Source organism: Acidovorax sp. GW823-FHT01C06 (assembly GCF_058798375.1).
In genome coordinates, this window is record NZ_JBXAKN010000002.1 from 228,726 (window position 1) to 339,861 (window position 111,136).

Consider the following 111,136-nt stretch of genomic DNA (forward strand, 5'->3'; position numbering starts at 1 on the left):
CTTTTCGGCTGCATGCATCACCATGCAGCCTTCGGCGACTTCTACCTTCTGCCCGTCGAGTTCGATTTCAACCATATGCGTTTCTCGCGATCAGGCGGAGGCGGAAGCCTGCGGGGTCTTCTCTTGGCGGATCAGCGCTTCGAATTCCGGACGGAAGTGCTTGATCATGGCGCGCACCGGCATGGCCGCTGCGTCACCCAGTGCGCAAATGGTGCGGCCCTGGATGTTGTCCGCCACCGAATTGAGCAGGTTCAGGTCGCCATCGCGCCCCTGGCCATGCTGGATCCGGTCGATCACGCGCCACATCCAGCCCGTGCCTTCGCGGCACGGCGTGCACTGGCCGCAGGACTCGTGCGAGTAAAAATAGGACAGGCGCAGCAGGCTCTCGACCATGCTGCGGGAGTCGTCCATCACGATGACCGCGCCCGAGCCCAGCATGGAGCCGGCCTTGGCGATGGAGTCGTAGTCCATCGTGCATTCCATGATGATGGAAGCCGGCAGCACCGGTGCGGACGAGCCGCCGGGAATCACGGCCTTGAGCTGGCGGCCCTTGCGCACGCCACCAGCGAGTTCGAGCAGCTTGGCGAAGGGCGTGCCCAGGGGCACTTCGTAGTTGCCGGGCTTTTCCACGTCGCCCGAGACCGAGAAGATCTTGGTGCCGCCGTTGTTGGGCTTGCCGCATTCAAGATAGGCAGCACCGCCGTTGCGGATGATCCACGGCACGGCCGCGAAGGTCTCGGTGTTATTGATGGTGGTGGGCTTGCCGTACAGGCCGAAGCTGGCCGGGAACGGCGGCTTGAAGCGCGGCTGGCCCTTCTTGCCTTCCAGCGATTCGAGCAGCGCGGTCTCTTCGCCGCAGATATAGGCGCCGAAGCCGTGCGCGGCATGCAGCTGGAAGCTGAAGTTGCTGCCCAGGATCTTGTCGCCCAGGTAGCCTGCGGCGCGTGCCTCTTCAAGCGCTTCTTCAAAACGGTCGTAGGTCTGGAAGATTTCGCCGTGGATGTAGTTATAGCCCACGGAGATGCCCATCGCGTAAGCCGCGATGATCATGCCCTCGATGACGATGTGCGGGTTGAACTGCAGGATGTCGCGGTCCTTGCAGGTGCCCGGCTCGCCTTCGTCGGAGTTGCACACCAGGTACTTCTGGCCCGGGAACGAGCGGGGCATGAAGCTCCACTTGAGGCCGGTGGGGAAGCCCGCGCCGCCACGGCCGCGCAGGCCCGATTCCTTGACGGTGGCGATCACCTGGTCCTGGGTGAGGCCTTCGCCTTCGCCCTGCGCCAGGATCTTGCGCAGCGCGGCGTAGCCGCCACGCGCTTCGTAGTCCTTGAGGCTCCAGTTCGTGCCGTCCAGGCCCGCATAGATCTGCGGGTTGATGTGGCGGTCGTGGAAGCAGGTCTGGACGCCGGTGGCCTGGAACTGCGAGAGGATCTGTGCGGCGGTGGTCATGCTTGTCCTTCCGCAGCGCGCAGGCCATCCACAAGCTGGTCAAGCTTGTCGTTGTCCATGAAACTGCACATGGTGCGGTCGTTGACCAGCATCACGGGCGCATCGGCACAGGCACCCAGGCATTCGCACTGCTGCAGCGTGAACAGGCCGTCGGAAGTGGTCTCGCCCATGGCCACGCCGAGCTTCTTCTCGAGGTGGTGCAGCGCCTTCTGGCCGTCGCGCAGCTGGCAAGGCAGGTTGGTGCAGACGTTGAGCTTGTACTTGCCCGTCGGCTGCTGGTTGTACATGTTGTAGAACGTGGTGACTTCGTGCACCGCGATCTGGGCCATGCCGAGGTACTCGGCGATCACGGCCTCGCTCTCGACACTGACCCAGCCCTGCTCCTGCTGCACGATGGACAGGCAGGCCATCACGGCCGACTGCTTCTGCTCGGGGGGGTACTTGGCGACTTCGCGCGCAAAACGGGCAAGCGTCGTCTCGGTGATGGCGGTGGCGCCAGCGGTCTGGTTCTTCGATTCGGTCGTACTCATCGGTCAATCTCTCCGAACACGATATCCATGGTGCCGATGATGGCCACCGCGTCGGCGATCATGTGGCCGCGGGCCATTTCATCGAGCGTGGCCAAGTGGGCGAAGCCCGGCGCACGGATCTTCAGGCGGTAGGGCTTGTTGGCCCCGTCACTCACCAGGTAGATGCCGAACTCGCCCTTGGGATGCTCGACGGCGGCATAGGCCTCGCCCTCGGGCACATGGAAACCTTCGGTGAAGAGCTTGAAATGGTGGATCAGCTCTTCCATGTTGGACTTCATGGATTCACGGTCGGGCGCAGCCACCTTGTGGTTGTCGGTGATGACCGGGCCGGGATTGGCACGCAGCCAGTCCACGCACTGCTTGATGATGCGGTTGGACTCGCGCATTTCCTGCACGCGCACGAGGTAGCGGTCGTAGCAGTCACCCGTCTTGCCCACGGGCACGTCGAAGTCCATGCGGTCATAGACGTCGTAGGGCTGCGTCTTGCGCAGGTCCCAGGCAATGCCTGAGCCCCGCAGCATGGGGCCGGTCATGCCCAGGTTCAGCGCGCGCTCCGGGGGCACCACGCCGATGCCGACGGTGCGCTGCTTCCAGATGCGGTTGTCGGTCAGCAGGGTTTCGTACTCATCCACACAGGCGGGGAAGCGCTGCGTGAAGTCGTCGATGAAGTCGAGCATGGAACCTTGGCGGTTCTTGTTCATGGCCTCCAGGGCCTTGGCGTTCTTGATCTTGCTGACCTTGTACTGCGGCATGGAATCCGGCAGGTCGCGGTACACGCCGCCCGGACGGAAGTACGCCGCGTGCATGCGCGCGCCGGAGACGGCTTCGTACATGTCAAACAGGTCTTCGCGCTCGCGGAAGGTGTAGATCAGGATGGTGGAGCTGCCGCAGTCGTTGCCGTGCGAACCCAGCCACATCAGGTGGTTCAGCAGGCGCGTGATCTCGGAGAACATCACGCGGATGTACTGGGCGCGGACAGGCACTTCCAGGCCCAGCAGCTTTTCGATGGCCAGGCAGTAGGCGTGCTCGTTGCACATCATGGACACGTAGTCCAGGCGGTCCATGTAGGGCAGCGACTGGATGTAGGTCTTGTGCTCGGCCAGCTTTTCGGTGGCGCGGTGCAGCAGGCCGATGTGCGGGTCGGCACGCTGGACGACTTCGCCGTCGAGCTCGAGCACCAGGCGCAACACGCCGTGCGCTGCAGGGTGCTGCGGTCCGAAGTTCAGGGAGTAGTTCTTGATTTCAGCCATGGTGGGTCACGTGGGGCGCGGGGCGCCTTAGTGCAGGCCTCCGTACTTGTCTTCGCGGATGATGCGCGGCGTGATCTCGCGCGGCTCGATCGACACCGGCTCGTAGACCACCCGGCGCTGCTCTGCGTCGTAGCGCATCTCGACGTGGCCGGACAGCGGGAAGTCCTTGCGGAAGGGGTGGCCGATGAAGCCGTAGTCGGTCAGGATGCGGCGCAGGTCGTTGTGGCCGTCGAACACGATGCCAAAAAGGTCGAACGCCTCGCGCTCGTACCAGTTGGCCGAGTTCCAGAGATCGGAGACCGAAGCCACCACAGGGAAATCGTCATCCGCGCAGAACACCTTCACGCGCAGGCGCTGGTTCAGGCTCACGGACAGCAGGTGCGAGACCACACAATAGCGGGCTCCCTCGTTCACTGCGTCTGCATAGGCGGAATAGTCCACGCCGCACAAATCGATCAGCTGTTCGAAACGGCAACCCTCCGCATCACGCAGGAGGCGCATGGCATCGAGGTAGTCGGCGGCGGCAACGACCACCGTGACCTCATCCAGGGCCACCGTGATCTGGCGCACTTTCGCGCCCAACGCCGCGGCAATGTTGTCTTTGAGGTTTTCGGGCCAAATGGCAACAGCAGTCATCATCAACCCTTCAGACGCGAGCAATGGTGTTGGTGCGGCGTATCTTCTGCTGCAGCTGGATGATCCCGTAGATCAGCGCTTCGGCAGTGGGCGGGCAGCCGGGCACGTACACGTCCACGGGCACGATGCGGTCGCAGCCGCGCACCACGGAATAGCTGTAGTGGTAGTAGCCGCCGCCGTTGGCGCACGAACCCATCGACAGCACCCAACGGGGCTCCGACATCTGGTCGTACACCTTGCGCAGGGCGGGCGCCATCTTGTTGCACAGCGTGCCGGCCACGATCATCAGATCGGACTGGCGGGGGCTGGCACGAAACACCTCCGCACCGAAGCGGCCGATGTCATAGCGCGCGGCGGCGGCATGCATCATCTCCACCGCACAGCACGCCAGGCCAAAAGTCATGGGCCACAGAGAGCCCGTCTTGGCCCAATTCACCACGGAGTCATAGCTCGTGGTGATGAAGCCTTCCTTCATCACGCCTTCAATCATTGCATCATCCTTGTTGAGGCCCGCTCATTCCCAATCCAGGGCACCCTTTTTCCACTCGTAGGCAAAGCCCACGACCAGGATGGCCAGGAAAATCACGACGGCCACGAAGCCGGCGATACCCACCTCATGCAGCGTCACCGCCCATGGGAAGAGAAATGCGATTTCGAGATCGAAAAGAATGAAGAGAATGGCCACGAGGTAGTAGCGCACGTCAAACTTCATGCGCGCATCCTCGAAGGCTTCAAAGCCACATTCGTAGGGGGAGTTCTTCGCGGCATCCGGGCGGTTGGGGCCCAGTATGTAGCCGAGGACAAGGGGGACAACGCCGACGGCGATGCCGACCAAGATGAACAAAAGGACGGGGAGGTACTGATCGAGGTTCATCTTGAGGATGTGCTCACCGCTGTGGCCTTGCCCGTCAGGACCCGAGCCGGGTCATGCAGGCAGGCCTTTGTTTTGGTGCCGTCGGCGAGACTCGAACTCGCACAGCTTTCGCCACTACCCCCTCAAGATAGCGTGTCTACCAATTTCACCACGACGGCTGTTTTTTGCATCTGGATGGCATGAGGAACCTTGCGGTTTTGGCTTTCCAGACAATCCAGAATTCTACTCCGGAAAAACCCTGCTTCGGCTTACGAAGCCCAATTTAGTGCAGATTATTTGGTGGGGATCTGCGCGGCGCCTGAAGCGGGCACCGCAGGAGCCACAACAGCATCCGAAGCCGAGGCCGCAGGAGCACCCGCGGGCACTGCAGCAGCCGGGCTTTCCAGCACGCTGCCCGAACTGGCGGGACGCGCATTGCCAAAGTAGGCCAACGCCAGCGTTGCGACAAAAAACACCGCAGCCAGGACTGCCGTGGTGCGCGACAGGAAATTGGCACTGCCGCTGGCGCCGAACAGGCTTCCGGAACTGCCGCTGCCAAATGCCGCCCCCATGTCCGCACCCTTGCCATGCTGGACAAGGATCAGGCCAATCATCCCCAGGGCCGTCAGCATCTGCACCGCCAAAACCACATTCACGATCACGTTCATTCTCTGTTCACTCCTGATTGAATAGCTGGAAGGGCCGCCTCAACGGGCAGCCGCAATAATTTGCAGGAAATCGGGCACCTTCAGCGATGCCCCCCCGACGAGGCCGCCATCGATGTCAGGCTGCGCAAGCAATTGCGCCGCATTGACGGCATTCATGCTGCCGCCGTACAGCAGGCGGATGCGGTCGGCGTGCTCGCTGGCCGCAGACAGCTGCGCACGCAGCACCGCGTGCACGGCCTGCGCCTGTTCGGGCGTGGCCGTGCGGCCCGTGCCGATCGCCCAGACCGGTTCGTATGCCACCACCACTTCGCTGATGCAATGGCCATTGAGATGGATCACCGCCGCCAGCTGGCGCTTGACCACGGCCTCGGTCTGGCCGGCCTCGCGCTCCTGCAGGGTCTCGCCGACACAGACAATGGGCGTGATGCCCGCGGCCAGTGCCCGCTGCGCCTTTTCGGCAACGGCGACATCGGTTTCCCCATGGTACTGGCGGCGCTCCGAGTGCCCCACCAGCGCATAGCGCACGCCAAATTCCTTCAGCATGGCAGCCGAGACCTCGCCGGTGTACGCCCCTGCATCGTGCTGCGACACATCCTGGGCGGCAATCGCCACCACGGATCCGAACGCGACGGACTGCGCCTGCGCCAGATACGGAGCAGGCACGGCGACAGCGACGTCGCAGGCCGCGCCCTCAAGGCCGGCAATGATGCCTTTCAACAAGGCATCGTTGGCAGCCAGGCTGCCGTTCATCTTCCAGTTGCCTGCGATGAGTTTTTTCTTGCTGTTCATGGTCACCACGTCAAAACAATCTTGCCGATGTGCTGGTTCGACTCCATCAGGGCATGGGCCTTGGCGGCATCCGCCGCGGCAAACGTGCTGTGGATGACGGGACGCACCCTCCCCTGCGCCAGCAAGGGCCACACATGCTCGCGCAACGCGCGGGCGATGGCGCCCTTGAATGCCACGGGACGCGGGCGCAGGGTGGAACCCGTGATGGTAAGCCGGCGCCGCAGCACCAGGCCCGCATTGAAGTCACTCTTGACACCACCCTGCACCGCGATGATGACGATGCGCCCGTCTTCGGCCACGCACTCCACCTCGCGCGCCACATAGTCGCCAGCGACCATGTCCAGCACCACGTCCACGCCCTTGGCCTGCGTGATGCGCTTTGCTTCCGCCACGAAGTCCTGCGTCTTGTAGTTGATGGCATGGTGGGCCCCCAACTGCAGACAGGCCGCGCACTTGTCGTCGCTGCCCGCCGTGGCAATGACGGTCGCTCCGAACGCCCGCGCCAGCTGTATGGCAGTCACGCCAATGCCGCTGGTGCCCCCCTGGACCAGCAGGCTTTCGCCCGCCTGCAGACGCCCCCGGTCGAAGACGTTGCTCCACACGGTAAAGAACGTTTCCGGCAACGATGCCGCCTCGACGTCGCTCAAGCCCTCGGGCACGGGCAGGCACTGCGCGACAGGTGCCACGCACCACTGCGCATACCCCCCGCCCGCCACCAAGGCACAGACGCGGTCGCCCACGCCAATGCCCGCCTGCGCCATGGCAGCAGGATCACCCGACTCCACCACGCCCGCGACCTCCAGGCCCGGCAGGTCCGAGGTGCCGGGCGGCGGAGCATAGTGCCCCAGTCGCTGCAGCACGTCAGGGCGGTTGATCCCGCTGGCGGCAACACGGATCAGCAACTCGCCGGCGCCCGGCTGCGGCATGGGGCGTTCCCCCAGCTGCAACACCTCCGGCCCACCAAAGGATGTGACCTCGACAGCACGCATGTTGCTATTCCTTGGACAGTTGGTTGGTTTGTTTGAGTGATTTTGATTGCCAACGCCCTTTTCACAGGCGCCAGCAGCTACAAAATCAATAGCAAATCACCAACTCAGCCCACGATCTGCCCGGAACCGTTGTCCGAAGGCAGAGATTGCTGTTGTTGTTGCTGCTCCGCCGGCTGGCGGCCGCCGTCGCGCCCTTGGTCACGGCGAGGCTCACGGTCACCGCGCTCCGCGGGAGCAGGACGATCGCTGCCACCCGCCGGGCGGTCGGCCAGCACCTTCATCGACAGTTTGATGCGGCCCTTCTCATCGGTCTCCATGACCTTGACCTTCACGATCTGGCCTTCGGCCAGGTAGTCGGACACCTTCTCGACACGCTCGTGGGCGATCTGGCTGATGTGCAGCAGGCCATCCTTGCCGGGCAGCAGGTTGATCAGCGCGCCGAAGTCCAGGATCTTGGTCACGGGACCTTCGTAGATCTTGCCGATCTCGACCTCGGCCGTGATCTGCTCGATGCGCTTCTTGGCTTCGTCCGCCTTGGCAGCGTCGGTGGCCGCGATGGTGATGGTGCCGTCTTCCTCGATGTTGATCTGGCAGCCCGTTTCCTCGGTCAACGCACGGATCACGGCGCCGCCCTTGCCGATCACGTCGCGGATCTTCTCGGGGTTGATCTTCATGGTGTAGAGCTTGGGCGCGAAGGTGGACACCTCGGTCTTGGCTTCGCCCATGGCTTCCTGCATCTTGCCCAGGATGTGCATGCGTGCTTCCTTGGCCTGCGCCAGGGCGACCTGCATGATCTCCTTGGTGATGCCCTGGATCTTGATGTCCATCTGCAGCGCGGTGATGCCGCCGGTGGTACCCGCCACCTTGAAGTCCATGTCGCCCAGGTGATCCTCATCACCCAGGATGTCGGTCAGCACAGCGAAGCGGTTGGCATCCTTGATCAGGCCCATGGCGATACCCGCCACGTGGGCCTTCATGGGCACGCCGGCGTCCATCATGGACAGGCAGCCGCCGCAGACCGAAGCCATGGACGAAGAGCCATTGGATTCGGTGATTTCCGACACCACGCGCATGGTGTAGGGAAATTCTTCCTTGGTGGGCAGCACAGCCACCAGGGCACGCTTGGCAAGGCGGCCGTGGCCGATTTCGCGGCGCTTGGTCGAACCCATGCGGCCCACTTCGCCCGTGGCGAAGGGAGGCATGTTGTAGTGCATCATGAAGCGGTCTTCGTACTCGCCAGCCAGGGCGTCGATGCGCTGCGCATCGCGCTCGGTACCCAGCGTGGTCACGACCAGCGCCTGGGTTTCGCCACGCGTGAACAGCGACGAGCCATGGGCGCGCGGCAGCACGCTGCTGCGGATTTCGATGGGGCGCACAGTGCGCGTGTCGCGGCCGTCGATGCGGGGCTCGCCGGCCAGGATCTGGCTGCGCACGATGCCCGCCTCGATGTCGAACAGCATGCCTTCGACCTTCACGGCATCGAACTCGACGCCATCGGCCTTGAGCGCGGCCATCACGGCGGCGTAGGACTCGCGGCAGGCCTGGGTGCGGGCCTGCTTGTTGCGGATCTGGTAGGCGGCGCGCAGCTTGTCGTCGGCCAGCGCAACCACCTTGGCGATCAGGGCTTCGTCCTTGGCGGGCGCTTCCCACTGCCACACGGGCTTGCCAGCATCGCGCACCAGTTCATGAATGGCGTTGATGGCCACATTGCCTTGCTCATGGCCAAACACCACGGCGCCGAGCATGATTTCTTCGGACAGTTGCTGGGCTTCGGATTCGACCATCAGCACCGCGGCTTCGGTGCCGGCCACGACCAGATCCATCTGCGAGCTCTTGCGCGCCGTCTGGCCGGGGTTGAGCACGTATTCGCCATTGATGTAGCCCACGCGTGCGGCGCCGATGGGGCCGTTGAACGGGATACCGGAGATGGCCAGCGCCGCACTGGTGGCGATGAGGGCAGCGATGTCAGCATCCACTTCGGGATTCAGCGACACCGTGTGGATCACCACATGCACTTCGTTGAAGAAACCCTCGGGGAACAGCGGGCGGATCGGGCGATCGATCAGGCGGCTGGTCAGCGTTTCGTGCTCGCTGGGCTTCGCTTCGCGCTTGAAGAAGCTGCCGGGGATCTTGCCGGCGGCGTAGGTCTTCTCGATGTAATCCACCGTCAGGGGGAAGAAGTCCTGGCCGGGCTTGGCGCCCTTGGATGCCACCACGGTGGCCAGCACCACGGTGTCATCAATGTTCACCAGCACGGCGCCAGAGGCTTGGCGTGCGATTTCGCCGGTTTCCATGACGACGGTCTTGTCGCCCCATTGGAAGGTCTTTGTGACTTTGTTGAAAATGCTCATGTTCAGCTCCTTTTTTAATAGCTGGTAGCGCTCTACCAGACTGCGGCGGAGAGCAATTCAGAACACGATGCCATTCCAGTGGGCCTGCCTGCCGCCCTGCGGCGGCAACCCCATTGGAATGACACAGCTTCGCTCTGTTTTGCGGCTCCGAAGTAAAAAACGCCTGAGCTAGCGGACTAACCCAGGCGTTTTCGCATGCAATGAAGATTACTTGCGCAGACCCAGCTTGGCGATCAGCGCGGTGTAACGGTCAGCGTCCTTGGCCTTCAGGTAGTCCAGCAGCTTGCGGCGGCGGCTCACCATGCGCAGCAGGCCGCGGCGACCGTGGTGGTCCTTGGCGTGCGTCTTGAAGTGAGGGGTCAGTTCGTTGATGCGGGCCGTCAGCAGGGCCACTTGCACTTCTGGACTGCCAGTGTCGTTGGCAGCACGGGCATTGGCCTTGACGACTTCGGCCTTGATGGAGGATGCGATCATAATTTTTCCTTGATGGAGTCTCGACAGACTTGCCGAGCCTTGGTTTTTACTTGCGCCAGCAGCTGGAACGGCCGCAGGCGTGCGTCTTGCACCATGCAAAACTTGTCGATTATAACCCCCACGTGGAATTCTTGCCCCGCCTAGGTTCCCGCCCCACACCTGAAAGCCCCCTCATGACGCAACTTGACGCTTTCCTTTCACACACCACAGTCCGCCATGCCTTGCTGGCCACAGGCGTCGCTTTGGTCCTGATCACAAGCCCTGGCTACGCACTGGCCAAGCGCTCTGCCAGTGACACCGCCACCACCGCCACCACCGCCACCACCGCCACCACCGCCAACACCTCTTCCAAGAAGAAAAGCGTTAGCAAAGTCACCTATCAGCGCAGCAGCTCCGAAGAGACACCCGCCCAGCGTGATCGCCGGATGTACCGGGAATGCAAAGGCATGCACAACGCGGGGGCTTGCCGGGGGTATACGCGCAAGTAGCAAACCGCTCATCCCAATGCGAGCACCATTGGTCGAGCAGCATCAGCCTGCCGCGCCAGCAGGCTAATAAGATGGCCTCATGCATGCATCGTCACTACTACAACCTCGAGGAAAGCAGTTCATCACTCCAAGTTCTCGAGCACAGCGCGGCTTCACAGCCATTGAGTTGATGGTCGTAGTAGCCATCGTTGCTGTATTGGCCGCACTGGCGGCCCCCAGCTTCACTCCCCTGATCGAACGTTGGCGCGTGCGTCAGGCAACGGAAGAGCTGCAATCCACACTCTACTTTGCCCGCTCCGAAGCCATTAAGCGCGGCGGAGGCGTCAGCATTGTGCAGGATAGTAACAATGGCTGGGCTGTGTATTTTGATGCCAACAGCAACGGCAACAACGAGGCGAGCGAGTTACTGCAACTAACCAACTCGTCTCCAAGACTAAGCATCACATTTCCTGCCAACGTTCTTGCCGTTGACCGATGGGGCACACTTCCGGTGGCAGCGGGCTTCTTGATTAAGCCTGATGGGAAGGCAGACGACGACGTCAATGCGCAGCGTGTATGCGTCAGTGCTGGAGGCCGAATCAAAACAGAGAAAGGGGCAAATACATGCTGAGCTCCTCCCCCCCGTCAATAGCCTCTGCGGGTTTCTCCGCCGTGGAGTTGATGGTCGTGGTTGCCATCATGAGTGTACTGGCGGCCTTGGCGGCACCCAGCTTCACTCCCCTGATTGAAGGGTGGCGCGTCCGCGAGTCCGTAGAACAGCTCCAATCTACGCTGTACTACGCACGCTCGGAGGCCATCAAACGTGGTGGCCAAGTGGTTATTCAGAAAATTCCCAACAACACCAACGGCTGCTCCAGCGCTGTTGATACCGACACTTGGGATTGTGGCTGGGTGGTATGCCACGACACCAGCGGCAACCGTATCTGCGATGCTGCCGAACCGGTGTTGCAGCGCATTGAATCTTCCGCCAGGGTTCATGTCAACTTCATAAGCGGCGGCGCAGGGATTGCGCTCAATCGCTGGGGTCTCGTCAGTGGTCCTTATTTGAGCTTCACCTTCGTGCCGTTGGGTAAGAGTATTTCCCATCCAGGCGTACGCGGCCTTTGTATGAGTTCCGGGGGCCGTATTCGCGTCATTCCTCAAGAAGCCGTCCCATGTACCGGCTGATCACCATGACCACCACACTGCACAAATGCCAACGCGGTATCACACTGATTGAGTCCCTTGTCGCTATCGTCATTGCCGCACTGGGAATTCTGGGCATCCTAGGTGTACAGATGCGAACCCTGAGCGATACCCAGACGACCGTGCGTCGAGCCCAGGCCATCCGGTTGACTGAAGATCTCAGCGAACGCTTAAAAGCGCACCCCAACGCTCTGATGAGCCTCAGTAGCTATGCCAGCGCATGGACAACCCCATCCACCCCTGTCACGGCGCCCACCAAGAACTGCGCGAGTGCGGCATGCACCGGCACTGAACTTACTCTATACGACGTGGCTGACTGGCGGCGTGCAGTGCAACGCGCGCTGCCGGTGGGGGATGCCACGATTTTTCTGGCTCCAGGCGACACGGATGCCACCAATCGCCGGCAACTGGGCATCATGATTCGTTGGCGTGAAAACGAGATAGATATCGATACCGCTGCAGACAAAAAGATCCACAGGGACAACATCGATGCAACGCAAGTTCGCGCCACAGACGGCACACTCAGCGCAGGAGGAGGCGCGGCGGCCTCCTGCACCGCCGGATATACCTGCCATCTGCAATACATCCCTGTTTCGGCGCGCTGTGCCTCCGCCGACATTGGCGGAGGCGTCAAGCAGTACTACTGCCCCGGAGCCTGAAATGCAGCCTACTAACACCCTCCCCAACGTACGCACCAGAAATATTCCGCTTCGGGCCGACAGCCAGCGCGGAGTCACGCTGATCGAGTTAATGGTGGGCATCGCGATTGGCTTGCTTGTCGTTGCGGTAGCAATGGGTGCGCTAATGGTGTCCCGTGGCGTTTCCGGCTCGGTCAGCGATGCCAGCAACATTCAGCAACAGTCTGCCTACGTCATGAGAGTCATTGGCCTGCAACTGCGTCAGGCCGGCTCGCTATACCTCAACCTCAATCCCGACAGCGCGCCCACAGCCCTCGCCAACGCGGTCCCCGTTGCATTTGAAACTGTCGCTCCCGCTTCAGGCGCTGGCAACAGCTTCGACCCTACCACCGACACCCTGAGCGCCACCGCCACGGCCCTCACAGTGGGCTACCGTCGCTACAAGGAGCCTGTCCACTATGCAACCACGGACCAAGCCATAGCACGAAACTGCGTTGGTGGCCCAACCAACGGAAGTGACGATCAGCGGGTGGAAAGCATTTTCCAACTCAACGGCACCGAATTGCGATGCCAGGGCAACGGCGCTGCGGCGCAACCCATCGCACAGAATGTTGCCAATTTCCAGGTGCGCTACCTCCTGCAAGACAACACCCTTCCTGGCGCCCCCACCATTCGATACGTCGCTGCAGCCGGCGTAGGCAGTACAGATTGGGGCCGAGTGCAGGCAGTAGAGGTGTGTTTGGTGCTCTTTGGCACCGAAGCCATTGATATGAATGGCCTGAGCTCAAGCGCTACGTCCTACACCGACTGTGATGGCAACACCGCAGTGGACATGGCGGCCCTTGCTGGCGCCCGAGCTCGGCGCATGCACGTTGTCTACCGCAACGTATTCCAACTCCGTAGCCAAGGGCTAGTGGGCATCGCACTCTGAATCCCATTCAAAAAAATCGCCATGTACTCCGTGCGCTTTCCTCTCCCCCGACACAGCCATCCACAACGCGGTATCGCGTTGTTTGTTGTCATCGTGTTTGTCATGCTGTCCATGTTGTTGGCACTGTGGGCATCACGCACCTCGCTGTTCAATGAACTGGTGGTCGGCAATGATGCAGATTACCAGCGCGCCTACGAAGCCGCACAAGCCCTGCTGCAGGATGCAGAACTGGACATACGCAACCAAAAGGCTGATGGAACTGAATGCCTTGGCACCCTTGACGTCTGCCGCACAGGAATTAATGAAAAAATTCCTCTTGAGACCAAGGATGTCGGCCCCTTGCTCGCGGATTTGGAGGAAAAGACCGCCCTATGTAGCAAGGGCCTGTGCGTAAAGCGCTTGGGCAAACAGGACTTCTGGAACAACACCGATGCTGCCAAAGGCGTAACGCTGGCCCAGATGACCACCGCCGCAACGGGAGCACGCTATGGGCAGTTCACTGGAGCAGGGAAGGGCAGCGTCTCTGCCCCCGTCAATCCAATTTTGCAATGGGATGCCACTACTCCTGCCAACTCAGGTGGCTGGTACTGGATCGAGGTCCTGCCTTACTTAGATCTCAAAAACTCCAAAGTCATCGTGGATGCATCTCGCGCCAACCTGCTGGCCATTAATCCGAAATCTCTCGTAGTTTATCGCATTACTGCCTTGGCTTATGGCCGCAAGCCGGGCACATTGGTTGCACTACAGCAAACCTATGCGCAGCAAAGAACTCTCAATTAACACCCGCACTATCCAAAAATCGGCTTCTAGTTCAATTCACATACAAGCTAGAGACGATTTAGCCTGAAATTCCAGACAAAGAGGAGCACCCCATGCACCGCAATACGCCACCTCGCTTTCGCAAAAATCTACTCACGCTGGCAATAGGCGCTGCCTTGGCGTCCCCAGGAGCCTGGGCCATCGACTTGGTACAGGCTCCGCCCGGCACCGTCCAACCTTATGTAACACCCAACGTCATCATTTCCATTGACGATTCAGGGAGCATGGACTTTCGGGTAGACCAAGAAAATGAAACCAACGCCAGCAACTTAGTAACCCCTAATGCCGATGGGACTTGGCCTAGCAACAGCCGCCGCATGAACGTGCTGAAATACGCGCTCAAGTCGATTTTTGACCCCACCCATCCCAAATACGATAGCTCCTTACTACCTGACAAGAAGATACGTCTGGCATGGCAGTCCATGAACGCTAACAACAACACCCCGGGCACACTGCCCGGCACCCCGACAGTCACCCCGACACTCACCACTAATGCTATGCAGGTATTGGCCGGAACTCACCGGACCAACTTCCTTAACTTCGTCAATAATCTGGATCCGAGCAGTTCAACGCCTTCGCATAAAATGTTCAAGCAGGCTGACGAATATATGCGCGCCAAGCTGGACAAGAATGGGCCCTGGGCCTCCGTACCTGGCACCACAGCAACGCCCTATCTAGGATGCAGGCGCAACTATCACATCTTCATGACCGATGGCCGCTGGAACGGCACCGTCTCTGGTGGCTCGCAGGACGATAACACCACGAACATCAGTCTACCCAATACTACCGTGTATGGCAGCACCGTCGCCGCCAGTCGGCCCAAGAATGACTTGTATGCGGACACCTACAGCAACTACTTGGCCGACTGGGCTTTTGCAAGTTGGTCCAAGAAACTGCAGACGGCAGTGGATGCGAATGGCGTTACTGGATTGAAAGGAACCCCGCAGCCCACGGCCGAATACAACAAGGCTCCCGCGACGGAAGATTTTGGCAAAGACACTACAGGTAAAAGTGCCATTCTGGATCGCTTTTGGAATCCGCGCTACAACCCAGCCAATTGGCCGCATATGGTTACCTATACCATCGGACTGAGCAAAATGGCCTATACATGGCCTGGCTTAAAAGATCTTGATACACCCCATCCGCCTGGCCGTTGCAATACCACCAACAAGATCCGTGCTCCTGGCCAAACATGTGATGCCAGCAACATTGCCACCTTTGATACCGCATTGATGGTCCCTTTTAGCTATGACAAGGGTGCAAATGGTAGCCTGCCCGATTTTATTACTGGTAATATTAAATGGCCCGACCTGAGCGTCGGCAATAACAATACTGCCAAAGAATCGGTTCGATCACTCGATTTGTGGCATGCAGCCCTCAACGGCCGTGGTCGCTTCTACGCCGTGGAAAAAGGGGAAGACTTGGCAAAAGCCTTCCGGGACATTTTCCAGCAAATCAATACACAGGTTGATCCCGACCTCACTTCTACCGCCACCAGCGGCTCCAACGTTTCGCGTACCGATGTTGGAAAATTCACCGGTAATTACGAACCCAAGAATGCATGGAAGGGCTTCGTGACCGCAGAAACGGTGAAAAAAGATGGCACCACTGTGCCGACTACAAGTTGGGACGGGAAAAATACAGCCGATAAGCTGGACGATGCTACTTTTACGGTCAGCAGTCGCGTCATTCTGAGCTGGAGTGATCAGTGGGTCAGCACCAAAGACAAGGGCGGGGTGCCCTTCAAATGGGCCAGCGATCAAAGCAACCTCAGTACTGCACAAAAGAACCTGCTGGGCAAGGACCCAGGCGATGCCACCGTAACCGTCGCCACCAACGCCCAGAATCGGCTCAATTTCATTCGTGGGGATCGCGTTCTGGAAGGCTCCGAGACCAATGGCTACACCGTAGCCAAGCCCTTCCGCGAACGCAAAAGCCGCCAAGGGGACATTATCAACTCCGTGGTGTGGTACGCAGGGGCGCCTGCAAGCAATTACCCCTTGAAGGGTTATAGCGCTTTTACGCGCTCCAACAAATCCCGGACGCCCATGCTCTATGTGGGTGGTAACGATGGCCTGCTGCACGGCTTTTCAGCCACAGACGGCACAGAGAAAATTGCCTACGCCCCACGTGGCGTGCTTGCCAACCTTCCTCTGCTGAGCGACCCCACTTACAATAATAAGCACAGATTTTTTGTGGATGGTTCACCCATGACTGGCGACGTAGATCAAGGGCAACCAGACCCGGCCGATCCCGCCATCTATGTGCCCGATTGGCGAACTTTTCTGGTAGGCACGATGGGTGCCGGAGGCAAAGGTTACTTCGTGTTGGATGTAACCAATCCTGCCACCGCAGATACGCCGGCCGGCCTCCCAGGCTTCTCGGAAGGAAATGCCCAAAAGCTGGTGGTGCTTGACCGCACTAGAGGCACCGAAACCGCCCCCAACTGTGCGGCGATGACTGGCGCTCAAAAGACCGCGTGCGATAAAGCCGTGGATGAGGATAAGGACATCGGCAATATCACGGCCCGACCTGTGCTGGATGAGAACAACCCTATGCGCACCACCCAGATCACGCGCATGAACAATGACCGCTGGGCCGTAGTCATGGGCAACGGTTACAACAGCGCCAACCAGCGCCCCGTCCTATTGATCCAGTACCTGGATGGCAACAAGGAATTGAAACGTATTGCTGCCGCGACTGCCGATACTGTAGGCACTGGCGAAGCCGCCGACAACGGCTTGGCAACTCCTCGCTTGGTTGACCTCAATGGCGACAGCCGCCCAGACGTGGTGTACGCAGGTGACAATCGAGGCAATCTCTGGAAGTTCGACCTGACGAATGTCGATGACGCCAGCTGGGGCGTTGCTTTGGGTGGACAACCGCTCTTTACGACCACCGGTCCTGCCACACTGGGTAGTACACGCGCCCGTGTCGATGCCACTGGCGCCATCAGACAGCCAATCACAGCCACTCCCACGGTGCGTGCCAATGATCGCACGATGACCATCGGAACGGGCGTCAGCGCCAAGACCGTATCGGTAGGGGGCATGATGGTGGCGTTTGGTACTGGCCGCAATGTCACCAAGGCAGACGAGAACGATTCAAATGTGCAATCCTTGTACTCGGTGCTGGACAACACCCGCTATCGCATCGTCGACACCGCGAAGGGCAAACGTCTTCAGGTGCACCCAGGTGCAGGTACCTGCCCCAGTGGCAGCGACTGCATTCCTGCTCCGGTGCCTTTGGGCGTGGGAGTAGTCAACGCCAAGCTGGCTGCCCAGAAAATTACAGCTGTGGATGCCAACTACGCCACGGTGGACATCACGGATGAATTGAAAAAGGACACCTGGGTCAATTTCAATGGCTGGTACATGGATTTGCCAGCCGTCGGCGAGCGATTGCTGAAACCCATGGAGTTCTATGACGGCAGCAATATATTGGCTGTGTACTCTCAAGTACCAGCAAAGGGATCTGATATAGACCCCAACGTGGAAAGCTGCGAATCCAATACGGTGGACGAAGAACGCCAGTACCTCACTCTTGTCAACATCATGGACGGGAAGCGGCCCACGGTGCAGATCCTCGACTCTGACAAGAACGGCACGTTTTACACCCCTCCTGGAGGTGGTAGTCCAGTATGTACTACATGTGGCGATGACAAATCTGTGTCGCGCGCATCAGTGACAAAGGGCTCACATACGCTGATCAAAAAAGAAGCCGGAGACAAGTGCGAGAATCGCGATATTGATGCCAAGGGCAATGGTTTCAACATGCAGTGCATGCCGGAGCAATCGCTGCGCCCAAGTTGGCGCCAACTGAAGTGAGAAACTCATCATGAACCGACCTCTGCGGAAAGGGCAGCATGGCTTCACCCTTATCGAACTTATGATTGTGGTCGCCATCGTTGGCATCCTCTCGGCCATTGCCTATCCAAGCTATGCCGAGTACATTCGGCGCGGGCATAGAGCAGACGCTCGCGCCGGACTGCTGCAGGCACAACAATGGCTCGAGCGAGCTGCCACAGCCACTGGCGTGTATCCCACTGCGCTTCCTGCTGCACTCACTTGGGCTGGAGATGCGACCAAGCGCTACACCATTGGTTTTCAGGCAGGCAACACCAATGCGGCCTTCACCTTGGTGGCCACCCGCAAGGCCGGCCCCCAGGCCACAGACCGTTGCGGCGACTTCACGCTGACCAACACAGGCACGCGCAACGCGCTCAACCTGGGCTCGGGCACAACTGCTGCGGATTGCTGGAACAAGTAATCCTCTACGCTACCATCTGCGGCGCAATGAACACCACAGCGCCCTTACCAATGGACCAAGCGCTTGGGCTAGCCGCCCAGGCGCTTTTTCTTTCCAGCCCCAATCCCCGCGTTGGTTGCGTCATCACCGCTCCCGACGGTGAGGTGCTGGGCCGAGGATTCACTCAGCGTGCTGGTGGCCCCCATGCAGAAATCATGGCGCTGCGCGATGCCGCAGCAGCTGGCCGCGACGTGCGCGGTGCCACCGCCTATGTCACCCTGGAGCCATGCTCTCACCATGGCCGCACCGGTCCATGCTGCAATGCATTGATCGAAGCCGGGATTGCAAAAGTGGTGGCATCCATCACCGACCCCAACCCTCTGGTCGCAGGCCACGGATTCGAGCGATTGCGGGCGTCGGGTATCGAGGTTGTCGTGGGCCCAGGGGCAGAAGAATCACGCGAACTCAACATCGGTTTTTTCAGCCGCATGGTTCGGGGCACGCCATGGGTGCGGCTCAAGACGGCAGCGTCCCTGGACGGCACCACGGCGCTTCACAACGGCGCCAGCCAGTGGATCACCTCGCGCACGGCGCGCGCGGATGGGCATGCCTGGCGGGCAAGGGCCTGTGCCATTCTGACCGGCATTGGCACCGTGCTGGACGACAACCCCCGCCTGGACGTCCGGGAAGTACCTACACCCCGCCAGCCCCATGTGGTCTTGGTGGATAGTCAATTGCAGCTGCCCCCGCATGCCAACCTGCTGATGGGCGGACGTGATTGCCTTGTCTACACAGCCAACACAAGCAAGGAAAAGAAAGCCGCCTTGGAAGCTCGCGGTGCCACGGTGATCCATCTGCCCAATGCCAGCGGCAAAGTGGATCTGGCAGCGATGCTGAAAGACCTTGGCCAGCGGGGAATCAATGAGCTGCATGTGGAAGCAGGCCACAAGCTCAATGGATCCCTCGTCCGAGAAGGCCTCATCGATGAACTGCTTGTGTACTTGGCCCCTCGCCTGCTGGGCCCCGGGCTGGGCATGGCGAACCTGGACCCGCTCCATGCGCTGGCGGACGGGCTTGCGCTGCAGTTCACATCCGCAGAGATGATCGGACCGGACCTTCGCGTCCTGGCACGGGTCCAGGGTCGGGATAGTTTTTAATCCAGCCCTCGCGATCGCCTTCGGCCGCACCGCCCCAAGGCAGTGCAAAAGCCACGCACCAACCTCTGGCGCGCTTCTTGCTTCAATTTGGTGCAAATCTGGTGCACCCACTCAAACCGCACCAGAACGGATCAATTTACTGCAAGAGGATGTTATGGAAGCACTCAAACAGGGCACGGATGCCCTGTTCATTCTTCTGGGGGCCATCATGGTGCTGGCCATGCACGCCGGTTTTGCCTTCCTGGAGCTGGGCACGGTCCGCAAGAAGAACCAGGTGAATGCGCTGGTGAAGATCCTGGTGGATTTTTCTGTGTCCACGGTCGTGTACTTTGCCGTGGGGTACAGCGTGGCCTACGGCACGCACTTTTTCGTGGGGGCCGAGTCGCTGGTGCAGCAAAGCGGCTATGCACTGGTGAAGTTCTTCTTCCTGCTCACCTTTGCAGCGGCCATTCCGGCCATCGTGTCGGGGGGGATCGCGGAACGCGCCAAGTTCTGGCCGCAGCTCATGGCCACGGCGGTCATCGTCGGCTTTGTGTATCCATTCTTCGAGGGCATTGCCTGGAACCAGCATTTTGGCGTGCAGGCCTGGATCAAAGGGTTCGCCGGCGAGGAGTTCCATGATTTCGCAGGCTCCATCGTGGTGCACGCGATGGGCGGCTGGATCGCCCTGCCTGCCGTGATCCTGCTGGGCTCCCGCGCCAACCGGTATCGCAAGGATGGCGCCATCTCCGCGCACCCGCCTTCCAACATTCCGTTTCTGGCGCTGGGCGCATGGGTGCTCGTCGTGGGCTGGTTCGGCTTCAATGTGATGAGCGCGCAGACCGTGGACAAACTTTCCGGCCTGGTGGCGGTGAACTCCCTGATGGCCATGGTCGGCGGCACGCTGGCCGCCCTGGTGCTGGGCAAGAATGACCCCGGCTTCGTCCACAACGGCCCGCTGGCGGGGCTGGTGGCGGTGTGCGCGGGCTCCGACCTGATGCACCCGCTGGGTGCGCTCGTGGTGGGTGCGGTGGCTGGCGCCATTTTTGTGCTGATGTTCACGCTCACGCAGAACCGGTGGAAGATCGACGACGTGCTGGGTGTCTGGCCGCTGCACGGCCTGTGCGGCACCTGGGGCGGGCTGGCGGCGGGCATTTTTGGCAGCAAGGCGCTGGGCGGGCTCGGCGGCGTGAGCTTTTCCGCCCAGCTTGTCGGCACCGCCCTGGGCGTGGCCTGGGCACTGGCGGGCGGCTTCGTGGTGTATGGCATTCTCAAAAGCACGGTCGGCCTGCGGCTCTCGCAGGAAGAGGAGTTCGACGGTGCGGACCTGTCGATCCACAAGATCAGCGCCACACCCGATCGCGAAGTGAGCTGGTAGCCGCCGCGGCGCCAGGGCACCGCACCGCGATGCGCCCGCGTCCACCCGGTCGCCACCGTGGCTGCGTTGGCGCCGCGTCTGACAAGCGCGAGCGGCGCCGCACGGTCACAATCGCGCCATGCCTGCACTGCCCCCTGCTCCCGCCGCTCCAGCGTCGTTCCTGGGCACCACCGCCCGCTATAGCTGGCTGGCCGTCCTGGCCATGTGCATTGCAAGCGCCATCACCGGCTGCGCCGGCCTGCCCAAGGATGTGGACCGGCCGGTGTCGAGCGCATTGGCGTCGCCTGCGGACACGGCCCTGGGCCAATTGGTGGAAACGCGCCGCGCGTCGGTGGGCGGCCGCCATCCTTCCGGGTTCCTGCTGCTCAGCGGGCCCCAGGCGGCCTACAGCAGCCGCCTCGCCCTGGTCGACGCCGCACAGAAGACGCTGGACCTGCAGTACTACGCCATCCACGCTGACGCCAGTACCGAGCGCCTGCTGCTGGGCGTGATCGCGGCGGCCCAGCGCGGCGTGCGTGTGCGTGTGCTGCTGGACGACTTCCACAGCACGGGGCGTGATGCGCAGGTCATGCGGCTGGCCTTCGTGCCCAACATCGAGATGCGCATGTTCAACCCGCTCACGGGTGCGCGCGGCTCGCCCCTGGGGCGCATGCTGGGCGCGCTGGGGGACTTCTCCCGCGTGCAGCAGCGCATGCACAACAAGCTCTTCATCGCCGACAACGCCATGGGCGTGACGGGTGGCCGCAACCTGGGCGACGCGTACTTCGGCAACGCCGATTCCGGCAACTTCGTGGATCTGGACGTGCTGGCGGCCGGGCCCGTGGTGCAGGACCTCTCCCGCAGTTTCGACAGCTACTGGAACAACGAGCGCGCCTATCCCGTGCAGTCGCTCGTCACGCAGCAGGAGCTTGACACCCTGCGCGAGCGCACGCGCACTTCCGACGCGGCGCGGCGGGACCGGATCGCCGGCCAGGGCGGCACCCTGGCGCCCGACAGCCAGCCGGTGCAAGACGGCAGCCAGACCACCACCGCGCAACGCGCCCGCATCTGGGACTACCAGCCCATGGACCTGGCGCAAGCGCAGTTCACCTGGGCCCCCGCGGCGGTGCTGGTGGACAAGCCCGCCAAGATCCCCCCAGACGGTACGTCCACGGGTGCGCTGCCGGAAAAAGCCCCCGCCAGGGCATCCCCCATGGCGATCACCTCGCGCGGGCCGCGTGCGGCGACGGCTGGCGCCGTAGCATCGGCGCCAGTACCTGCACGTGCCACGGACACCGCCAGCGGCCCCCTCCCCGGCCCCAACCCACCCTCCACCGCCTCCGCCGCGCCCGGGGTGCCCGGCGCCGAAGCCCTTGATGCCCAGACCGACACCGTGGTGGACGGCCTGCTGCAGCTGATGGGCCAGGCACGGCAGGATCTGCTCATCATCTCGCCCTACTTCGTGCCCGGCCCGGACATGAAACAGGCCTTCGCGGCGGCGCGCGCGCGCGGCGTTCGAGTGCGGGTGCTCACCAACTCGCTCGCCTCCAACGATGCGCCCATTGCCCACGCAGGCTATGCGCGCCACCGCCCCGACCTGCTGGCCATGGGCGTCGAGTTGTATGAGATGCGCAGCGAACTCACGGGCGTGCTGCGGGGCGCCCTGGGCTCCACGGGCAGCACCGGCGGGGGCGGCAAGGCTGGCGCTTCTGGTGCCGTGGGCAGCTCGCGGGCCATGCTGCATTCCAAGCTTCTGATCCTGGATGGCCGCCTGCTGGCCGTGGGCTCGATGAACCTGGACATCCGGTCGCAGCGCCAGAACACGGAAATCGCGCTGCTGATCCGCAGCGGCGACCTGTCGCGCCGCGCCACCGCGCAGATCGAGGCCGCGTTGCGCGAGGTCGCCTGGCATGTGCAGCTGAACGACGGCCACCTTGTATGGCGCGCGCCCGAGGGCAGCGGCCTGGCGGACGCGACGTCCGAACCCGACGCCAGCGCCCCGCTGCGGTTGATGCTGCAGCTCCTGGGCCCGCTGGCGCCCGACCACCTGCTCTAGGCACCTGTCCAGGCGCCTCTTTGCGGCACCGCGCAGTGATGCGCGGCTAGTCCCCGGCCCGCAGCGCCTCCACCCAGGCGGTGATCGCCCGCTGGTCCGTCATCGTGCGCACGTGCTGGTAGGCGGCCTCGGCTTCCGGAAAGCGCCTGCGCAGCAGATTGAGCCACTGCTTGAGGCGCCCCGCGCGCTGGCGGGGCTCCAGGTCCTCGCACACCAGTTGCCAGAAGGCCGCGATGTGCGCCAGCAGGTCGCTCCAAGCCACCGTGTCCGAACCAGGCCGGCCCGCATCGGCCGCGCGGATGGCTCGGGCCAGCCCCGGGTCTGCCACCATGCCGCGCCCGAGCATGAGCGTGGCGCAGCCCGACACCTCGCGGCAGCGCAGCGCATCGGCCACCGTCCAGATCTCGCCATTGGCCACCACCGGTATCTGCACCGCCGCGCGGATGGCGGGAATGTGCTCCCAGTACGCCGGGGGCCGGTAGCCATCGGCCTTGGTGCGCGCATGCACCACCAGCTCGGCGGCGCCGCCCGACTGCATCGCCTGGGCGCATTCGCGCATCAGCCCGGTGTCGTTGAAGCCCAGCCGCATCTTGGCGGACACCGGCAGGTGCGAAGGCACCGCGCGGCGCACGGCGGCCACGACGGCGGCGATGCGTTCGGGCTCCTGCAGCAGCGCGGCGCCGCCACCATGGCGGTTGACGACCTTGGCAGGGCATCCAAAGTTCAGGTCGATCCCCTCGGGCCCCAGGTCCGCCAGGCGGGCCGCGTTCTCGGCCATGCTGACCGGATCGGAGCCCAGCAACTGCGCACGCACCGGCACACCCGCGAGCGTGCGGCTGCCGTTGCGCAGCTCGGGCACATAGCGCAGGAACACCTTGTCGGGCAGCAGGGTGCCGGTGATGCGGATGAACTCGGAGACACAGCGGTCCACCCCGCCCACGCGGGTCAACACATCACGCAGCACAAAATCCAGAAGCCCCTCCATGGGGGCAAGCAGCAAGGTCATCGCGAGAAAGGCCGCCGCGCCCTGCGCCCCGCACGGGGCGCGGCCGGCACACAGCCAGGATATGAGTCAAAAAGGGCCGCAATGCTTGATGTACAAGCGCTAGCAGCTATTAAATATATAGCATCCACCCCCCAGGGTCCTGCACGCCGGGGAGCAGCTCGCCATTGTGCGGCAGCGAGGTCATCACCGCGTCACGGCGGACTGATGCAATCGCCGCCATCCACCCGTGAATGGAGGCTCCCATGCTGCTACAAAAAACCGAAAAAGCCCGCCTGGAACTCTTGCCCGGCGTCCGCACCCTGAGCCTGCGCGAGCGCTCTCTGCTGCTGCTGGTCGACGGCAAATCGCTGTCGGACCTGCAGGCCATGTACAACGGCATCGGCGCGCAGATCGTCGACAACCTCATGCGCCAGGGCTATCTGGCCGGCCCCGCGGCCGGGCTGCCCTCCGCCGCGCCCTCGCCCAGCACCGCGCCACCGGGGCCATCGGTCCAGCGCCCGGAGCCTGGCGAATCCCTGCGCTCGCTCGCCGGTGCGCGCATGTACCTTTTCGACACCTGTGAGCGGCTGTTCGCGCGCCGCGACCCCACGCTGGCAGAGCAGTTCCGCCAGGCGCTGCGCGCCGCCAAGGACCGCACGAGCATGCTGGACGTGGGCGAGGCCATGTTCGAGGAAGTGGCGCTTGCCGCCGGCGCCGAACGGGCCGCGAGCCTGCGCGAAAGGTTCGAGCAGCTGCTGCCCCGGCATGCGCAGTCCTAGAGGCCCCGGGGCAATGGAGTGGAGACGGGCCGGGCCGTCCGTCAGGCGGCGGCCAGGCGCCACAGCGACGTGACCTCGGCCGCGCGGGCCGCATGCAGCGCATCGCCCGCATCTGCCGCCTTGGCATGGCCCGGCTTCACATCGTGCCGGCCCCGCACCACCAGCCCCGCATCGGCAATCCACTGCAGCAGCTGCTCACGCGGGCGCAAGCCCAGGTGCTCGGCCAGGTCCGACAGGATCAGCCAGCCTTCGCCGCCTGGCTCCAGGTGCTCCGGCAGGCCCGCCAGGAAGCCCTTGAGCATGCGGCTGCCTTCGTCGTACACCGCGTGTTCGATGGGCGAGCTGGCGCGGGCCGGCACCCAGGGCGGGTTGCACACCACCAGCGGCGCGCGCCCCGGGGGGAACAGGTCGACCTGCAGCAGTTCCACCTGGGCAAGCACACCCAGGCGCTGCAGGTTCTCGCGCGCGCAGGCCAGGGCGCGCGGGTCCTGGTCGGTGGCCACCACGCGCTGCACGCCACGGCGCGCCAGCACCGCAGACAGCACCCCGGTGCCCACGCCAATGTCAAAGGCCAGTGTCTTGGTGGGCAGCGCCGTGTCGGCGACCAGGCCCACATATTCGCCGCGCACGGGCGAGAACACGCCGTAGTGCGGGTGGATGCGGTTGAGCGGCGGCGCACCCAGGGCGGGCACTTCCACGCCTTTCTTGCGCCACTCGTGCGCGCCCACCAGGCCCAGCAGCTCGCGCAGCGTGGCCACCGAACGCTCGCCCGTGGCCGGGCCCCAGGCCTCGGTGCACGCCTGGCGCCAGTCGGGCGCACGGCGCAGGTCGATGCCGTAGTCGCCTTCGAGCGGGATGAGCACCGACGCCAGCACCCGCGCGCGCTGCGCCTGCGCCTGGCGGTGCAGGTGAAAGGCCTCGGCCGGGGTGGCGGCAGCGGCTTTGTCGGCCGCCCTGGCGGCGGACTTACGGGGTCTGGCCGACTTGCCCCCCTTGCCGGACCTGGCATCGGCCCGGCGCATCAGCGCCTGCAGCAGCATGCGGGCGTTCTGGAAGTCGCCCTGCCACAACAGGCCGGTGCCTTCACAGGCCATGCGGTAGGCCGTGTCTGCGGCCAAGGTATCGTCGGCGGTGACGACCCGGCGCGGGGCCGGGGCACCGCTCTCGGAGCGCCACTGGACTTGTTGAATCTGGCCCTGGCGGCTCCATTCGATCATAGGAAGAAGTGTGGGCATCAGATTGCTATTGCTTCGGGCGTTAACAGCAGCCCGTGAAACTGGCGCGGCCCCTGCCAAGGCCGCCGCGCAAGGGCCGCCCCGCCGCGCTGGCGGCGTCCCCCTTCCCGCGCAAAGCGCGAGAGAAGGAGGAAGCGACGAAGTCGCTCAGGGGGTGGTTGTTCATCCTACGCGTTGATGGGGCGCTTCAGGCGCACTTCTTCGATCTTGACGCCCCCCACCACGGCCGTCTTGGCGGTGGAGAGTTCGCGCTTGAAGCCCGCCAGCTCGTGGAACCGGATGGCGCGCTCGTTGCGCAGGGGCACCCACGCCGTGACGTTGGTGCAGCCTTCTTCCTGCAGGCCGTCGCGGGCGGCATCCCACAAGGCCAGGCCCACGCCCTGGTTCCAGTGGGTGGGGGCGGCGTAGATGGCCCAGATTTCACCGGTGGTGGGGCGGGATTTTTCATCGCGCGAGCGGTCGTAGCCCACGAAGCCGACGATCTTCTCGCCGTCCACGGCCACCTGGACCTGGGGCTCGCAATATTCGATGGCCTCGCGCCAGTAGGCCTGGCGCTTTTCGACCGACATGGATTTCAACTGCTCGTCTGGCACCAGCCCTTTGTAGACCTCTTGGGCTGAGACGGTATGGATCTGGGCAATGGCTTTGGCATCGCGAAGCGTGGCGGGACGAACCTGGATACTGGACATGGAAAAACCGAACGAAAACGGGGAATGAAAAAACGAAAGGACCGGCATTGTCGCCGCAAACGGTTTTTACCCTTGTACGGCCCCCCGCCCGGCCCCCCATTCACGCCCTATCCACCCCCTGCGTCCACCGCGTCCAGCCAGGGCTGGCACACCGCTGATGCTGCACCGCAGCACGCTGGCGCGGGCGGCCCTGCGCGCGTCAGGCCAGCGCCATGGAACCCGAGAGCGAGGCACCGGCCGCGGCGGCGGCGGCACGCTGGACCAGCGCACGCTTGTTGCGGGGGCGCGGCACATGCACCGCCGGGGGCGTGCCATTAATGGCCGCAAGACCCAGCACCAGCGTGACCGTGCGCGACCCGTCCTCGCGTTCGTCGCTGGCATAGGCCCGGTAGCTGCCATTGCCCTGCGCATGGCTGCGCTGCACGGTGTGAAATGCCACGCGCGCCCCGCTCACGCGGTGGCCCCCAAAGGGCAGCACGCGCAGCCGCGCATCCCGGTCCAGCGCCAGGCCCAGGTTGCCGGGGCGGTTGACGAGGTCGGTGCGGATGGCGCGCCATGTGCACCCGTCGTCCGTCGAAAACTGCCAGGTCCCGGCCTGGGCGTCCAGGTGCTCGATCACCACCCCGGCCGATGCCAGCATGCCGGGGCAGTTTTCCTCCACGATCCGCGCCACCGTATTGCCCCCCAGGCCCGAGGAGGCCGTGCCATGCCCTCCCCCTGCGGCGGCCGGTCGTCGCTCATCGCGGCGGTGGGACGCATCGGGGGAAGCTGAACCATCGAGGAAGGCATTGGCTGTCATGGGAGCACCTTTGAAAAACGAAGGATGAAGACGAGGTTTGCGCATTGGTGCGCACTCCAGGTGCTTTTCAATGCTTGACGGAAAGTCTAGAAAGTGCATAACCGGGCGTCCATCGCACAAATGGACTAGTCCGCAACAGCGTGTTGTGCGCAATACTTGCCGTATGACTGCCCGCCTTTTGCTTGTGGATGACCACAACCTGTTCCGCACAGGCCTGCGCCTGATCGTGCAGGACCATCCGAGCGTCGGCACGATTGCGGAGGCGGGCTCCATCGCCGATGCCTGCGCGCAGCAGCTGGCGGACACGGATCTGGTGCTGCTCGATATCCAGTTGCCCGGCATGAGCGGCCTGGACGGCCTGCGCCTGCTGCGCCAGGCCTGCCCCAGGGCCCGCATCGTCCTGGTCTCGGCCAGCGTGGCGCCCGATGCGATCCACGAAGCGCGCGCGCGCGGCGCCGATGGATTCCTGCCCAAATCCGCCAGCGCCGAAGACATCCTGGAAGCCATCACCTGCGCCCTGTCGGGCCAGCCGTGTTTTCCGATCAACAGCGGCAACAGCGCCACCACGCGCGGCCCCGACACGCCCTCGCTGACCGCGCGCCAGCTCGACGTGCTGTCGCTGCTGTGCACCGGCAAGCCCAACAAGGTCATCGCGCGCGACCTGGGCTTGAGCGAGAACACGGTGCGCGTGCACGTGGCCGCCATCTTCGCGCAGCTGGGCGTCAACAGCCGCAGCGCGGCCTTGCTCGCCGCGCAGCGCCTGGGCCTGTCCACACCCCAGCTCCATGACACACTCTGAGGCCCTGCGGGGGGCGCCTGCCGCCGATGCCGTGCTGCCCCCCACCCGCTGGGGGTGGCCGGTGTGGGAGCGCGACGAGGTGCTGCGCGAACAGGTGGCCCTGCTGCGGCAAAACTTCCCGATGACGCTGCTCGCGTCGCTGGCCACCGCCCTGGGCACGCTGTGGGTCATGGCGCGGGTGGCCGACACGCAGGCCATCACGGTCTGGCTGGTGTCGCACACGCTGGTGGTGGCCGGGGTGTACCTCACCCTGCGCAGCATCGCGCCCTTCACCGACCCGGCGCCGCAGGCGGCGCGCAAGCTGATCGCCTGCATGGCCGCCATGGGCCTGAGCTGGGGCAGCCTGGGGTATGTGGTGCTCTACTGGGGCACGTCCGACAGCGTGATCTACGCCATCGGCATCATCAGCACGGTGTCGTCCGGCGCGCTGGGGCTGGGCGCCCCCCTGTACCGCGCCTATGTCACCTACCTCACCTGCGCGATCGGCGGCGTGATGATGGCCGTCGCCCTGGCCGGCGGGCCCGTGATGTGGCCCGCGCTGTTCCTCACGGGGGTCTACTACGCGCTCACCGGCATGCAGGCGCGCACCGCCGACCGGGCCACCCGGCGCAGCATCGCGCTCAAGCTGGAGAACGACCGGCTCGTCAACGAGCTGCGCGCCGAGTCGCAGCGCGCCCTGGCCGCGCAGGGGGCCGCCGAGCAGGCCGACCGCGACAAGTCCCGCTTCCTGGCCGCCGCCAGCCACGACCTGCGCCAGCCCCTGCATGCCATGGGCCTGTTCCTGGAGTCGCTGCAGCGCAGCCCGCTCAACGACCACCAGCTCACCGTGCTGGGGCACGCCCATGCGGCCTCGGGCGCCGCCGCCGAGATGCTGACCACCCTGCTCGACTACTCGCGGCTGGAAGCCGGTGTCGTCAAGGTGCGGCCCGAAGCCTTTGCTGTGCAGCCGCTGCTCACGGCGCTGGAGCAGGAATTCGGCGTGCAGGCGGATACGGCGGGCCTCGTGTACCGCACGCGGGAGACCTCGGCCGCGGCCCATGCCGACCGCTCGCTGGTCGGGCTGGTCATGCACAACTTCATCTCCAACGCCCTGCGCTACACCGCCCGGGGTGGCGTGCTGATCGCGTGCCGCACACGCGGCAAGCGCCTGGCACTGGAGGTGTGGGACACGGGGGCCGGCATCCCGCAGCACCAGTGGGAACACATCTTCAAGGAGTTCCACCAGCTCGGGAACCCCGAGCGCGACCGGCGCAAGGGCCTGGGGCTGGGCCTGGCCATCGTGCAGCGGCTGGCGCGGGAGATGAACACCTCCGTGGAAGTGCTCTCCCAGCCGGGACGGGGCTCGGTGTTTCGGCTGTGGCTGGACCGCTGGCAGGGCGCGCTGGAAGACGACACCGCCCCCGCTCCGGATGCCCGAAGCCTTGCGGGCCTGAAGGTGCTGGCCATCGACGACGACGAAGCCGTGCGCATCGGGATGCAGTCGCTGCTGCAAAGCTGGGGTTGCCAGTGCATCACCGCGGAATCGAGCGCCGATGCGCTGGAGCGCCTGGAAGACATCACGCCGGACATCATCATCACGGACTTCCGCCTGCGCCACGAAGAAACCGGCAAACAGGTGCTGCAGGCCCTGCGCGCCTACCTGGGAACGCCGGTGCCCGCGATCATCATGACGGGGGACACATCGCCCCAGCGCCTGCGCGATGCGCAGTCCACGTCAGCGCTGCTGCTGCACAAGCCCGTGTCCACGGGCCAGCTGCGCAGCGCCATGGTCCAACTCATCACGCACCCTCAAACCGCCAGCACGATGGAGCCCTTGCCGCCGGACGGCGGCACGGAGGCTACAGCCAGCGCCGCAGCAGCCCCATGACCTGGTCGAACTTCGCGCCGTACGGCGGATAGAACAGCGAACCCATCGCCCAGCGCGACTGCACCAGCACGGATTTCTGGTGGCAAAAGCGCAGAAAGCCCTGCTCGCCATGGTAGGCGCCCCAGCCGCTGTCGCCCACGCCGCCAAACGGCAGGTTGTCGTGGGCAATGTGCATCAGCGTGTCGTTCACCGTCACGCCGCCGCTCACGGTGCGGCGCAGCACGTCGTCGCGCACCGCTTCGCTCTGGCCGAACCAGTACAGCGCCAGCGGGCGCGGCCCGGCATTGATGTGGGCAATGGCGTCGTCGAGCCGTTCATAGGAAATCACGGGCAGGATGGGGCCGAAGATCTCCTCCTGCATGAGCTGCATCTGGGACGTGGCCCCGAACACCAGCGTGGGCAGCATCTGGCGGCTGGCGCCATCGCCCAGCGTGCCCACGGTGTGGACGACAGGCTTGCCCTCGGCCGGCTCGATGGTCTGCACCTCGGCGCCCTGGGTCTGCGCCTGCTGCAGCATGGTGCGCAGGCGGGCATGGTGGCGCGCCGTGATGATGGAGGCGTAGTCCGCATTGCCCTCGATGGTGGGAAACAGTCGGCCCACGGCGGCCCGGTAGGCCTGCGCGAACTCCCCCTCGCGGCCCCGGGGGAGCAGCACATAGTCGGGGGCAATGCAGGTCTGGCCGGCGTTGAGCAGCTTGCCGTGCGCGATCTTGAGCGCCGCGTCCTGCATGTCGCAATGGCCGTCGATGATGCACGGCGATTTGCCGCCCAGCTCCAGCGTGGTGGGCGTGAGGTGCTGCGCCGCCGCCTGGGCCACCTTGCGGCCCACGGCGGTGGAGCCGGTGAACACCAGGTGGTCGAACGGCAGCGACGCGAACAGCGCCGACAGGTTCGCATCGCCCTGCACCACGCAGAACTCGTCGGGCGAAAAGAACTGCGCCACCAGCAGCGCCAGCTGCGCCGAGGTGTGCGGCGTGAGCTCGCTGGGCTTGAGCATCACGCGGTTGCCCGCCGCCAGCGCGGTGATGGCGGGCGCCAGGGCCAGCTGGACGGGGTAGTTCCACGGCGCGATCACACCGACCACCCCCAGGGGCTGGCGCTGGATCCAGGCACGGGCGGGCTGCAGGTACAGCGGCGTGCGCACTTTCCGGGGCTTCATCCATTTCGCCAGATGGCGCAGCGTGTGCGACAGCAGGGTGCGCAGCACGAAGAAATCGGCCACCTCGGTCAGGCGCGGGGACCGCATGCCGAAATCGGCCTGCACCGCAGCCGCCAGCACCGGGCCGTGCTCGTCGAGCATCTTGGACAGGCGCAGCAGCCGCTCGCGGCGCACCAGCAGCGGCACATCGACATGCTCGCGGCTGGCCTGGCGTTGAAGATCGAAGTGGGCGTGGATATCGGCAGGTGTCATGGTCGGATCATAGAAGACGCCCCGACAGGCGCGCCACGAAAAAACCGGGGAGGCAGGGCGCGGACGGGCCGCGCAGGCGGGGGCGCCGCGCAGTGCAAGAAGGCAGGGTGCGGCGCCGGGTCAGCGCACGTCCCGCGCTTCGACGTCGGTCACCTCGGCGGCGCCGGGCAGGATGCCGCCACGGCGCGACGCGGCCGCGGCCTCGCCGCCGGCATCGTCGGGCGCGGGCGCCGGGCCACGGCGGCCGGACGACCAGCGCTCGGTGGAGCGGAACACGGTGCTGAAACCCGTGCGGGGGTCCATGCGCATCACCCAGGGGGTCACCGGCTGGCCGGTGAGGCGCGCCCAGCCTGCGCGCAGCGCCCACACCAGCGCGAGCACCATCACGGCGACCAGCAGGCTGGCGAACAGCACCAGGCCCATGGCGATGACCACCACCCGCAGCAACAGGCGCACAACGCCCGCAACAAATTCATTCAAACGACACCTCTCCTTCACAACTTGGGGTCGGGATTGCAGCCCTGGCCAGCGCCGCAATCCCTTTCCCGGCCCACATCACTCCTGCGGGGCCACGCCGAACTGGAACACACCCGGCTCCAGCACGGGGTTCACGGTGACCGGAATCACGCTCTTGGGCGGGAAACGCCCTTCCAGCAACAACTTGGACAGCGGGTTCTCGATGCGCTGCTGGATCGCCCGCTTGAGCGGCCGCGCGCCGAACACCGGGTCGAACCCCACCTTGGCCAATTCTGCCAAGGCCGCATCCGACACCTGCAATTCCAAATCCATCTTGGCCAGCCGGGATTGCAGCAGCTGCAGCTGGATCCTGGCGATCGAGGCGATGTGCTGCGCGTCCAGCGCGTGGAACACCACGGTCTCGTCGATGCGGTTGAGGAACTCGGGCCGGAAGTGGTTCTTGAGCTCGCCCCACACCGCTTCCTTGATGTCCTCGGAGTCCTGTCCGACCATGGCCTGGATCAGGTGCGAGCCGATGTTGCTCGTCATCACGATCACCGTGTTCTTGAAGTCCACGGTACGTCCCTGGCCGTCGGTCAGGCGGCCGTCGTCCAGCACCTGCAGCAGCACGTTGAACACATCCGGGTGGGCCTTCTCCACCTCGTCGAGCAGCAGCACGCTGTAGGGCTTGCGGCGCACGGCCTCCGTGAGGTAGCCACCCTCCTCGTAGCCCACGTAGCCGGGCGGCGCGCCGATCAGGCGGGCCACCGAGTGCTTTTCCATGAACTCGCTCATGTCGATGCGCACCAGGTGGTCCTCGCTGTCGAACAGAAAGCCCGCCAGCGCCTTGCACAGCTCGGTCTTGCCCACGCCCGTGGGGCCCAGGAACAGGAACGAGCCCGTGGGGCGGTTGGGGTCACTCAGGCCCGAGCGCGAACGGCGGATGGCGTTGGCCACGGCGGCGATCGCCTCCTCCTGGCCCACCACGCGTTCATGCAGCTTGGCCTCCATCAGCAGGAGCTTGTCCTTTTCGCCCTGCATCATCTTGGCCACCGGAATGCCCGTGGCGCGGCTCACCACCTCGGCAATTTCTTCGGCACCCACCTGTGTGCGCAGCAGGCGGCGGGTGGCGGGGGCGCCGTCCTTGCCATCCTCCTGCGCCTGCGCTTCCTTCAGCTGCTTTTCCAGGTCGGGCAGCTTGCCGTACTGCAGCTCGGCCACCTTGTTGAAGTCGCCCTTGCGGGTGAATTCCTCGATCTGGAACTTGAGCTTGTCGATGGCCTCGCGCACGTGCGCGCTGCCCTGCGCCTGGGCTTTTTCGGACTGCCAGATCTCGTCGTAGTCGGCGATTTCCTTTTGCAGCTTGGCGATCTCTTCCTCGATGAGCGCAAAGCGCTTTTGCGAGGACTCATCCTTCTCGCGGCGCACCGCTTCGCGCTCGATCTGCAGCTGGATCAGGCGGCGGTCGAGCTTGTCCATCACCTCGGGCTTGGAGTCCATCTCGATCTTGATCTTGGACGCGGCCTCGTCGATGAGGTCAATCGCCTTGTCGGGCAGGAAGCGGTCGGTGATGTAGCGGTTGGACAGCTCGGCCGCGGCCACGATGGCCGGGTCGGTGATGTCCACGCCGTGGTGCACCTCGTACTTTTCCTGCAGGCCGCGCAGGATGGCGATGGTCGCCTCCACGGTGGGTTCGCCCACGAGGATCTTCTGGAAGCGCCGCTCCAGCGCGGCGTCCTTCTCGATGTACTTGCGGTACTCGTCGAGCGTGGTCGCGCCCACGCAGTGCAGCTCGCCGCGCGCAAGCGCTGGCTTGAGCATGTTGCCCGCATCCATCGCGCCCTCGGCCTTGCCCGCGCCCACCATGGTGTGCAGCTCGTCGATGAAGACTATTGTTTGCCCCTCGTCCTTGGCCAATTCGTTCAGCACGGTCTTCAGGCGCTCCTCGAACTCGCCGCGGAACTTGGCGCCCGCGAGCAGCGCCGCCATGTCCAGCGACAGCACGCGCTTGTTCTTGAGCGACTCGGGTACCTCGCCGGCCACGATGCGCTGGGCCAGGCCTTCGACGATGGCCGTCTTGCCCACGCCGGGCTCGCCGATGAGCACCGGGTTGTTCTTGGTGCGGCGCTGCAGCACCTGGATGGCGCGGCGGATCTCGTCGTCGCGGCCGATCACGGGGTCGAGCTTGCCGATGCGCGCGCGCTCGGTCAGGTCGATGCAGTACTTGGCCAGGGCGCCGCGCTGGCCCTCGGCCTCGGCACTGTCCATCTTCTGGCCGCCGCGCACGGCATCGATGGCGGCTTCCAGGCTCTTGCGCGTCAGGCCGTTGTCCTTGGCGATCTTGGCGGCCTCGCCCTTGCTGTCGATCACGGCCAGCAGGAACAGCTCGCTGGCGATGAACTGGTCGCCGCGCTTGATGGCCTCCTTCTCGGTGGCCTGCAGCACGCGGCCGAGCTCCGGGCCGCCCTGCACCTGCTCGTTGCCCTGCACCTGGGGCAGGCGCTTGACGGCGGCCTCGGCCGCAGCCAGCAGGCCGGGCACATTGGCGCCCGCACGCTGCAGCAGCGCCTTGGGGCCGTCGTCCTGCTTGAGCATGGCCACGAGCATGTGCACGGGCTCGATGTAGGCGTGGTCATTGCCCAGGGCGATGCTCTGGGCATCGCTCAGGGCTTCCTGGAACTTGGTGGTGAATTTGTCGAGACGCATGGTGGATGTCCTCCGAATTGCAGAGCACTTGAGGCGGGGTGTGCCTGATTTCAAGACACTGCCCCCGCCCACCGATTGACCTGCGTCAGCGAATCATCCAGCCGATGGCTTCCCCATTAGCTACCATTTTTATAGCTGCCAGCGCTTTACCATCAAGCGCTAGCGGCTGATTTCTCTCGAAACTCCGGACCAGGTACCGGCCCAGTGGGCCCGCAGGGCCGTGCGCCGGCCGCCCCGCAAGGCCAGCAACCCCAGAAGGGCAGCCAGCCCACCCAGGCCCCCGGCCGACAGCGTGGGGATCGCCACCGGGCCAGGCGCCAGCAGCACGGGGACGACAGGGTCGTTGATGGTGCCATCCTGCGCGCCAAAGCTGTCGTCCCCCCAGCCACCGTCCGTCACATCGTAGGTCACGGTGTTGCCGCTGATCTGCAGGTTCACGGGGTCGTAGTATCGGCTGGAGGAAGGGCTGTCGGGTGTGGGCCCGTACTTCTTCACGGTGAAGCCCGTGAGGTCTGGAAAGGTCACCGCCACACGCACCGTCTCACCCGGCTGGCAATGGATGAGCCGCAGGCGGAACGCCCCGTGCGGCAAGGTGGCGCCGGGGTACGGCGCCGGCGCCGCCACCGGGCCGGTGCCCGCCAGGTCCAGCTGGCAGCCCGTGCTGCCATCCACCACGCCCACGTTGACGGGCCCCGATCCGGTGTTCGTGGGTGTGGGCAGGGTTTCAAAACGCGCCTGCACGGTGCAGGCGGCCGTCACCGCTGCCGTGGTGTAGGTGCTACCGGCCAGGCTGCCGCCACAGCCCGCCACGGACGCGATGCGGTAACCCGCGCCGGGCGTGACGGTGAAGGCCTGCGTCTGTCCCTGCGCCACGTCGACCGTGCCGGCCGGGCCGATGCTGCCACCCGAGCCCGCCAGGGCCGTGACCGCGTGCCGGACCGTCTGGTCGCGGACCACGGTGATGGTGTACGTCCGGCGGGCCACGCCGTTCTGCGCGAGCACCTCCACCTGGATCACATTGGTACCCGGCACCAGGGCCAGGGGCGGCGTCGCGGAGCCGCTGGCCACGGGCGTGCCGTTCACGGTGATGGAGGCCCCGGCATCGGCGGCGACGGGCGTCAGGGAAAGCGCGGTCACCGCATGCGGCACGCCAGCCGCATACGCCACTACCTGCGGCTGGAACGCGGGGCTGAGGACACCCTGCGACAGCGCCAGGGAGGCCAATGCGGCATCGGCCGACGGGGAGGCATTCATCAGCACCGTGATGCCCGCGATACCGTTGGCAATGGCGACGTCCGGCCTGCCGTCGCCATTGAAATCGGCCACCGCCATCTGCTCGGCCGTGCCTCCGGCGAACCGCGCGACAGGCAGGCCCAGAGCGCCCACCCCGGCCTGCCCGCGCAGGATGGCGATCCCACCCGACGCGTCGGCGCCCACCACGTCGGGCAGCCCGTCGCCATCGAAATCCGCGGCCGCGAGCGCCTTGGCCGCGAGCCCTGCGCCGTACTGTCCCACCACGCCCATCGCCTGCCCGGGCGCCGCGGCCAGAGACGCGATCTGCGTGCCGGCGGCCGTGAACACCCCCGCCCGCCCCGCGACGCCCCACCCCGCGACCGCGCCGAGCGGGCCGGCCGAGACTGGCAGGTAGACCGGCTCCAGCGGCTGCGAAGCGGCGGACAGCGAAGTGCCCACGGTGCCCGCCGAGGTCGCGGCCACCAGGTCGGTGCGCCCATCCTGGTTGACATCGACCGGCGCGAAGCCCCGCACGCCCTGCCACACCGTCATGTCCAGCATGTCGACGGCGCCTTGGGGCGTGACGCCCACCCATCGGATGGCTTCGAGCGAGCTGGTCGTCTCCAGCGCCCACACGGCAGCATGGGCAGGGTAGCCCGGCCCGCGAAATGTCCCGGTGACGATCGACCTGGGCGACAGCCCGGTAAAGAAACCCTGGCCCGCCAGGGAGAAGTCGCCCGCCCCCCGGCCCAGATAGACCATGACGCTCCGGTCGGTTTCGCTGACCACCGCCAGGTCCGCGTGGCCATCCCCGTCGAGGTCGCCAGCGGCCAGCGCGCGCACCTGCGCCCCGGTATCGAGCCGCGTGGACAACACGAAGCCGCCCTGGCCATCGCCCCGCAGGATCCAGACACTGGATTCATCCGCGTAGGCGACGGCCAGGTCGATCCGCCCGTCCTCGTTGAAGTCGGCCACCGCCACCGCGCGCGCGTCCCGCTCGGGGATGCCGTAGCTGCGTGCGGCGGCAAAGCGGCCCGCGCCGTCTCCCAGCAACCGGACCATTCGCCCGCCCCACCCGTTGGCCACGGCAATGTCCGGGTGGCCGTCGCCGTTGAAATCGGCCACCGCCAGGGTGCTTTCGTCATCACCCACCGAGTACTCCTGGCCCCCTGCGTTGAAGCCGAACCCGCCACCGGCGAGGCCGGGCCACACCACAATGGTGCCGCTGGAGCGCGCGAGCACCAGGTCCGCCCGTCCATCGCCCGTGGCATCCACGATGGCAGCGCTCGAGAACCATCCGGGGGAGCCCACCCCGCGGCGTGAAAAGTTTCCCGTGCCGTCCCCGGTCAGGAGGATCGGGCTGGCCGAGGTGTTCTGCACCAGCGCCAGGATGTCCAGGTGGCCGTCTCCGTTGGCATCGCCGACGGCCACGAAAGGCACGTACTCATCGCCCGTCAGGCGCTGGGCCGCCGCGAAGCCGCCCGCGCCGTCTCCCCGCAGCCAGAAGACGCCATCGCCCGAGCCCACCACGATGTCGGCATGCCCGTCTTCATTCCAGTCGCCCGAGACGATGCGTGTCGTCGACACACCCATGCCGATCTCCGTGCGGGGACGCCCATCCAGCCGGCCTGTCCCGTCGCCCCACAGCACCGAAACCCCCTTGGCCGCGCCCGAGAAGACCGCAACGGCCACGTCCAGCCGCCCGTCGCCATCGAAGTCCGCCACCGCCAGGCCATAAGGATTGGGGCCGGCGCCGAAGGCGGTTGCTGCAGACAGCCCGCCATGGCCGTCGCCCAGGCGGACCGTGACGGTGCCTTCGTTGAAGCTGGCCACCGCGATGTCCAGATGCCCATCCCCATTGAAGTCGGCCGCCACCAGGCCGTAAGGGGCCGCGCCCACGCCGAACGAACCCGCGGCCGAAAAGCCCGCAGCGCCGCCGGTATTGAGCAGGATCCTGACGGTGTTGTCTTGCCGGTCCACCACGGCAAGGTCCGGCTGGCCGTCTTCATTGAAGTCGCCGCGCGCCGTCTCGCCGAGCAGCCCCCCCAGGGAAAGGCTGCTGGCGGCGACAAAGGCCACGTCGGCCCGGGCCGGACCCGAAAGCGCCAGCATGAGCCCCACGGCCGCCAGGCACCATCGGCACGCGCGTGAAAATGCCCGCGCTTGAAGTTCCATGACACATTCCTCCCTGTCAGCCCTCGCCGGGCAGAAGAAAGGTGCCAGCGGGACAGCAGGCGATTCTCAAAAGGGGACCAGCGCCGCACAAGTCCAAAGATTGCATCGATCTGCGAAACCGCCGGCCTGGCGCGCGGCTGCAGCGCCGGCAGCAGGGGCATTCCGGCCGGCCGGCGGGTGCGTTCAGGCGTTGGTGGCCACGATGCCCCAGCGCGCCAGCGCAGCGTCGTCGCTCACCCGCGCGTCCACCCAGCGCGCGCCCTGGGCGGTTTCTTCCTTCTTCCAGAACGGGGCCTGGGTCTTGAGGTAGTCCATGAGGAACTCGCAGGCCTGAAAGCTCTGGCCCCGGTGGGCGCTGGTCACGGCCACCAGCACGATCTGGTCCAGCGGTTGCAGCAGCCCCACGCGGTGGATCACGCGGGCGCCAAAGATGTCGAAACGCCGGAACGCCTCGTCCACCATGGCCTCGATGGATTTTTCGGTCATGCCGGGGTAGTGTTCCAGCTCCATGGAGGACACCTGGTCGCCTTCGTTGCGGTCGCGCACCGTGCCCACAAAGCTGCACACCGCGCCCACGCCCTTGTTCTCGCGGCGCAGGGCGGCGATTTCGGTGGACAGGTCAAAGTCCTCGGTCTGGATGGAAACGCGGGGCAAGGTCATGGCAGAAGCTCTCTACAGTGCGAATGGCGGCAAGGCGGAATGGCGCGGCGTGGCCGCTTACGGCGAACGGTGCAGCCGTGGCGCGGCCAGCAAGGCACGCTCTTCTTCCACCACCTTGTTCAGCTGCGCCAGCGCGGGCGAAGGGGGCAGTTGGGCCAGCAGGGTCTGCAGCCGGGTGACGTCGCCGACGGTAGGTGCCACCTTGATCTGCGCGATGGCGGCGGGCAGGTTGCCGCCGCGGACCAGCGCCAGCACCTTGGAGGGCCATTCACTTTTGTTGCGTGCCATAGATTGGTAAAAAGGTTTGTCTGTACGATTCGCCCGCACTGTACCCGTACTGCAGCCACCCTCGCACCTTAAGCCCATGGCCACACAAACGATCGAGACCGATCTCTACAAGCTCTACCCGTCCCCGCGCAACACGGTCCGCGATGTGTTCAAGCACCAGGTCTTCGTGCCCCACCCCTACGCCATCATCGACCTGGAGGTGATGGAGCTGGCAGGCAAAACCACCCTGTTTGGGGCCTGCCGCCTGTCGGACATGAAAATGGGCCAGGTGGTGACCTTCGAGCTGGCCGCAGACCAGGCCAAGTTCGAGCGCCTGTTCACGCCGGACTGAAACAGCAACCCTGCACCGCAACACGCGCCATGGACCTGCAAGAATCCTTCGAAGCGCTCGACTCCCAGGCTCCGGACACCTACACCCAGGCCGTGGAGGCCTACTGCGACGGCATCCTGCGCCTGCACTGGAACGAACGGCTCATCAACAAGATCTTCGGCCGGGCGCTGCAGTCGCACGCGGCGGGCCGGCTGGTGGTGCAGCACTACCAATGGCAGCTGCGGGGCGCGCCACGCCCCACGCTGACGCTCCTGCAGCAACGCATGCCGGGGGGCGCCCGCACGCTGGCCACGTTCTTCGCCGTGCTGCGGCTGGCGGGCATGGTGGCGGTGGACACCGATCCCGCCGACCGCCGGCTCCGCTACCTCGCGCCCACCCCCCGGCTGCTGGACGGCCTGCGCACCTGGGTGCGGCACCACCTGCACTGCGCCGAGGCCCTGGGCGCCCTGCCCGCGGGCCATGCGCAGCGGCTGGACAGCGACGCGGACTACTTTGCCGCCTTTCTGGCCGGGGCCGACCACATCCTGGATCGCCTGGCCGAAACCCGGGGCCGCTTCGGCGGCTGGGACTGGTTTGACCAGCGCGAAGGCGGCGGGCGCATTGCCATGCTGCTGCTGCGCGAACACTGCCGGGTGCACCGCCCCGGCGATCAAGGGCCCACGCCGTTTGCCCTGCGCGCCAGCGAGCTTGCGCAGCGCCTGGGCTTTTCGCACTCGCATGTGCGCAACCTGGTCAACGAGGCAACGGCGCAGGGCCACCTCACCCAGGATGCCCCCCGGGGCCTGGTCGCGCTCACGCCCCGCTTTGAGGCTGAACTGCGAATCTGGCTGCAACACCTGCTGGGCTGGTTTGCCGAGACAGCGGCCATGGCGCACAACCACCTGCAAACCTGCTCGCAAGCCCCCGCGCACCACCAAGCCGCGGATATGCAAAGCCCCTGACTGAACCGCTCTGGCGGGCATTTTTTCCGCCGCCTGATCGCTCCCACCACCTACCCAGCCATGTACGACGACAACCAGATCCACGTGCCGCCCTCCTTCATGGCGGTGTACACCGACACCCGAGGACGCCTGACGGAAAAGGCAGACGGCGTGCGCGCCCGCTACGAGCTGTGCGAAGACCTGGCGGGCCACCTGGTGGAACACGCACAGACGCTGTACCACGTGCAGGCGCCTTCCGAGGCCGAGATCCTGCGGCGCATCCATGCGGGGCTGTGCACCCTTGAATCCGGCGTGTCGGTGCCCGAGGCCACATGGATCGTCACGCGCCTGGCCGAACTGCTGGCGTGGCCATGCCCCGGGCTGGTGCCGCCCCCGCCTGAACCTGCACACGATGCGGCCCAGCCACCGCAGGCAGGCTGACCACTCCTGGGACACGGCAGGCGCTTCGCTATACTGCGGCGCATGTCCACACACATCCCCTTTGCCATGACCGCCGCACCTGCGGTGGCGTTGCGGTGCGTGGGCAAAGCCAAAAAACCAGAGCTCATCTGACCGGAGCTGTGGTTCCGTCCGGATGAGCGACGGAACCACCTGGTAGAGAAATTCCCTTTTTTCTTTTCTCTTTTCACTCCCCGGCATTCCGCACGCACTCCCTCCGGACGGTTCTTCCCCTGGTCGAACCCTGAAAGGATGCTTCGCATGTCTGCCACCGATACCGCCACCTCCCACCAGCCCCCGTTCAGCGGGCTCTGGATCGCCCTGGTCACGCCGTTCAAGGACGGCGCCGTGGACCATCCGGCCCTTGCCGCCCTCACCGCCCGGCTGTGTGCCGACGGTGTTTCGGGCTTCGTTGCCTGCGGCTCGACCGGTGAGGCTGCGGCCCTCGACAAGGCCGAGCAGCTCCAGGTGCTGGAAACAGTGCTCAGCGCCGCACAGGGCTTGCCCGTGGTGATGGGCGTGTCGGGCTACCACCAGGGCCAGGTGCTGGAGCAGGTGCAGGCCCTTGCACACTACCCGGTTGCGGGCCTGCTGGTGTCCGCCCCCCACTACATCCGTCCCTCGCAAGAAGGCCTGCTGCACTGGTTCCGCACGCTGGCCGACGCCAGCGCGGCGCCCGTGCTGATTTATGACATTCCTTACCGCACGGGCGCCACGCTCACCACCGAGACGCTGCTGGCGCTGGCGGGGCATCCGCGCATCCAGGCCATCAAGGACTGCGGCGGCAACCCCGCCAAGACGCAGGCCCTGATCGCCGATGGCCGGCTGCAGGTGCTGACGGGCGAAGACGCGCAGATCTTCCATACGCTGGCCCTCGGCGGCGCGGGTGCCATCTCTGCCTGCGCGCACTGGCAGACACCGCGTTTCGTGGAGTTGATGGCCCTGCTGCGCCTGGGCGATCTGCCCGCGGCCCGCGACTTGTGGCAGGCCCTGCAACCCTGGGTGGAAGCGTGTTTTGCAGAGCCCAACCCTGCCCCGCTCAAGGCCATGCTGGCGCACGCAGGGGAGATCTGCAATGGCCTGCGGGCACCCATGACGGCGGCCTCCAAGGCATTGGAGCAGCGCCTGCGGGCGCTGCCTGGCGTCAGCCGCCCGTAACCGGAGGGAAAAATGCCACCTCGGCCCCCTCGGCCAGGGTGGCGGATTCGTCGCTCAAGGTCTGGTTGAGCGCCATGCGCACCGCCCTGCCGCGCGCCAGGCTGCTGGCGTGGGCGCCGCCGCGTGCGATGAGTTCGTCGCGCAAGGCACCCAGCGTGGTGGCGGAGGTCTCCAGTGCCTCGCTGCCCTGCCCGATGGCCTCGCGGATCGAGGCGAAGTAGCGCACGGTGATCTTTTTCATCGCCGGGCCGCCCCAAGATGAAAAGCGGCCCCCTCGGGGGGCAGCGACCACACACAGTGGGGAGCGTGGGGCTGGTTTCTCATGACAACAACTCCGCAAAGGAGATAAATCGCACCGTATCGCCAGATGCAATGGTCTGGCCCGCCGGGTTGTCCACCACGCCGTCGCCCCAGGCGGCGGAGGTGAGCACGCCCGAGCTCTGGTTGTTGAACAGCTCCAGCCCCCCCGCCGCGTTGTGCCGCACGCGCAGAAATTCGCGGCGTTTGTCGGCCTTGGGCCAGGTGAAATCAGCGCGAGCAGCCAGGGATTGAGGAGCGACGTCGTGCACACCCTGCAGGCGCAGCACAAACGGCCGCACGAGGAGCGCAAAGGTCAGGAAGCTCGACACGGGATTGCCCGGCAAGCCCATGAAATGGGCCGCACCAATGCGGCCATAGGCGAAGGGTTTGCCGGGCTTCATGGCGATCTGCCACAGGTCCAGCGTGCCCAGCGTCTCCACGGCGGGCTTGATGTGGTCTTCCTCGCCCACGCTCACGCCGCCGCTGGTCAGGATCAGGTCGTGTGCGGCACTCGCCTCGCGCAGGGCGTCGATGGTGGCGTCGCGCCGATCCGGCACGATGCCAAAGTCGGTCACCTCGCAGCCCAGGCGCAGCAGCATGGCGCGCAGGAAGAAGCGGTTGCTGTTGTAGATGGCTCCCGGCCGCATCTGCTCGGGCGGTACCTGGCCGGGCATGACGAGTTCATCGCCCGTGGAGAACAGCGCCACGCGGGGGCGGCGGGCCACCTGCAGCTGGTGCAGCCCGATGCTGGCGGCCAGCCCCAGTTCGGCCGGGGTGAGGCGTGTGCCGGCCGGCAGCACCACGGCACCCCGGGTGATGTCCTCGCCCGCACTGCGGATCCATTGGCCCCGCCGGGGCACGGCGTTGATGCGCACCTGGCCCAGGCCGTCCTCCATGGCCAGGGCTTCGCAGTCTTCCTGCATCAGGATCGCATCGGCCCCGGCAGGCACGGGCGCGCCCGTGAAGATGCGGGCGGCGCTGCCCGGCACCAGCGGATCGCCCGCGCTGCCCGCCGCAATGCGCTGCGACACGGGCAGCACCACCCCCACGGCCGCCACATCGGCGCAGCGCACCGCGTAGCCGTCCATGGAGCTGTTGTCCTGCGGGGGCACCTGCAGGGCCGAGACGCAGTCCTGCGCCAGCACGCGGCCGTCCGCATCGAAGGTGGTGACCGTCTCGGTGCCCTGCAGGGGCGCGGCCTGCGGCAGCAGGTCCTCCAACGCTGCGTCGAGGGGCTTCAAGGGGTTGTTCGGGCGGTTCATGCGAGACCGGCTCCATAGAGTTCGCAGTCGTAGTCGAAGCGGTGCTGGTTCTCGATCAGCCAGTCCACCACCTGCCCCGGCGCATTGAGGTCCAGCAAGGGCAGCTGCGTGGACACGGGCAGGCCCCGCGGTGCATCGGTGGCGATGGCGACCACGAAGTCGTCCTCGGGGTAGCGCACGGGCTTGGCCACCTGCCCGGGCTCGGGTGCACGCCACACCTCCACCTTGAGCAGGTCGCTGTCCTTGAAGCCCTCCACCAGCACCCAGTCCACGCCCGGGTACAGCTCCGCGATCAGGTGGTGCACGCTGAGCGTGGCGGGCCGCTCGAACTCGCGCACGAGCATGAGCCGCTTGTCGGAGGCCGCCACCACCTCGAAGGCGCCTGCCTCGCGGTGGCGGTAGGTGTCCTTGCCCGGATGGTCGAGGTCAAAACTGTGGTGGGCATGCTTGACCACCGACACGCGCAGCCCCCGCAGCCGCAGCTCGGGAATCAACTGCTCGACCAGCGTGGTCTTGCCACTGCCGGAAAAACCGGCGAAACCGACAACCTTCATCCACTGCTCCTTGGTTAGCTATTGTATTTATAGCTGCTAACGCTTATCAGACACGCGCCAGGGGCATTTTTCATATCAAATCAAGCCATCCAGAGCCGTCCACCGCCTGCGCAGCGGCATAACGTCTCTGGATTGTCTGGCCACCTGCCTACAGGGCTGGCGCGCAGTGGCGCTCGATGTATTGCTTCACCAACTGCACGTTGGCAGGCATGACGTGCACCCGCTTGGGCAGGTCTTCGATGCCCGCGAACTTGGCGGGCCGCTCGGGCGCATGGCCCAGGGCTTCGACGATGGTCTCGGCGAACTTGATGGGCAGCGCGGTCTCCAGCACGATCATGGGCACCGTGGCGTCCTGGTGGTGTTCGCGCGCCACCTTCACGCCATCGGCCGTGTGGGTGTCGATGGTGACGCCATGGCGCTCATAGTTGTCCTTGATGGTGGCCAGGCGGTCGGCATGGGTGCTCTTGCCGCTTTCAAAGCCGTACTTGGTGGCGGCCTCGGCAAACAGCGGGTCGGCGCTCAAATCGAACCGGCCATATGCGGGCAGTGCTTTGGCAAACAACGCGTTCGTACGCTGGCCGTTGCGGCCCAGCAGGTCGAAGATGAACCGCTCGAAGTTGCTGGCCTTGCTGATGTCCATCGAGGGGCTCGATGTTTCGTGTGTATCGGCCGCAGCGCGCACGCGATACGCACCAGTGCGGAAAAACTCGTCGAGCACGTCGTTCTCGTTGGTGGCCACCACCAGCTTGTCGATCGGCAGGCCCATCATGCGCGCCACATGGCCGGCGCAGACGTTGCCGAAGTTGCCCGAAGGCACCGTGAAGCTGACCTTCTGGCTGTTGTTCTCCGTGGCCTGGATGTAACCCGCGAAGTAGTACACCACCTGCGCCAGCAGGCGCGCCCAGTTGATGGAGTTGACGGTGCCAATCTTGTACTTGCGCTTGAAGGCCAGGTCGTTCGAGACGGCCTTGACGATGTCCTGGCAGTCGTCGAATACGCCTTCGATGGCGATGTTGTGGATGTTCTTGTCCTGCAGGCTGAACATCTGCGCCTGCTGGAAGGCGCTCATGCGGCCGTGAGGGCTGGTCATGAAGACGCGCACGCCCTTCTTGCCGCGCATGGCGTACTCGGCCGCGCTTCCGGTGTCGCCACTCGTGGCACCCAGGATGTTGAGCTCTTCGCCACGGCGGTTCAGTTCGTACTCGAACAGATTGCCCAGGAGCTGCATGGCCATGTCCTTGAAGGCCAGCGTGGGGCCGTTGGACAGGGCTTCGAGCCACAGGCCGTCCTCGAGGTGGCGCAGGGGCACGATCTCGCCCGTGCCGAAGACTTCGGCGGTGTACGTCTTGGCGCAGATGGCTTTCAGATCGGCGGCAGGGATGTCGTCGATGTACAGCGACAGGATCTGGAAGGCCAGCTCGGCGTAGCCCTGCTCGTGGTAGGCCTTGCGCAGGCGCGTGAGCATGGCGTCGTTGACCTGCGGGTAGTGCTCGGGCAGGTACAGGCCGCCATCGGGGGCCAGGCCTTCGAGCAGGATGTCGCAGAAATGCTTGCGGTCGGCATGGCCGCGGGTGGAGATGTACAGCATCAGTTCAGTTCCTCTTTGCGGATGCGCGTGATGGGCGCCAGCACCGTGGGCAGGGCCTGCATCTGGGCGATGACGGCGTCCATGGTGCCTTCGCGGGTGTCGTGCGTGAGGATGATGAGGTCGGTCTGGGTGGAGCCTTCGCCGCCCACTTCATCGGCCTCGCGCTGCAGCACCGCGTCGATGCTCACGCCCGCCTCGGCCAGCAGGCCCGTGACCTTGGCGAGCACGCCGGCCTGGTCGGCCACGCGCAGGCGCAGGTAGTAGCTGGTGACCACTTCGCTCATGGGCAGCACCGGCGACGCGCCCATGGCGTCGGTCAGCGTGTGCGGCTGGAAGGCCAGGTGCGGCACGCGGTGCTCAGGGTCGGCCGTGTGCAGGCGGGCGATGTCCACCAGGTCGGCGATCACGGCGCTGGCGGTGGGCTCGCTGCCCGCGCCCTTGCCGTAGTACAGCGTGGTGCCCACGGCATCCCCCTGCACCACCACGGCGTTCATGGCGCCCTCCACGTTGGCGATGAGGCGCTTGGAAGGCACCAGGCTCGGGTGCACGCGCAGTTCGATGCCCTTGTCGGCGCGCTTGGTGATGCCCAGGAGCTTGATGCGGTAGCCCAGTTGCTCGGCGTACCTGATGTCGGCGGCACCGAGCTTGGTGATGCCTTCGACATAAGCCTTGTCGAACTGCACCGGGATGCCGAAGGCGATGGCGCTCATCAGCGTGACCTTGTGCGCGGCATCCACGCCTTCGATGTCGAAGGTGGGGTCGGCCTCGGCGTAGCCCAGGCGCTGGGCTTCCTTGAGCACCACGTCGAAGTCCAGGCCCTTGCTGCGCATCTCGGACAGGATGAAGTTGGTGGTGCCGTTGATGATGCCGGCGATCCACTGGATACGATTGGCGGTGAGGCCTTCGCGCAGCGCCTTGATGATGGGGATGCCCCCGGCCACGGCGGCCTCGAAGGCCACCATCACGCCCTTGGCCGATGCGGCCGCGAAGATCTCGGTGCCGTGCACGGCCAGCAACGCCTTGTTGGCGGTGACCACGTGCTTGCCGGCCGCGATGGCCTCCAGCACCAGTGCGCGGGCGATGCCGTAGCCGCCGATGAGTTCGATGACGATGTCGATGTCGGGGTTGGCGATGACGGCGCGGGCATCGTTGACGACCTGGATGCCGGCGCCCACGACCGATCTGGCACGCTCCACGTCCAGATCGGCCACCATGGTGATCTCGATGCCACGGCCAGCGCGGCGGCTGATCTCGTCCTGGTTGCGTTGCAACACGTTGAATACGCCGCTGCCGACGGTGCCGATGCCCAGAAGGCCTACTTGGATGGGTTTCATAGCCATGGTGGTGGAGTAACTAAGGATTTTTTAAAGGAACCAGGAAGCGATGGGGTGCAGCACCAGGATCACCGCGTGACATAGGTGGGCAATTGCCATGCGCCACCGGCAAAGCCACGGCACATGCTGTCTCCGGATTCGCTGGCCAGCACAAAGCCCTGGCCATCGAACTGCCACTGGCGCACCCACCAGCAGTCGCCGATGCCGCGCCCTTTCATCGCCGAATGCACGCTGCCCGTGGCGGGGTCGAAGTCCCCGTCCACATCGGCCAGGAACACTGGCTTGTGGGGAGGCCGGTCGCTGGCGATCCAGAGCAGGCTGCTGAAGTTGTAGGCTCCCATGCCGCAGGGCACGGACAGCAGCACCTTGCGCTCCGTCAGGCGGTGCACCTGCGCATTGGCCGGGTTGAACGGGTCGCCATTGCACTGGTCTTCCACGCTGGCACGGTCCAGCGCCGCGAGCAGGGGCTTGGCCAGGGCGGCATCCCCCGGGCGCGTGGGCAGCGGGCTCACGGCCTTGACCACCGGGGCCGGCACGGGTGGCAGCACGGAAGACTCGGGCCGCGTGCCACGGCGCACCAGCGCGCCCGGGGTGCCCACGCGGCCCTGGGCCTCGTCCATCTTGAGCAGCACGGCACTGGCCCCGGCGAGCGAAAGCGCCCACTGGTCCTTGCCAGCGCTCACGGTGGCCTCTTCATTCTTGAGCAGTTCCTGCAGCAGGCGGGGCACCTGGTCCGCGGGCACCTGCGGGGCGTCGCCTTTCAGCCCGGCCAGCGACAGCCTTCCCACCTTGAGGTGCAACGCGGCGGGGCTGGCTTTTTCCGTGGACACCTGCAGATCGACCCGCACCGGCGTGCCGGGCCCGGCTTCGCGCACCAGGAGGATGGAGACGGGCCCGGAGTCGCCGGACTCGGACTGGTAGCCCACGGCCCGGCAGGCGAGGGTGTTGTCGCATTGCAGGGCCCAGTCCTTGTGCTGGAAGCTGACGGCGCCCTTGCCATCCGCCTGCGCAGGCGGCAGGAATGCGGCGGCGAGCGCCAGCGCATACGCCAGGAACACCCCGGCGCGGCAGGCAGCTGAGCGGATGCGCATGGAGCAGGCCTTCACGCGGCGGCGCGCCGCCTCATGCGGCCACCGCAGCCGCCTGCGCGCGCTTGCGGTATTGCTCCAGGAAGCGCGCCACGCGGCCGATGGCGTCGCGCAGGTCGTCTTCGTGGGGCAGGAACACGATGCGGAAATGGTCCGGCGCGGCCCAGTTGAAGCCCGTGCCCTGCACCAGCATGACCTTGGTCTCCTGCAGAAGCTCCAGGAAGAACTGCTGGTCGTCCGCGATGGGATAGACCGCAGGGTCCAGGCGAGGAAACATGTACAGCGCCGCACGCGGCTTCACGCAGGTGACGCCGGGGATGGCGGTGATGAGCTCATACGCCAGATCACGCTGCTTGCGCAGGCGCCCGCCTTCGTTCACCAGCTCGTTGATGCTCTGGTAGCCGCCCAGCGCCGTCTGCACCGCCCACTGGCCCGGCACGTTGGCGCACAGGCGCATGTTCGAGAGCATGTTCAGGCCCTCGATGTAGTCCCTGGCGGGCTTCTTGTCGCCCGACACCACCAGCCAGCCGGCGCGGTAGCCGCAGGAGCGGTAGCTCTTGGACAGCGAATTGAAGGTGAGCGTGAGCACGTCCTCGCTCAGCGAGCCAATGGCCGTGTGCCTGGCGCCGTCGTACAGCACCTTGTCGTACACCTCGTCGGCAAAGATCACCAGGCCATGCTCGCGCGCGATGGCCACGATGCCCTTGAGCAGATCGTCCGAATACAGCGCGCCCGTGGGATTGTTCGGGTTGATGACCACGATGCCCTTGGTGCGGGGCGTGATCCTCGCGCGGATGTCATCGAGGTCCGGCATCCAGCCATTGGCCTCGTCGCACAGGTAGTGCACGGGCGTACCGCCCGACAGGCTGGCGGCCGCCGTCCACAGCGGGTAGTCGGGTGACGGCAGCAGCAGTTCGTCGCCGTTGTCCAGCAGCGCATTGGTGGCCATCACGATGAGTTCGCTGGCGCCGTTGCCCAGGTAGATGTCATCGAGCATCACGCCCTTGATGCCCTGCTTTTGCGTCTCGTGCATCACCGCCTTGCGCGCCGCGAAGATGCCCTTGCTGTCCGAGTAACCCGCCGAATTGGGCAGGTTGCGAATCATGTCCAGCTGGATTTCCTCGGGCGCATCGAAGCCGAACACGGCCAGGTTGCCGATATTGAGCTTGATGATCTTGTGGCCGTCTTCCTCCATCTGCTTGGCCGCGTCCATGATGGGCCCCCGGATGTCGTAGCAGACGTTGGCGAGCTTGGCGGATTTTTGGACGGTTTTCATGCGCTGACGGTGGTGCAGTGGGGTCAGGTGGCGGCCAGAGCGGCTGGCACCTTGGCGAAACCTATAATTTGACCACAGATCACCACCGCTGCCGGGCCGTGCGCCCTTGCGCACCCGCTGCGCCAGCGCCTGCAACCCGCACCAACGCCCATGAAATTCCAGCCCGACCGCTCGAACGCACAGACCATCAGCGGCTACGGCCCCGGCTGGATCGGCATCGACGCGGAAAAGATCACCCACAGCGTCATCGTGGGGTCTGGCGGATTGCGCCAGGCGTGGCCATGTGCCCGCTTCGAAGACCTGACGCCGGAACACTTCGCGCAGCTGGCGCAACTGGAGACGGAACTCATCATCTTCGGCAGCGGCACGCGCAACCGCTTTCCGCCGCCGGCCTGGCTCGCCCCCCTCATTGCGCGGAGGCTGGGCCTGGAGACCATGGACACGCCCGCGGCCTGCCGCACCTACAACATCCTGGCCAGCGAAGGCCGCAACGTGGTGGTCGCGCTGATCCTGGAAGACTGAAACGCCGCCAGAGGGCAGGCCGCCCGCCGGCGGAGACCCGGCTCCCCAGCCCCGCAGCGCCCCGGCAGCCCCTCCCTCCATACCCGCAGACGCCGACGCGGACACACTGTCTTACATTTGGCTGGCAATCGATTTCGGGGTAAAATCACCGGTTGCGGTCGGGGGCACTTCCAAGAGCAATAACACACCCGCTCCCCCGGCTTACCAACGACTACATCCTGAGAGATTGAAGTGATATGGCGATCGTTGTCAACAAACCCCTCCCTGAATTTGAAGCCAACGCAACCGGTGGTATCAAGGTTTCCAATACCTCCCACCTTGGCCAGATTCTGGTTCTCTACTTCTATCCCAAGGACAACACGCCTGGCTGCACGACGGAGGCCATGCAGTTCCGCGACAAGTACAAGGACTTCGTGAAGGCAGGCGCCGCGGTGTTCGGCGTTTCGCGCGACAACATGAAGTCGCACGACGATTTCAAGGAAAAGCTGGAACTGCCCTTCGAACTGATCGCCGACACCGAAGAGAAGATGTGCCACATGTTCGGCGTGGTCAAGAACAAGATCATGTACGGCAAGAAGGTCAAGGGCATCGAGCGCAGCACCTTCCTGATCGGCCCCGATGGCCTGCTGGTGCAAGAGTGGCGCGGCCTGAAAGTGCCGGGCCACGTGGACGAAGTCCTGAAGGCCGTCAAATCCATCAAGGCCCTGAAAAAAGCCGCCTGATCCGCACCTTGGGGCTTCAAAGCGACAACCCGCTGGTTTTGCCCAGGCAAGACATCGCGAGTAGGCATAATGGATTTATGCCCCTGGTTACCGCAACGCCTGCCCCCTGCCACCCCAAAGCCGCCTTGGTCTCCAGGCGGCTTTTTGCTTTCTGACCGTCTTTCCCATTACCGACCGAGGCCCCGCCACCATGCCCCTGCCCCCCGCCCCCAGCCGGCGCGCCGCACTCCTCGCGCCAGAAGCCTTTGAAGTCGCAGCCCGCCCCCGGGTGTCGCAAGCCTCCGCCAATGAACCCGTTGTGGCGCCACCAGCACGTGCGGCCACACCCGCTGCCCGCTCGGGGCGCAAGGCGGACAGCGTGGCTTCGGCCACGGCCGCACCGAGCACGGCACCCCTTGTCCAGGTGGAGACCCGCTCCCGCGCGCCGGAGCCCGCAGCCGTGCCCGCCTCCCGCCCGACCAGCACCCGCAAGGCACGCACCACCGGCGGCAACTCCGTGGCGGCCGGCGCTGCTGCCGCACCCGCCAGCACGCGCGGCAGAAAGTCCGCGCCGCAAGGTCCCACCAAGCTCTTCGTGCTGGACACCAACGTCCTGCTGCACGACCCGACCAGCCTGTTCCGCTTCGAGGAACACGACATCTTCCTGCCGATGATCGTGCTGGAAGAACTCGACGGCCACAAGAAGGGCATGACCGAAGTGGCCCGCAATGGCCGCCAGGCCAGCCGCACGCTGGATGCGCTGGCAGCCGCACAAGGCGCCGACATCGCGCGCGGCCTGAAACTTGACTCCACGGGGCAGCGCGCGGCCGGCGGCTGCCTGTATTTCCAGACCGCGCCCCTGGACTACAGCCTGCCCACCAGCCTGCCACCGGGCAAGGCCGACAACCAGATCCTGGGCGTGGTCGAGGCCCTGCGCAAGCTGCACGCCCCGCGTGAAGTGGTGCTGGTGTCCAAGGACATCAACATGCGCGTGAAGGCGCGCGCGCTGGGCCTGACGGCGGAGGACTACCAGAACGACAAGACGCTGGAGGACGGCGACCTGCTCTACGCCGGTGTGCTGGCCCTGCCCCCGGACTTCTGGGCCAAGAGCGGCAAGAACGTCGAAAGCTGGCAAAGCGGCGCGCACACCTACTACCGCATCGGCGGGCCCATCGTGCCGCAGCTGATGATCAACCAGTTCGTGTACTTCGAAGCGCCCGGCGAGCCCAGCCTGTTCGCCCGCGTGAGCGAGATCCGCGAGAAGACGGCGGTGCTGCAGACGCTCAAGGACTACGGCTCGGCCAAGCACGCGGTGTGGGGCGTGACCACGCGCAACCGCGAGCAGAACTACGCCATGAACCTGCTCATGGACCCCGAGATCGACTTCGTGACCCTGACGGGCACGGCGGGCACCGGCAAGACCCTGCTGGCCCTGGCCGCGGGCCTGACCCAGGTGCTGGACGACCGCCGCTACACCGAGATCATCATGACCCGCGCCACGGTGAGCGTGGGCGAGGACATCGGCTTCCTGCCCGGCACCGAGGAGGAAAAGATGGGCCCCTGGATGGGCGCGCTGGACGACAACCTGGAGTTCCTGGCCAAGGGCGACGGCGGCAATGCGGGCGAGTGGGGCCGCGCCGCCACCAACGAACTCATCCGCAGCCGCATCAAGATCAAGAGCATGAACTTCATGCGCGGGCGCACCTTCCTGAACAAGTACGTGATCATCGACGAGGCACAGAACCTGACGCCCAAGCAGATGAAGACGCTGATCACCCGGGCCGGCCCCGGCACCAAGATCATCTGCATGGGCAATCTGGCGCAGATCGACACGCCCTACCTCACCGAAGGCTCGTCAGGCCTGACCTACGCCGTGGACCGCTTCAAGGGCTGGCCACACAGCGGGCACATCACGCTGGCGCGCGGCGAGCGCTCGCGCCTGGCGGACTTCGCCAGCGAGGTGCTCTGAGTTGGCGGCGGGCTGGGTCGCGGCACTGAAACTGGTGCCCTGGGGCGACGTCATCGAGGCGACGCCCCAGATCCTGCAGGCGGCCAGGAAGCTGCTGGGCACCACGCAAAAAGGGAATGCCGATGCTGCGGCAGGTGCACTCGAGGGTGCCGGCGGCGAGCCCGCCATTCCGGTCGCGCTGCAGTTGCAGCATCTGCGGGACCGCGTCGCGCGGCTGGAGCAGGAGCAGCAGGAATCAGCGGTGCTGATCCAGTCCCTGGCCGAACAGAACGCCCAGGTGGTGCAGGCGGTGGAAGTGCTGCGCCAGCGCCACCGGCGGCTCACGGTGGCCATGGGTGTTCTGGCGGCCGGCTGCGCTGGCTTGCTGGTGTGGGCGCTGCGACAGTAAGGGCAACCACCACACAACGTCAGCAGCCACGCAGGCGTTGCACAGTCCCCTCACCCGGGCACTGAGAGAACGCTATCAATTCAATAGCTGCCAGCGCTTATACAACAAGCGCTGGCAGCTATTTTTATTAGAAATCGTCGCCCGAGCCCATCGCCAGGTTCTCGAAACGCGTCTGGTTCTTCTGGAAGAACAGTTTCACGGTGCCGGTGGGGCCGTTCCGCTGCTTGCCGATGATGACCTCCGCGACGTTGGGCTCCTTCGAGTCCTTGTTGTAGTAGTCGTCGCGGTAGATGAACATGATGATGTCGGCATCCTGCTCGATGGCGCCGGATTCGCGCAGGTCGGACATCATGGGGCGTTTGTCGGTGCGCTGCTCCACCGAGCGGTTGAGCTGCGACAGCGCGATCACCGGGCACTGCAGTTCCTTGGCCAGCATCTTGAGGCCCCGGGAGATTTCGCCCAGCTCGGTGGCACGGTTGTCGGAGCTGCCGGCCCCCGAGCCGCTCATGAGCTGCAGGTAATCCACCACGATCAGTCCGAGCTTGCCGCATTGGCGCGCGAGGCGCCGGGCGTTCGCGCGCAGCTCGCCAGGTGTCAGGCCCGGCGTCTCGTCGATGTGCAGCGACACGGTGCGCAGCTTTTCGATCGCCTCGGTCAGGCGGGGCCACTCGTCGTCGGTCAGCTTGCCCGTGCGCAGGTTGCCCTGGTTCACGCGGCCGATGGAACCCACGATACGCACCGCCAGCTGGGCGGCGCCCATTTCCATCGAGAAGATGGCGACCGGCAGGCCTTCGTTGAGCGCCACGTGCTCGGCGATGTTCACCGCGAACGAGGTCTTGCCCATGGACGGACGCGCCGCCAGCACCACCATGTCGCCCGCCTGCAGGCCCGAGGTCATGCGGTCCAGGTCGGCAAAGCCGGTGGGAACGCCGGTCACGTCCACCGGGTTGTCCGCCATCTCCTGCACCCGGTCGAGCAGGTCGATCACCAGGGTGTCGAGCGACTGGAAGCCCTGCTTGGTGCGGGAACCCTCCTCCCCGATCGCAAAGATCTTGGCCTCGGCCTCGTCCAGGATGCGCTCGACCGTCTTGCCCTGCGGGTTGAACGCATTGGTGGAGATTTCATCGCTGGCCGTGACCAGCTTGCGCAGGATGGCGCGCTCGCGCACGATCTCCGCATAGCGGCGGATGTTGCTGGCGCTGGGTACGTACTGGGCCAGGTTGTTCAGGTAGGCCAGCCCGCCCATTTCCTGCGCCTTGCCCTGGTTCTGCAGGTGCTCGAAGACGGTGATGACGTCGGCCGGCTTGCTGGCATTGATCAGCGCACCGATGGCCGAATACACCATCTGGTGCTCGTGCCGGTAGAAGTGGCTCTCCACCAGCAGGTCGCCCACGCGGTCCCAGGCGTTGTTGTCCAGCAGCAGGCCGCCGAGCACGCTGGATTCGGCCTCGATGGAGTGCGGCGGCACGCGCAGCTGCGCCACTTCACGGTCGGGCACGGGCGTGAAGCCATCATCAAGGGCAGGAAAGACGGCGGACATGGGCAACAGTTTCTTGAAAGCGGAAAGGGATGCGTCGACGGCCGGCTGGGCGCGTGGTCTGGCGGCAAACCGCAGCGCACGGCAAGCCTTGCATGCTAGCGTGTGCACGGCGCGCCGTCATGGCACAAGTCTGTGGATAACGGGTGGGCAGCCGGTGGGCAAGCCTGTATGGCGCAGTGGGGCCAAAAAAACAAAGGCCGCCCGAAGGCGGCCTTGCGACATTCCAGCTCCAGGGCCGGAAATGGCCGATCAGGCGGTCTCGCCGTAGACCGACACGGTCACTTCCACCACCACATCGGTGTGCAGAGCAACGTTCACGGTGCTTTCGCTCACGACCTTGATAGGGCCGTTGGGCAGGCGGATCTGCGACTTCGCGACCTTGTAGCCTTGCTTGTTCAGCTCTTCGGCGATGTCGTGGTTGGTCACGGAACCAAACAGACGGCCGTCCACGCCAGCCTTTTGCGTCAGCTTGACGGTGGTGCCAGCCAGCTTCTCGCCTTGGGCCTGGGCTTCTGCCAGCTTGGCGGCAGCTGCCTTTTCGAGTTCAGCGCGCTTGGCTTCGAATTCTGCCTTGGCAGCTTCGGTGGCACGGCGGGCGCGGCCAGCGGGGATCAGGAAGTTGCGGGCGTAGCCGTCCTTGACCTTGACGATTTCGCCGAGGTTGCCGAGGTTCACAACCTTGTCGAGCAGGATGATTTGCATGGGTTGTGCTCCTTAGATCTTGTGCTGGTCGCTGTAAGGCACCAGGGCCAGGAAGCGGGCGCGCTTGATGGCGGTGTTCAGCTGACGCTGGAAGATGGCGCGCGTGCCGGTCAGGCGCGCGGGGATGATCTTGCCGTTTTCGGCGATGAAATCGCGCAGCGTGTCGACATCCTTGTAGTCGATTTCTTCAACACCCGTCACCGTGAAGCGGCAAAAGCGCTTGCGCTTGAACAGCAGGGACTGGGTGTTGCGCTTTGGGCGCTTGTCTTTGTTGAACTTCTTGAACGTGGCCATTGCGGACCCCTTGCAAATTAATTTTGTTGAATATCCTGGATGTGGAGCACTGCGTTCTTGCCATTGCGCGGTGTGGCGAGGAATCCATTGAAAGTCCAGAGACTTCCGATGTTCTGCCTTGCCAGGCGCTCGGCCATCGCACCAAAGGCGACGGCTTTCATGGTGGCCTTGACCTCGCGGGGATGGCCTGCTTCGGTTTGCTGGGACTCGTGTTCGAGCCGCAGGGCGATGGCAGGCAATCCGGCAGGCGTGTAGCGCAAGGGTTCAGCCTCTGCGATACAGGCGGTCAAGACAACGCGGTTCTCCACTCCAACGAGGAAGGATCAGCGCTCGCCGCGCTCGCCGCCGGCCGCTGCGTATTCAGCTTGGCTGGCCTTGCGGGCTTCTTCGCGCTCGACGGTCTTCATCATGGAAGACGGACCGGTATCGGCCTTCTTCTTCTGAACCGTCAGGTGGCGCAGCACGGCGTCGTTGAACTTGAAGGCGTGCTCCAGTTCAGCCATCACGGCCTGGTCGGCTTCGATGTTCACGCACAGGTAGTGGGCCTTGGCCAGCTTGTTGATCAGGTACGCCAGTTGACGGCGGCCCCAGTCTTCCACGCGGTGCACCTTGCCACCGCCAGCGGTGATCATGCCCTTGTAGCGCTCCAGCATGGCTGGAACCTGTTCGCTTTGATCCGGATGGATCAACAAAATGATTTCGTAATGACGCATGCATACTCCTTTTGGGTAAGACCACCTGCTGCGTCGTGAGCAGTGTGGCAAGGCAAAGCCGGCAATTATAGCCCGCTCCTGGCCGCTTGTACACTCAGGAGCTTTCCAAGAGCGGCATCCCTCCCGAAAATGCGGCCTTGTCGCGCCCTGGCCCTTGCAAATCCGCCGGGCGGGACGACATGCTTTACAGCAAAACACGCCGGGCATGGGCCCACAGCCACATGCCCCTTCGCCAGACCTTGAAATGCGCGGGCATGTCCCCACCTCCCGCGCGTACTACTTTTATCCACTTTTAGACCACGACATGTCAGACACCAGCCAACCCATCCCCCCACAGAGCGCCCCCGCCCCCGAAGAAGTTGAAGCCGCCATGGCAGCCCACGCCTCCGACGAGCTGGCGCGGCTGCAGGGCGAGCTGGCCGAACTCAAGGCCAAGAGCGCTGACCTGGCCGACCAGTTCCTGCGTGCCAAGGCCGAGGCCGAGAACGCCCGCCGCCGCGCCGAAGACGAGGTCTCCAAGGCGCGGAAATTCGGCATCGAGAGCTTTGCCGAAAGCCTGCTGCCCGTGGCCGACAGCCTGGATGCCGCGCTGGCCATCAAGGAAGCCACGCCCCAGCAGCTGCGCGAGGGCGCCGACGCCACCCTGCGCCAGCTGACCTCGGCCCTGGAGCGCAACAAGGTGCTGGCCATCAACCCTGCCGCCGGCGCCAAGTTCGACCCCCACCAGCACCAAGCCATCAGCGTGGTGCCTGCCGAGCAGGAAGCCAATACCGTCGTGGCCGTGCTGCAAAAGGGCTACGTGATCGCCGAGCGCGTGCTGCGCCCGGCGCTTGTCACCGTCACGGCCCCGAAGTAAATCCTCAAATAAATCAGCACGGATGACTTGAACCCCCACGAGTTATCCACAAGTTACTAGCCATCCAAACCATTCCAGCATTCGGAGAAAAATCATGGGAAGAATCATCGGCATTGACCTCGGTACCACCAACAGCTGCGTGTCCATCATGGAAGGCAACACGACGCGCGTGATCGAGAACAGCGAAGGCGCGCGGACCACGCCCTCCATCGTGGCCTACCAGGAAGACGGCGAGATCCTCGTCGGCGCCTCGGCCAAGCGCCAGGCCGTGACCAACCCCAAGAACACGCTGTACGCCGTCAAGCGCCTGATCGGCCGCAAGTTCACCGAGAAGGAAGTGCAAAAGGACATCGACCTGATGCCCTACAAGATTGTGGCCGCCGACAACGGCGACGCCTGGATCGAAGTGCGCGGCAACAAGCTGTCGGCCCAGCAGGTGTCCGCCGACATCCTGCGCAAGATGAAGAAGACGGCCGAGGACTACCTGGGCGAGCCCGTGACGGAAGCCGTCATCACCGTGCCCGCGTACTTCAACGACGCACAGCGCCAGGCCACCAAGGACGCCGGCCGCATCGCCGGCCTGGACGTCAAGCGCATCATCAACGAGCCCACCGCCGCGGCACTGGCCTTCGGCCTGGACAAGCAGGAAAAGGGCGACCGCAAGATCGCGGTGTATGACCTGGGTGGCGGCACGTTCGACGTGTCCATCATCGAAATCGCCGACGTGGACGGCGAAAAGCAGTTCGAAGTGCTGTCGACCAACGGCGACACCTTCCTGGGCGGAGAAGACTTCGACCAGCGCATCATCGACTACATCATTGACGAGTTCAAGAAGGAGTCGGGCGTCAACCTCAAGAACGACGTTCTGGCCCTGCAGCGTCTGAAGGAAGCGGCCGAGAAGGCCAAGATCGAGCTGTCGAACTCGGCCTCGACCGACATCAACCTGCCCTACGTGACCGCCGATGCCTCGGGCCCGAAGCACCTGAACATCAAGCTCACGCGCTCCAAGCTCGAAGCGCTGGTGGAAGAGCTGATCGAGCGCACCATCGCCCCCTGCCGCATGGCGATCAAGGACGCCGGCGTGTCGGTCTCCGACATCCATGACGTGATCCTGGTGGGCGGCATGACGCGCATGCCCAAGGTGCAGGAGAAGGTCAAGGAATTCTTCGGCAAGGAACCCCGCAAGGACGTGAACCCCGACGAAGCCGTGGCCGTGGGCGCCGCCATCCAGGGCCAGGTGCTCTCGGGCGACCGCAAGGACGTGCTGCTGCTGGACGTGACGCCGCTGTCGCTGGGCATCGAGACGCTGGGCGGCGTGATGACCAAGATGATCACGAAGAACACGACCATCCCGACGAAGTTCGCGCAGACCTTCTCGACGGCTGACGACAACCAGCCCGCCGTGACCATCAAGGTCTACCAGGGCGAGCGTGAGATGGCCACGGGCAACAAGCTGCTGGGCGAGTTCAATCTGGAAGGCATTCCACCCGCATCGCGCGGCGTGCCGCAGATCGAGGTGTCGTTCGACATCGACGCCAACGGCATCCTGCACGTGGGCGCCAAGGACAAGGGCACGGGCAAGGAAAACAAGATCACCATCAAAGCCAACTCCGGCCTGTCGGAAGAAGAAATCCAGCAGATGGTGAAGGACGCCGAGCTCAACGCCGCCGACGACAAGAAGAAGCTGGAGCTGGTGCAGGCCCGCAACCAGGGCGAGGCCGCCGTGCACAGCGTGAACAAGAGCCTGGCCGAACACGGCGACAAGCTCGACGCAGGCGAGAAGGACGCGATCACCGCCGCCGTGAAGGCGCTGGAAGAAGTCCTCAAGGGCGAGGACAAGGCCGCGATTGACGAGAAGACCACGGCCCTGATGGCCGCCAGCCAGAAGCTGGGCGAGAAGATGTATGCCGACGCACAGGCAGCGCAGGCGGCAGCCGGCGCCGGTGCGGGCGACGCATCGGGTGGTCAGCAGGCATCGTCCTCCTCCAGCAGCAAGCCCGACGACGACAACGTGGTCGATGCCGAGGTGAAGGAAGTCAAGAAGGGCTGAACACGCCCCGTTTGACCCGAGCCGCCGCGCGAGTTTCCTGACAGGGGGGCTTGCGCGGCGTTCCTGTTCCAACCGGGCTCAGAAAGACCATGTCCAAACGAGACTTTTACGAAATCCTGGGCGTTCCCAAGAACGCCTCGGACGAAGAAATCAAGAAGGCCTATCGCAAGCTGGCGATGAAGCACCACCCGGACCGCAACCAGGGGGATGCGGCCAAGCCTGCCGAAGAGAAATTCAAGGAGGCCAAGGAGGCCTACGAGATGCTCTCCGACCCGCAAAAGCGGGCCGCGTATGACCAGTACGGCCATGCCGGGGTGGACCCCAACATGCGCGGCCCCGGGGGCCCGGGCGCGGAAGGCTTCGGCGGGTTCGCCGAGGCCTTCGGCGACATCTTCGGCGACATGTTCGGCCAGCAGGGCGGGCGTGGGCGCGGTGCTGGCGGACGCCAGGTGTACCGGGGCAGCGACCTCAGCTACGCCATGGAGATCACCCTGGAAGAAGCGGCGCGCGGCAAGGATGCGCAGATCCGCATCCCCTCGTGGGAAAGCTGCGACACCTGCCACGGCAGCGGCGCCAAGCCCGGCACCAGCGCCAAGACCTGCGGCACCTGCCAGGGCGCGGGCACGGTGCAGATGCGCCAGGGCTTCTTCAGCGTGCAGCAGACCTGCCCGCACTGCCGCGGCACGGGCAAGATCATTCCCGAACCCTGCACCACCTGCCACGGCCAGGGCAAGCTCAAGAAGCAAAAGACGCTGGAAGTGAAGATCCCCGCCGGCATCGACGACGGCATGCGCATCCGCAGCACGGGCAACGGCGAACCGGGCACCAACGGCGGCCCGCCCGGCGACCTGTACATCGAGATCCGCCTGAAGAAACACGACATCTTCGAGCGCGATGGCGACGACCTGCACTGCCAGGTGCCCGTGAGCTTCATCACGGCGGCGCTGGGCGGCGAGATCGAGGTGCCGACGCTCGCGGGCAAGGCGGCCATCGACATCCCCGAAGGCACCCAGGCCGGCAAGCAGTTCCGCCTGCGCGGCAAGGGCATCAAGGGCGTGCGCGCCAGCTACCCCGGCGACCTGTACTGCCACATCGCGGTGGAAACGCCGGTCAAGCTCACCGAGCACCAGCGCAAGCTGTTGCGCGAGCTGGAAGACTCCCTCAAGAAGGGTGGCGCCCGCCACTCGCCCAGCGGCGAGAGCTGGACGGACCGGCTGAAGAACTTCTTCAGCTGATCCGGGCGCCAGCGCCTGCCAAAAACCGCCTGCGGCCTATCTACGGCCCAGGCGGTTTTTTTGCGCGCGCCGACGCCAGCGATGCCGGGCCGGCCACAGGCCGCTCGTGCTGCGCAGAGCGGTAAAAACCCAGGATGCGGCGCACGTACTCGCGGGTCTCCGCATAGGGAGGAACACCGCCGTGGCGCTCCACGGCCTTTTCGCCGGCGTTGTAGGCGGCCGATGTCAGGGCGACATCGCCGGCAAAACGGTCCAGCAGCCAGCGCAGATAGGCCAGCCCGCCCCGCACATTCTGCTCGGAGCTCCAGGCGTCCCGGACGCCAAAACGCTCCGCCGTCTCCGGAATCAGCTGCATCAGCCCCTGCGCATTGCGGGGCGACAGCGCACGGGCCTGGAAGTTGGACTCCGACCGCACGATGGCCAGCGCCAGCCGTGGGTCCACGTCGAAGCGGGGCGCGAGCCGCTGCACCAGTTCCGCGTGACGACGCTTGTCGTCCGGCAGGTTGCTCACGTAGCGGTCCACCACCTCCTGCGGCACCACCTCCTGGGCGGAGTCCCTGACCTCCAGCCGAGGGGCCTCACCCGTGGTGAGGCAGTCGGGGAGGTGGTCGCCGGGCACCATGCCCTGCGCCAGGCTGCGGGCCTTCTCATGCCCACGCTGGGCGGCCATGGCGAGCAGGGTGGCCGCCGCCGCGGGATCGGGCACCACGTCACGTCCATGCAGCAACAGGCGGCCCAGGCGGTACTGCGCCTCCACGCTGCCATAGCGCGCCGCGTCGCAATACCGCGAGGCAGCGCGGTGCGGCTGGCGCCGCACCTCCGCGTCGTAGCCCTCTTCCAGCCAGCGCGACAGCACGGGGGGCTCGTCGGCCCACTCGGGCGGCTCGTCCGGCACCTGCGCGTGCACACCCGTGCCCGCGGCGATCAGGACCGCCGCCAGCACGGGACCGTGCGCTGGAGAGGAAAACCAGGGTTGCATGCCAGAACCCGCCTGCGGAGACAACCGCCCAAAACCGCTCACCCGAGTGGAAGCGGTGCCCCACGGTAGCACCGAAGTCCCCATGGCAACAGGAAAACATTGCCAGCCGCCATTTCTTGATCTGAGGCAAGAAGCCGCCGGCAGGCCGCCCCCGCCCACCCGCCCGCGAAGTAGCATGGAAATCCACGCTGCCGCCCTCCAGGGCGGCACCACGGCCCCAGGACCATCGCGCAGGAGCATCCGGCATGAACAACGACGTCAACCTCACCTTCCTGGGCGGCTCCGGCACGGTCACAGGGTCCAAATACCTGGTCCGCCACAACGGCAGGTGCCTGCTGGTCGATTGCGGCCTGTTCCAGGGGTACAAGCAGCTGCGCCTGCGCAACTGGCAGCCCTTGCCCGTCACGCCCCGGCAGATCGACGCGGTGGTGCTGACCCATGCGCACCTGGACCACAGCGGCTACCTGCCCCTGCTGGCCCGCGACGGCTATGCCCGCACCATCCACTGCACACCGGCCACACGCGACCTGTGCACCATCCTGCTGCCCGACAGCGGACACCTGCAGGAGGAAGACGCCGCGTACCTCAACCGGCACCAGCTCAGCAGCCACACCCCCGCCCTGCCCCTGTACACCCGGCTCGACGCACTGCACTGCCTCAAGCAGTTCCAGGTCCATGCCTTCCACCAGGTGTTCGAGCCCCTGCCGGGCTGGCGCGTGACCTTTTCCCCCGCAGGCCACATCCTGGGGGCGGCCAGCGTGCTGCTGGAAGTGGGGGGCCGCCGCATCCTGTTCTCGGGCGACCTGGGGCGGCCCGACGACCTGCTCATGAACCCGCCCGATGCTCCGCCCCCGGCGGACACGGTCCTCATCGAGTCCACCTATGGCGACCGCGAGCACCCCGCAGAAGACTTGCAGGGCGAGCTGGGTGCCGCCCTGCAGCGCCTGGCGGCCCGTGGCGGCATTGCGGTGGTGCCGGTGTTCGCCGTGGGCCGCGCGCAAGTGGTCCTGCATGCCATCGGCCAGCTCAAGGCGCGCGGGGTGGTGCCCGCCTCGCTCAAGGTGTTTTTGGACAGCCCCATGGCGGTCAGCACCACGGGGCTGTTCCAGCATCACATGCAGGAACACCGGCTGAGCGGCCGCGAGGTGCAGGCGCTGGAACATGGCGCCACCATGGTCCAGACGCCCGAACAATCCAAGGGGCTGGCCAGGCTGCATGGCCCCATGGTCATCCTGTCGGCCAGTGGCATGGCCACGGGGGGCCGCGTGCTGCACCACCTGGCGCTGCACGCGGGTGACCACCGCAACATGGTCATCCTGACCGGCCACCAGGCCCCCGGCACCCGGGGCGCGCGCCTGGCGGCGGGCGAGAAGAACATCCGCATCCACGGCCAGGACGTGGCCGTGCGCGCGGAGGTGGTGCATCTGTCGTCCGCCTCGGCGCATGCGGACGGTCACCAGCTCATCGCCTGGCTGCGCAGCATGGGCCATGCGCCGGACCAGGTGTACGTGGTGCACGGAGAAATGGGCGCTGCCGACATGCTGCGCCAGCGCATCGAGCACGAACTGCGCTGGCACGCCCTGGTGCCGGAGCACGGCAGCACCTGCGCCGCCTGAGCCCGGCGGCTTCTTGAGCACGCGTCGCCCGCTGGGGTCACAGCGGAGCGGCAGCCCAGCCATCGCGCACAACGATGGCAACCAATTCATAATAGGAAGAAAATACAGAACCTTCTCTTTTCGAGAAGACAATGACACGATGAAAAGCTCCGAGCGCAGTTTTGCGCGCCGTATCGACCTGACCTCGCTGCAGCTGTTTGTGGCGGTGTGCGAGCTGGGCAGCATCGGCCGGGCGGCCGAGCGGGAGTTCATTGCCGCATCGGCCGTGAGCAAGCGCCTGTCCGACCTGGAAACAGCCGTGGACACCGCCCTGCTCTACCGCCACAGCCGCGGCGTCACGCTGACGCCCGCGGGCGAAAGCCTGCTGCACCACGCGCGCACCGTGCTGTTCGGGCTCGAACGCATGCAGGGTGAACTCAGCGAATACGCCGACGGCGTGCGTGGCCATGTGCGCATGCACGCCAACATCTCGGCCATCTTCCAGTTCCTGCCGGAAGACCTGGGCGCGTTCGCCCGGGAGCACAGCCAGATCAAGATCGACCTGCAGGAACACCTGAGCAGCGACGTGCTGCATGCCGTGCAGGAGGGCGCGGCGGACCTGGGCATCTGCAATGTCAGCATGGCCAGCGGCAACGGCGCCCTGGAACTGCAAAGCCGCCCGTACCGCGCCGACAACCTGGTGCTGGTTGTGCCGCAGGCGCATGAACTGGCGGGACGTGACGCTATCAATTTTGAAGACATCCTGGACTGGGACATCGTTGGCCTGCATGCCAACAGCAGCATCAGCCTGGCCATGCGCTCGGCGGCTGCGGCGGCCGGGCGCCCGCTGCGCCAGCGCATCCAGGTCACCGGGCTGGACGCCATGTGCCGGATGATCGACAGCGGCCTGGGCGTGGGCTTGCTGCCCGACCGCGCCTTTGAGCTCATGCGCGGCGTGGGCCGGCTGCAGGCCATTGCACTGACGGACGCCTGGGCCCACCGCGAGCTGCGCGTGGTGGCCCGCGATTTCGATGCCCTGCCCGTCACCGCCCGGCTGCTGGTGGAGCACCTTGCTCCCCGCGCCGCGGCCATGCCGCCCAGACCCCAACACTAAAATCACCCCACCTGAAGGAAGAGAGCCACCCCATGGGACGCACCCTGTACGACAAGATCTGGGACGAACACGTCGTCCACACCGAAGAGGACGGCACTTCCATCCTCTACATCGACCGCCACCTGGTGCACGAAGTCACCAGTCCGCAGGCCTTCGAAGGCCTGCGCGAGGCGGGCCGCAAGGTCTGGCGCATGAGCTCCATCGTGGCCACGGCCGACCACAACACGCCGACGACGGGCTGGGAGGCAGGCTATGACGGCATCACCGATCCGATCAGCAAGGAACAGATCACCACGCTGAACGACAACATGGCGCAGATCTCGCCCGCTGCGTTCTTCCCGTTCATGCACAAGCGCCAGGGCATCGTGCACGTGATCGGCCCGGAGAACGGCGCCACCCTGCCCGGCATGACCGTGGTGTGCGGCGACAGCCACACCAGCACCCACGGCGCATTTGGCGCACTGGCCCACGGCATCGGCACCAGCGAGGTCGAGCACGTGATGGCCACGCAGACGCTGCTGGCCAAGAAGGCCAAGAACATGCTGGTGCAGGTGGACGGCACGCTGGCCAAAGGCGTGACCCCCAAGGACGTGGTGCTGGCCATCATCGGCAAGATCGGCACGGCCGGCGGCACGGGCTACACCATCGAGTTTGCGGGCTCCGTCTTCCGCGCCATGAGCATGGAAGGCCGCATGACCGTGTGCAACATGGCCATCGAAGGCGGCGCGCGCGCGGGCCTGGTGGCGGTGGACGACAAGACCATTGACTACGTCAAGGGCCGCCCCCTCTCGCCCACGGGCGTGGAATGGGACCAGGCCGTGGCGTACTGGAAGACCTTGCATTCGGATGCCGACGCGAAGTTCGACACCGTCGTCAAGCTCGACGCCGCCGACATCGTGCCGCAGGTCACCTGGGGCACCTCGCCCGAGATGGTGCTCGGCGTGGACGCCCGCGTGCCCGACCCCGACAAGGAAAAGGACGCCAACAAGCGCGGCGCCATCGAGCGCGCGCTGACCTACATGGGCCTGCAGCCGGGCAAGCCGATCAACGACATCACCATCGACAAGGTGTTCATCGGTTCGTGCACCAACAGCCGCATCGAAGACATGCGCGAAGCCGCCGCCGTGGTGAAGAACCTGGGCCGCAAGGTCGCCAGCAACGTGAAGCTGGCCATGGTCGTGCCCGGCTCGGGCCTGGTCAAGGAACAGGCCGAGCGCGAAGGCCTGGACAAGATCTTTGTGGCCGCGGGCTTTGAGTGGCGCGAACCCGGCTGCTCCATGTGCCTGGCCATGAATGCCGACCGCCTGGAGCCCGGCGAGCGCTGCGCCAGCACCAGCAACCGCAACTTCGAAGGGCGCCAGGGCGCTGGCGGCCGCACGCACCTGGTGAGCCCCGCCATGGCCGCCGCCGCCGCCGTGCACGGCCACTTTGTGGACATTCGTCAATTTGCCTGAAGGAGCCCTGTCATGAAAAAGACCGCAACCCTCATCGTGCTCGCCATCACCTTCGTGCTGGCTGGCTGCAACACCGTCAAGGGCGTGGGCCAGGACGTACAGCGTGCCGGCGGCGCCCTCGAGCGCGCCGCCAAGTAATCCAGAGAACGCCATGCAGAAATTCACCTTGCTCAAAGGCCTCGTGGCCCCGATGGACCGCGAGAACGTCGATACCGACGCGATCATCCCCAAGCAGTTCCTCAAGTCGATCAAGAAGACCGGCTTTGGCGTGAACCTGTTCGACGAGTGGCGCTACCTGGACCACGGCGAGCCCGGCCAGGACCCCGCCAGCCGCAAGCCCAACCCCGACTTCGTGCTGAACCAGCCGCGCTACGCGGGCGCCTCCGTGCTGCTGGCGCGCAAGAACTTCGGCTGCGGCTCCAGCCGCGAGCACGCGCCCTGGGCGCTGGACCAGTACGGCTTCCGCGCCGTGATCGCGCCCAGCTTCGCCGACATCTTCTTCAACAACTGCTTCAAGAACGGCCTGCTGCCCATCGTGCTGCCCGAGGCCACGGTGGCCCAGCTGTTCGACGAAGTGCTGGCCTTCCCCGGCTACCAGCTCACCATCGACCTGGAGCGCCAGGTCATCGTGCGTCCCCAGGGCGAAGAAATCCCGTTCGAGGTGCAGGCCTTCCGCAAATACTGCCTGCTCAACGGCTTTGACGACATCGGCCTGACCCTGCGCCAGTCCGACAAGATCAAGGCCTTTGAAGTAGAGCGCCTGGCGACCAAGCCCTGGCTGGCGCACACCATGGTGTCGTGAGTCGGCGTGGGCATCCAAAATATCAGTCAAATTGGCATCTAGCGCTTTACCCACAAGCGCTGATAGCTATCAAAAACAAAGCAAATTCAATGAAAATCGCAGTTCTGCCGGGTGACGGCATTGGCACCGAAATCGTCTCTGAAGCCGTCAAGGTTCTGGAGGCCCTGGAACTCCCGTTCGAGATGGAGTCCGCCCTGGTGGGCGGCGTGGCGTACGACGCGCACGGCCATCCACTGCCCGAGTCCACGCTCAAGCTCGCCAAGGAAGCCGACGCCATCCTGTTCGGCGCCGTGGGCGACTGGAAATACGACAAGCTCGACCGCCCCCTGCGCCCCGAGCAAGCCATCCTGGGCCTGCGCAAGAACCTGGGCCTGTTCGCCAACTTCCGCCCCGCCATCTGCTACGAGCAGCTGGTGGGTGCATCCAGCCTCAAGCCCGAGCTGATCGCGGGCCTGGACATCCTCATCATCCGCGAGCTGACGGGCGACATCTACTTCGGCCAGCCCCGCGGCCGCCGCGTGGCCACCGACGGCCACTTCCCCGGTGCCGAGGAAGCCTTCGACACCATGCGCTACAGCCGCCCCGAGATCGAGCGCATCGCCCACGTCGCCTTCCAGGCTGCGCGCAAGCGCAACAAGAAGGTCACCAGCGTGGACAAGGCCAACGTGCTCGAAACCTTCCAGTTCTGGAAGGACGTGGTCACCGACGTGCACAAGGAATACCCCGACGTCGAGCTGCAGCACATGTATGTCGATAACGCCGCCATGCAGCTCGTGAAGGCGCCCAAGGCGTTCGACGTGGTGGTCACGGGCAACATGTTCGGCGACATCCTGTCGGACGAAGCCTCCATGCTCACCGGCTCCATCGGCATGCTGCCCTCGGCCAGCCTGAACAGCACCAACCAGGGCCTGTACGAGCCCAGCCACGGCAGTGCGCCGGACATCGCCGGCAAGGGCGTGGCCAACCCGCTGGCCACCATCCTGTCGGCCGCGATGATGCTGCGCTTCAGCCTGAACCAGGAAGCCGCCGCCCAGCGCATCGAAGCCGCGGTGCAGAAGGTGCTGGCCCAGGGCCTGCGCACCCCCGACATCTACAGCGAAGGCACCACCAAGGTGGGCACGGCGCAGATGGGCGATGCAGTGGTCAAGGCGCTGGCCGCCTGAACCCCACCGCCCGGCGGTCACGAAAAAGCGCCGGTCCTCCGGCGCTTTTTTATTGTTGTGGCGCCCGCGTGCCGCCTACACCCACGCGTTGTCGATGAACTCCATGATGGAATAGCACCGGTTTTCCAGCGGCCGCTCGCGCACGGCCGCCACGATGTGCGCGACACCCTCCGCATACGGTGCATCGCCATAGACACGGGTTTCCAGCGTCACGCTGCACGCGCCATCCTCGATCAGCACCCGGTGGTAAGCGTGGCGGGCGAGATGCTCCTGGGGAATGTGCAGCACGTCCCGTTGCACCCCGGCATCGCGCACGGACCGGATGTCCCCCGGCGCCAGGCCCAGCGCCTGCGCCATGCTGACGGCCGTGCCCGGCACCGAGGACTTCTGGGCCTGGTGGGATTCGGTCAGCCCGGTGCGGTAGCCGCGAAACAGAGGCCCGCTGCGCTCCAGCATGGCCATGAACTTGAGCATGAGGATGTTGGTGTTCGGACACAGGACGACCGGAAAACCCACCACACGCCCTTCCAGCCCGGACCCGGTGGCCAGTTCCACCAACGGGGAGTGCGTGGATTCGCAAAAGGCGCAGGCAGCCTCCAGCTCCCTGCCGGAACCGGCATGCAGCACGACAGATTTTTCTGCACGCTGCCCCTCACCGGCCCATGGCAAAACCTGCGCTTCGCCACGGGCAGGCAGCGCCCCCAGAAGCTCCTTGGCCAGCTTGCCTGACCCCACAACGATGACTTGCATTTCTACTTTCGAATTGAACAAAGGAGGCAAAAGCAGCACTGTAGACCGCCGCACCGGCGTGGCGCGCGGCCAGCCCGGCGGGGCGGGCTCTTTTTGCGCTGCCCACGGAGGGCGCGCGCCGCAGGGCCGCCGGCGCACCCGGATCCAGGCCGTATCCGGTACAATATTCGCCTATGTTTGCCGCCCGCCCGTTCGCCCTGAACATCGCACCCGCCGCCCCGGTCGGTGTGGCTGCGCGCGCAACCATCACCAAAACCACGACCATTAAGGGCTGACTCAGCCTGGTTCGTCGTGCGCCCTCCCTGGCCAGACGAGCCAGGCGAGCAGTCCGGTCTGGCACTGTTTCTTATTTAGAAAGGGCGTTGAAATGAGCAAGTTGGTAGGGTTGGTTGGCTGGCGCGGAATGGTCGGCTCGGTCCTGATGGACCGCATGGCGCAGGAGAAGGATTTCGACCTGATCGAGCCGATGTTCTTCTCCACCTCGAACGCAGGCGGCAAGGCTCCCGCGCAGGCAAGGAACGAGACCACCCTGCAGGACGCGTTCGACATCGAGGCCCTCAAGCGCTGCGAAATCATCATCACCGCCCAGGGCGGCGATTACACCAACGAGGTCTATCCCAAGCTGCGCGCCGCCGGCTGGAACGGCCACTGGATCGACGCCGCCTCCTCCCTGCGCATGGAGAAGAACGCCGTCATCGTCCTGGACCCGGTCAACATGCCCGTGATCAAGAACGCCCTGGCTCAGGGCGGCAAGGACTGGATTGGCGGCAACTGCACCGTGAGCTGCATGCTGATGGGCGTAGGCGCCCTGTACAAGGCGGGTCTCGTGGAATGGATGAGCACGCAAACCTACCAGGCGGCCTCCGGCGGCGGCGCGCAGCACATGCGCGAGCTGCTCACGCAGTACGGCACGCTCAACGCCGAAGTGAAGGCCCTGCTCGATGACCCCAAGAGCGCCATCCTGGAAATCGACCGCAAGGTGATCGCCAAGCAACGCGCCCTGACGGGCGCTGAAACCGCCAACTTCGGCGTGCCGCTGGGCGGCAGCCTGATCCCCTGGATCGACAAGGACCTGGGCAACGGCATGTCCAAGGAAGAATGGAAGGGCATGGCGGAAACCAACAAGATCCTGGGCCAGGGCGAGGGCTTCAGCGCCCCCGCCGTGCCGGTGGACGGCTTCTGCGTGCGCGTGGGCGCCATGCGCTGCCACAGCCAGGCGCTGACCTTCAAGCTGAAGAAGGACGTGCCCCTGGCGGACCTGGAGGCCATGATCGCCGCCGACAACGAGTGGGTGAAGGTCGTGCCCAACACCCGGGAAGCCACCATCAAGGACCTGACGCCCGTGGCGGTGACCGGCACCATGGACATCCCCGTGGGCCGCATCCGCAAGCTGGCCATGGGGCCTGAATATGTCGGCGCGTTCACCATTGGCGACCAGCTGCTGTGGGGCGCGGCCGAACCGCTGCGCCGCATGCTGCGCATCCTGCTCGACGCCTGAGCTCCGGCCCCCCGAAAAGCGCGCGCAGCCCCGGCTGCGCGCGCTTTTTTGCGCCAGGGGTCTTGACACACTCAGTTACGCCACGTTGGCAATTGGCAACATCTTGGCGCCCCAACTTGGGGCGCCAGGACCCCTCTCAAAGCTTCGGCGCCACCTCAGCTTGTCAGTGCAAAACATTGATGCTATGGTGCTTTTTACATATTTTCACGCGCCGGGGCGGGACCAGACCATGAGAAAAAAAGCACCGCTCGACCGAGCCGCACAAAAACCTACTCAGTTGTTGGCAAACATGCATCGTTGGAAATTCTCTGCCCTGGCGGCGGCAGCCGTAGTGTCGGCCGGCTTGTACGCGGGCGACGCCTCGGCCCTGGCGCTGGGCCGCATCACCGTGCAGTCTGCCCTGGGCGAGCCCCTGCGCGCCGAAATCGACCTGCCCCAGATCACTCCCGCCGAAGCGGACAGCTTGCGGGCCACCACGGCCTCCCCGGACGTGTTCCGCGCCCAGGGCATGGAATACACGCCCACCATCAACAATCTGCAGATCCAGCTGCAGCGCCGCCCGGATGGCACGGCCGTGCTGCGCCTGACGAGCAGCCGGCCGGTGAACGAACCCTTCCTCGACCTGGTGCTGGACGCCAACTGGGGCTCGGGCCGCATCGTGCGCAGCTACACCATGCTGTTCGACCCGCCCACGCTGCGCCGTCCCGCGCCAGCGGTGACGGCCTCTCCGCAGCTGCCTGCGCCGGCCTCCCAGCAGGCTCCTGCCGTGCGCGCGCCGGTCGCCCCGCGGGCCAGCGAATCTCCCGCAGCGGTGACCCCTGCCGCACCGCCGACGCCGCGTCCGCCAGCCGTGGCCGCCCGCCCCGCCCCCGCCGATGGAGTCAGGGTGCAGGCAGGCGACACGGCGGGCCGCATTGCGAACGCCCACCGCCCCGCCGACGTGTCCCTCGACCAGATGCTGGTCGCCATGATGCGCTCGAACCCCGATGCCTTCATCCAGGGCAATGTCAATCGCCTGAAGGCTGGCGCGGTCCTGCAGATGCCCGACCAGGCTGCGGTGCAGTCCACGCCGGCATCCGAGGCGCGCCAGATCCTTGCCGCTCAGGCCCGGGACTTCAACGAATTCCGCCGCAAGCTGGCGGGTGCAGCCCCCACCGCCGCGGTCGCCGCCGCAGAACGCTCGGCCTCTGGCGCGGTGCAGGCCCGTGTGGAGGACAAGAAACCTGCCACGGCCGCGCCCGACAAGCTCACGCTGTCCAAAGGTTCCGTCAAGGGCCAGAAGGCGGCCGAGGACCAGCTCGCCAAGGACAAGCAAGCCGGAGAGGCCGCCACGCGCATGGCCGAGCTGTCCAAGAACATCACGGACCTCAACAAGCTGGGCGCCGCGTCGGCCGCTGCGGGCAGCGCCGCACCGGCGCCCGCCGGCGCCGCCAGCGCTCCTGCCGCGGTGGCAGTGCAGGCACCCGCCGTTCCTGCCACGCCCACGGCCCCTGCCGTGCCGGAAACCCCGGCACCAGCCCCTGCTCCCGCAGCCAGCGCGCCGGCAGATGCAGCCGTGCCGGCGGAAGCCGCGTCCGAGCCTGCCTCCGCACCCGCTCCGGCCGCATCGGCGCCAGCGAAGCCAGTCCGCGTTCCCGCACCGGCTCCCGCACCAGTTGAAGAGCCGGGTTTCCTGTCCGGCCTCATGGACGACCCGCTGCTGCCGCTCGCCGGTGGCGGGCTCCTGGCCTTGCTGCTGGGCTATGGCGCCTACCGCGTGGTTCAGCGCCGCCGCCAGAATGCGGGCGTCGACAGCTCCTTCCTGGAAAGCCGCATCCAGCCGGATTCGTTCTTCGGCGCCAGCGGCGGGCAGCGCGTCGATACCGCCAACAGCGAGATGACCACGGGCTCGTCCATGGCCTACTCACCCAGCCAGCTCGATGCCGGCGGCGACGTGGACCCTGTGGCCGAAGCCGACGTGTACCTGGCCTATGGCCGTGACCTGCAGGCCGAGGAAATCCTCAAGGAGGCGATCCGCCACAACCCTGCCCGCGTGTCGGTGCATGTGAAGCTCGGTGAGATCTACGCCAAGCGCCAGGACCGCAAGGCCCTGGAGGCGGTGGCAGGGGACGTGTTCAAGCTGACCCAGGGCGAAGGCCCGGACTGGAACCGCATTGCCGAGCTTGGCCGCGATCTGGATCCCGAAAACCGCCTTTACCAGCCTGGCGGCCGCCCAGGCATGGCCGAGGACGAGTCGCCATCGCTGCCCCCAGGCGGATTCCCGAGCACGTTCACGGGCGTGGGCGGTGCGGCGGCGACGGCTGCGTTGCCCCCCGACCTGGACCTTGACCTGGATCTGGACCTGCCCGACGACGCGCTGACCGATGCACCAGCGGTGGCTCCGGCACCTCCCGGCGGATTTGCCGCAGCGGCAGCCGCGGCCGCGGCATCGGGCGGCGCCCGCCGTGCAGCGGACCCGGCCGACGAGCCGCAGACACTGCGCCCTGAACTGGACCTGCCGGAGTTGCCTTCGGCGACCGCCCCCGCCTGGAATGCGCCAGAAGTGGCACCAGCCTCGGGCACGATGGCGCCTCCGCCCGTGGCCAATCTGGACTTTCCTTCGGCGGACGACCTGAGCATGGCGCCCTCGGGCCCCATGCCGCTCACTGCGGATGCCCAGGACTCCGGCCCGATGGAGTTTGACCTCGGCGACCTGTCGCTGGACCTGAACGCCCCCTCCAAGCCCATGGCGGCCCCCGCAGCCAAGGCCCCTCTGCCGACCCCTGAATTGAGCGACGACGGCTCGGCGGCGGCGCAGGACGACCCACTGGCCACCAAGCTCGCGCTGGCCGAAGAGTTCAATGCCATCGGTGATACGGATGGTGCACGCACGCTGATCGAAGAAGTGGTTGCCGAGTCCAGCGGCGCCCTCAAGACCCGCGCCCAGCGCATGCTGGCCGAACTGGGTTGATGCGACCCGCCCCGCAGGCCGCCCCCGCCCGCCCCCAGGCCGCCACCCCATGACCCGGGTGGCGCTGGGTGTCAGCTACAACGGCCAGGCCTACAGCGGCTGGCAAAGCCAGCTGTCCGGCGACACCATTCAAGACAAGCTCGAAGCGGCCCTGGGCCGCTTTGCCACGCACCCCGTCAGCACGCTGTGCGCCGGCAGAACGGATGCCGGCGTCCATGGCCTGATGCAGGTGGTGCACTTCGACACGCCACTGAACCGCCCCTGCGCTTCGTGGGTGCGCGGCACCAATACCTTCCTCCCTGCCGACATTGCCGTGCAATGGGCGCAGCACGTGCCGGACAGTTTTCACGCCCGGGCCAGCGCCGTCGCGCGGCGCTATGCCTATGTGCTGCTGCAATCACCCGTGCGGCCCAGCGTGGACTCGGGGCGCGTGGGATGGGTATTCCATCCGCTCCATCACGATGCGATGCGCCAGGCCGCAGACCACCTGCTGGGCGAACATGACTTCACCTCGTTTCGTGCATCCGCGTGCCAGGCCAAGTCGCCCGTCAAGACCCTGCAGCGCATCGATATCTCGCGCCGGGGCCTCAACGCCCCGCACCCGGAACTGGGTTGGAGTTCCTGCTACTGGCGCTTCGAGTTCGAGGCCAACGCGTTCCTGCACCACATGATCCGCAACATCATGGGCTGCCTGGTGGCCGTGGGCCAAGGCAAATACCCTCCGCAGTGGGTAGCGCAGGTACTCGCGGCAAGATCGCGCGACGCCGCGGCACCCACGTTCTCTCCGGATGGACTGTATTTTCAAGGCCCTGTCTACGACGCCTCGTGGGGCCTGCCCCAGCGCACGGCTGCGTATGATTGGCTGCCATGAAAGCCAAAGAAGTCCCCTCCCCGGCCCGCACCCGCATCAAGATCTGTGGCCTGACCCGCGAAGAAGACGTCGACGCGGCCGTGGCGGCTGGCGCGGATGCCGTCGGATTCGTGCTCTACGCCCCCAGCCCACGGGCCGTGACACCCGAACGCGCGGCACAGCTGGCCAGGCGCCTGCCCCCTTTTGTCACGCCGGTTTTGCTCTTCGTGAATGAAACCGCTCCCAAAGTGATAGCTGCCAGCGCTTTGATAGCGGGCGCCACCGTGCAATTTCATGGTGACGAGACGCCCGAGGATTGCCTGGCCGCCACCGGCCAGGGGGCACGGCCTTACCTGCGGGCCGCGCGCATTCCCCTTGGCGACGGTGCGGCACGGTTCGACCTCGTAAAATACGCGCACGATTACTCCCACGCCCAGGCCATCCTGCTCGACGCCCATGTCGAGGGGTACGGCGGCGGCGGCAAGGCATTCAATTGGTCACTCCTTCCACCAAGCGTCAGCTCTCACCTCGTTTTGTCTGGTGGACTCACGCCTGCAAACGTGACCGATGGCATTTTGCAAGTCCGCCCGCGTTGCAAGACGCTGGCGGTTGATGTCAGCTCCGGCGTCGAGGCCGTAGATCCGAACAGCCCCGATGGCAAGCCCCTGAAGGGCATCAAGGACGCCGGAAAAATCCATCGGTTCATCGCCGCCGTGCGCGCGGCAGATGCCCAACTTGCAAAGAACCCTCATGAATTCCTATCAGCAACCTGATGCTTCAGGCCATTTCGGCTCCTACGGCGGCAGTTTCGTCAGCGAGACACTGACCCACGCCATCCAGGAACTGCGCGAGGCGTATGCCCGCTACCAGAACGACCCGGAATTCCTCGCAGAATTCCACTACGAGCTCAAGCACTTCGTGGGCCGCCCATCGCCCGTGTACCACGCCGCGCGCACCAGCCGCGAAACGGGCGGCGCGCAGATCTACCTCAAGCGCGAAGACCTCAACCACACCGGCGCCCACAAGATCAACAACGTGATCGGCCAGGCCATGCTCGCCAAGCGCATGGGCAAGCCGCGCATCATTGCCGAGACGGGCGCCGGCCAGCACGGCGTGGCCACGGCCACGATCTGCGCGCGCTACGGCCTGGAATGCGTGGTCTACATGGGCAGCGAGGACGTGAAGCGCCAGAGCCCGAACGTCTTTCGCATGAAACTGCTAGGCGCCACCGTCGTGCCTGTCGAGTCGGGCAGCAAGACCCTGAAGGACGCGCTCAACGAGGCCATGCGCGACTGGGTGGCCAATGTGGACAACACGTTCTACATCATCGGCACGGTGGCGGGCCCGCACCCCTACCCGATGATGGTGCGCGATTTCCAGAGCGTGATCGGCAAGGAAGCCATCGAACAGATGCCCCCCATGCTCGCCGCGCAGAAGATCGCCGCCGAGCAGCCCGATGCCGTGATCGCCTGCGTGGGCGGCGGCAGCAATGCCATGGGCATCTTCCATCCGTACATTCCGTTCGAGAAGACGCGCCTGATCGGCGTGGAGGCCGCCGGCGAAGGCCTGGACAGCGGCAAGCACTCGGCATCGCTGCAGCGTGGCTCCAGTGGCGTGCTGCACGGCAACCGCACCTTCATCCTGCAGGATGCCAACGGCCAGATCACCGAGACGCACAGCATCAGCGCGGGCCTGGACTACCCCGGCGTAGGTCCCGAGCACGCATGGCTGCAGGAGATCGGACGCGCCGAGTACGTGGGCATCACCGACCAGGAAGCGCTGTCCGCCTTCCACCACCTGTGCCGCACCGAAGGCATCATCCCGGCGCTGGAATCGAGCCACGCCTTCGCCTATGCCCTCAAGCTTGCACCCACGATGCGGCCCGACCAGTCCATCCTGGTCAACCTCTCGGGCCGGGGCGACAAGGACATCGGCACCGTGGCCGACCTGTCGGGAGAAGATTTCTACGACCGCCCCTCCATGCGCGGCCTGACCGTCAAGGGCGCCCCAGGAGACGCCAAGCCATGAGCCGCATAGACACCACTTTCGAACAGCTGAAAGCCCAGGGCCGCAAGGCGCTGATTCCCTATGTCACCGCCGGTTTTCCGTTTGCCGACATCACGCCCGCCCTCATGCACGGCATGGTGGAGGCCGGTGCCGACGTGATCGAACTGGGCGTGCCCTTCTCCGACCCCATGGCCGACGGCCCCGTCATCCAGAAGGCGGGCGAAAAGGCGCTGGGCCTGGGTGTGGGCATGGTGCAGGTGCTGGACCACGTGCGCGAGTTCCGCAAGCGCAACAGCACCACGCCCGTGGTGCTGATGGGCTACGCGAACCCGGTGGAGCGCTATGACCAGATCCACGGCGCAGGCGCCTTTGTGCGCGACAGCGCCGAGGCCGGTGTCGATGGCGTGCTCATCGTGGACTACCCGCCCGAGGAATGCGAGGCCTTCGCGGCCAGCCTGCGCGCGCACGGCATGGACCTGATCTTCCTGCTGGCCCCCACCAGCACGAATGAACGCATGGCCCAGGTGGCGCGCGTGGCCAGCGGCTATGTGTACTACGTATCGCTCAAGGGCGTGACCGGTTCGGGCGCGCTCGACACCTCGGCCGTGGAGCAGATGCTGCCCCGCATCCGCCAGCATGTGACCATCCCCGTGGGCGTGGGCTTCGGCATCCGCGATGCGGCGACGGCCCAGGCGATCGGCAAGGTGGCGGATGCCGTGGTCATCGGCAGCCGCATCATCCAGCTCATCGAGGACCAGGAACACGCCAAGGTGGTGCCCCTGACCATCGACTTCCTGCGCGGCATCCGCAAGGCTTTGGACGCGTAGAATAAAGAGCATCCCCCTGAGCGGCTTTGCCGTTTCCCCCTTCTCTCGCGCTTCGCGCGGGAAGGGGGACGCTCCCAGCGCGGCGGGGCGGCCCTTGCGCGGGAGCCGTGGCCTTTGGGCCGCGCCAGTTTTCAAGGCCGTGCCGCCGCTGCTGGCCCATTCATACAGAGGAAAACCATGTCCTGGCTCGAAAAACTTCTGCCCTCCAAGATCCAGCAAACGGACCCCACCGAGCGCCGCCAGGTGCCTGAAGGCCTGTGGATCAAGTGCCCGAGCTGCGAAACGGTGCTTTACAAGGCCGATCTGGAGCACAACCAGAACGTCTGCCCCCACTGCAGCCACCACCACCGCATCGGCGCCCGCGCGCGCCTGAATGCGTTCCTGGACGCCGAAGGCCGCTACGAAATCGGCCAGGAAGTGCTGCCGGTGGACGCCCTCAAGTTCAAGGACAGCCGCAAATACCCCGAGCGCCTGAAGGAAGCCCTGGAGAACACCGGCGAGACCGACGCCCTCATCGTCATGGGCGGCGCGGTCAAGAGCATCAACATGGTGGCCGCGTGCTTCGAGTTCGACTTCATGGGCGGCTCCATGGGCTCCGTGGTGGGCGAGCGCTTCGTGCGGGGCGTGGAAACCGCCATCGAACAGAAAGTGCCTTTCATCTGCTTCACCGCCACCGGCGGCGCGCGCATGCAGGAAGGCCTGCTGTCGCTGATGCAGATGGCCAAGACCAATGCCGCCCTGACCCGCCTGGCCAAGAAGGGCCTGCCCTACATCAGCGTGCTGACCGATCCGACCATGGGCGGCGTGAGCGCGGGCTTTGCCTTCGTGGGCGACATCGTGATCGCCGAGCCCAAGGCCCTGATCGGCTTTGCCGGCCCGCGCGTGATCGAATCCACCGTGCGCGTGACGCTGCCAGAAGGCTTCCAGCGCGCCGAATTCCTGCAGACCAAGGGCGCCGTGGACTTCATCTGCGACCGCCGCGAACTGCGCAACACCGTGGCCAGCAGCCTGGCCATGCTGCAGCGTCTGCCCGCCGACGCAGTGATGTAAGTCATCTGCGGGACAGCGGGTCCGCAAAGGTGCCCCACGAGAGGGATGCTTCTTTTTTGATAGCTGTCAGCGCTTACCACATAAGCGCTAGAGGCATATTTGATCAGCCCCCCGCACAGCACGCAGCCGTTGATACCGGCGCGGTGCCTGCCAGAGAGGGCAAGGAAGGGCTGCCCCGCAGCGAGGCCCGCGTCCCCCTCATCCCCTTGAGGGGGAAGGCGCCGAAGGCGACTCAGGGGGGTTACCTCATCACGCTGGCCTGCAGATGGCCCAGCACGATCATGGCCACCTGCAGCAGCACCAGCACGGCCAGGGGCGACAGATCGATCCCTCCGACCAGCGGGATGATGCGGCGAAATGGCCGCAACACCGGCTCGCACAGCCGGGCGATCACGTCCGAGAGTTGCGACCGTGCCTGCACCCAGGACATCACGGCATGGACGATCAGGAGGCCGATCAGCCCCGACACCGCCACACGCGCCAGCCCGAACAAGGCAAGCCACGGCAGCCACGCCCATGCGGACGCCGCGCCCAGCAGGAGCGTGAGCAGGAAATACTGCAGCAGTTGCAACAGCGCGGCCGCGACGAGGCTTGACACATCCCAGCGCCCCACGGGCCGAATCACCTTGCGCAGCGGCATGACCAGCCAGTCCGTCAGTGCAAAAACCAGCCCGCCGACAGGGTTGGAAAACGGGATGCGCTGCCATTGCATATACAGGCGCAGCAGGCAGGCCCCCGTGAGCAGGCCACCAACAACGTCGAGCAGGAATGAGGCGATCTGGTAGAGCATGGATGAGACAAAAGCAAGGGGCCGCTGCGAAAGCAGGCTGCGCCATGGGATGATAGCGGGCCAAGGCATTCCCCCATTCATGACACAACCCCTCACCCTGTCATCCTTGCCCCTTTTCCCCCTGGGTTCCGTGCTGTTCCCGGGCGGTGTGCTGGCCCTGCGCGTGTTCGAGGTGCGCTACCTGGACATGGTGCGCAAATGCCATCAGGCCGGTGCGCCTTTTGGCGTGGTGGCCCTCACGCAAGGCCGCGAAGTGCGTCAGGCCGGCGCGCCCGAAGAGCAATTCAACGACGTGGGCACCCTGGCGGTCATCGAGCAGATCGACACGCCGCAGCCCGGCCTGATCACGTTGCTGTGCCGCGGCGGCCAGCGCTTTCGCATCACCCAGCGCAGCCACCTGCCCCATGGCCTGTGGATCGCCGATGTGGGGCATATCGACCAGGACCTGACCGTCGCGGTGCCAGAGGATCTGAAGAAGGCCGCGACGGCGCTGGCGCAGGTGCTCCACACCCTGCACCAGCGTGACCCGGACACCCCGACCGCGATCATCCCGACGGCTGCGCAGCTGGACGACTGCGGATGGGTGGCCAACCGCTGGTGCGAACTGCTGCCCGTGCCCCTGGAACTCAAGCAGCGGCTGATGGAACTGGACAACCCGCTGGTGCGGCTGGAGCTGGTCGGGGACGTGCTCGAGCGTACGGGGATTGCGCCAACACAATGAGCCGCAAACCCGCCGCCATCCCACCCAGCCTCCCCTTTGAACGCCCATGCTGAACCGCATCCTGGGCTGGTCGCGCGCAGCCAAGCGCGTTGTGGTGGTGGCGATGGACGTTTGCCTGGGCCTCGTCGCCATGTGGCTCGCCTTCACGCTGAGGCTGGAGACACCGCACTGGCCCGAAGGCATGCAGTGGCTCGCGTATGCACTGGCCCCGGCCCTGGCGTTTCCTATTTTCGCCAAACTGGGGCTGTACCGCGCGATATTCCGCTATACAGGAATCACGGCACTCATCACCACTGGCAAGGCGGTGGCCATCTATGGAGCACTCCTGCTGGGCTGCCTCCTGGCAGCGCAATGGGAAGGCGTGCCACGCAGCGTCGGCATTCTGCAGCCCCTGCTGTTCATGCTCCTGGTGGGCTCCAGCCGCGCACTGGGGTGGCTGGCGCTGGCCGGCCACAGCAGCCATGCCCCCTACCGCCTGCTGATCTACGGAGCCGGCAGCGCTGGCGCCCAGACCGCAGCGGGACTGGGCGCCATGCGCCAGTACGTGCTCAAGGGCTTTGTCGATGACGATCCGAGCAAGGTCGGACGCAGCATCAACGGAGTGCGGGTGCATTCCCCCACTGCACTGCCCGAGGTGGCGCGCCGGCTCGCGATCACCGATGTGCTGCTGGCACTGCCCAGCACCACGCGCCTGCGGCGCCGGCAGATCATCGAAAGCCTGCGCCAATTGCCCGTTCGGATACGCACCCTGCCCGGCCTGTCGGACCTCGCCAGCGGCCGGGTCACGGTCACCGACTTCCAGGACCTCGAGATCGAGGACCTGCTGGGCCGCGAACCGGTGGCCCCGGACCCTGGCTTGCTGGGGCGCGATCTCGAGAACGCCGTGGTGATGGTCACCGGCGCGGGCGGCAGCATCGGCAGCGAGCTGTGCCGGCAGATCGTGCGCGAGGGCCCCCGCCAGCTGCTGCTCGTGGATCACAGCGAATATGCGCTGTATTCCATTCACCACGAGCTGCAGGCGCTCGCCCACCAGGGCGCGCACCAGTGCGCCCTGGTACCCCTGCTCGCCAGCGTCACCCAGAAGCAGCGCATGGACGACATCTGCCAGCAGTACAGCCCCACCTCCATCTACCACGCAGCCGCCTACAAGCACGTGCCCATGGTGGAAGCCAATCCGGGCGAAGGCATCCTGAACAACGTGTTCGGCACGCTCAACATGGTGCAGGTCGCGCTGAAGCATGGCGCTCGCCACTTCGTCCTGATTTCCACAGACAAGGCTGTTCGCCCCACCAACATCATGGGCGCCACCAAGCGTGTGGCAGAAATGGTGCTGCAAGCCATCGCGGCGTCCCAGCGCATGCCTTTCGGGCTGTCGGCCGAAAGCCCACCGGGCTGGAGATGCCCGACACGCCTGTCTATGGTGCGCTTTGGCAATGTGCTGGGCTCCAGCGGCAGCGTGATACCGCTGTTCCGCCAGCAGATCGCGGCCGGCGGCCCCCTCACGGTGACGCATCCCGATGTCACGCGCTATTTCATGACCATCGCCGAAGCGGCCCAGCTCGTGCTGCAGGCGGGGACGATGGCGGACGGGGGCGACGTATTCCTGCTGGACATGGGCGAGCCGCTACAGATCCTGGACCTCGCGCAACGCATGGTGGCCCTGTCGGGCCTGACAGTGCGCGACGACCAGCACCCCGAGGGCGACATCGAAATCGTCTTCACGGGATTGCGCCCCGGCGAGAAACTCTTCGAAGAGCTGCTGATTGGAGACAACCCGCTGCCCACCGTCCACCCCCGCATACTGCGGGCCCGCGAGGAGTTTCGCCCCTGGGCCGAACTGCAGGCCCTGCTGCAGTCACTGCAGCAGGCCGCGCGCGATGGCGATCGGGCCGCCATGACGGCCCTGCTGGGCCAGCTGGTGCCGGGCTACCGTCCTGAAACACAAGCACTGCCATGAAGCCGGGACTCCTGCGGGCAACGCTGACCCTGCTCACGGGCAGCGTTGCGGCCCACGCCATTCCACTCGTGCTGGGCCCGGCGCTCACGCGCCTGTACAGCCCGGAGGCCTTCGGGCAGTTCGCGCTGCTGTGGGCGTTGGCCACCAACATGGCGGTGGTCGGCTGCGCGCGCTACGAATTCGCACTCCCCCTGGAATCCACGGAGCCACGGGCTGCCGAACTCATGGCTTTGTGCGCGCGCGTGCTGCTTGCGGTGACGGCGGCTTCCGCCGCAACCGCTGCCGTGCTCATGCTCTGGCAACGCATGCCGATGGCCTGGGCACTGCCCTTCGCGGTGCTGGCGGGCGGCGCCATGCAATGGCTCACCATGTGGGCCACCCGGTCGCAGCGTTTTGGACTGCTGTCGGCGGCAAGGCTGCTGCAGCAAGGTGGGGGCGCCATCCTGCAGCTCGTGCTCGGCCTGCTGAAGGCCGGCCCCCTGGGCCTGGTGCTCGGGGCCACGCTGGCCAGCCTGGGAGGGGCTTGGATGCTGGCCCGGCCGGCGCCAGCCGGGGGCTGGACGGCCATGTGGCGCCAGCCCCTTGCCAGGCTGCGGTCCATGGCCCTGCAGCACAAGGACTTCCCCCTGCTCAACACGCCACACGCGTTCATGGGTGCGCTGCAGGATACGCTCACGCTGGTGCTGGTGGCAGCGTGGACAGGGGACGCCTCAGCGGGGTTCTGGGCCCTGGCACTGCGCTATCTCAAGGCCCCGGCAACCCTCGTCGGGGGTGCGCTGTCGCAAACCCTGTACCCGCGCCTTCTGAAGGCAGAGAGCCCTGGCGACGCCCGGGCGCTGGTGCGCCGGGCCATGCTGGGGCTCGCTGCCCTGGCCTGCCCGCTCGCGGCGATCCTTCTCCTCTGGGGGCCGGATATTTTCGCCCTGGCCTTTGGGGCAAGATGGGCCCAGACAGGGGAACTTGCACGGGCCATCGCCCCGTACATCGCCCTGCACTTCGTGGCGTCACCCCTTGCCGTGGTCACCATGGCCTGGAATGCACAGGCCTGGGCGCTGCGCCTGGCATTGATCGGACAATGCCTTTTCTTCGCCGGACTGCTGCTGGGCCTGTACCTGGGCGGCCTGCAAGGTGCCGGATGGGGCGTGTCAGCGAGCATGCTGGCCTACTTTGCCTATTATTTCTGGGTGTTGGCGAACTGGAGGGAGGTGCCCCATGAGAGCCGTGTTTAACCGATGGCGCCGCCGCCTCTGGCATGCGCTGCTCCATCGCATCGTCTTCGGGGAAAGCAACCACCTCGGCCAGCCACTGCCACACACCCGCATCGCCCCCAGCACCTGCATCGAGGGGGAGCACGCACTGCGGCTGGCAGACCACGTGTTCATCGGCCAATTCAATTTCATCGACGCCACAGCGGGCCTGCAGATTGGGCAAGGGGTCCAGATCACCAACTTCGTCAGCATCGTGACGCACAGCTCCCACCGCGCCATTCGCCTCCTGGGCAGCGGCTACGCAGTCCACGAGGGCTCCAAGCCTGGCTACATCAGCGCGCCCATCGAGATCGGCGCCTACACCTTCATCGGCCCCCACAGCCTGATCGAAGCCGGCACGCGCATCGGCAAGGGGGTGGTGGTGTGTGCCTACTCGCAGGTGCGCGGCGAAGTGCCCGACTTCGCTATCGTGGCGGGGGTCCCGGCGCGCCAGATCGGCGACGTGCGCGAACAGGATGAGCGCCTGCTTTCGCAGCATCCAGAACTGCGTCCGCACTACGAATCCTGGACGCGGACAATCTGACATGGCAACACACCTGTGCCTCCTGGGTGATGCCACCAGCCCCCATGTTCAGCGGTGGGCGCGGGAAATGCTCCAGCGTGGCTACCGCGTTTCGCTGATCACGGCACGCCCCGCGTCCATCGATGGCGTCACCGTGCGGGCCATCCGGCCCGTGCACCGCTCGCTCGACTGGCTGTTCCGTGTCCGGGAAACCAGGCGCCACGTGGCCGAACTGGCCCCCGACCTCCTGCATGCCCATTACGTCACCTCCTACGGCTATCTGGCCGCACGTTGCGGCAAACATCCGGTGGTAATGACCGCCTGGGGAAGCGACCTGTTGGTGACCCCCGGCAAGAGCGCCTGGATGCGCTGGCTGACCGGCTGGATACTGCGCCAGGCCGACCTCATCACCGGCGACTCCGCCAGCCTGATGAGCGCAGTGGCCCAATTCCGACCCCGCTGCACCACCGAGGAAATCCACTGGGGGGTGGAACTGCAGCGCTTCCACCCCGTTCCCTGGAGCCACAAGCAAGGCAGCCAACTGGTGAGCCTGCGCGCCTGGGAACCCAACTACAACATCGACACCATCATCGAGGCATTCGCTCTTCTGCAGGCGCGGTTGCCCTCGGCCGACCTGCGCTTGCACCTGCTCGGAGGAGGCAGCATGGAAAGCGCCCTGCGCAGCCAGGTGCACAAGGCGCAGCTGGACAACAAGGTGCAGTTCCACGGCCGACTCGATGATGCGGGCATGACCCGGGTACTGGGCGAAGGCAAGATATCTGTCTCGGTGCCCAGCAGTGACGCAACATCCGTCGCCATGCTGGAGAGCATGGCGTGTGGCCTCGCGGTGGTCGCCAGCGAACTGCAAGCCAACCGGCACTGGATCGACCCGCAGTGGCTGGTTGAGGCGGGGAACGCCACAGCGCTCGCCGCCCGGCTGGAAGCCCTGATCGCCAACGACACCCTGGCGGAACAAGCCGGCCTGCACAATGCCACCCGCATCGCCCAGGACGGCGACCGCGCGGTACAGATGAACCGCATGCACGCGCTGTACCAGCAGTTGCTCCGTACACCTTGAACTCCATGCCCAAAGGCCCTGAATTGGACACATTGCTCAGCGTCATCGTGCCGTGCCGCAATGAGCGCCAGCACATCGACGCTTTCTGCGACTCGGCCCTCCGCCAGCAACTGCCGGCGGGCTGGCGCATGGAAGTGCTGATTGCAGACGGTGAAAGCGATGACGGCACGCGCGATCACCTCCTGCAGCGCTGTGCTGCGGACCCACGGCTCGTTCTGGTGGACAACCCCGGCCGCATTGTCTCCACCGGTCTCAACGCCTGCATTGCCCGCGCGCGGGGCGGCACCATTGCCCGCATGGACGTGCACAGCCAGTTTGCCCCCGACTACCTTGCGCAGTGCATCGAGGCGCTCGAACGCACCAGCGCTGACAACGTGGGCGGCCCGTGGGTCGCCCAAGGAACGGGCCCCACCGGGGCCGCCATCGCCGCCGCCTTTCAGTGCCGCTGGGTGGTGGGCGGCGCGCGCTCGCGCGATGACCAGTACGAAGGCGAGGTGGACACCGTCTACCTGGGATGCTGGCCCCGCAGCGTGTTTGACCGGTTCGGACTGTTTGACGAAGCCTTGGTGCGCAACCAGGACGACGAGCACAACCTGCGCATGCGCCTGGGGGGGGCACGCATCTGGCAGAGTCGGCTCATCCATTCCACCTACCACCCGCGCAATTCGCTGCGGCACCTATTCGCGCAACAACGGCAGTACGGCTACTGGCGGCCTTTTGTGATGCGCAAACATGGGCAGCCAGGCTCCGTGCGGCAGCTGGTGCCTGCAGCATTTGTGGCCAGCGCGGTGGCCAGCGCCGTGGTGTTGCCCTGGTCCGCCTGGCCCGGGGCCGCGCTGGGCCTCGCCTACGCAACCTATCTTCTGGCGGCATCGGTGGCGGCAGCCCGATCGGCCCGCAACTGGGGGCTGCTGCCCCGCCTCCCGGCGACGATTGCGGCGTTTCATGTGGGCTACGGCCTGGGCACCTGGCGAGGGCTGTGGGACGTTGCACGCTCGCGCGCGCCTTCCTCCGACTTTGCACGCATCACGCGATGACCGACAACGAACCCCAGGCCGTCAAGGCCCGCTACGCACGGCGCGACCCAGCGGCCGATGAAGCCCGCTACAGCCTGTATGCCAATGCGGCGGCGCTGCAGGCGCAGCAGGAGCGCCTGCGCGCCATGGCACGCATCTGGCGGGCCCACGGCTGGAGCAGCCTGGCCCAGCGGCCCATGCTGGAGGTTGGCTGTGGGAGTGCGGGCAATCTGCACGACCTGGTGCGGCTGGGTGCCACCCCCGCCTGCCTGACGGGCCTGGAGCTTCTTCCCGAACGAGCCGCCGCAGCGCGCGCCTCGCTGCCAGCGGACGCGGCCATTGTGGAAGGAGATGCCGTCTTGGCCCCGGTGCAGCCTGCCAGCCAGGATGCCGTGCTCGCCTTCACGCTCTTCAGCTCTTTGCTCGACGAGGGCTATCGCCGCCATCTGGCCCAGGCGATCTGGCAATGGGTCGCGCCCGGCGGCGGAGTGCTGGTCTATGACTTTGTCGTCAACAACCCTGCCAATGCCGATGTGCGAGGCATGCCGCTGAGCGAATTGCGAGAACTTTTTCCGCAAGCGCAGCTGGATTCGTACCGACTAACCCTGGCACCGCCCATCGCGCGGCGCCTCTCGCCACCACTGATCGCCTCTGCATCATGGCTGCTCTATCCCCTGCGCACCCATCGCCTTACCTGGGCAGTCAAACCGCGATGAATACAGCCCCAAAAACCGGACCCCTTCCAATCAAGGCGCAAAGCTGCATATGAAGATATCAGTAATTGGCACAGGCTATGTAGGCCTGGTGACAGGCGCATGCCTGTCGGAGATGGGCAACCAGGTCGTTTGCGTAGACACGGACACCACCCGCATCGAGGCGCTGCGTGCAGGACATATTCCGATCCACGAGCCCGGGCTGTCAGACATCGTGCTACGCAACACGAAAGCCGGTCGGCTTGAATTCACCACGGACATGCTCCAGGCTGTCGCCCACGGCAAAGTGCAGATGATTGCCGTGGGAACTCCGGCGGAAGAAGACGGTTCGGCCGATCTTCAACACGTGTTGGCTGCAGCACGCGGCGTGGCGCAGCATATGGCGGAGTACAAACTCATCGTGACCAAGAGCACTGTTCCGGTCGGAACGGCGGACAAGGTGCGCGATGCTGTGGACAAGGTTCTGGCATGCCGTTCTATCCACCCCGGCTATGCGATTGCTGCCAACCCCGAGTTCCTCAAGGAAGGTTCGGCAGTGCAGGATTTCATGCGGCCAGACCGTGTGGTGGTGGGAACGGATGACCCCGCTGCTGTCCACTTGTTGCACACCCTGTACTCCCCCTTCATGCGCAACCGGGACCGTCTCATCGTGATGGACATACGCAGCGCGGAGTTCACCAAGTACGCAGCGAATGCCATGCTTGCCACGCGCATCAGCTTCATGAATGAACTGGCGCTCTTGGCGGAAACGCTAGGTGCCGACATTGAGCAGGTACGCACCGGCATGGGCACAGACCCCCGCATCGGCACCCATTTTCTCTATGCGGGTGCAGGCTACGGGGGATCTTGCTTTCCAAAGGATGTGAGTGCGCTGCTTCGAACTGCTGCCGATTGCGGCCATGAGCTCCAGATTCTTCAGGGAGTACAAGTCGTCAACGATAGACAGAAGGGCATTCTTGTCCAGAAGGTGGTGAGACGGTTCGGATCTGCTCTTCATGGTCTACGGTTTGCGGTGTGGGGCCTAGCTTTCAAGCCAGGCACGGACGACATGCGAGAAGCCCCCAGCCGCACAGTCATCGGTCAATTGCTCGACCACGGAGCAGAAGTCTGCGCGTACGACCCCGTGGCTGTCACCCAGGCGCGGATCGCACTTGGAGACCGGCAAGGGCTCACGTACGCCGACAGCGCCAGCGGCGCACTAGACGGTGCAACCGCATTGGTCATCGTCACGGAATGGAAGGAGTTCCGCAGCCCGGACTTCGCCCATCTCTGCAAGACATTGCGTGTCCCTGTCGTCTTCGACGGGCGCAATCTTTTTGAGCCCGGAGACATGAAGGCCATGGGTATCGAGTACCACCCCATCGGACGCGCTGCGCGCTAACCTGCCAGCCCTGCCGCTCCCTTTTCCCTGTTGGACCGCCCCTGCCCATGCCACTGACGCCATCCGCTCCTACTTTTCTCACCTTCGCCCGACCCGATATCGGTGCTGCGGAAATCGATGCCGTCAGCGCAGCCCTGCTTTCGGGGTGGGTCACGACCGGGCCCAAGACCAAGGAGTTCGAGCAGGCATTCACCGCCTTCCTGGGGGGCGACGGGCTCCAGAGCCTTGCTGTCAACTCCGCCACGGCGGGTCTGCACCTTGCGCTGGAGGCCCTGGGCATCGGCCCCGGCGACGAGGTGATCGCGCCCACACTGACATTCACCGCCACCGTGGAGGTGGTGCGCTACCTGGGCGCCGAACCGGTACTGGTGGATGTGGACCCGGTGACCCTCAACATCGACCCGGCCAAGGTGCGCGCCGCCATCACGCCCCGAACAAAAGCCATCATGCCCGTGCACTACGGGGGCCTGGCCTGCGACATGGACGCCATCCTGTCCATCGCCAAAGAACACCAGCTCAAGGTGGTGGAAGACGCAGCCCATGCCTTGCCCACCACCTGGCGCGGCACCCTGGTGGGACAACTGCAGTCCGATGTCACGGTGTTCAGCTTCTACGCCAACAAGACCATCACCACCGGAGAAGGCGGCATGGCGGTGACGCGCGACCCGGAGCTCGCCAAGCGCATGCGCGTGATGCGCCTGCACGGCATGAACCGGGATGCCTTCGACCGCTTCACGTCCAAGACGCCCGCCTGGTACTACGAGGTGGTGGCTCCGGGATTCAAGTACAACATGACGGACGTTGCAGCCGCCATGGGCGTGGAGCAACTGGCGCGGCTGCCGCAATTCGTGCAGCGACGGCAAGACCTGGCAATCCGCTACCACGAACAGCTGGCGCCCCTGCCCCTGACCTTGCCAGCCACTGCGCCACCAGGCGACACCCATGCGTGGCATCTCTATGTCATCCGGCTGCGGGCGGACGCGCCACTGGGGCGTGACGAGGTCATCCAGGCACTGTCTGACAGGGGCATCGGCACCAGCGTGCACTATGTGCCGCTGCACCGGCACCCGTACTGGCGCGACCGGTACCAACTGACGCCCGCCATGTTCCCCCAGGCCGATGCAGCCTATCAGGCCATGATCAGCATCCCCTTGTTCACCGCCATGAGTGACAGCGACCAGGACCGCGTGATTGCAGCGCTGCACGAGGTGCTGCGCTGACATGCCCAAGCGGCTGTTCGACCTTTTCTTTGCTGCCCTCGGCTTGCTGCTGCTCGCCCCCGTGCTGCTGGCCGTGGCACTGTGGGTGGTGCGGGATTCGCCCGGTCCAGCATTCTTTCGCCAGCAGCGCGTGGGCCGCGCAGGCAGGTTGTTCCGCATCTGCAAGTTCCGCACCATGCACCCGCGCGCCGAAGCTGCTGGCCCGGCGATTACCGTAGGGGCCGATGCCCGCATTACCCGGGCCGGCCACTGGCTGCGGCGCACCAAGATCGATGAATTGCCCCAGCTTTTCAACGTGCTGCTGGGCCACATGAGCCTCGTCGGCCCCCGGCCTGAGGTGCCGCACTATGTCGCGCTCTACCCGGATTCCGTGCGGGAACTGGTGCTCAGCGTGCGGCCGGGCATCACAGACCGCGCCTCCATCGAATTCCGCGACGAAAGCACCTTGCTGGGCCAGAGCGGCGATCCGGAGCGCACTTACGTGGAGCAGATCCTGCCCATCAAGCTCCGCTACGCCGCCGACTACGCCCGCTCGCACACGCTCTGGACCGACCTGAAGATCATCGCCGGAACGGCATCCGCGCTGTGGAGCGACCGTCCGTCCAGGGGATAAGGACCAGTCGGCACCCCGTAGCCGATAAAATCAGGGGTTTGGCTGAACCCAGCCCCAAAATTTCACGCCCCCGCACCGACGGCACCTATGTCAGACCAAAACCACGCCCCCGCTCCCCAGGACGAAAACCAGCTCATCGCCGAGCGCCGCGAAAAGCTCCGCGCTCTGCGCGAGGCCCAGGCCAACGGCGGTGGCGTTGCCTTCCCCAACAACTTCAAGCCCGGCCACAAGGCCGCCCAGTTGCACCTGGAGCACAGCGCTGCCACGAACGAGGCCCTGGAAGCCACGCCGGTGAACGTCTCGGTGGCCGGCCGCATGATGCTCAAGCGCGTCATGGGCAAGGCCAGTTTTGCCACGGTGCAGGATGGCTCGCTGGGCGACGTGGGCGGGCGCATCCAGCTTTACGTGACCCGCGACGCCGTGGGCGAAGAGCTGTATGCCGCCTTCAAGCACTGGGACCTGGGCGACATCGTGGGCGCCGAAGGCACGCTCATGAAGACCAAGACGGGCGAGCTGTCGGTCAAGGTGACCGGCCTGCGCCTCTTGACCAAGAGCCTGCGCCCCCTGCCCGACAAGTTCCACGGCATGGCCGACCAGGAGCAGAAGTACCGCCAGCGCTATGTGGACCTGATCACCGACGAGCAGGCCCGCAAGCGCTTCATGGCGCGCAGCAAGGCGGTGAGCGGCCTGCGCGAGTTCATGGTGGGCCACGGCTTCCTTGAAGTCGAAACGCCCATGCTGCACCCCATCCCGGGCGGCGCCAATGCCAAGCCGTTCGTCACGCACCACAACGCGCTGGAGCAGGAGATGTACCTGCGCATCGCGCCCGAGCTGTACCTGAAGCGCCTGATCGTGGGCGGTTTCGAGCGGGTGTTCGAGATCAACCGCAGCTACCGCAACGAGGGCATCTCGGTGCGCCACAACCCCGAGTTCACCATGATGGAGTTCTACGCGGCGTACTGGAACTACCTGGACCTGATGGACTTCACCGAGACGCTGATCCGCGAAGTGGCGCTCAAGGCCACGGGCTCGCTGCAAATGACTTACCAGGGCCGCGCCGTGGACCTGACGCAGCCGTTCGCGCGCCTGACCATCCGCGAAGCGATCTTCCAGTACACCGAAGCCGGCGCCCATGTGGACGATGCCGCGTGGCTGGTCAGCGCGCTCAAGAAGCTGGGCATGACCGAGGAGAAGGACAAGCTCTCGGCACGCACGCTGGCCAGCCTGCAGGTGCTGTATTTCGAAGAAACGGTGGAAGACAAGCTCTGGCAGCCGACGTTCATCATGGAGCACCCGACCGAGATCTCGCCACTGGCACGCGCCAACGATGCCCGCCCCGAGGTCACCGAGCGTTTCGAGCTGTACATCACGGGCCGCGAGTTCGGCAACGGCTTCAGCGAGCTGAACGATGCCGAAGACCAGGCCGCGCGTTTCCATGCCCAGGTGGCCGCCAAGGACAGCGGCGACGACGAGGCCATGTTCTACGACCATGACTTCGTGCGGGCGCTGGAATACGGCATGCCCCCCACGGGGGGTTGCGGCATCGGCATCGACCGCCTCATGATGCTGCTGACCGACAGCCCCAGCATCCGCGACGTGATTCTTTTCCCAGCGCTGCGCCGGGAGTCCTGAGACCGCATCCGCAGCGCCCGGCCGCCACGTCCGCCTGATCGCGCCGTTTCACAGGACACACCAGGAGCCACCGTGCCATTCATCTCCAGCACCGCCCCTTATCCGGCCAACGCGCCACTGCCCGCGGGCGCAGGCTTTTCGGTGCTGGTGGTCGAGGACCAGGGCTCCGTGCGGGCCGCGCTGGTGGCCGAACTGCGGCGCGCGGGCGTGTCCGCCATCTTCGAGGCCCCGGAGGGCAGTGCGGCACTGCACCTGTTCAAGGCCCACCGGCCCGACCTGGTGCTGCTGGACATCAAGCTGCCCGGCAAGGATGGCTACTGGGTGGCGCAGCAGATGCGCGAGAGCGAGGCCGGCGACTGGACGCCCATCATCTTCCTGTCGGGCCTGGACAACGAGCTCGACGTCTGGCGCGGCATCGAAGTGGGGGGCGATGACTACCTGGTCAAGCCCGTGAGGCCCATCGTGCTGATGGCCAAGCTGCGGGCCATGCGGCGGCTGCTGGACATGCGCCGCAGGCTCGTGTCGGTGTCGGCCGAGCTGCACCTGGCCAACCAGCGCCTCAACGAAATGGTCGAGGTCGACGCACTCACCGGCCTGGTCAACCGCCGCGGCTTCGACCGCATCCTGCACAACGAGATCCTGGCCGCACGCCGCGATGCCACGCCGCTCACGCTGATGCTGTGCGACCTGGACCACTTCAAGCTCTTCAACGATGCCAGCGGGCATGTGCAGGGCGATGCCTGCCTGAAAGAGGTGGGCCGCCTGCTGCGCGAGGTCTGCGTGCGCCCCCGGGATGTGGCTTCGCGCTATGGCGGCGAGGAATTCGCACTCATCCTGCCGAACACGCCGCGCTCGGGCGCGATGACCTTTGCAAGGGCATTGGCGCAGCTGCTCAAGGTCCGCGCCATACCGCATGCGGATTCGCCACTGGGCAGCATCCTGACACTGTCGGGTGGCATCACCACCTGCGTGCCCGACGACAGCACCAATGCCGAAAGCATGATCATGCGGGCCGACCAGGCCCTGTATGCCGCCAAGGCCCAGGGCCGCAACCGCTTCTTCAGCTTTGAAATGCAGATGGACACCGTGGAGCAATTGCGCAATTGAGTTTCTTTTCCGCCTTCTCGTTCGACGCCACCGAGCGCAGCGCGCGCACCGCCGTTTCGCGCATGCAAATCCTGAAGGCCCGCCTGCCCGACTGGGTGCAGGACTGGCTGGAGGTCATCATCCCCGGCACGCAGATCCTGTTGATCCTGTTTGTCGCCTGGCTGCTGCAGCGCATGCTGCGCCGCATCGTGCGCCGCGCCAGTGCGCACTACCAGGTGCCCGACGAGCTGGTCGTGCCCATGAACGGGCTCATCCGCTGGTTCATCGTGGCGGGCGCCCTGCTGCTGGTGCTCGAGCGCATGGGAGTGTCCGCCACCGTGCTCTGGACGGCATTCACGGGCTTCGCCACGGTGGGCGCCGTGGCGTTCTTTGCCGCGTGGAGCGTGCTCTCCAACCTGTTCTGCGCGCTGCTCATCTTCACGGTACGGCCCTTTCGCATCGGCGACTACATCGAGGTGCTGGACACCGCGGAGAAACCGGGCGCCAAGGGCCGGGTGGTGGACATCAACCTGCTGTACACCACGCTGGAGGACCATGGCGCAGCAGCGGGGCAGGTGGCCTGGCTGCAGATTCCGAATGCGTTGGTGTTTCAGCGGGTGGTGCGCAGATTCCAGGGGGTGCCACCGCCGCCCGCGCCCCCCGCCAGCGCTGCGCATGCCGCGGAAAGTGCGCCGGCGGCCCCGCCACCGGTCACGCCCGGGCCTTTCAACACGCCATAGCGCAACCAACCGGGCGCGGCACGGCCCTGCGCCGGGCCGCGCGAAAGCGGTTGCTCTGCGTCAGGGCAGCAGGTCGAGCGCCTGCAGGTAGGCGGGCTGGTACATCAGCTCATCCCACGCCTGGGGCAAGGTTTCGGGCAGCAGCGCCAGGCGGCGGGACTCGCTGTCCACGCTCGGCTGCCAGCGGCCCTGGGCGCGGGCCTGGTCCAGGCCGGCGATGAGTTCATCCACCGCGCGGCCATCGCCCACGCTCTGGTTGCACAGCAGCACGAGGTCGCAGCCGGCCTGGAGCGCCGCCACGGCCGCATCGGTGTAGCCGACCACCTGGCCGTCCAGGCGGCGGGCGCCTTCCATGCTGAGGTCGTCGCTGAAGATCGCGCCATCAAAGCGCATCTGGCGGCGCAGGATGTCCTGGAGCCAGCGCTGCGAGAAACCCGCGGGGCGGCTGTCGACCTTGGGGTAGATCACATGGGCCGGCATCAGGCTGGTGAGCGTGCTGCTGAGCCAGGGGTACGGGGCGGCGTCGTCGGCCAGGATGGCCTTGAGGCTGCGCTTGTCCACGGGTACCTCGGTGTGCGAGTCGGCCTTGACGAAGCCATGGCCGGGAAAGTGTTTGCCGCAGTTGGCCATGCCCGCCTGGAGCAGGCCGTGCATGAGGCTCTTGGCGAGCAGCGCCACCACGCGCGGGTCGCGGTGAAAGGCGCGGTCGCCGATCACACCGCTTTCACCCCAATCGAGGTCGAGCACGGGCGTGAAGCTGAAGTCCACGCCGCAGGCGCGCAGCTCGGCGCCCAGCACATAGCCCGCCGCCGTGGCCGCATTGGTCGCACGCAGCGCGCCGCTGCCGGGCACGGCCTTGGCACCCTTGCCGTCGTCCATCCACATGTCGCCCAGCGCGCGCATCGGCGGCAGGTGCGTGAAGCCATCGGTGCGAAAGCGCTGCACGCGGCCGCCTTCGTGGTCCACGCAGATCAGCAGGTCGTCGCGCACGGCCTTGATGCTGCTCGTGAGCTGCAGCAGCTGCGCGCGGTTCTCCCAGTTGCGGGCAAACAGGATGATGCCGCCGGTCAGCGGGTGCGCGAGGCGGCGGCGGTCAGCGCTGGTCAGCTCTTTGCCAGCCACGTCGAGGATGAGGGGTGCGTGTTCGGTCATGGGTTTCAAGAATGATTTTGCTATGCAAATAATAGCCATCAGCGCTTGCCAATCAAGCGCTGGAGGCCGATTTTTCTTCAGCCCTCTCGACCACGCAGAAACTGGCGGCGTAGTCGGTCTCGTCGGTCACGCTCAGGTGCGCCTGCAGCCCCCGGGCCTCGAACCATTCCTTGAGCGCGCCGTGCAGCACGATGACTGGCTGGCCGGATGGCAGCTTGGCGACCTCGCAGTGGCGCCAGGTCATGGGCATGCGCATGCCCAGGCCGATGGCCTTGCTGAAGGCTTCCTTGGCGGAAAAGCGCGTGGCCAGGTAGCGCAGGCCCCGGTCGGGCCAGCGGCTGCTCCTCTCGCGCCAGGTGGCCAGTTCGCCGTCGGCCAGCACCTTCTGGGCAAAACGCTCGCCGTGGCGCTCCAGGCTGGCCGCGATGCGGCGCACGTCGCAGATGTCGGTGCCGATGCCGTAGATCATGGTCTTTTTTTGAGTCAAATCAGCCGCCAGCGCTTATTCATCAAGCGCAAGCAGCTATCAAATCAGGAGTTATCTGCCTGTGCCGCAAAACCCGACCGGATGCAGCCCAGGTAGGCCAACACCGTGGCGGCGTAGCCCAGCTCCAGCGCGTCGGCGATCAGTGCATGCCCAATCGAGACCTCCAGCACGCCGGGCACGCCGCGCACGAAGGCAGCGAGGTTGTCGCGGTTGAGGTCGTGGCCCGCATTCACGCCCAGGCCCGCATCCAGCGCGGCCTGGGCGGCCGCGGCGTAGCGTTTTAGCTCAACCTCCTGCTGCGGGGTGCCCCAGGCGGCGGCATAGGGCTCGGTGTACAACTCCACCCGGTCGGCGCCCACCGCCCTGGCGGCGGCCATCTGCTCCGGCACCGGGTCCATGAACAGGCTCACGCGCACACCCAGTGCCTTGCACTCGGCGATCAGAGGCGCCAGGCGCCCGGCATCCTGCGGAAAGCTCCAGCCGTGGTCGCTGGTGAACTGGTCTTCGCTGTCGGGCACGAAGGTCGCCTGGTGGGGGCGCACCTGGCGGATGAAGTCCATCAGGTTCTGCGACGGGTTGCCTTCGATGTTGTATTCGCGATCGGGCCAGGCCTTCATCAAGGCGGCCAGCTCGAACACGTCCTGGCCGCGGATGTGCCGCTCGTCGGGCCGGGGATGCACGGTGATGCCCTGCGCGCCCGCCCGAAGGCACAGCTCGGCCGCGCGCGTGACGCTCGGAATGCCCAGGTGGCGCGTGTTGCGCACCAGGGCGACCTTGTTGACGTTGACCGACAGGGCGGTGGTCGGGTGCGAGGGGCGGTGTGGCTGGTTCATAGGGCCTGCAGGTCGATCATGAGCTGGCGGGTGCGCAGCGTCGGGCTGCCGCAATGGTATTGCAGCAGGGCACGCAGCTGGGGCTTGAGTTCGGCCGAGACGGCAACGCAGGCCCGCAGTGTGGCGGTATAGCTGGCGGCATCGTCCAGAGCCCGCTGCAATGCCTGCCACTGGCTGCCCGGCAGCCCGCCCCGCTCGGCCGCCGAGGCAGCGCGCAGGCCTCCTTCGGGGACCAGCGTGTAGCGCGTGCCGGCCTGCAGGGGGGCCAGGGTCATGGTCTGGACGTCGAGGCTGGGCAACAGGCCGATCTCGCGCAGCAGCAGCAGTTCGAAACTGCGCAGCACGGGCTCCAGGGCGTCGCCATGCTCGCTGGCCAGCACCCGCACCACGCCCGCGTAGGCGTCGAACAGAGCGGCGTGCGGGTCCGCGCGGGCCAGCAGGCGCAGCAGCAGTTCGTTGAGGTACAGGCCCGACAGCAGGGCGTCGCCCGTGGGCATCACGTGGCCACCCACCCACTCGGCGCCCTTGAGCGCGTGGATGTCCGCGTCGCCATTGCCGGCCAGGGTGTAGGTCAGCAGCAGGGGCTGCAGCGGCAGCAGCACCGGGCGGAAGTTGGAGCTGGGCTTCTTCGCGCCCTTGGCCACCAGGGCGACGCGGCCGTAGTGGCGGCTGAAGACCTCCAGGATCAGGCTGGACTCGCTCCAGTCGTAGCTGTGCAGCACGAAGGCAGGTTCATCGGAGATGCGCTTGGCGGCAGCCACGTGGGGGGTCGCAGGGATAGGCGTGAGGATGGAGTGTGGCGGCGGCTCAACCAACGCCGGCCACCCGGCGGGCAGCGGGCGCTGATGGCATGCACTTACTCGTAGCCGAAGGAACGCACCCGGGCTTCATCGTCAGCCCAGCCGGAGCGGACCTTGACCCACAGCTCCAGGAACACCTTGGCATCCATGAGCTTTTCCAGCTCCTGCCGCGCCTCGGTGCCGATGCGCTTGAGCCGCTCACCCTTGTCGCCGATGACCATCATCTTGTGGTTGTCCCGCTCCACCACGATGGTGGCGGCGATCTTGACCAGTCGCTTGTGCTGCTTGCTCGCCTCTTCCTCGAACTTGTCGATGACGACGGTGGAGGTGTAGGGCAGTTCATCCCCGGTGAAGCGGAACAGCTTTTCGCGCACGGTTTCGGAGGCCAGGAATTTCTCGCTGCGGTCGGTCAGTTCGTCCTCGCCGTACCACCAGCCCTGCTCGGGCAGGTATTTTTCGCAGATGCCGAAAAGGCGCTCGATGTCGCCCTTGTTCTTGGCCGACATGGGCACGAATTCGGTGAACGGATGGCGCTCCTGCATGCTCTTGAGCCAGGGCGCGATCTCCGCGCGGCGGTGCACCATGTCGAGCTTGTTCGCCACCAGGAGCGTGGGAATGCCGGGCTTGAACAGCGAGAGTACCTTGGCATCGGCCAGCGTGAAGTTGCCGGCCTCCACCACGAACAGGATCAGGTCCACGTCGCCGATCGCCCCCATCACGGTCTTGTTCAGGGACTTGTTGAGCGCGGTGGCGTGGCGCGTCTGGAAGCCCGGCGTGTCCACGAAAATGAACTGCGTCTGCTCGCGGGTGCGGATGCCGGTGATGCGGTGGCGCGTGGTCTGCGCCTTGCGCGAGGTGATGCTGATCTTTTGCCCCACCAGCGCATTGAGCAGCGTGGACTTGCCCACGTTGGGCTTGCCCACGATGGCGATCACGCCGCAGCGCTGGCCGGGGACGGCCGCAGGGGCGCCCGCCGCCGCGAGCATGGCCTCCAGGTCATTTTGCGCCCCTGCGCTTGCTGCACCTTCGTCACCAGCTACATCTTTGGTAGCATCATTCATAGATTCTTTGCTTTCAATGTGGCCAGCATGGCCACCGCTGCGGCCTGCTCGCCGGCCCGGCGGGAGCCGCCGATGCCACGCTCGGTCAGGCCCAACTCGGGAATGTCGCATTCGACATCGAAGGTCTGGCGGTGCGCCGCCCCGACCGTCGCCACCACGCGGTACTGCGGCAGCTTCATTTTGCGGCCCTGGAGCCACTCCTGCAACGCGGTTTTGGCATCCTTGGACGCCGCCTGCATCTGCGGGTTGATCTCGACGCCCTGGAACAAGCGGTGCACCAGCGCCTCCGCGCTGCCATACCCCGCGTCAAGGTACACCGCGCCGATGAGCGCCTCCAGCGCATCGGCCAGGATGGACGGCCGCTGCTGGCCGCCGGATTTGGACTCGCCTTCACCCAGGCGCAGCACCTCGGAAATCTTGAGGCCCAGCGCCAGATGGTGCAGGGTGTCCTGCTTGACGAGGTTGGCACGGACACGGGACAGATCCCCCTCCGGCAGGGCCGACAGCCGCTGGTACAGCAGGCTCGCGACCGCGAGATTCAGCACGGAGTCCCCCAGAAACTCCAGCCGCTCATTGTGATCGGCCGAAAAACTGCGGTGCGTGGTGGCGCGCTGGAGAAGGGATGGATCGGAAAAAACATGCTGCAGGCGGGACTGCAGCGCTTGAAGGCCGGCGTGCACTAGTTGGTCTGTCCTTCAAAGCGGTAGACAAGATAGGCCGGGCCCGCCAGCGCGATTTCGCGGGAGTACTTATAGGACACCACGACCTTGTCGCCACGCTTGCCCACCTCCAGGTCGCTACCCCGGATCGAGGTAATGTCATCAATCGCCGCCGCACGGTCAAATGCGCCACGCACTCCGGCCACAGAGCCTTCGGCCTTGGCCTTCTCGGCCGCTTTCTTGATGGCGGCGTATTCAATAAAAATGGGAACCGACTGGCCGCCAATGGCGAAAACGGCCACAGCCAGGACACCAATGAAGACCAGACCAAAAAAAGACAATCCGCGCTGGCGCGACCGGCTGGCCACGCGATGGACTTTCACCATGATGTATTCCCTCTCCTTGTTTGCCTTGACGGCCGTGGCTTAGTGGAATGAACCGATGCGCTTGAGGTTACCGAAATTCATCCAGACAAAAAAGGCCTTCCCGACGATATTGCCTTCTGGAACGAATCCCCAGTAGCGCGAATCGAGCGAGTTGTCCCGGTTGTCCCCCATCATGAAATAGTGGCCTTCCGGCACCTTGCAGACGACGCCTTCGACACTGTAGCGGCAGTTTTGCCGGTAGGCAAAATTGCTCGCGCCCTGCACGAAGGCAGGAACATCAGGGTTGTTCAGCAAGCGATGCGGCTGCGGGCCCAGTTGCTCTTCAAACTGCTTGAAGTAGCGCATCGAATCCTCTTCGAAGAAATCCGGCGCTGCCTTGGTATCCACGGCTTGGCCATTGATCGTGAGGCGCTTGTTGAGGTAGGCGACCTCGTCCCCCGGCACGCCGACCACCCGCTTGATGTAGTCCAGGCTGGGCTGCGGCGGGTAGCGAAACACCAGCACATCCCCCCGCGCAGGCTTGGTGCCTTCGGTGATCTTGGTGTGGATGACCGGCAGGCGGATACCGTAGGTGAACTTGTTCACCAGGATCAGGTCGCCCACCAGCAGCGTGGGAATCATGGAACCCGACGGAATCTTGAAAGGCTCGAACAGAAATGACCTCAGCAGGAACACCGCGACGATCACCGGGAAGAGTCCTGCGGTCCAGTCCAGCCACCAGGGCTGCATGAGCAGCCTCCCCTTGGCTTCCTGGACATCCACATCAACTTTCTGGATGCCCATGCGGTCCAGTTCGGCGCGGCGCTGCACGGCGGCATCTTCCACGGCCTGGGCCGCCCGGCGGCGCTGCGGCAAAAAGTACAGCCGCTCGGCCAGCCAGTAGGCACCCGTGACCACCGTGGCCATGAACAACAGCAGGGCAAAGTTGCCTTCCACGGCCCCAAAGTACCAAGCGCCGATATACCCGCCAAATGCGGCCAGCACCAGAGAGGTGAGAATCTGCATGGCCTGCATCAGTCTTCCACCTGCAAAATGGCCAGGAAGGCCTCCTGGGGCACCTCGACCGATCCAATCTGTTTCATGCGTTTCTTACCTGCTTTCTGCTTCTCGAGGAGCTTGCGCTTGCGGGTGATATCACCGCCGTAACATTTTGCCAGCACGTTCTTGCGCAATGCCTTGATGGTTTCGCGCGCAATGATGTTGGCACCGATGGCGGCCTGAATGGCCACGTCGTACATCTGGCGGCTGATGATCTCGCGCATCTTGGCGACCACGGCACGTCCGCGGTACTGCGATTGCGAGCGGTGCACGATGATGGACAGCGCGTCGACCTTTTCACCGTTGAGCAGGATGTCGACCTTCACCACATCGGAGGCGCGGTATTCCTTGAACTCGTAGTCCATGGAGGCATAGCCGCGCGACACCGACTTGAGCTTGTCGAAGAAGTCGAGCACGATCTCGCCCAGCGGCATTTCGTAGGTGAGCATCACCTGGCGGCCGTGGTATGCCATGTTCATCTGCACGCCGCGCTTCTGGTTGGCCAGTGTCATCACCGGGCCCACATAGTCCTGCGGCATGTACAGATGGACCGTGACGATGGGCTCGCGGATCTCCTCCAGCCGCCCCTGGTCCGGCATCTTGGAGGGATTCTCGACCATGATCACTTCGCCATCGGCCTTGACCACCTGGTAGACCACGCTGGGCGCCGTGGTGATGAGGTCCTGGTCGAACTCCCGCTCCAGGCGCTCCTGCACGATTTCCATGTGCAGGAGCCCGAGGAATCCGCAACGAAAACCAAAGCCCAGCGCCTGGCTCACTTCGGGTTCGTAGTGCAGCGAGGCGTCGTTGAGCTTGAGCTTTTCCAGCGCATCACGCAGCGAGTCGTACTCACTCGCTTCGGTGGGGTACAGCCCCGCGAAAACCTGCGGCTGGATTTCCTTGAAGCCGGGCAAGGCCTCGGCGGCGGGGCCTGCGTTGTTGGGCAGCTTCTTTTCCAGCGTGATCGTGTCGCCGACCTTGGCGGCCTGCAGCTCCTTGATGCCCGCGATGATGTAGCCCACCTGCCCCGCATCCAGCGAATTGCGCGGCTCGTTGGCGGGCGTGAACACCCCCAGGTTGTCGGCGTTGTACACGGCGCCACTGGCCATCATCTTGATGCGCTCGCCCTTGAGCAGCCGCCCGTCCACCACGCGCACCAGCATCACGACGCCGACATAGCTGTCAAACCAGCTGTCGATGATCATGGCCCGCAGCGGACCCTGCGCATTGCCGCGCGGCGCGGGCACCTTGGCGACGATGGCTTCCAGGATCTCCTCGATGCCCATGCCCGTCTTGGCGGAACATGGAATGGCATCCGTGGCGTCGATGCCGATCACGTCCTCGATCTCGGCCTTGGCGTTGTCCGGATCCGCATTGGGCAGATCCATCTTGTTCAGCACCGGCACGACCTCGACACCCAGGTCCAGCGCCGTGTAGCAGTTCGCGACCGTCTGGGCTTCGACGCCCTGGGATGCATCGACCACCAGCAACGCGCCCTCGCAGGCAGACAGCGAGCGGCTCACTTCATACGAGAAGTCCACATGACCCGGCGTGTCGATCAGATTGAGGTTGTAGACCTGGCCATCCTGTGCCTTGTATTGCAGTGCCGCCGTCTGTGCCTTGATGGTTATCCCACGCTCCTTTTCGATGTCCATCGAGTCCAGAACCTGGGCCTCCATCTCACGGTCCGCAAGGCCGCCACAGCGCTGGATCAAGCGATCAGCGAGCGTCGACTTGCCATGGTCGATGTGCGCAATGATGGAAAAATTTCTGATGTGGTTCATCAACGGAAAGCGTCAAGTGATTGAATTAAAACGGAGCACACAAGAAAAAAGGGCGCGTCGAATGGCGACGCGCCCTGAACCAACAATCATTGGCAACTGCGATAGTTGGAGCTTCATTGTAGGCAAAAAGCCCGCAGGAAAAAGCCCATACGACTGCATCCAGGGGGAGTTGCCAGGGTGCAACAGGGCTTTTATTCACAACTTATTCACAGTCTGCACAACAACAACGCTGGACAACTTGTGGGTGAGCTGTGGATCAGCTGTGCATTGCACCAGCGCATCCCGCATCGTGAATCCGCGCCTGGCCAATATACAGATTAGCGTTGAACAGGAGCCTCTATTCTATCGAATCCAGTTGATAGACCTTGAAAAAGTTAGCAAAAGCTAACATTCATGCTTTCGGAGAGGTTCCAGCAAAAACGCCAAAAAACCTTTCGCCGCGGTCAAATAGCCCATTGCAAAAGTGGGGAATCGCCGCCCAGGCGCCCCCACCCGCACATCCGACGCCTCAGCGTCCGGGCCGGATCAAGGCATATTGCGCCCACTCTCCGCGTCGGTACAGCACATTGATGGCCTTGCTCTTGTCCGCCTTTGCCAGCACGGCTTCGAACTCCCTGACCCCCGACACCTCGGTGTTTGCGATCGCAAGAATCACGTCACCTTCGCGCAGGCCGGCACGCGCGGCAGCCTCCGTGGCGGTCGCCACCAGTACCCCTCCCTTGACCTTAAGTTCCTTCTTCTGCGCATCGGAAAGTTCAATCACCGCCAGCCCGATTTGCTGCGCAGCGGCCGATGCCTTGGGCTTCTCTTCCCGTTCTGCCGCTTTGGCGGCCGCGGGCTTGTCAGGCTCGATCTCGGCAATGGTGATGCCCAGATCCCGCGAAGCGCCCCGGCGGAATACGGTCATGGTGCTCTTGGTGCCGGGCTTGGTGTTGCCCACCAGCCGGGGCAAATCAGCCACCTTCTCGATGGTCTTGCCATCGAAACGGGTGATGATGTCCCCCGCTTCCACCCCGGCCTTGTCTGCCGGCGATCCAGCCTCCACGCCGGTCACCAGGGCCCCCTGCGCCTTGCCCAGGCCAATCGATTCCGCCACGTCCTTGGTGACCTGTCCGATCTGCACGCCGATGCGACCCCGCGTGACCCGCCCGGACGCGCGCAATTGTTCGCTCACCCGGATGGCTTCATCCATCGGGATGGCAAACGAAATACCCATGAATCCACCCGAGCGCGAATAGATCTGGCTGTTGATCCCCACCACCTCGCCGCGCATGTTGATCAGGGGCCCCCCCGAGTTCCCAGGGTTGATGGCCACGTCGGTCTGGATGAAGGGCAGGTAGTCGCCGGTATCGCGCTGCTTGGCACTGACGATGCCCGCGGTCACCGTGTTCTCCAGCCCGAAAGGCGAGCCAATCGCCATGACCCACTCTCCGACACGCAGGCGCCCCAGATCACCCACCTTCACTGCGGGCAGCCCGGTGGCCTCGATCTTGACCACGGCCACGTCCGTGCGCTTGTCCGCGCCGATGATCTTGGCCTTGAACTCACGCTTGTCGGTCAGCGTGACGATCACTTCATCGGCCCCCTCCACGACATGCGCGTTCGTCATGACAAACCCGTCCGTGGTCAGGATGAAGCCCGAGCCCACGCCACGGGGCTGCTCGTCGTCCTGGGGCCGCTGCGGGCGCTGCTGCCTCGGCACGTTGGGAATCGGCACTCCGAAACGGCGGAAGAACTCCAGCATTTCCTCGTCCATGCCATTCGCGCTCGCGCGGCTCGACGCCTTTTCCACGGTCCGTATGTTGACCACGGACGGGCCCACCTGGTCCACCAGGTCGGTAAAGTCTGGCAGGCCACGCACAGCTGCGGCGGGCTGCGCGAAGGCGGCCTGGGGCAAAAACGCTCCACCGGCGACCCCGGCGAACATGCACGCAAATGCTACGGAGCGCAGCGCATTTCCATCGAACTTCGGCATCATCGACCTTTCGTGAATTGTGACGAACGCAGTCATCAAACTGTATGTAACTGTGAAGAGTGTGCGGCCATTTGGTTCCCGCGCTGACGTGCTGTCTGCATGCCCCTCTGAAGGGCAGGCCGCAACCCGCAGCGGCCCGCCACCCCACGGAGTGGCAGCCGTGCAATCAGCGGGTGCGCTCCAGTTGCCCGGCAAACAGACGAAGGGTCTGCAGCGGTACCTCTCCGACCGCGGTGAGCCACACATCGGGCAAGACCCGCATCGCCAGCAATTGGGTGGCGCCCATGCTCGACACCTGGGGCTGCGCCGGGTGCCGCTGGGGATCAAACGGCTCCACGAACAGCGAGACCGACGCGAGGCCATCGGAGTACAGGCATTGCAGAATGCCCTGGGCATCGTCCGCGGCAGACACCGCGCGCCGATGGCAACTCACCGGAACAAATCCCGCGACCGGCTGGCGCAAGGCCCACCCCTCGGCCGACGCGGTGGTCTTGACCACGGCCGGTGCCACGACCTTGTAGCCCTCCGTGGCATCCATCAGGCGCGAGAGCTGCTCCACTCGCACGGGCGCATTCAGATCCAGCTCTGAAAACGCGGCCTGCTCCAGAACGCGGCCATCCGCAGCCAGTGTCTGCAGCTTCACGACAAGGCCGGTGTCCCGCTCGCTCCACAGCCTGTAGCCGAAACGCAGGGAGTCCACCGGCTTGAACCACACCACGTCCGCGACAAAACCCGCCACCCGCTCCTGCCCCACCGAACGCGAGACATAGAACTGGGAGATCGACGTGCCGTTGACCACAGGAACGCGCGGAAACTGCCCCGAGGCTTCGCGGCGGTCCGAGCGGACCACCCGGGACTGGGGCCAGAAAGTGCGCACCTCGTCATCGCGCCGGAAAATAGTCCGCGGCGTGCCGCTCAGCGCCTCCACGCGCTCCATCTGTTGCTGCCCTTCACAGGCGTGCCAGATGCGCGAACTGGCCATCGCGCCCGAGGCCGCAAGCACTACGAAGGTTCCCGCATAGGGCCGGATGCAGGGCGCGCTGTGCATGCGCTCTATCCATTGCACGATGGTGCGCGCCGCGGGCACCGGGGCCGCGTCCCCCAAAGGACGAGGCGACTTTTCCAGTTGCGCCTCTCCCATCGCGGCGGAAAGCCCCGCCACGCACAGAAGCACCGCCACCCACCCGGACCTGAACCACCGACATGGCGCAATCACGCTATTGCCCGCAACCCCTGTATTGGTCATCGCACGGTCTCAGCACAAAGAGCCATCCTTGACTCAGCGGCCGGGTGTCTCAAATGTCGCATTGCGCAGGAAGCCCGCGGGCATCTGCAGGGCGGAAGTGCTGCCAAACTGCTTGTGCGCCGCCAGCAACTCGTCCAGGCGGGGATCGCGAATCATCACCTGTGCCCCACCTTCGGCATCCGCCACGGCCACCACGGGCGTGCCAGCGGTGCTGGGCGCGGATTCCGGCGCAAGGGCGAGCTGGGCACCGCCCGACGGACCCGCCGCACCAGTGCCTTGCAGGCTGGCCAAGGAGGTCCATCCAATCGCGGCCACCGCCGCCAGCGACGCAAAACCAGCGACCATCTTCCAGCGGAAGACGGACGCATTGGCGGCACTCTCCATCACGGGAGCCACCACTGCCACCTGCACCGGGGGCTGAACGCTCAGGGCAGGCCCTTCCTTGGCGAGCTCATCGCGCAGCCGTGCCATGAAATCCGGGCTGGAGGGCCGCGCCAGATCGGACGAACGCAATACGTCACCCACCAGGTGGTAGAGCTGCCACGCCGCATGCCCCTCGGCTTGCTCCGCGTAGGCCAGGGCATCGGCCAACTCATCCCCCTGCAACTGGCCATCGGCCAGTGCAGACAACTGTTCGCGCCTGTGCATCTCATTCACCACGGCGCCCTCTGCCAATCCATCGCTACGTACAGCCTTGTTCATTTCATTACCTCACCACCGTTTGCCCGACTGGTTTTCAAGCAAGGGGCGCACTTTTGCCGAAATGGCCTCACGCGCCCGGAAAATCCGGGACCGCACCGTGCCAATGGGGCAATCCATGGCCGTTGCGATCTCTTCGTAACTCAGTCCCTCGATCTCGCGCAAGGTCACCGCCTGGCGCAGATCTTCGGGTAATGCCTCCATGGCCGCATTGACGGCTTGCGCGATTTCTCGGGCCGCGAGCACGGTTTCGGGGGTTTCTTCGCTGGTTAGTTCGTGTCCGAGGCGGGAAGTTTCATCTTCATCCTCATTCCCTCGCAGCGCATTCTCCGAAATGACGGGATTGCGTTTCATGTCCATCAGCGCCTTCTTGGCGGTATTGACGGCAATCCGGTAGAGCCAGGTGTAGAACTGCGCATCGCCGCGGAACTGATGCAGTGCGCGGTAGGCACGGATGAACGTCTCCTGTGCGATGTCCTGCACGAGGTCGGTGTCGCGCACCATGCGTCCAATGAGGCGCTCGATGCGGCGCTGGTACTTGATGACCAGTAGCTCATAGGCGCGCTGATCGCCCGCCACCGTGCGCTCCACCAGTTGGAGATCGCTGTCTTCGGAAGGGGAAGGCGGAATTACAGTCATGGATACTCAGGATTCACGCACCACGGCTGCTGCCGGGGCGGTTTCGTCAGCGTTGCCAGCGCCCGGTCTGGGGCGCGAATATACCGCACGGCGCAGATCCATCCAACGTTCAGGCTGGGTGGAACGCTCCAGCCACAGCCAGATGCGGCCGCGCCCCGCAGGCCGCGCATGCAGCCACAGATGCGATTGCACGTCGAGAAGGACTTCCGGGGAAGCGGAAAGTGCCGCCAATGTGTCGCCGGGCTGCCCACTCTCCAGAGCCCAGGACTGTCCGTCCCAGCGAATGGCACCAGAAAACTGGTGAACCCAGAAGTGCAGTGCGCTGGCGGCGGCCACGAGCCAGAGCCCGCCGCCGGCCAGAACAGGCCAGAGGGAGCCCGCACCCGAGCCTCGAAAGAACCACGCGCCGAGCCCGCCCGCGCCTGCCAGCAGCGCGCCAGCCAGCACACAGCCCAGGGCACGGCTGCGCCGCAGGGGGTACAGCACCGCCGGCGGCCGCCGCGAGGAGGTCACGTCCATGGCGCGCCACCGGTCACCAAAAGCCCACGGCCCAGGCCAGGGCACAGCTTCGCGGCAGGCTCGCCCTCGGGCTCAAGGCAACAACAAGGCAGAAAGGCCTTGTCATCCAGCGCGGCAGGATGTGGTGCCAGAGGATCAGACGCGTTTGAAGACCAGGGTTCCGTTGGTGCCGCCAAAACCGAAGTTGTTCTTGACGGCCACGTCGATCTTCATGTCACGCGCCGTGTTGGCGCAGTAATCCAGATCGCACTCCGGATCCTGATTCAGCAAATTGATGGTCGGCGGCACCTTTTGCTCATGCAGCGCCAACACCGTGAAGATGCTCTCGATACCACCCGCGCCGCCCAGCAAGTGGCCGGTCATGGATTTGGTAGAACTCACCACGGTCTTGTAGGCATGGTCGCCCAAGGCCGCCTTGATGGCATTTGTTTCGTTGATGTCACCCAGGGGCGTGGAAGTACCGTGGGCGTTCAGGTAGTCGACCTGGTCGGCATTCATGCCCGCATTGCGCAAGGCGTTCAGCATGGCGCGGCGCGGGCCATCCATGTTGGGGGCCGTCATGTGCCCGGCATCGGCACTCATGCCAAAGCCGCTCAATTCTGCGTAAATCTTGGCACCCCGGGCTTTGGCATGCTCGTATTCTTCCAGCACCATCACGCCGGCGCCCTCGCCCAGCACAAAACCATCGCGGTCCTTGTCCCAGGGGCGGGATGCTGTCTTGGGGTCGTCGTTGCGGGTGGACAGGGCACGCATGGCCGCGAACCCCCCGATGCCCAGCGGCGATACGGTGGATTCCGTGCCACCGGCGACCACCACGTCGGCATCGCCGTACTCGATCATCCGGCCGGCCTCGCCGATGCAGTGCAGGCCCGTGGTGCAGGCAGTGACCACCGCCAGGTTGGGGCCCTTGAAGCCAAAGCGCATGGACACGTGGCCCGCCACCATGTTGATGATGGACGCCGGCACGAAGAACGGCGTGATGCGACGGGGGCCGCGGCTGACCAGTTCCGCGTGGGTGTTCTCGATCAGTGGCAGGCCACCAATCCCCGATCCGATCACACAGGCAATGCGCGTGGCGAACTCTTCGCTGAGCGCCTCACCCGTGGGCAGGCCGGCATCCTGCACCGCCTGCGCAGCTGCCGCGATGCCGAAATGAATGAAGCTGTCCATCGCGCGCGCATCCTTGGCGCTGATGTACGACTCCAGGTCAAGACCTTTGACCTCCCCCGCGATCTTGCAGGCGAAGTTCGACGCGTCGAACTTGGTGATGAGATCAATGCCGGATTTTCCGGCAAGGAGGTTGGCCCAGGATTCGGCCACCGTGTTGCCCACGGGGCTGACGCATCCCAGGCCGGTCACGACAACGCGACGACGGCTCATGCGTAAAAAACCTTCTGCTGATCGCTTGAGTCAGGCGCAGAGCGCCGCTCAGGCCTTCTGGTGGGTATTGGCGTAGTCGATGGCGTTTTGCACCGTGGTGATCTTCTCGGCGTCTTCATCCGGAATCTCGATGCCGAATTCGTCTTCCAGCGCCATCACCAGCTCCACCGTGTCAAGCGAGTCGGCACCGAGGTCTGCCACGAAGGCCTTTTCATTGGTGACTTGGGACTCTTCCACGCCGAGTTGTTCGGCAATGATTTTTTTGACGCGTGCTTCGATATCGCTCATGGTTTCCCTCTGGGGGTTGTGAATGAATCCGCGATTCTAGCTGCTTCAGGAGAAGCCCCTCAGCAGCCCGCCGTCCGGATGAACCGGCGTTATCTTCCATCAATTACATATACATGCCGCCATTGACATGCAACTCCTGCCCGGTGACATAGCCAGCCTCGCGCGAAGCCAGGTAGGCCACCGCATGGGCGATGTCTGCGGGCTTGCCCATGTGGCCCAGGGGAATCTGCGCATTGAGCGCTTTTTGCTGGTCTTCGGGCAACACGGAGGTCATGTCGGTTTCGATAAAACCCGGCGCCACACAGTTGACCGTGATGCCGCGGCTGCCCAGTTCGCGGGCCAGTGCGCGCGCCATGCCGGCCACGCCCGCCTTGGCGGCCGCGTAGTTGGCCTGGCCTGGATTGCCCGAGGCACCCACCACGCTGGTGATGCTGATGATGCGCCCAAAACGCTGCTTCATCATCGGACGGATGGCCGCACGGCTCACGCGAAAGACGGCCTTGAGATTGGTGTCGAGCACCGCGTCCCAGTCGTCGTCCTTCATGCGCATGGCCAGCGTATCGCGGGTGATGCCCGCATTGTTCACCAGCACATGCAATCCGCCCTGCTGCTTGACGATGGCATCCAGCAGCGCATCAACGGCGGCCGCATCGTTCACGTTCAGGTTGGCGCCGCGGCAGCCCGGATAGGCCGACAGGGCCTGGCTGATGCGCTCAGCCCCCTCGTCGGTCGTGGCCGTGCCCACCACTTGATAGCCACGAACAGCCAGTTCCAGCGCAATGGCCGCGCCAATGCCGCGCGATGCGCCTGTCACCAACGCCACCTGCGCGGCCGATGAGGTTTCCGTCATGCCAGCAACTCCCGGGTTTCGGCCAGCGTGGCCGGATCAAACATTGCACCACCCACCAACTCGGGGTCGATGCGCTTGGTCAGGCCGGCCAGCACCTTGCCAGGGCCACTTTCAACAATATGGGTCACGCCGCGCGCCTTGAGGGCCTGCACGCATTCCACCCAGCGCACGGGGCCAAAGGCCTGCCGGTACAGCGCATCCCGGATCGCATCCGCGTCCTGGCGAACCGCGACATCCACGTTGTTCAGCACGGGGATCTGGGGAACGGCAAACGCCACATCCGCCAGCGCCAGCCGCAGCTTCTCGGCGGCGGGCTTCATCAGGCTGGAATGAAAGGGTGCGGAGACAGGCAACAGCAATGCACGCTTGGCACCCGCCGCCTTGAGAACTTCGCAGGCCTTGTCGACACCCGCCTTGGTCCCTGCAATGACGGTCTGGATGGGGTCGTTGAAATTGACCGCCTCGACCACCTCGGACGTGCCCGCACCCAGCGAAGCCAGCGCCTCGGCGCAGCCCGCGATGACCTTGGAGGCTTCCATGCCCAGAATCGCCGCCATCGCTCCGGTGCCGACGGGCACGGCCTCCTGCATGGCGGCCGCCCGCAGACGCACCAGTGGCGCGGCCTGGGCCAGCGTCAGCACCCCCGCCGCCACCAGCGCCGAATATTCGCCCAGCGAATGGCCAGCCACAGCCACGGGAGCCGCGCCGCCCTCCGCGCGCCACACGCGCCATGCAGCGACCCCCGCCACCAGCATCACAGGCTGCGTATTGGTGGTCAGCGCAAGCGCCTCCTTGGGGCCGTCCTTGATCAACAGGCCGACGTTCTCGCCCAGGGCATCCGATGCCTCCTGCAGGGTCTGGACGACCACCGGGTGATCGCCCCATCCGTCGAGCATGCCCACCGATTGCGAGCCTTGCCCCGGAAAGACAAATGCAAAAGATTTCATGAAAAATCCAGAAATATGATTGAAATCGAGTCCCAGCGCTTATTCAATAAGCGCTGAAAGCTATAACTTCAGGAGCACCGCGCCCCAGGTAAAGCCACCGCCCACACCTTCGAGCAGCAGGGTCTCGCCCTTTTTGACCTGGCCGGAGCGCACCGCGTGGTCCAGCGCGAGGGGAATGGAAGCGGCCGATGTATTGCCATGCTGGTCCACCGTGACCACCACCTTGTCCATGGACAGCTTGAGCTTGCGGGCGGTGCCCTGCATGATGCGGATGTTGGCCTGGTGCGGGATCAGCCAGTCGATGTCGGCCTCCGTCATGCCCGCCTTCGCGAGCACCGCATGCGCGGCCTTTTCGAGCACCCCGACAGCGAGCTTGAAAACAGCCTGCCCGTCCATCTTGAGGACCGGGTCCCCCAGTACCTGGCCACCGGCCACGTTGCCAGGCACGCACAGGATTCCCACATGCCTGCCGTCGGCGTGCAGGTCGCTGGACAGGATGCCGGGCGTCTCAGACGCTTCCAGCACCACAGCACCCGCCCCATCGCCAAACAGCACGCAGGTGGTACGGTCGTTGAAGTCCAGGATACGGCTGAAAACCTCAGCGCCAATAACCAGCGCGCGATTGGCGGCCCCCGTCTGGATCATGGCATCCGCCACGGACAGGGCATAGACAAAACCGCTGCACACCGCCTGCACATCAAACGCCGGGCAACCATTGGCGCCCAGTTTGTTCTGCAATATGCAGGCAGCCGAAGGAAACACCATGTCCGGCGTGGACGTGGCCACGATGATCAGATCGATGTCCGTGGGCTGCAGCCCCGCGGCCTCCAGGGCGTTGCGCGCGGCTTCCAGCCCCAGATCGCTGCTGGCGACATCAGGCGCCGCGAAATGGCGGGCGCGGATGCCCGTGCGCTCCACGATCCATTCGTCCGAGGTTTCTATGCCGCGCTGGGCCAGCTCGGCCACCAGATCAGCGTTGGTCAGCCGGCGCGGGGGCAGGTAGCTGCCGGTGCCGGTAATGCGGGAGTAGCGTCTCATCAATGTGTGATCGTCGCCGCAACGCCAGGCTGGGGCTGTGCATCTGCAGGCACCAGAAGAGGCGCTGCATGCGCAATCCGGGTCCGGACACGGTCGAGCAAGTTGTTGCGGGCTGCATCATACGCCCGGTTCAACGCCTGCTCGAAGGCCATTGTGTCAGCCGACCCATGGCTCTTGAACACCAGTCCACGCAGCCCCAGAAGGGCCGCACCGTTGTACCGACGGTAGTCCATGCGCTTCATCAGCGCTTTTAAGACCGGATAGGCAGTGATGGCAGCAATTTTGGTGAAGATGTTGCGAGAGAACTCGGTCTTGAGCGCACCGATGATCATCGACGCGACGCCTTCGCTGGCCTTGAGGGCCACGTTGCCGACAAAGCCGTCACACACGACGATATCCACCGTTCCCTTGAAGATGTCATTGCCTTCGACATTTCCATAGAAATTCAGATCGCCAGAATTGGCAGCAGATCGCAGGAGTTCACCTGCTTTTTTAATCACTTCGCTGCCCTTGATGACTTCCTCACCAATATTGAGGAGGCCCACCGTCGGCTCGCCGCCATCCCTGAGGGCGGACACCAGCGCGGAGCCCATGACGGCGAACTGAAGCAGGTGCTCCGCAGAGCAATCCACGTTGGCGCCCAGGTCCAGTACCGTGGTGGCGCCGCCGGCGGCATTGGGCATCTGCGTGGCGATGGCCGGGCGGTCGATGCCGTCGAGCGTCTTGAGCAGATAGCGGGCAATGGCCATCAGGGCGCCGGTATTGCCTGCGGAGACAGCCGCCGAGGCGGCGCCATCCTTGACCTGCTGGATCGCCACGCGCATCGAAGAGTCCTTCTTCCTGCGCAGGGCCACCTCCACGGGGTCATCCATGGCCACCACTTCGGAAGCGGGCACGATGGTGGCGCGGTCGTGCGAGAACGACTGCAGGCTGTCCGCCAAGCCAACGAGCAGCAGGCGGGCATCAGGGTGGTTATCTAGGAACTGGCGGCACGCCGCGAGCGTGACGCGGGGGCCATGGTCGCCCCCCATGCAGTCAACAGCCAGTGTGATCATGGGCGACTTGTCCGACCGGCCAGACAGGCCGGAAGATGAAATGCAACGGTCAAAACAAAGGCCCGCGCTACGATTTCAGTAGCAACGGGCCTTTGGATGGGGCGAAAGTCAGGCTTCAGACTTGTTCTTCAGCACCTGGCGGCCGCGGTAGAAGCCGTTGGGGCTGATGTGGTGGCGCAGGTGCGTTTCACCGGTCGTGGGTTCCACGGCAATGCCCGGCACATTCAGGGCATTGTGCGAGCGGTGCATGCCGCGCTTGGAAGGGGACTTTTTGTTTTGCTGAACGGCCATGATGGCTCCTGGTCTTGAATAGGTTGGTAAAAACGCGATCAGCCCATTAAAGACACGAGGGGATTCGCGCGAAGCCCTCGATTA

General features: G+C 65.4%; 110 protein-coding genes and 1 tRNA gene (1 of these 111 running past the window's edge). 52 read left to right on the top strand and 59 right to left on the bottom strand.

Annotation, left to right across the window (positions count from 1 at the left end; all coding sequences use genetic code 11):
* The 13 genes from nuoG to rpsO form a co-directional block, all read right to left on the bottom strand.
* A protein-coding gene (gene nuoG / locus AC1RCS_RS06575; protein ID WP_492244097.1) for an NADH-quinone oxidoreductase subunit NuoG crosses the window boundary here: on the bottom strand, positions 1-75 show its start. It extends 2,061 nt beyond the left edge of the window; only the first 75 of its 2,136 coding nucleotides appear in the window; the start codon lies at positions 73-75; its stop codon lies beyond the left edge, outside the window.
* A gap of 15 nt (positions 76-90) precedes the next feature.
* Positions 91-1,449 (bottom strand): NADH-quinone oxidoreductase subunit NuoF, encoded by a 1,359-nt coding sequence (gene nuoF / locus AC1RCS_RS06580; protein ID WP_218340158.1) that lies wholly within the window; start codon positions 1,447-1,449, stop codon positions 91-93.
* Positions 1,446-1,979 (bottom strand): NADH-quinone oxidoreductase subunit NuoE, encoded by a 534-nt coding sequence (gene nuoE, locus AC1RCS_RS06585; protein WP_218340157.1) that lies wholly within the window; start codon positions 1,977-1,979, stop codon positions 1,446-1,448. The genes nuoF and nuoE overlap by 4 nt, the downstream gene beginning before the upstream one ends.
* Positions 1,976-3,229: an NADH-quinone oxidoreductase subunit D gene (locus tag AC1RCS_RS06590; protein WP_218295515.1), complete on the bottom strand. Its 1,254-nt coding sequence runs from the start codon at positions 3,227-3,229 to the stop codon at positions 1,976-1,978. Before AC1RCS_RS06590 ends, nuoE begins: the two co-directional genes overlap by 4 nt.
* Before the next feature lie 27 nt (positions 3,230-3,256).
* On the bottom strand, positions 3,257-3,865 hold the full coding sequence (locus tag AC1RCS_RS06595) for an NADH-quinone oxidoreductase subunit C (protein WP_492244098.1): 609 nt from the start codon (positions 3,863-3,865) through the stop codon (positions 3,257-3,259).
* Between the two features lie 10 nt (positions 3,866-3,875).
* Positions 3,876-4,355, bottom strand: coding sequence for a NuoB/complex I 20 kDa subunit family protein (locus AC1RCS_RS06600; RefSeq protein WP_007849129.1), 480 nt, complete (start codon positions 4,353-4,355; stop codon positions 3,876-3,878).
* Positions 4,356-4,379: 24 nt separating this feature from the next.
* Positions 4,380-4,739: an NADH-quinone oxidoreductase subunit A gene (locus AC1RCS_RS06605; protein WP_055393226.1), complete on the bottom strand. Its 360-nt coding sequence runs from the start codon at positions 4,737-4,739 to the stop codon at positions 4,380-4,382.
* A gap of 73 nt (positions 4,740-4,812) precedes the next feature.
* Positions 4,813-4,897 (bottom strand) — tRNA-Leu (locus tag AC1RCS_RS06610).
* A 114-nt stretch (positions 4,898-5,011) separates the two neighbouring features.
* Positions 5,012-5,386 carry a preprotein translocase subunit SecG gene (secG, locus tag AC1RCS_RS06615; protein WP_218295517.1) on the bottom strand — a complete coding sequence of 125 codons (375 nt, stop codon included), beginning with the start codon at positions 5,384-5,386 and terminating at the stop codon, positions 5,012-5,014.
* A gap of 39 nt (positions 5,387-5,425) precedes the next feature.
* A complete protein-coding gene (gene tpiA, locus AC1RCS_RS06620; RefSeq protein ID WP_492244099.1) occupies positions 5,426-6,175 on the bottom strand; it encodes a triose-phosphate isomerase in 750 nt (249 codons plus the stop codon).
* 2 nt (positions 6,176-6,177) lie between these two features.
* Complete coding sequence (locus tag AC1RCS_RS06625) at positions 6,178-7,164, bottom strand: NAD(P)H-quinone oxidoreductase (RefSeq protein WP_492244100.1); 987 nt, start codon at positions 7,162-7,164, stop codon at positions 6,178-6,180.
* A gap of 104 nt (positions 7,165-7,268) precedes the next feature.
* Positions 7,269-9,515, bottom strand: coding sequence for a polyribonucleotide nucleotidyltransferase (gene pnp, locus AC1RCS_RS06630; RefSeq protein ID WP_492244101.1), 2,247 nt, complete (start codon positions 9,513-9,515; stop codon positions 7,269-7,271).
* 207 nt (positions 9,516-9,722) lie between these two features.
* The gene (gene rpsO, locus AC1RCS_RS06635; protein ID WP_005793232.1) at positions 9,723-9,989 is read right to left on the bottom strand and encodes a 30S ribosomal protein S15; all 267 of its coding nucleotides are present in this window, start codon (positions 9,987-9,989) and stop codon (positions 9,723-9,725) included.
* A 173-nt stretch (positions 9,990-10,162) separates the two neighbouring features.
* Between rpsO and AC1RCS_RS06640 the strand changes: the two genes are divergently transcribed.
* From AC1RCS_RS06640 to AC1RCS_RS06690, 11 genes are all read left to right on the top strand, one after another.
* The gene (locus tag AC1RCS_RS06640; protein ID WP_492244102.1) at positions 10,163-10,477 is read left to right on the top strand and encodes a hypothetical protein; all 315 of its coding nucleotides are present in this window, start codon (positions 10,163-10,165) and stop codon (positions 10,475-10,477) included.
* Positions 10,478-10,646: 169 nt separating this feature from the next.
* Positions 10,647-11,087: a GspH/FimT family protein gene (locus AC1RCS_RS06645; RefSeq protein WP_492244254.1), complete on the top strand. Its 441-nt coding sequence runs from the start codon at positions 10,647-10,649 to the stop codon at positions 11,085-11,087.
* Positions 11,081-11,644, top strand: a complete 564-nt coding sequence (locus tag AC1RCS_RS06650; protein WP_492244103.1) for a GspH/FimT family pseudopilin — start codon at positions 11,081-11,083, stop codon at positions 11,642-11,644. Before AC1RCS_RS06645 ends, AC1RCS_RS06650 begins: the two co-directional genes overlap by 7 nt.
* Positions 11,632-12,321 carry a type IV pilus modification protein PilV gene (gene pilV, locus AC1RCS_RS06655; protein ID WP_492244104.1) on the top strand — a complete coding sequence of 230 codons (690 nt, stop codon included), beginning with the start codon at positions 11,632-11,634 and terminating at the stop codon, positions 12,319-12,321. The genes AC1RCS_RS06650 and pilV overlap by 13 nt, the downstream gene beginning before the upstream one ends.
* Position 12,322: 1 nt before the next feature.
* Positions 12,323-13,231: a PilW family protein gene (locus tag AC1RCS_RS06660; protein WP_492244105.1), complete on the top strand. Its 909-nt coding sequence runs from the start codon at positions 12,323-12,325 to the stop codon at positions 13,229-13,231.
* Between the two features lie 21 nt (positions 13,232-13,252).
* The gene (locus AC1RCS_RS06665) at positions 13,253-14,011 is read left to right on the top strand and encodes a pilus assembly PilX family protein (protein WP_492244106.1); all 759 of its coding nucleotides are present in this window, start codon (positions 13,253-13,255) and stop codon (positions 14,009-14,011) included.
* Between the two features lie 92 nt (positions 14,012-14,103).
* Positions 14,104-17,877 (top strand): pilus assembly protein, encoded by a 3,774-nt coding sequence (locus tag AC1RCS_RS06670; RefSeq protein ID WP_492244107.1) that lies wholly within the window; start codon positions 14,104-14,106, stop codon positions 17,875-17,877.
* Positions 17,878-17,887: 10 nt separating this feature from the next.
* A complete protein-coding gene (locus AC1RCS_RS06675; protein ID WP_492244108.1) occupies positions 17,888-18,319 on the top strand; it encodes a type IV pilin protein in 432 nt (143 codons plus the stop codon).
* Between the two features lie 50 nt (positions 18,320-18,369).
* Positions 18,370-19,455: a bifunctional diaminohydroxyphosphoribosylaminopyrimidine deaminase/5-amino-6-(5-phosphoribosylamino)uracil reductase RibD gene (gene ribD, locus AC1RCS_RS06680; protein WP_492244109.1), complete on the top strand. Its 1,086-nt coding sequence runs from the start codon at positions 18,370-18,372 to the stop codon at positions 19,453-19,455.
* Between the two features lie 154 nt (positions 19,456-19,609).
* The gene (locus AC1RCS_RS06685) at positions 19,610-20,812 is read left to right on the top strand and encodes an ammonium transporter (RefSeq protein WP_218340149.1); all 1,203 of its coding nucleotides are present in this window, start codon (positions 19,610-19,612) and stop codon (positions 20,810-20,812) included.
* 118 nt (positions 20,813-20,930) lie between these two features.
* Positions 20,931-22,847, top strand: a complete 1,917-nt coding sequence (locus AC1RCS_RS06690; RefSeq protein WP_492244110.1) for a phospholipase D family protein — start codon at positions 20,931-20,933, stop codon at positions 22,845-22,847.
* 46 nt (positions 22,848-22,893) lie between these two features.
* Here AC1RCS_RS06690 and AC1RCS_RS06695 read toward each other — a convergent pair whose 3' ends face one another.
* Entirely contained in the window at positions 22,894-23,853 is a 960-nt protein-coding gene (locus AC1RCS_RS06695) for a tRNA dihydrouridine synthase (RefSeq protein WP_369642971.1), read from the bottom strand.
* Between the two features lie 242 nt (positions 23,854-24,095).
* Between AC1RCS_RS06695 and AC1RCS_RS06700 the strand changes: the two genes are divergently transcribed.
* The gene (locus AC1RCS_RS06700) at positions 24,096-24,611 is read left to right on the top strand and encodes a hypothetical protein (protein WP_218340146.1); all 516 of its coding nucleotides are present in this window, start codon (positions 24,096-24,098) and stop codon (positions 24,609-24,611) included.
* Between the two features lie 41 nt (positions 24,612-24,652).
* Here the strand turns inward: AC1RCS_RS06700 and AC1RCS_RS06705 are convergent, their stop codons facing one another.
* From AC1RCS_RS06705 to AC1RCS_RS06715, 3 genes are all read right to left on the bottom strand, one after another.
* Positions 24,653-25,828, bottom strand: coding sequence for a methyltransferase (locus AC1RCS_RS06705; RefSeq protein WP_218340145.1), 1,176 nt, complete (start codon positions 25,826-25,828; stop codon positions 24,653-24,655).
* Between the two features lie 185 nt (positions 25,829-26,013).
* Positions 26,014-26,535, bottom strand: coding sequence for a GNAT family N-acetyltransferase (locus AC1RCS_RS06710; protein ID WP_055393295.1), 522 nt, complete (start codon positions 26,533-26,535; stop codon positions 26,014-26,016).
* Between the two features lie 199 nt (positions 26,536-26,734).
* Positions 26,735-27,334: a hypothetical protein gene (locus tag AC1RCS_RS06715; protein WP_218340144.1), complete on the bottom strand. Its 600-nt coding sequence runs from the start codon at positions 27,332-27,334 to the stop codon at positions 26,735-26,737.
* Between the two features lie 163 nt (positions 27,335-27,497).
* Between AC1RCS_RS06715 and AC1RCS_RS06720 the strand changes: the two genes are divergently transcribed.
* The gene (locus tag AC1RCS_RS06720; protein WP_218295534.1) at positions 27,498-28,133 is read left to right on the top strand and encodes a response regulator; all 636 of its coding nucleotides are present in this window, start codon (positions 27,498-27,500) and stop codon (positions 28,131-28,133) included.
* The gene (locus AC1RCS_RS06725) at positions 28,120-30,000 is read left to right on the top strand and encodes an ATP-binding response regulator (protein WP_255591106.1); all 1,881 of its coding nucleotides are present in this window, start codon (positions 28,120-28,122) and stop codon (positions 29,998-30,000) included. The genes AC1RCS_RS06720 and AC1RCS_RS06725 overlap by 14 nt, the downstream gene beginning before the upstream one ends.
* Here AC1RCS_RS06725 and AC1RCS_RS06730 read toward each other — a convergent pair.
* The 6 genes from AC1RCS_RS06730 to AC1RCS_RS06755 all read right to left on the bottom strand — a co-directional run bounded on the left by AC1RCS_RS06730 (position 29,972) and on the right by AC1RCS_RS06755 (position 38,929).
* The gene (locus AC1RCS_RS06730; RefSeq protein WP_218295535.1) at positions 29,972-31,411 is read right to left on the bottom strand and encodes a coniferyl aldehyde dehydrogenase; all 1,440 of its coding nucleotides are present in this window, start codon (positions 31,409-31,411) and stop codon (positions 29,972-29,974) included. The two genes, AC1RCS_RS06725 and AC1RCS_RS06730, sit on opposite strands and share 29 nt — an antisense overlap.
* Positions 31,412-31,531: 120 nt before the next feature.
* A complete protein-coding gene (locus AC1RCS_RS06735; RefSeq protein WP_218295536.1) occupies positions 31,532-31,891 on the bottom strand; it encodes a hypothetical protein in 360 nt (119 codons plus the stop codon).
* Between the two features lie 75 nt (positions 31,892-31,966).
* The gene (clpB, locus tag AC1RCS_RS06740) at positions 31,967-34,573 is read right to left on the bottom strand and encodes an ATP-dependent chaperone ClpB (protein ID WP_218340143.1); all 2,607 of its coding nucleotides are present in this window, start codon (positions 34,571-34,573) and stop codon (positions 31,967-31,969) included.
* A gap of 159 nt (positions 34,574-34,732) precedes the next feature.
* Positions 34,733-37,981: an IPTL-CTERM sorting domain-containing protein gene (locus AC1RCS_RS06745; RefSeq protein WP_492244111.1), complete on the bottom strand. Its 3,249-nt coding sequence runs from the start codon at positions 37,979-37,981 to the stop codon at positions 34,733-34,735.
* 183 nt (positions 37,982-38,164) lie between these two features.
* Complete coding sequence (locus AC1RCS_RS06750; RefSeq protein WP_218340141.1) at positions 38,165-38,641, bottom strand: molybdenum cofactor biosynthesis protein MoaE; 477 nt, start codon at positions 38,639-38,641, stop codon at positions 38,165-38,167.
* Positions 38,642-38,698: 57 nt separating this feature from the next.
* Positions 38,699-38,929 (bottom strand): hypothetical protein, encoded by a 231-nt coding sequence (locus AC1RCS_RS06755; protein ID WP_218295540.1) that lies wholly within the window; start codon positions 38,927-38,929, stop codon positions 38,699-38,701.
* Positions 38,930-39,005: 76 nt separating this feature from the next.
* On the opposite strand from AC1RCS_RS06755, the gene AC1RCS_RS06760 reads away from it, so the two are divergent.
* The 4 genes from AC1RCS_RS06760 to dapA all read left to right on the top strand — a co-directional run bounded on the left by AC1RCS_RS06760 (position 39,006) and on the right by dapA (position 41,797).
* Positions 39,006-39,260, top strand: a complete 255-nt coding sequence (locus tag AC1RCS_RS06760) for a hypothetical protein (protein WP_218295541.1) — start codon at positions 39,006-39,008, stop codon at positions 39,258-39,260.
* A 29-nt stretch (positions 39,261-39,289) separates the two neighbouring features.
* Entirely contained in the window at positions 39,290-40,201 is a 912-nt protein-coding gene (locus AC1RCS_RS06765; RefSeq protein WP_369642973.1) for a hypothetical protein, read from the top strand.
* A gap of 60 nt (positions 40,202-40,261) precedes the next feature.
* Positions 40,262-40,621, top strand: a complete 360-nt coding sequence (locus tag AC1RCS_RS06770; RefSeq protein WP_492244112.1) for a hypothetical protein — start codon at positions 40,262-40,264, stop codon at positions 40,619-40,621.
* A gap of 279 nt (positions 40,622-40,900) precedes the next feature.
* Complete coding sequence (dapA, locus tag AC1RCS_RS06775; RefSeq protein WP_492244113.1) at positions 40,901-41,797, top strand: 4-hydroxy-tetrahydrodipicolinate synthase; 897 nt, start codon at positions 40,901-40,903, stop codon at positions 41,795-41,797.
* On the opposite strand, the gene moaD is transcribed toward dapA, so the two are convergent.
* The 7 genes from moaD to AC1RCS_RS06810 form a co-directional block, all read right to left on the bottom strand.
* A complete protein-coding gene (gene moaD / locus AC1RCS_RS06780) occupies positions 41,784-42,038 on the bottom strand; it encodes a molybdopterin converting factor subunit 1 (protein WP_218295545.1) in 255 nt (84 codons plus the stop codon). The genes dapA and moaD overlap by 14 nt on opposite strands.
* Before the next feature lie 79 nt (positions 42,039-42,117).
* Positions 42,118-43,359 carry a molybdopterin molybdotransferase MoeA gene (locus AC1RCS_RS06785; protein ID WP_218340138.1) on the bottom strand — a complete coding sequence of 414 codons (1,242 nt, stop codon included), beginning with the start codon at positions 43,357-43,359 and terminating at the stop codon, positions 42,118-42,120.
* On the bottom strand, positions 43,356-43,913 hold the full coding sequence (gene mobB / locus AC1RCS_RS06790) for a molybdopterin-guanine dinucleotide biosynthesis protein B (RefSeq protein ID WP_218340137.1): 558 nt from the start codon (positions 43,911-43,913) through the stop codon (positions 43,356-43,358). Before mobB ends, AC1RCS_RS06785 begins: the two co-directional genes overlap by 4 nt.
* A 148-nt stretch (positions 43,914-44,061) precedes the next feature.
* Positions 44,062-45,501, bottom strand: coding sequence for a threonine synthase (gene thrC / locus AC1RCS_RS06795; RefSeq protein WP_492244114.1), 1,440 nt, complete (start codon positions 45,499-45,501; stop codon positions 44,062-44,064).
* On the bottom strand, positions 45,501-46,835 hold the full coding sequence (locus AC1RCS_RS06800; RefSeq protein WP_218340134.1) for a homoserine dehydrogenase: 1,335 nt from the start codon (positions 46,833-46,835) through the stop codon (positions 45,501-45,503). The genes thrC and AC1RCS_RS06800 overlap by 1 nt, the downstream gene beginning before the upstream one ends.
* Before the next feature lie 68 nt (positions 46,836-46,903).
* Complete coding sequence (locus AC1RCS_RS06805) at positions 46,904-47,926, bottom strand: DUF1176 domain-containing protein (RefSeq protein ID WP_492244115.1); 1,023 nt, start codon at positions 47,924-47,926, stop codon at positions 46,904-46,906.
* Between the two features lie 31 nt (positions 47,927-47,957).
* Positions 47,958-49,199, bottom strand: a complete 1,242-nt coding sequence (locus AC1RCS_RS06810; RefSeq protein ID WP_492244116.1) for a pyridoxal phosphate-dependent aminotransferase — start codon at positions 49,197-49,199, stop codon at positions 47,958-47,960.
* 150 nt (positions 49,200-49,349) lie between these two features.
* On the opposite strand from AC1RCS_RS06810, the gene AC1RCS_RS06815 reads away from it, so the two are divergent.
* The 4 genes from AC1RCS_RS06815 (at position 49,350) to AC1RCS_RS06830 (ending at position 52,779) form a co-directional block, all read left to right on the top strand.
* Entirely contained in the window at positions 49,350-49,721 is a 372-nt protein-coding gene (locus AC1RCS_RS06815) for an Mth938-like domain-containing protein (protein WP_492244117.1), read from the top strand.
* A gap of 236 nt (positions 49,722-49,957) precedes the next feature.
* Positions 49,958-50,443: a peroxiredoxin gene (locus AC1RCS_RS06820; protein ID WP_184858228.1), complete on the top strand. Its 486-nt coding sequence runs from the start codon at positions 49,958-49,960 to the stop codon at positions 50,441-50,443.
* A 190-nt stretch (positions 50,444-50,633) separates the two neighbouring features.
* Positions 50,634-52,391: a PhoH family protein gene (locus tag AC1RCS_RS06825; RefSeq protein WP_218340131.1), complete on the top strand. Its 1,758-nt coding sequence runs from the start codon at positions 50,634-50,636 to the stop codon at positions 52,389-52,391.
* Between the two features lies 1 nt (position 52,392).
* Complete coding sequence (locus AC1RCS_RS06830) at positions 52,393-52,779, top strand: hypothetical protein (RefSeq protein ID WP_492244118.1); 387 nt, start codon at positions 52,393-52,395, stop codon at positions 52,777-52,779.
* Positions 52,780-52,906: 127 nt separating this feature from the next.
* On the opposite strand, the gene dnaB is transcribed toward AC1RCS_RS06830, so the two are convergent.
* From dnaB to rpsF, 5 genes are all read right to left on the bottom strand, one after another.
* Positions 52,907-54,319 (bottom strand): replicative DNA helicase, encoded by a 1,413-nt coding sequence (gene dnaB / locus AC1RCS_RS06835; protein WP_218295554.1) that lies wholly within the window; start codon positions 54,317-54,319, stop codon positions 52,907-52,909.
* Between the two features lie 249 nt (positions 54,320-54,568).
* A complete protein-coding gene (rplI, locus tag AC1RCS_RS06840; RefSeq protein ID WP_218295555.1) occupies positions 54,569-55,021 on the bottom strand; it encodes a 50S ribosomal protein L9 in 453 nt (150 codons plus the stop codon).
* 12 nt (positions 55,022-55,033) lie between these two features.
* A complete protein-coding gene (gene rpsR, locus AC1RCS_RS06845; RefSeq protein WP_005795932.1) occupies positions 55,034-55,315 on the bottom strand; it encodes a 30S ribosomal protein S18 in 282 nt (93 codons plus the stop codon).
* Positions 55,316-55,332: 17 nt separating this feature from the next.
* On the bottom strand, positions 55,333-55,623 hold the full coding sequence (priB, locus tag AC1RCS_RS06850) for a primosomal replication protein N (protein ID WP_492244119.1): 291 nt from the start codon (positions 55,621-55,623) through the stop codon (positions 55,333-55,335).
* 15 nt (positions 55,624-55,638) lie between these two features.
* Positions 55,639-56,028, bottom strand: a complete 390-nt coding sequence (gene rpsF, locus AC1RCS_RS06855) for a 30S ribosomal protein S6 (RefSeq protein WP_094285575.1) — start codon at positions 56,026-56,028, stop codon at positions 55,639-55,641.
* A 304-nt stretch (positions 56,029-56,332) separates the two neighbouring features.
* Between rpsF and grpE the strand changes: the two genes are divergently transcribed.
* The 3 genes from grpE to dnaJ all read left to right on the top strand — a co-directional run bounded on the left by grpE (position 56,333) and on the right by dnaJ (position 60,169).
* On the top strand, positions 56,333-56,884 hold the full coding sequence (grpE, locus tag AC1RCS_RS06860) for a nucleotide exchange factor GrpE (protein ID WP_218340129.1): 552 nt from the start codon (positions 56,333-56,335) through the stop codon (positions 56,882-56,884).
* Between the two features lie 94 nt (positions 56,885-56,978).
* The gene (gene dnaK / locus AC1RCS_RS06865; RefSeq protein WP_218295558.1) at positions 56,979-58,934 is read left to right on the top strand and encodes a molecular chaperone DnaK; all 1,956 of its coding nucleotides are present in this window, start codon (positions 56,979-56,981) and stop codon (positions 58,932-58,934) included.
* Positions 58,935-59,023: 89 nt separating this feature from the next.
* Entirely contained in the window at positions 59,024-60,169 is a 1,146-nt protein-coding gene (dnaJ, locus tag AC1RCS_RS06870) for a molecular chaperone DnaJ (RefSeq protein WP_218295559.1), read from the top strand.
* Positions 60,170-60,209: 40 nt separating this feature from the next.
* Here dnaJ and AC1RCS_RS06875 read toward each other — a convergent pair whose 3' ends face one another.
* On the bottom strand, positions 60,210-61,148 hold the full coding sequence (locus tag AC1RCS_RS06875; protein ID WP_492244120.1) for a lytic transglycosylase domain-containing protein: 939 nt from the start codon (positions 61,146-61,148) through the stop codon (positions 60,210-60,212).
* A gap of 245 nt (positions 61,149-61,393) precedes the next feature.
* Between AC1RCS_RS06875 and AC1RCS_RS06880 the strand changes: the two genes are divergently transcribed.
* The 6 genes from AC1RCS_RS06880 to leuB all read left to right on the top strand — a co-directional run bounded on the left by AC1RCS_RS06880 (position 61,394) and on the right by leuB (position 67,276).
* On the top strand, positions 61,394-62,764 hold the full coding sequence (locus tag AC1RCS_RS06880) for an MBL fold metallo-hydrolase (protein ID WP_492244121.1): 1,371 nt from the start codon (positions 61,394-61,396) through the stop codon (positions 62,762-62,764).
* Positions 62,765-62,903: 139 nt separating this feature from the next.
* Positions 62,904-63,857 carry a LysR family transcriptional regulator gene (locus AC1RCS_RS06885; protein ID WP_492244122.1) on the top strand — a complete coding sequence of 318 codons (954 nt, stop codon included), beginning with the start codon at positions 62,904-62,906 and terminating at the stop codon, positions 63,855-63,857.
* 32 nt (positions 63,858-63,889) lie between these two features.
* Positions 63,890-65,311 carry a 3-isopropylmalate dehydratase large subunit gene (gene leuC, locus AC1RCS_RS06890; RefSeq protein WP_218295563.1) on the top strand — a complete coding sequence of 474 codons (1,422 nt, stop codon included), beginning with the start codon at positions 63,890-63,892 and terminating at the stop codon, positions 65,309-65,311.
* 12 nt (positions 65,312-65,323) lie between these two features.
* The gene (locus tag AC1RCS_RS06895) at positions 65,324-65,449 is read left to right on the top strand and encodes an entericidin A/B family lipoprotein (RefSeq protein WP_010463809.1); all 126 of its coding nucleotides are present in this window, start codon (positions 65,324-65,326) and stop codon (positions 65,447-65,449) included.
* A gap of 13 nt (positions 65,450-65,462) precedes the next feature.
* Positions 65,463-66,113, top strand: a complete 651-nt coding sequence (leuD, locus tag AC1RCS_RS06900) for a 3-isopropylmalate dehydratase small subunit (RefSeq protein WP_218295564.1) — start codon at positions 65,463-65,465, stop codon at positions 66,111-66,113.
* Positions 66,114-66,202: 89 nt separating this feature from the next.
* Complete coding sequence (gene leuB, locus AC1RCS_RS06905) at positions 66,203-67,276, top strand: 3-isopropylmalate dehydrogenase (RefSeq protein WP_218295565.1); 1,074 nt, start codon at positions 66,203-66,205, stop codon at positions 67,274-67,276.
* 75 nt (positions 67,277-67,351) lie between these two features.
* Here the strand turns inward: leuB and AC1RCS_RS06910 are convergent, their stop codons facing one another.
* On the bottom strand, positions 67,352-68,026 hold the full coding sequence (locus tag AC1RCS_RS06910; protein ID WP_218340123.1) for a dihydrodipicolinate reductase C-terminal domain-containing protein: 675 nt from the start codon (positions 68,024-68,026) through the stop codon (positions 67,352-67,354).
* A gap of 367 nt (positions 68,027-68,393) precedes the next feature.
* On the opposite strand from AC1RCS_RS06910, the gene asd reads away from it, so the two are divergent.
* The 7 genes from asd to accD all read left to right on the top strand — a co-directional run bounded on the left by asd (position 68,394) and on the right by accD (position 77,208).
* On the top strand, positions 68,394-69,524 hold the full coding sequence (gene asd / locus AC1RCS_RS06915) for an aspartate-semialdehyde dehydrogenase (RefSeq protein ID WP_492244123.1): 1,131 nt from the start codon (positions 68,394-68,396) through the stop codon (positions 69,522-69,524).
* Positions 69,525-69,813: 289 nt separating this feature from the next.
* Positions 69,814-72,474 (top strand): motility hub landmark protein FimV, encoded by a 2,661-nt coding sequence (locus tag AC1RCS_RS06920; protein WP_492244124.1) that lies wholly within the window; start codon positions 69,814-69,816, stop codon positions 72,472-72,474.
* A 49-nt stretch (positions 72,475-72,523) separates the two neighbouring features.
* Complete coding sequence (truA, locus tag AC1RCS_RS06925; protein WP_492244125.1) at positions 72,524-73,345, top strand: tRNA pseudouridine(38-40) synthase TruA; 822 nt, start codon at positions 72,524-72,526, stop codon at positions 73,343-73,345.
* On the top strand, positions 73,342-74,097 hold the full coding sequence (locus AC1RCS_RS06930; protein WP_369642983.1) for a phosphoribosylanthranilate isomerase: 756 nt from the start codon (positions 73,342-73,344) through the stop codon (positions 74,095-74,097). Before truA ends, AC1RCS_RS06930 begins: the two co-directional genes overlap by 4 nt.
* On the top strand, positions 74,075-75,352 hold the full coding sequence (gene trpB / locus AC1RCS_RS06935; protein ID WP_218295571.1) for a tryptophan synthase subunit beta: 1,278 nt from the start codon (positions 74,075-74,077) through the stop codon (positions 75,350-75,352). The genes AC1RCS_RS06930 and trpB overlap by 23 nt, the downstream gene beginning before the upstream one ends.
* Entirely contained in the window at positions 75,349-76,158 is an 810-nt protein-coding gene (gene trpA, locus AC1RCS_RS06940; RefSeq protein WP_492244126.1) for a tryptophan synthase subunit alpha, read from the top strand. Before trpB ends, trpA begins: the two co-directional genes overlap by 4 nt.
* Positions 76,159-76,335: 177 nt before the next feature.
* Complete coding sequence (gene accD / locus AC1RCS_RS06945; RefSeq protein ID WP_369642984.1) at positions 76,336-77,208, top strand: acetyl-CoA carboxylase, carboxyltransferase subunit beta; 873 nt, start codon at positions 76,336-76,338, stop codon at positions 77,206-77,208.
* A 241-nt stretch (positions 77,209-77,449) separates the two neighbouring features.
* Here the strand turns inward: accD and AC1RCS_RS06950 are convergent, their stop codons facing one another.
* On the bottom strand, positions 77,450-77,998 hold the full coding sequence (locus AC1RCS_RS06950; RefSeq protein ID WP_218295574.1) for a YggT family protein: 549 nt from the start codon (positions 77,996-77,998) through the stop codon (positions 77,450-77,452).
* Between the two features lie 79 nt (positions 77,999-78,077).
* On the opposite strand from AC1RCS_RS06950, the gene AC1RCS_RS06955 reads away from it, so the two are divergent.
* The 13 genes from AC1RCS_RS06955 (at position 78,078) to AC1RCS_RS07015 (ending at position 91,925) form a co-directional block, all read left to right on the top strand.
* The gene (locus tag AC1RCS_RS06955) at positions 78,078-78,719 is read left to right on the top strand and encodes an LON peptidase substrate-binding domain-containing protein (RefSeq protein ID WP_218295575.1); all 642 of its coding nucleotides are present in this window, start codon (positions 78,078-78,080) and stop codon (positions 78,717-78,719) included.
* Between the two features lie 46 nt (positions 78,720-78,765).
* Positions 78,766-80,676: a polysaccharide biosynthesis protein gene (locus tag AC1RCS_RS06960; protein WP_492244127.1), complete on the top strand. Its 1,911-nt coding sequence runs from the start codon at positions 78,766-78,768 to the stop codon at positions 80,674-80,676.
* On the top strand, positions 80,673-81,905 hold the full coding sequence (locus tag AC1RCS_RS06965; RefSeq protein WP_492244128.1) for a lipopolysaccharide biosynthesis protein: 1,233 nt from the start codon (positions 80,673-80,675) through the stop codon (positions 81,903-81,905). The genes AC1RCS_RS06960 and AC1RCS_RS06965 overlap by 4 nt, the downstream gene beginning before the upstream one ends.
* Complete coding sequence (locus AC1RCS_RS06970) at positions 81,889-82,467, top strand: acyltransferase (RefSeq protein WP_218295578.1); 579 nt, start codon at positions 81,889-81,891, stop codon at positions 82,465-82,467. The genes AC1RCS_RS06965 and AC1RCS_RS06970 overlap by 17 nt, the downstream gene beginning before the upstream one ends.
* Position 82,468: 1 nt before the next feature.
* Complete coding sequence (locus tag AC1RCS_RS06975; protein ID WP_492244129.1) at positions 82,469-83,524, top strand: glycosyltransferase; 1,056 nt, start codon at positions 82,469-82,471, stop codon at positions 83,522-83,524.
* A gap of 5 nt (positions 83,525-83,529) precedes the next feature.
* Positions 83,530-84,561, top strand: a complete 1,032-nt coding sequence (locus AC1RCS_RS06980) for a glycosyltransferase family 2 protein (protein ID WP_492244130.1) — start codon at positions 83,530-83,532, stop codon at positions 84,559-84,561.
* Positions 84,558-85,256 carry a class I SAM-dependent methyltransferase gene (locus AC1RCS_RS06985; RefSeq protein WP_492244131.1) on the top strand — a complete coding sequence of 233 codons (699 nt, stop codon included), beginning with the start codon at positions 84,558-84,560 and terminating at the stop codon, positions 85,254-85,256. The genes AC1RCS_RS06980 and AC1RCS_RS06985 overlap by 4 nt, the downstream gene beginning before the upstream one ends.
* Positions 85,257-85,305: 49 nt before the next feature.
* A complete protein-coding gene (locus AC1RCS_RS06990; RefSeq protein WP_492244132.1) occupies positions 85,306-86,634 on the top strand; it encodes a UDP-glucose dehydrogenase family protein in 1,329 nt (442 codons plus the stop codon).
* Between the two features lie 47 nt (positions 86,635-86,681).
* The gene (locus tag AC1RCS_RS06995; protein WP_492244133.1) at positions 86,682-87,854 is read left to right on the top strand and encodes a DegT/DnrJ/EryC1/StrS family aminotransferase; all 1,173 of its coding nucleotides are present in this window, start codon (positions 86,682-86,684) and stop codon (positions 87,852-87,854) included.
* Between the two features lies 1 nt (position 87,855).
* A complete protein-coding gene (locus AC1RCS_RS07000; RefSeq protein WP_492244134.1) occupies positions 87,856-88,467 on the top strand; it encodes a sugar transferase in 612 nt (203 codons plus the stop codon).
* An 87-nt stretch (positions 88,468-88,554) separates the two neighbouring features.
* Positions 88,555-90,099, top strand: a complete 1,545-nt coding sequence (lysS, locus tag AC1RCS_RS07005) for a lysine--tRNA ligase (RefSeq protein WP_218295584.1) — start codon at positions 88,555-88,557, stop codon at positions 90,097-90,099.
* A gap of 81 nt (positions 90,100-90,180) precedes the next feature.
* Positions 90,181-91,206 (top strand): GGDEF domain-containing protein, encoded by a 1,026-nt coding sequence (locus AC1RCS_RS07010; RefSeq protein ID WP_369643777.1) that lies wholly within the window; start codon positions 90,181-90,183, stop codon positions 91,204-91,206.
* Positions 91,207-91,268: 62 nt separating this feature from the next.
* Positions 91,269-91,925, top strand: a complete 657-nt coding sequence (locus AC1RCS_RS07015; RefSeq protein ID WP_218295818.1) for a mechanosensitive ion channel family protein — start codon at positions 91,269-91,271, stop codon at positions 91,923-91,925.
* Between the two features lie 60 nt (positions 91,926-91,985).
* On the opposite strand, the gene nagZ is transcribed toward AC1RCS_RS07015, so the two are convergent.
* The 9 genes from nagZ to lepA form a co-directional block, all read right to left on the bottom strand.
* Positions 91,986-93,077, bottom strand: coding sequence for a beta-N-acetylhexosaminidase (gene nagZ / locus AC1RCS_RS07020; RefSeq protein ID WP_492244135.1), 1,092 nt, complete (start codon positions 93,075-93,077; stop codon positions 91,986-91,988).
* A gap of 52 nt (positions 93,078-93,129) precedes the next feature.
* Complete coding sequence (gene acpS, locus AC1RCS_RS07025; RefSeq protein WP_218340109.1) at positions 93,130-93,546, bottom strand: holo-ACP synthase; 417 nt, start codon at positions 93,544-93,546, stop codon at positions 93,130-93,132.
* Positions 93,547-93,608: 62 nt separating this feature from the next.
* Entirely contained in the window at positions 93,609-94,397 is a 789-nt protein-coding gene (locus tag AC1RCS_RS07030; protein WP_492244136.1) for a pyridoxine 5'-phosphate synthase, read from the bottom strand.
* Entirely contained in the window at positions 94,394-95,158 is a 765-nt protein-coding gene (recO, locus tag AC1RCS_RS07035; RefSeq protein ID WP_218340107.1) for a DNA repair protein RecO, read from the bottom strand. The genes AC1RCS_RS07030 and recO overlap by 4 nt, the downstream gene beginning before the upstream one ends.
* Before the next feature lie 95 nt (positions 95,159-95,253).
* Positions 95,254-96,258 carry a GTPase Era gene (era, locus tag AC1RCS_RS07040; RefSeq protein ID WP_218295590.1) on the bottom strand — a complete coding sequence of 335 codons (1,005 nt, stop codon included), beginning with the start codon at positions 96,256-96,258 and terminating at the stop codon, positions 95,254-95,256.
* Positions 96,255-96,938: a ribonuclease III gene (gene rnc, locus AC1RCS_RS07045; RefSeq protein WP_492244137.1), complete on the bottom strand. Its 684-nt coding sequence runs from the start codon at positions 96,936-96,938 to the stop codon at positions 96,255-96,257. Before rnc ends, era begins: the two co-directional genes overlap by 4 nt.
* Positions 96,938-97,303, bottom strand: coding sequence for a DUF4845 domain-containing protein (locus AC1RCS_RS07050; RefSeq protein ID WP_492244138.1), 366 nt, complete (start codon positions 97,301-97,303; stop codon positions 96,938-96,940). The genes rnc and AC1RCS_RS07050 overlap by 1 nt, the downstream gene beginning before the upstream one ends.
* Before the next feature lie 39 nt (positions 97,304-97,342).
* Positions 97,343-98,317 (bottom strand): signal peptidase I, encoded by a 975-nt coding sequence (gene lepB, locus AC1RCS_RS07055; protein WP_492244139.1) that lies wholly within the window; start codon positions 98,315-98,317, stop codon positions 97,343-97,345.
* Positions 98,317-100,125, bottom strand: coding sequence for a translation elongation factor 4 (gene lepA, locus AC1RCS_RS07060; RefSeq protein ID WP_218295594.1), 1,809 nt, complete (start codon positions 100,123-100,125; stop codon positions 98,317-98,319). Before lepA ends, lepB begins: the two co-directional genes overlap by 1 nt.
* On the opposite strand from lepA, the gene AC1RCS_RS07065 reads away from it, so the two are divergent.
* Positions 100,115-100,513 carry a hypothetical protein gene (locus AC1RCS_RS07065; protein WP_218340104.1) on the top strand — a complete coding sequence of 133 codons (399 nt, stop codon included), beginning with the start codon at positions 100,115-100,117 and terminating at the stop codon, positions 100,511-100,513. The two genes, lepA and AC1RCS_RS07065, sit on opposite strands and share 11 nt — an antisense overlap.
* A gap of 120 nt (positions 100,514-100,633) precedes the next feature.
* Here the strand turns inward: AC1RCS_RS07065 and AC1RCS_RS07070 are convergent, their stop codons facing one another.
* The 12 genes from AC1RCS_RS07070 to rpmF all read right to left on the bottom strand — a co-directional run bounded on the left by AC1RCS_RS07070 (position 100,634) and on the right by rpmF (position 111,052).
* Positions 100,634-102,100: a Do family serine endopeptidase gene (locus AC1RCS_RS07070; protein WP_492244255.1), complete on the bottom strand. Its 1,467-nt coding sequence runs from the start codon at positions 102,098-102,100 to the stop codon at positions 100,634-100,636.
* 166 nt (positions 102,101-102,266) lie between these two features.
* Positions 102,267-103,346, bottom strand: a complete 1,080-nt coding sequence (locus tag AC1RCS_RS07075; protein ID WP_492244140.1) for a MucB/RseB C-terminal domain-containing protein — start codon at positions 103,344-103,346, stop codon at positions 102,267-102,269.
* A 33-nt stretch (positions 103,347-103,379) separates the two neighbouring features.
* Entirely contained in the window at positions 103,380-104,048 is a 669-nt protein-coding gene (locus AC1RCS_RS07080; protein ID WP_492244141.1) for a sigma-E factor negative regulatory protein, read from the bottom strand.
* 9 nt (positions 104,049-104,057) lie between these two features.
* Positions 104,058-104,684 carry an RNA polymerase sigma factor RpoE gene (gene rpoE / locus AC1RCS_RS07085; RefSeq protein ID WP_218295598.1) on the bottom strand — a complete coding sequence of 209 codons (627 nt, stop codon included), beginning with the start codon at positions 104,682-104,684 and terminating at the stop codon, positions 104,058-104,060.
* 6 nt (positions 104,685-104,690) lie between these two features.
* Entirely contained in the window at positions 104,691-105,203 is a 513-nt protein-coding gene (locus AC1RCS_RS07090) for a hypothetical protein (RefSeq protein WP_492244142.1), read from the bottom strand.
* Between the two features lie 135 nt (positions 105,204-105,338).
* Positions 105,339-106,583 (bottom strand): beta-ketoacyl-ACP synthase II, encoded by a 1,245-nt coding sequence (fabF, locus tag AC1RCS_RS07095; protein ID WP_218295600.1) that lies wholly within the window; start codon positions 106,581-106,583, stop codon positions 105,339-105,341.
* Positions 106,584-106,631: 48 nt separating this feature from the next.
* Positions 106,632-106,871, bottom strand: coding sequence for an acyl carrier protein (gene acpP, locus AC1RCS_RS07100; protein ID WP_003058049.1), 240 nt, complete (start codon positions 106,869-106,871; stop codon positions 106,632-106,634).
* Positions 106,872-106,974: 103 nt separating this feature from the next.
* The gene (fabG, locus tag AC1RCS_RS07105) at positions 106,975-107,721 is read right to left on the bottom strand and encodes a 3-oxoacyl-ACP reductase FabG (RefSeq protein WP_218295601.1); all 747 of its coding nucleotides are present in this window, start codon (positions 107,719-107,721) and stop codon (positions 106,975-106,977) included.
* Positions 107,718-108,668: an ACP S-malonyltransferase gene (fabD, locus tag AC1RCS_RS07110; protein ID WP_218295602.1), complete on the bottom strand. Its 951-nt coding sequence runs from the start codon at positions 108,666-108,668 to the stop codon at positions 107,718-107,720. The genes fabG and fabD overlap by 4 nt, the downstream gene beginning before the upstream one ends.
* Positions 108,669-108,728: 60 nt before the next feature.
* Positions 108,729-109,706 carry a beta-ketoacyl-ACP synthase III gene (locus AC1RCS_RS07115; RefSeq protein ID WP_218295603.1) on the bottom strand — a complete coding sequence of 326 codons (978 nt, stop codon included), beginning with the start codon at positions 109,704-109,706 and terminating at the stop codon, positions 108,729-108,731.
* Positions 109,706-110,761: a phosphate acyltransferase PlsX gene (gene plsX, locus AC1RCS_RS07120; protein ID WP_218340100.1), complete on the bottom strand. Its 1,056-nt coding sequence runs from the start codon at positions 110,759-110,761 to the stop codon at positions 109,706-109,708. The genes AC1RCS_RS07115 and plsX overlap by 1 nt, the downstream gene beginning before the upstream one ends.
* Before the next feature lie 108 nt (positions 110,762-110,869).
* Entirely contained in the window at positions 110,870-111,052 is a 183-nt protein-coding gene (gene rpmF / locus AC1RCS_RS07125) for a 50S ribosomal protein L32 (RefSeq protein WP_005794249.1), read from the bottom strand.
* Between the last annotated feature and the right edge of the window lie 84 nt (positions 111,053-111,136).

What these genes read in the sequence shown, in the direction of transcription:
- AC1RCS_RS06715 (WP_218340144.1), bottom strand. Translation starts at nt 27,334, where the DNA reads ATGACAGCCAATGCCTTCCTCGATGGTTCAGCTTCCCCCGATGCGTCC.
- AC1RCS_RS06700 (WP_218340146.1), top strand. Translation starts at nt 24,096, where the DNA reads ATGCTGCTACAAAAAACCGAAAAAGCCCGCCTGGAACTCTTGCCCGGC.
- AC1RCS_RS06675 (WP_492244108.1), top strand. Translation starts at nt 17,888, where the DNA reads ATGAACCGACCTCTGCGGAAAGGGCAGCATGGCTTCACCCTTATCGAA.
- AC1RCS_RS07075 (WP_492244140.1), bottom strand. Translation starts at nt 103,346, where the DNA reads ATGACCAATACAGGGGTTGCGGGCAATAGCGTGATTGCGCCATGTCGG.
- AC1RCS_RS06765 (WP_369642973.1), top strand. Translation starts at nt 39,290, where the DNA reads ATGGACCTGCAAGAATCCTTCGAAGCGCTCGACTCCCAGGCTCCGGAC.
- AC1RCS_RS06965 (WP_492244128.1), top strand. Translation starts at nt 80,673, where the DNA reads ATGAAGCCGGGACTCCTGCGGGCAACGCTGACCCTGCTCACGGGCAGC.
- AC1RCS_RS06885 (WP_492244122.1), top strand. Translation starts at nt 62,904, where the DNA reads ATGAAAAGCTCCGAGCGCAGTTTTGCGCGCCGTATCGACCTGACCTCG.
- AC1RCS_RS06895 (WP_010463809.1), top strand. Translation starts at nt 65,324, where the DNA reads ATGAAAAAGACCGCAACCCTCATCGTGCTCGCCATCACCTTCGTGCTG.
- ribD (WP_492244109.1), top strand. Translation starts at nt 18,370, where the DNA reads ATGGACCAAGCGCTTGGGCTAGCCGCCCAGGCGCTTTTTCTTTCCAGC.
- trpB (WP_218295571.1), top strand. Translation starts at nt 74,075, where the DNA reads ATGAATTCCTATCAGCAACCTGATGCTTCAGGCCATTTCGGCTCCTAC.
- AC1RCS_RS06710 (WP_055393295.1), bottom strand. Translation starts at nt 26,535, where the DNA reads ATGTCCAGTATCCAGGTTCGTCCCGCCACGCTTCGCGATGCCAAAGCC.
- AC1RCS_RS06975 (WP_492244129.1), top strand. Translation starts at nt 82,469, where the DNA reads ATGGCAACACACCTGTGCCTCCTGGGTGATGCCACCAGCCCCCATGTT.
- dnaB (WP_218295554.1), bottom strand. Translation starts at nt 54,319, where the DNA reads ATGTCCGCCGTCTTTCCTGCCCTTGATGATGGCTTCACGCCCGTGCCC.
- dapA (WP_492244113.1), top strand. Translation starts at nt 40,901, where the DNA reads ATGTCTGCCACCGATACCGCCACCTCCCACCAGCCCCCGTTCAGCGGG.
- AC1RCS_RS06800 (WP_218340134.1), bottom strand. Translation starts at nt 46,835, where the DNA reads ATGAAACCCATCCAAGTAGGCCTTCTGGGCATCGGCACCGTCGGCAGC.
- dnaK (WP_218295558.1), top strand. Translation starts at nt 56,979, where the DNA reads ATGGGAAGAATCATCGGCATTGACCTCGGTACCACCAACAGCTGCGTG.
- AC1RCS_RS06705 (WP_218340145.1), bottom strand. Translation starts at nt 25,828, where the DNA reads ATGATCGAATGGAGCCGCCAGGGCCAGATTCAACAAGTCCAGTGGCGC.
- moaD (WP_218295545.1), bottom strand. Translation starts at nt 42,038, where the DNA reads ATGAAAAAGATCACCGTGCGCTACTTCGCCTCGATCCGCGAGGCCATC.
- AC1RCS_RS06695 (WP_369642971.1), bottom strand. Translation starts at nt 23,853, where the DNA reads ATGACCTTGCTGCTTGCCCCCATGGAGGGGCTTCTGGATTTTGTGCTG.
- AC1RCS_RS07115 (WP_218295603.1), bottom strand. Translation starts at nt 109,706, where the DNA reads ATGAGACGCTACTCCCGCATTACCGGCACCGGCAGCTACCTGCCCCCG.
- pilV (WP_492244104.1), top strand. Translation starts at nt 11,632, where the DNA reads ATGTACCGGCTGATCACCATGACCACCACACTGCACAAATGCCAACGC.
- AC1RCS_RS06625 (WP_492244100.1), bottom strand. Translation starts at nt 7,164, where the DNA reads ATGCGTGCTGTCGAGGTCACATCCTTTGGTGGGCCGGAGGTGTTGCAG.
- nuoF (WP_218340158.1), bottom strand. Translation starts at nt 1,449, where the DNA reads ATGACCACCGCCGCACAGATCCTCTCGCAGTTCCAGGCCACCGGCGTC.
- rpmF (WP_005794249.1), bottom strand. Translation starts at nt 111,052, where the DNA reads ATGGCCGTTCAGCAAAACAAAAAGTCCCCTTCCAAGCGCGGCATGCAC.
- AC1RCS_RS06660 (WP_492244105.1), top strand. Translation starts at nt 12,323, where the DNA reads ATGCAGCCTACTAACACCCTCCCCAACGTACGCACCAGAAATATTCCG.
- leuB (WP_218295565.1), top strand. Translation starts at nt 66,203, where the DNA reads ATGAAAATCGCAGTTCTGCCGGGTGACGGCATTGGCACCGAAATCGTC.
- AC1RCS_RS07015 (WP_218295818.1), top strand. Translation starts at nt 91,269, where the DNA reads ATGCAAATCCTGAAGGCCCGCCTGCCCGACTGGGTGCAGGACTGGCTG.
- rplI (WP_218295555.1), bottom strand. Translation starts at nt 55,021, where the DNA reads ATGCAAATCATCCTGCTCGACAAGGTTGTGAACCTCGGCAACCTCGGC.
- AC1RCS_RS06665 (WP_492244106.1), top strand. Translation starts at nt 13,253, where the DNA reads ATGTACTCCGTGCGCTTTCCTCTCCCCCGACACAGCCATCCACAACGC.
- secG (WP_218295517.1), bottom strand. Translation starts at nt 5,386, where the DNA reads ATGAACGTGATCGTGAATGTGGTTTTGGCGGTGCAGATGCTGACGGCC.
- pnp (WP_492244101.1), bottom strand. Translation starts at nt 9,515, where the DNA reads ATGAGCATTTTCAACAAAGTCACAAAGACCTTCCAATGGGGCGACAAG.
- fabG (WP_218295601.1), bottom strand. Translation starts at nt 107,721, where the DNA reads ATGACGGAAACCTCATCGGCCGCGCAGGTGGCGTTGGTGACAGGCGCA.
- rpsR (WP_005795932.1), bottom strand. Translation starts at nt 55,315, where the DNA reads ATGGCCACGTTCAAGAAGTTCAACAAAGACAAGCGCCCAAAGCGCAAC.
- AC1RCS_RS07000 (WP_492244134.1), top strand. Translation starts at nt 87,856, where the DNA reads ATGCCCAAGCGGCTGTTCGACCTTTTCTTTGCTGCCCTCGGCTTGCTG.
- AC1RCS_RS06595 (WP_492244098.1), bottom strand. Translation starts at nt 3,865, where the DNA reads ATGACTGCTGTTGCCATTTGGCCCGAAAACCTCAAAGACAACATTGCC.
- nuoE (WP_218340157.1), bottom strand. Translation starts at nt 1,979, where the DNA reads ATGAGTACGACCGAATCGAAGAACCAGACCGCTGGCGCCACCGCCATC.
- AC1RCS_RS06815 (WP_492244117.1), top strand. Translation starts at nt 49,350, where the DNA reads ATGAAATTCCAGCCCGACCGCTCGAACGCACAGACCATCAGCGGCTAC.
- AC1RCS_RS06600 (WP_007849129.1), bottom strand. Translation starts at nt 4,355, where the DNA reads ATGATTGAAGGCGTGATGAAGGAAGGCTTCATCACCACGAGCTATGAC.
- AC1RCS_RS06810 (WP_492244116.1), bottom strand. Translation starts at nt 49,199, where the DNA reads ATGAAAACCGTCCAAAAATCCGCCAAGCTCGCCAACGTCTGCTACGAC.
- AC1RCS_RS07080 (WP_492244141.1), bottom strand. Translation starts at nt 104,048, where the DNA reads ATGAACAAGGCTGTACGTAGCGATGGATTGGCAGAGGGCGCCGTGGTG.
- AC1RCS_RS06990 (WP_492244132.1), top strand. Translation starts at nt 85,306, where the DNA reads ATGAAGATATCAGTAATTGGCACAGGCTATGTAGGCCTGGTGACAGGC.
- AC1RCS_RS06770 (WP_492244112.1), top strand. Translation starts at nt 40,262, where the DNA reads ATGTACGACGACAACCAGATCCACGTGCCGCCCTCCTTCATGGCGGTG.
- AC1RCS_RS06960 (WP_492244127.1), top strand. Translation starts at nt 78,766, where the DNA reads ATGCTGAACCGCATCCTGGGCTGGTCGCGCGCAGCCAAGCGCGTTGTG.
- lysS (WP_218295584.1), top strand. Translation starts at nt 88,555, where the DNA reads ATGTCAGACCAAAACCACGCCCCCGCTCCCCAGGACGAAAACCAGCTC.
- AC1RCS_RS06745 (WP_492244111.1), bottom strand. Translation starts at nt 37,981, where the DNA reads ATGGAACTTCAAGCGCGGGCATTTTCACGCGCGTGCCGATGGTGCCTG.
- rpoE (WP_218295598.1), bottom strand. Translation starts at nt 104,684, where the DNA reads ATGACTGTAATTCCGCCTTCCCCTTCCGAAGACAGCGATCTCCAACTG.
- AC1RCS_RS06670 (WP_492244107.1), top strand. Translation starts at nt 14,104, where the DNA reads ATGCACCGCAATACGCCACCTCGCTTTCGCAAAAATCTACTCACGCTG.
- plsX (WP_218340100.1), bottom strand. Translation starts at nt 110,761, where the DNA reads ATGATCACACTGGCTGTTGACTGCATGGGGGGCGACCATGGCCCCCGC.
- trpA (WP_492244126.1), top strand. Translation starts at nt 75,349, where the DNA reads ATGAGCCGCATAGACACCACTTTCGAACAGCTGAAAGCCCAGGGCCGC.
- era (WP_218295590.1), bottom strand. Translation starts at nt 96,258, where the DNA reads ATGAATGATGCTACCAAAGATGTAGCTGGTGACGAAGGTGCAGCAAGC.
- mobB (WP_218340137.1), bottom strand. Translation starts at nt 43,913, where the DNA reads ATGAAGGTTGTCGGTTTCGCCGGTTTTTCCGGCAGTGGCAAGACCACG.
- AC1RCS_RS06875 (WP_492244120.1), bottom strand. Translation starts at nt 61,148, where the DNA reads ATGCAACCCTGGTTTTCCTCTCCAGCGCACGGTCCCGTGCTGGCGGCG.
- AC1RCS_RS06725 (WP_255591106.1), top strand. Translation starts at nt 28,120, where the DNA reads ATGACACACTCTGAGGCCCTGCGGGGGGCGCCTGCCGCCGATGCCGTG.
- clpB (WP_218340143.1), bottom strand. Translation starts at nt 34,573, where the DNA reads ATGCGTCTCGACAAATTCACCACCAAGTTCCAGGAAGCCCTGAGCGAT.
- AC1RCS_RS06685 (WP_218340149.1), top strand. Translation starts at nt 19,610, where the DNA reads ATGGAAGCACTCAAACAGGGCACGGATGCCCTGTTCATTCTTCTGGGG.
- rpsO (WP_005793232.1), bottom strand. Translation starts at nt 9,989, where the DNA reads ATGATCGCATCCTCCATCAAGGCCGAAGTCGTCAAGGCCAATGCCCGT.
- AC1RCS_RS06605 (WP_055393226.1), bottom strand. Translation starts at nt 4,739, where the DNA reads ATGAACCTCGATCAGTACCTCCCCGTCCTTTTGTTCATCTTGGTCGGC.
- AC1RCS_RS06820 (WP_184858228.1), top strand. Translation starts at nt 49,958, where the DNA reads ATGGCGATCGTTGTCAACAAACCCCTCCCTGAATTTGAAGCCAACGCA.
- AC1RCS_RS06750 (WP_218340141.1), bottom strand. Translation starts at nt 38,641, where the DNA reads ATGACCTTGCCCCGCGTTTCCATCCAGACCGAGGACTTTGACCTGTCC.
- AC1RCS_RS06995 (WP_492244133.1), top strand. Translation starts at nt 86,682, where the DNA reads ATGCCACTGACGCCATCCGCTCCTACTTTTCTCACCTTCGCCCGACCC.
- AC1RCS_RS06720 (WP_218295534.1), top strand. Translation starts at nt 27,498, where the DNA reads ATGACTGCCCGCCTTTTGCTTGTGGATGACCACAACCTGTTCCGCACA.
- AC1RCS_RS06970 (WP_218295578.1), top strand. Translation starts at nt 81,889, where the DNA reads ATGAGAGCCGTGTTTAACCGATGGCGCCGCCGCCTCTGGCATGCGCTG.
- AC1RCS_RS06760 (WP_218295541.1), top strand. Translation starts at nt 39,006, where the DNA reads ATGGCCACACAAACGATCGAGACCGATCTCTACAAGCTCTACCCGTCC.
- acpS (WP_218340109.1), bottom strand. Translation starts at nt 93,546, where the DNA reads ATGATCTACGGCATCGGCACCGACATCTGCGACGTGCGCCGCATCGCG.
- acpP (WP_003058049.1), bottom strand. Translation starts at nt 106,871, where the DNA reads ATGAGCGATATCGAAGCACGCGTCAAAAAAATCATTGCCGAACAACTC.
- nagZ (WP_492244135.1), bottom strand. Translation starts at nt 93,077, where the DNA reads ATGACCGAACACGCACCCCTCATCCTCGACGTGGCTGGCAAAGAGCTG.
- AC1RCS_RS06755 (WP_218295540.1), bottom strand. Translation starts at nt 38,929, where the DNA reads ATGGCACGCAACAAAAGTGAATGGCCCTCCAAGGTGCTGGCGCTGGTC.
- lepB (WP_492244139.1), bottom strand. Translation starts at nt 98,317, where the DNA reads ATGCAGGCCATGCAGATTCTCACCTCTCTGGTGCTGGCCGCATTTGGC.
- AC1RCS_RS06730 (WP_218295535.1), bottom strand. Translation starts at nt 31,411, where the DNA reads ATGACACCTGCCGATATCCACGCCCACTTCGATCTTCAACGCCAGGCC.
- AC1RCS_RS06825 (WP_218340131.1), top strand. Translation starts at nt 50,634, where the DNA reads ATGCCCCTGCCCCCCGCCCCCAGCCGGCGCGCCGCACTCCTCGCGCCA.
- AC1RCS_RS06880 (WP_492244121.1), top strand. Translation starts at nt 61,394, where the DNA reads ATGAACAACGACGTCAACCTCACCTTCCTGGGCGGCTCCGGCACGGTC.
- AC1RCS_RS06985 (WP_492244131.1), top strand. Translation starts at nt 84,558, where the DNA reads ATGACCGACAACGAACCCCAGGCCGTCAAGGCCCGCTACGCACGGCGC.
- AC1RCS_RS06805 (WP_492244115.1), bottom strand. Translation starts at nt 47,926, where the DNA reads ATGCGCATCCGCTCAGCTGCCTGCCGCGCCGGGGTGTTCCTGGCGTAT.
- lepA (WP_218295594.1), bottom strand. Translation starts at nt 100,125, where the DNA reads ATGAACCACATCAGAAATTTTTCCATCATTGCGCACATCGACCATGGC.
- AC1RCS_RS06590 (WP_218295515.1), bottom strand. Translation starts at nt 3,229, where the DNA reads ATGGCTGAAATCAAGAACTACTCCCTGAACTTCGGACCGCAGCACCCT.
- AC1RCS_RS07070 (WP_492244255.1), bottom strand. Translation starts at nt 102,100, where the DNA reads ATGCCGAAGTTCGATGGAAATGCGCTGCGCTCCGTAGCATTTGCGTGC.
- truA (WP_492244125.1), top strand. Translation starts at nt 72,524, where the DNA reads ATGACCCGGGTGGCGCTGGGTGTCAGCTACAACGGCCAGGCCTACAGC.
- AC1RCS_RS06930 (WP_369642983.1), top strand. Translation starts at nt 73,342, where the DNA reads ATGAAAGCCAAAGAAGTCCCCTCCCCGGCCCGCACCCGCATCAAGATC.
- AC1RCS_RS07065 (WP_218340104.1), top strand. Translation starts at nt 100,115, where the DNA reads ATGTGGTTCATCAACGGAAAGCGTCAAGTGATTGAATTAAAACGGAGC.
- AC1RCS_RS06645 (WP_492244254.1), top strand. Translation starts at nt 10,647, where the DNA reads ATGGTCGTAGTAGCCATCGTTGCTGTATTGGCCGCACTGGCGGCCCCC.
- fabF (WP_218295600.1), bottom strand. Translation starts at nt 106,583, where the DNA reads ATGAGCCGTCGTCGCGTTGTCGTGACCGGCCTGGGATGCGTCAGCCCC.
- thrC (WP_492244114.1), bottom strand. Translation starts at nt 45,501, where the DNA reads ATGCTGTACATCTCCACCCGCGGCCATGCCGACCGCAAGCATTTCTGC.
- leuD (WP_218295564.1), top strand. Translation starts at nt 65,463, where the DNA reads ATGCAGAAATTCACCTTGCTCAAAGGCCTCGTGGCCCCGATGGACCGC.
- AC1RCS_RS07050 (WP_492244138.1), bottom strand. Translation starts at nt 97,303, where the DNA reads ATGGTGAAAGTCCATCGCGTGGCCAGCCGGTCGCGCCAGCGCGGATTG.
- grpE (WP_218340129.1), top strand. Translation starts at nt 56,333, where the DNA reads ATGTCAGACACCAGCCAACCCATCCCCCCACAGAGCGCCCCCGCCCCC.
- fabD (WP_218295602.1), bottom strand. Translation starts at nt 108,668, where the DNA reads ATGAAATCTTTTGCATTTGTCTTTCCGGGGCAAGGCTCGCAATCGGTG.
- AC1RCS_RS06980 (WP_492244130.1), top strand. Translation starts at nt 83,530, where the DNA reads ATGCCCAAAGGCCCTGAATTGGACACATTGCTCAGCGTCATCGTGCCG.
- AC1RCS_RS06690 (WP_492244110.1), top strand. Translation starts at nt 20,931, where the DNA reads ATGCCTGCACTGCCCCCTGCTCCCGCCGCTCCAGCGTCGTTCCTGGGC.
- dnaJ (WP_218295559.1), top strand. Translation starts at nt 59,024, where the DNA reads ATGTCCAAACGAGACTTTTACGAAATCCTGGGCGTTCCCAAGAACGCC.
- AC1RCS_RS07030 (WP_492244136.1), bottom strand. Translation starts at nt 94,397, where the DNA reads ATGAACCAGCCACACCGCCCCTCGCACCCGACCACCGCCCTGTCGGTC.
- AC1RCS_RS06920 (WP_492244124.1), top strand. Translation starts at nt 69,814, where the DNA reads ATGCATCGTTGGAAATTCTCTGCCCTGGCGGCGGCAGCCGTAGTGTCG.
- AC1RCS_RS07090 (WP_492244142.1), bottom strand. Translation starts at nt 105,203, where the DNA reads ATGGACGTGACCTCCTCGCGGCGGCCGCCGGCGGTGCTGTACCCCCTG.
- accD (WP_369642984.1), top strand. Translation starts at nt 76,336, where the DNA reads ATGTCCTGGCTCGAAAAACTTCTGCCCTCCAAGATCCAGCAAACGGAC.
- AC1RCS_RS06640 (WP_492244102.1), top strand. Translation starts at nt 10,163, where the DNA reads ATGACGCAACTTGACGCTTTCCTTTCACACACCACAGTCCGCCATGCC.
- AC1RCS_RS06650 (WP_492244103.1), top strand. Translation starts at nt 11,081, where the DNA reads ATGCTGAGCTCCTCCCCCCCGTCAATAGCCTCTGCGGGTTTCTCCGCC.
- rpsF (WP_094285575.1), bottom strand. Translation starts at nt 56,028, where the DNA reads ATGCGTCATTACGAAATCATTTTGTTGATCCATCCGGATCAAAGCGAA.
- AC1RCS_RS06910 (WP_218340123.1), bottom strand. Translation starts at nt 68,026, where the DNA reads ATGCAAGTCATCGTTGTGGGGTCAGGCAAGCTGGCCAAGGAGCTTCTG.
- AC1RCS_RS06950 (WP_218295574.1), bottom strand. Translation starts at nt 77,998, where the DNA reads ATGCTCTACCAGATCGCCTCATTCCTGCTCGACGTTGTTGGTGGCCTG.
- AC1RCS_RS06785 (WP_218340138.1), bottom strand. Translation starts at nt 43,359, where the DNA reads ATGAACCGCCCGAACAACCCCTTGAAGCCCCTCGACGCAGCGTTGGAG.
- AC1RCS_RS06955 (WP_218295575.1), top strand. Translation starts at nt 78,078, where the DNA reads ATGACACAACCCCTCACCCTGTCATCCTTGCCCCTTTTCCCCCTGGGT.
- leuC (WP_218295563.1), top strand. Translation starts at nt 63,890, where the DNA reads ATGGGACGCACCCTGTACGACAAGATCTGGGACGAACACGTCGTCCAC.
- asd (WP_492244123.1), top strand. Translation starts at nt 68,394, where the DNA reads ATGAGCAAGTTGGTAGGGTTGGTTGGCTGGCGCGGAATGGTCGGCTCG.
- tpiA (WP_492244099.1), bottom strand. Translation starts at nt 6,175, where the DNA reads ATGAACAGCAAGAAAAAACTCATCGCAGGCAACTGGAAGATGAACGGC.